A 112058-nucleotide genomic window follows, 5' to 3' on the forward strand; every position below is an offset into this window, starting at 1 on the left:
GTGAAGTAGTAGATCAGCATGCGCGAGCTGGTGCCGAGCTCGGCGGCCAGCGGGCGCAACGACAGGTCCGCGAGGCCGTGATCGGCGATGTAGCGCACGACGGCGGCGAGGAGTTCGGCGCGTTTGGCGTGGTCGAGTGGGCGGGCCATGGGTTGACTGTAGCGATTGGTACAGGTATTCATGACATCGTGACTGTAACAATCGCTTCAGAAACTCGGGATTCGGTCGTGGTCACCGGATACGCGGCCACCACGTCGCTGGCCGACGACATGGATACGACCTGGTCCGGATTGCTGGCTGGGCACAGCGGAATCGGCGCGCTGGAAGACGATTTCGTGGCCGAGTACGACCTGCCGGTCCGCATCGGCGGCAAGCTGAAGTCGCAGCCGAGCACCGAGCTGACCCGGGTGGAACAGCGCAGGCACTCCTACGTCGAGCAAATGGCGCTGGTCCTCGGCCGCCGGGTGTGGCGCTCGGCGGGGGCGCCCGAGGTGGACGGCGACCGGTTGGCGGTGGCCGTCGGCACCGGGCTCGGCGGCGGCGACGCGCTGATCTCGGCGGTGGACGCGATGCGCACCGGCGGCTACCGGAAAGTGCCGCCGATGTCGGTGCCGATGGTGATGCCGAACGGGCCCGCCGCCACCGTCGGCCTCGAAATCGGTGCCAGAGCAGGGATTTTCGCACCGGTCTCGGCGTGCTCGTCGGGATCGGAGGCGATCGCGCACGCTTGGCGGCTGATCACCACCGGCGAGGCGGACGTGGTGGTGGCGGGCGGCGTGGAAGGACACATCGACGCCGTGCCCATCGCGAGCTTCGCCATGATGCGCGCCATGAGCACCCGCAACGACGATCCGGAACGCGCGTCCCGCCCGTTCGACCGGGACCGCGACGGGTTCGTCTTCGGCGAGGCGGGAGCGCTGCTGGTGCTCGAGTCGGAGCGGCACGCACGCGCGCGGGGCGCCACCGTGCACGGGCGCGTGCTCGGCGCGGGCATCACCTCCGACGCCTATCACATCGTCGCGTCCGAACCGGAGGGTATCGGCGCAGCCCGCGCGATGCGCAAGGCCATCGAGACCGCGGGACTGCGCCCTTCGGACATCCAGCATGTGAACGCACACGCCACGTCGACCTCCATCGGCGACGCCTCGGAGGCCAACGCGATAGCGTCCGTCGTGCCCGATGCCTCGGTCTACGCGCCGAAATCCGCGCTGGGTCACTCGATCGGAGCGGTCGGCGCTCTGGAATCGCTGGTCACCATGCTCACCCTCCGAGACCAGGTCGTTCCGCCCACCCTGAATCTCGACAACCGCGATCCGGCGATCGACCTGGACGTCGTCGCGGGTGCGCCGCGTACCCAGCGCATCGACTTCGCGCTGAACAACTCGTTCGGCTTCGGCGGGCACAATGTGGCCCTCGCGTTCGGGCGGGCCTGACGGCAGCGCGGCTCAGAAGCCCGGCTACCGTCGAGAGAAAAGACCGATCGGCCCGGAGGGACGTACGACGTGGGTGAGCGCCAGCGCAGCAACCGAGGACACATCCCGTGGTCACCCACGACCGAGCCGAGCGCCGGAGAGGCACAGTCGTGAGTGACGCCTTCTACCTCCCCGACCCGGATCAGCCGGGTCGGTTCCTCTCGACCGAGCTGACCCGCGGCCCCTGGTCGCCGGACGCCCAGCACGCGGGCCCGCCCTCGGCGCTGCTCGGTCACGTGATCGAGCGGTGCGAGCCGCGCCAGGGGTTTCAGGTCGGCCGGGTCGCGGTCGAGATCCTCGGCCCGGTGCCGCTGGAACCGCTCACCGCGGTGGCACGCGTCGTGCGCCCCGGCCGCAGCGTGGAACTCATCGAGGCGACGCTGTCCTCCGAGCGCGGGCCGGTGATGCGGGCGAATGCCTGGCGGTTCAAGCTGGCCGAACCGGAATTGCCGCTGCCGGAACGTTTCTTGCCCGCGGGCACGCGCCCGGGCCCCGAGCAGGCGGACGTGCCCGCGCCGTTCCCGTCCACCCAGCCGGTCGGCTTCCACACCGCCATCGAATACCGCTTCGTCAGCGGGTCTTTCACCGAACCCGGCCCGGCGGTCTGCTGGATCAGGATCAAGCACCCGATCGTCGCGGGCACCGAACCCAGCCCGCTGGAGCGCACCCTCGCGGCCGCGGATTCCGGCAACGGCGTCAGCGCGATCCTGGACTGGTCGAAGTTCCTGTTCATCAACACCGATCTCACGGTCACCCTGCACCGCCAGCCCGCAGGCGAATGGGTCTGCCTCGACGCCGTCACCTACCCCCAACCCCATGGCATAGGTATGGCCGAATCGGCGCTCTACGACGAAAAGGGTCCATTGGGCCGCAGCACGCAAACCCTCTTCCTCGGCACCCGCTAGCCGAGGCAGACCCACTCGACGTTCGTCACCGACCGGCTCGCGGACGGGTCGAACCCTGCTGCGCGGCACGCACGTTGCCATCACGGCTGGTGAAGAAGATCGCGAGGAATCGTCGCTCGTTCCGAGCGCGGAGCCACAGCGTCGTCCCCGAGTCGCCAAGCTGGCGACTACGACCGCTGCGCAGACACCGACGACCGCATGCGCGATTGACGCGGCCTCATCCGCACACCACCGAAACTCGTTCCAGTGCACCGAGGAATTGCAGGCACTCCGCTCCGTGCCCGGCGTGCTGGGTCAGGATGATCTTCGCGACGTCGAGGGAGAGATCGCCGGGTTGTTCACTGCAGACGCGGTGGCGGATTCGAACGATAGCTGCGTCCACGGCCGGGGTCATGGCGCCCTACGCTGGGCGCGTTCGTCCGGGACAATGTGCCCGGCATCTACCAAAGTCCACGCATAGGCCTTGTCCGGACACGATTCAATGCTGCAACGGACGTGGTCTTGCATAGTCGCATGAGCGTTCTCGATGTCGAGACGGTCGATGATGTCGGTAGCGGGCACTGCTGATTGTGGTAGTACGTCATCTCTATCGAGTAAGTACGGCAGGACATAGAAGGTGCCTACGGCCAGCAGCGCCAGCGCGACCGCAACGATTCCTGCGGTGACGATCTGATACATGCGGAAGAGTGTCGGGAGCGCGCCGGTCTGCCCGCGCCGCCACGAATGCATCACCTTGATCAGCGGAACAGGCAGAGGTATCTTCTATGTCTCATCTCCGCCCTACCGTCAGGACAACCCGAAGGGTGTGCACCTGTGGGAACTGTACTGAAAGCCTTGCTGCAACAGCGCCACCTTCAGACCGTCTCCGCGTTCAACCGCGAATACGATCGCATCGCGCGCAGCTCCGAACCCGAACTCGTCGGCGCCGGGCCCAAGAAGGCCCAGTTCTATCGTTGGCTTTCTGGAAATCTGACCAGTTTGCCGTACCCTCATCATCGCCGGATTCTGGAGGCCATGTTCCCCGGCTGGTCGGCCGATGAACTATTCGACGACTGCACGAATTCCAGTGAGATCCGGTCGGCCCGCGAAAACGGTGCTCGCATCAGGTCTTCCGATCACATCATGGCCGATGTCGAGGCAATCTTCGCCAACCGAGCCGACTTTCTTCACGCGATGCCCCCACGAAAACTCTTCGAAGGTACCCGCCGAATCGACATGGCGGGACTATCACTGAATCTGCTTTGTCAGCAGTACTCGGATAGCGACCTCATGAAGTTGCTCGATTCCGGCGCCATACTTCGCTGCCTTTTCCTTGATCCAAACGGCACTCACATTCGCGCCCGGGAGAGCGAGGAGGGACATAGCCCGGGAGTGCTGTCGAGCCTTACCGAACTCAACATGAAGTGCCTGATACGAGCGCAGAAGCGATATGCGACACAGCAGGCGCAGCCCATCCAGATCCGCACATACGATGAGACCGTTCGCTTCAATATAACCATCGTCGACTCGGCAGTCTGCATCATTCAGCCCTACCTGCCGAGAGCTCGGGGAGTCGAATCGCCGACGTTGGTCGCTCGAAAATCAGAGCCGCCAGGGCTCTTCGACACTTTCTCCGAGATCTTCGAAACGATGTGGTCCAGCGCCCGGGAGGTTCCGGCGGTATGACAGTGAGTCTTGACCAACTACTCCAGATCGCCCGGTCGGCAGTCGACGGAGGCGCCGAACTTCTCCGCACCGCCGATCGGGGAAACATCCAGATCAAGGGTGACCGCGACTACGCCACCGACTTGGATCACCGAATTCAGGACCATATCGGACGATATCTGGCCGAGGCGACACCCGGAATCGGTTTTCTGGGTGAGGAACTAGAAGAGGTGTCGCTCGATTGCACTGGCGGATACCTGTGGGTTCTCGACCCGATCGACGGAACTTCCAACTTCATCCATGGGCTGCCGCTCTGTGCCGTGTCGCTGGCTCTGGTGCACGACGGCGAACCGGTGATCGGTGTCGTCAGCGCACCGTTCCTCGGCCTGGAGTACTGCGCTGCGGCTGGACAGGGGGCGTGGGGCGACGACAAGCCGATCAAGGCGAGCAACGCCGAAACGCTCAACCGGGCCATCGTTTCCGTTGGCGACTACGCGGTCGGAGTGGACGCGGAGCCTAAAAACGAACGCCGCATTGCACTCACCGCTGCACTGGCGGCAACCGTCGAGCGGGTGCGAATGTTCGGATCCGCCGCCCTCGATCTCGTCTGGGTCGCCGAGGGACGGACCGATGCCTGCGTCATGCTGTCCAATAAGCCCTGGGACACGGCCGCCGGTGTGCTCATCGCGCGTGAGGCGGGGGCTGTCGTCCTCGACTCGGCCGCCCGCAGGCACAGCCTCGACTCTCCCGACACGATCGCCGCGACACCCGCCATCGCCGACCAACTCATGGTCCTGGTCAACGAAGTGATTCGCTGACCGTCAAGCAGACGATGACAGGACCGGCACGGACCCTCCAGCAGCGGCGAATCTTCTTCACCGACTCCAGGCGTCAGGGCCGTTGCCGGTAACAGTCGCTCACGGACGGGTGGAGATCTGCTGGACGCCCCAGCCGTTGCCGTCGGGGTCGGTGAAGAAGAAGAATCCGACGTTGTCCAAGGGGTCGGGCATGGGGGTCGGGTTTTCGCCGAGGGATTGGATTTCGGTTACTTCGACGCCGCGGGAGGTCAGTTCTTCGTGGGCCTTGCGCAGGTCGTTGACCACCAGTTGCAGGCCCTGCAGGGAGCCGGGGGGCATGTCCGGCACAGCGCCCTTGCCGATCACGATCGAGCATCCGGAGCCCGGCGGGGTGAGTTGCACGATACGAACGTTGTCGTCGATCTTGGTGTCGTGGTCGACGGCGAAGCCGAGTTGCTCGGCGTAGAACTGCTTGGCCCGGTCGATATCCGACACGGGCACGATCACTACCTCGAGTGTCCAGTTCACGGCACATCCTTTCGGTGCGGACAGCGGTATTCGTATCAGTGCGGACCGGTTCAGGCGGGGAAATTCATCGCCGCGCCCAACGCCAGCTGAACTCGTCCGGCGCGGGCGGCGGGCCGGGCAATTCGCCGTCCGCGCTCAACCCGGCCAGCAGCATCGCGAGCACGCGACGGCGCAGCTGGACGGTGCGCTCCGGGCTGGGCACCGCGACGGCGGCGCAGGATTCCAGGATCAGGCCGAGATCCTGTGGGGTCACGTCCGGACGCAGCTTGCCGGTGGCATGGGCGCGGCGCACGATCTCCTCCGTCACCTCCGCGGCGTGCCGGACATCGGGCAGAAGCGATTCGTCAGGGGTGAAGGTGCCCGCGAGGTGCACGGTGAGCGAGTGCACGTCGGCGTCCACCACGCGCTCCAGAAAGCCGACCAGGCCGCTCCAGCCGTCCTGGTCCTCCAGTGCCGCGTCGGCTTCCGTGTTGTACCGGCGCAGGCCGTCGTGACAGAGCGTGCGCAGCAGCACCTCTTTGCTCGGATAGCGCCGGTACAGCGCGCTGATCCCGACGCCGGCGCGTTCGGCGACGGCGGAGATCGGGGCCGTGGCGTCGGCGAGGAACACCGCGCGGGCAGCCTCCAGGATGAGGCCGTCGTTGCGGGCGGCTTGGGCCTTGCGGCCGGGTAGGCCCTTCTGAGCTGGGGCTTCGGATGTCTTCGGCATGCATCGAGGATAGCACTTGAAACGGAATGATCCGTTCTGTTACGGTTAGAACAGAACAGAGCATTCCGTTTCAAAGGAGCAGGACATGACCGTCATCACCCCCTTCCGCATCCACGTCGACCAGGCCGATCTGGACGACCTGCGCGATCGCCTGGCCCGCACCCGCTGGGCCGAGCAGATCCCCGGCTCGGGCGACACCTACGGAGTGAGCGTGGAGCGGGTGCGGCACCTGGTCGGATACTGGCGCGACGGGTTCGACTGGCGCGCGGTCGAGAACTCCCTGAACGCCTACCCGCAGTTCACCACCGAGATCGACGGCCAGAACATTCACTTCCTGCACGTGAAGTCCGCGCGGGACAACGCCTTTCCACTGATCCTCACGCACGGCTGGCCGGGCACCTTCGTCGAGTTCATCGGCGTCATCGAGCCGCTCACGGCGGCCGGATTCGACCTGGTGATCCCCTCCGTGCCGGGATACGGATTCTCCGGCCCCACCACCGAGGCGGGCTGGCACGACGGCCGGATCGCCCGCGCCTGGGCGGAGCTGATGCGGCGGCTCGGCTACCCCCGCTACGGCGCGGTGGGCAACGACGGCGGCTCGCAGATCTCCCCGGAACTCGCCCGGGTGGCGCCGGACAACGTGGTCGGGGTGCACGTCACGCAGGTGTACTCGTTCCCGTCCGGCGATCCGGCCGAGCTGGCCGATCTCGACGAGGGCGAGCAGCAGTCACTGGCCACCCTGGACTGGTTCGTCAAGAACAAGATGGGCTTCAACGTGCTGCAATCGCAGCAGCCGCAGACGTTGGCGCACGCGATCACCGACTCGCCCGCCGGATTGGTCGGCTGGAACGGGCAGCTGCTCGGCCCGGACCTGGACGACGACTTCGTGCTGACCAATATCGCGATCCACTGGCTCACCGGCACCGCGGGGTCGGCGATCCGGCACTACTTCGAGAAGGACAAGGCCGAGCACCCCTCGGCGCCGTCCACGGTTCCGCTGGCGCTGTGCGGCTCCACCGGCGATTTCCACGGCATCCGCCGCTTCGCCGAGCGCGACCACAACATCGTGTCCTGGCGCACGCACGACGTGTTCACCCACTACCTGCATCACGTCGCGCCCGCGCTGATGGCGGAGGAGATCACGGAGTTTTTCGGCCAGCTGCGCTGAGACAGTCTCTTATGTCATCGAGACTCACGGCCATGGTTCGTCTCGCTTCCCGCTGATGTACTGAATTCAGCAACAACACAACAGCTTTCCGACCGGAAGAGGGAAAACCATGAGAATCGCAGTCTTCGGCGCCACCGGTACCGTCGGTCGCCTCGTCGTCGAGCAGGCCCTGCGGGAGGGGCACGAGGTCACGGCATTCACGCGCAGCGCCGCGAGCGTCGGGCAGCGGCACGAGCGGCTGCGCGTAGTCGAAGGCGATGTGCTGGACACGAATTCGGTGCAGCGAGCGGTGGAGGGGCAGGACGCGGTGCTGATCTCGCTCGGCAACGGCCGCAAGGGCGTGGTCCGGGCGGGCGGCACCAAAGCGATCATCGACGCGATGAATCGCACCGGGGTCAAGCGGCTGATCTGCCAGACCACGCTCGGCGTCGGCGACAGCCGGGGCAACCTGAACTTCCTGTGGAAGTACGTGATGTTCGGGCTGCTGCTGCGCCCGGCCTACGCCGACCACGTCCAGCAGGAGGAATACGTGCTGGCCAGCGACCTGGACTGGACGATCGTGCGGCCGAGCGCCTTCACCGACGGCCCGGCCACCGGCAGCTACCGGCGCGGGTTCCCGGCGGGCGAACGTGGCCTCACCCTGAAGATCGCTCGTGCCGACATCGCCGGCTTCATGATCGAGCAACTGACCGACACCACCTACCTCCGCCAGGCGGCCGGCATCTCGAACTGAGGACGGCGCACCATGCGGTGGCGCAGAAGCGGCCCACGCCCCGAAGCCGGGAGCGTGGGCCGCGGCCGTTGTCGCGGGTTTCAGGCGTGCTCGTGCACTTCGCCCCAGGCCGGGAAGGGATCGGAATACTCGGCCCACGCACCGGGACCAGCGGCGAACTCCGCGTCGGTGAGCAGCGCGGCATCCAGCAACGCGCGCACCTTGTCGCAATCCAGTTTTATCCCGATGAAGACGATCTCCTGCCCCGGCGGCACTTCCAGCGACGACCACCAGGCGGCGGGTTCGAAGACCAGATTCGGCCCCGCTTGCGACCACACCGCGGCCAGGGTCGACCGGCTCGCGATCCAGCAGAATCCCTTGCTGCGCAGCAGACCGCGCAACCGTTCCAGCGCCTCGGACAGCCGCAGCGGATGGAACGGCCGATCGGCGGTGAAGGTGAGGCTGCGAATGCCGTACTCCTCGGTTTCCGGAGTGTGCCCGCCGGCGAGTTCCTCCGCCCAGCCCTCGGTCTCCGCGGCGACGATCGGGTTGTAGCGCCCGGTATCCAGGACCTCGGCCAGGTCGACCACGCCGTTCGTGGTGCGCAGCACGCGGGCGCGCGGATTCAGGCGGCGCACCGTGGCTTCCACCGCGCCCGCCGCGGCCGCGCCGACCAGGTCGGTCTTGTTGACCAGCAGGACGTCGGCGAACTCCACCTGATCCACCAGCAGGTCGGCGATGGTGCGCGCGTCACCGTCGCCCGCTTGCAGGTTCCGCTCGGCGAGCGCCTCGCCGCGCGCCACTTCCGCGAGGAAGGTCGAGGCGTCGACCACGGTCACCATGGTGTCCAACCGGGCGATGTCACCGAGCCGGAATCCGTCCTCGAACTCCCAGTCGAACGTCGCCGCCACCGGCATCGGCTCGGAGATGCCGGTCGATTCGATCACCAACTGATCGAACCGCCCCTCGCGAGCGAGCCGGGCGACGGCCTCGATCAAGTCCTCGCGCAATGTGCAGCAGATGCAGCCGTTGGTCAGCTCGACCAGTTTCTCTTCGGTGCGGTCGAGGTGGCCCTGGCCGGCGACGAGCGCGGCGTCGATGTTGACCTCGCTCATGTCGTTGACGATGACCGCCACCCGGCGGCCCTCACGGTTGGCGAGGATGTGGTTGAGCAGCGTCGTCTTGCCCGCCCCGAGAAAGCCGGACAGCACGGTGACGGGAAGCAGATCGGAATCCATGCACTAATGATAACGATTTTCATTTGCTGCTGGTCGCCGGGTTCCGGTTGCCGGTGGCGAGCGAACGGGACCGCCGTAGGGTTTGTGGCGTGAAATTGCTGCCATTGCCCGCCGAGGGGCAGACCCCCGTCCGGGCGCTCACCATTGCCGGTACCGATTCCGGTGGAGGCGCCGGAATCCAAGCCGATACCCGCACCATGGCGCTGTGCGGCGTGCACGCGCTGGTGGCCGTGGCGGCGGTGACCGTACAGAACACGGTGGGCGTCAGCGGCTTTCACGAGATTCCGCCGCAGGTCGTAGCCGATCAGGTGCGCTCGGTCGTCGGCGACATCGGGGTGGGCGCCGCGAAGACCGGCATGCTCGCCTCCACCGCGATAATCGAGGCGGTCGCGGCGGTCTGCCAGGAAGTCGGCATCGGTCGCGACGGCGACATCCCGCTGGTCGTCGATCCGGTCGCGGCTTCGATGCACGGCGATCCGCTGCTGCACGCCGAGGCGCTCGACGCGGTGCGCTCCACGCTGATTCCGCTCGCGACCGTGGTGACGCCGAACCTGGACGAGGTCCGCCTGCTCACGGGGATCGACGTGGACGACGACGATTCGGCGCGGCGCGCGGCCGAGGCGCTGCACAAGCTGGGGCCGCGGTGGGCGATCGTCAAGGGCGGGCACCTGCGCTCCTCCGAGTACAGCACCGACCTGCTGTTCGACGGCGACCAGTTCCTCGAGTTCTCCGCGCCGCGCATCGCGACCGGCAACGACCACGGCGGCGGCGACACGCTCGCCGCCGCGATCGCCTGCGCGCTGGCGCACGGCTATCCGGTGCCCGAAGCGGTCGAGTTCGCCAAGGAGTGGACCTACCGCTGCCTCGCGGCGGCCTACGATCTCGGCGCGGGCCACGGGCCGGTGTCCCCGCTGTGGCGATTGCGTCAGAGCTGACCGGCAACCGCTCGGCGCACGCGATTTCTTGTCGGTGGGCGCTGCCATACTGAGGACGTCGCCGACACGGATGGCTTCAACGGCGAGGCGATCGGAACAACGACGTTCGGCGTTGTCGCGGCAATGACCTCGGCGCCCGTCCCGGGGGGGCGCTCCGGTCACAGACTGGAAAATGCCCTGTGCAGCGGAAGATCGGCCGCGATCGCGATGCCGTGCAACCGAGCGCTCGCCGCCACCAGCGCGAAGATGATCTCGCTGAGATAGGCGGCGAACTGTTCGACCGGCATCGCGGGCGGCTCCAGCCGGTTCGTCCCCAGCCACCAATCGGTGGCCGAGGCCACCGCGCCGAAGATCGAATAGATCACCAGCTCCGCGTCCGCCACCCGCACCGATTCGTCGTCCACCGCGCCGGCGAACAACGCGGCGGCGCGTTCGGCGGACTGCCTGGCCGATTGCAGGGCACGGCCGGTGTCGTCGGAGCGCTGCGTGAAGTGACTGTGCAGCATGAACCGGAAGACGTCCGGCTGCCGCGCCACCACCAGCGCGTACTCGGACGCGGCCCGGCGCACCAGTTCACCGGCCGAGTCGCCGGTCAGGTCGAAGCTGGTCATGATCTGTTCCCAGAGCATGTCGCGAATCCGGTCGACGATCGCGTTGTAGAGGTCGGCCTTGTCCTCGAAGTGCCGATACAGCTTCGGCTTGGCCGCACCCGCCTCCTTGGCGATGTCGCCCATGCTGACGCCGGGGCCGAACTTGTCGAGGGCGCGAAACGCCGCGTCCACGAACTCCTCGCGCACTTTCTTGCGATGCTCCCGCCAGCGCTCGGTGCGCGCGTCCACACGTTTGCGCGGCAGGTCCGCCTCCGTCCCGCCGCCGAGCATCACGAATCCGGATGCTACCTGCTACCCCCGGTTACACACCGCACCCGCCGACCCGAACGAGCCGTGAATGGCGCGAACCTGTACGCAGCCGAGCTGATCGAGGCGAACTGGAGCGGAGCCAACCCGGCCGGGGCGGCCCCGAGGTCCGCGGAGCTCGCTCTTGCCCTACTTGCCTTCCTCCGATTCGCTTCGGAGATTTTCTTCGTCCCCCCGGATTGTGGATCCTGGCGACGCCTGGACGTGAGTGCGGTTGAGAATTATCGCGGATGCGCGGGCGCGCACCTCCTCGTGGGTACGGCCGTTGTGACCTGCGGCGAGGAACTGGTTACCGATGGCGAGGCAGAAGGCGAGCAGGCTGCGAGCTTCGACCTCGTCGGGATCGGAGCAGAAGGTGCCGATCATCTCGCGGAGCAGATCCATGCGCCGGTCGTCCACCCGGCGCAGCCGTTCGGCGACCGATTCGTCTCGCCGGGCCCAATTGCGGATCGCCAAGTCGATCGCCAGCAGGCGGTCGCCGGACAGGGTCAACCGTCCCGCCAGGACGACCTTGTCGCGTGGGTCGTCTTCGCGTGCGACGCGGTCGAGCACCTCGTCGATGCTCTCGCGCTCCCATGCGTCCAGCATTGCTTCCAGCAGTGCGTTGCGATCCGCGAAGTAGCCGTAGAACCCGCCCTTGGTCACGCCGAGCGCCTTGGCCAGCCCCTCGACGCGGACCGCGTCGACACCGCTTGCGGCCAGTGTCTGCAATCCCTGTTCGATCCAGGCCTGGCGTGGTGTGCGGGCCACGCCCACCGTGCGACTCCTCTCACACATTCCCACCTATACGGCACCGTACATCAGAGCTAGGCTGGGTGTTATACGCCATCGTATATCAGGATTCGCGGTGATCTGCGCGGCGAGATGAACGCGCGTCGCGGGCCACGGTCGCGGAGACAACCGATGGAGCCCCACGGCTCCGCGCGCGGAAATGGGAGTTCACATGATCAAGTGGGCCGGCTGGCTCATTGTGTTGTTTCCAGGAGTCGGACACACGCTGGGCGCTCTCGTGCAGACTGCCCCGCGCTACGCCGAGGCGTGGTTCAGCGGAGAAGGGTGGGAGGCGGATGCCACTGCGATGAACTACGCCGAGGCTACGTTGTGGTACACCGTGTTCAGCTTCGGCGTGCCGTTCCTGCTGCTCGGCCTGATGGTGCTGTGGCTGGACCATCGCGGCCTCACACCGCCACCGTTCCTCGCATGGATGGTGGCCGGTTGGACTCTGGTCACTGTCGCGGTAGGCGGCCCATCACCCTTGCTGGTCCTCCTGATCGCCGCCGGCCTGCTACTGGCCGGCTCCAGACGAGCCGCTCGCCGCGACAACCCTGGAACTGCTTGCCGCTCCGCCTTGCCGGGCCGCTGAGCAAGTGGTTCTCGCTCAGCGGCACGGTCAGCGCTTCTTGATGTCGATGACGGGATCGACTGCGGACTTGGCCTTCTTCTCCGCTCGCTTTTCCTTGAGGGACTTCCCGGACTTCTTGGACATCGAGCTGCGCGGAGATTTGTCGGACAATCGTGGTCCTTTGCTCGGAGAACCTGAGTGGTCCCGCTACCACCGACCGTACGCTACGGAGGCCGATCCGGGTGGGACCGTGGAAATCGGCTACCAGGAACCTCACAGCTGAGCCCCAGCACCGTGGCAGTGTGGCCGCCGAATGTAGTTCGCATGACCGAGACCTCGACCGTCGCGGCGGCGGAACGAACCGAGACCACGGGTGCGCCCGTGCTGGACGTGGTGATACCCGTCTACAACGAAGAGACCGACCTCGGCGTGTGCGTCCGCGGACTGCACGCCTACCTGCGCGACGGGTTCCCGTTCCCGGCGCGCATCACGGTCGCCGACAACGCGAGCACCGACGACACGCTGCGAGTCGCACAGCTGCTCGCCGACGAGCTGGACGACGTGCGAGTCGTGCACCTGGCCGCCAAGGGACGCGGGCGGGCGCTGCGAGCGGTGTGGGAACACTCGGACGCGCAGGTGGTCGCCTACATGGACGTCGACCTGTCCACCGACCTGAACGCACTGCTTCCCCTGGTCGCGCCGCTGATCACCGGGCATTCCGACCTGGCGATCGGCACCCGGCTGGCTTCGGCGTCCCGTGTGGTGCGCGGCCCCAAGCGGGAAATCATCTCGCGCTGCTACAACCTGCTGCTGAAAGCCTCGCTGCGCGCGCACTTCTCCGACGCCCAGTGCGGCTTCAAGGCGATGCGCACCGACGTGGCGCGCCGCCTGCTGCCGCTGGTGCGCGACGGGGAGTGGTTCTTCGACACCGAATTGCTCGTCCTCGCCGAGCGGGCCGGTCTGCGCATCCACGAGGTCCCGGTGGACTGGATCGATGATCCGGACAGCCGGGTCGACATCATCGACACCGCGCGCAAGGACTTGCTCGGCATCTGGCGGCTCGGGCGGGCGCTGACCACCGGCGCGCTGCCGCTCGACGAGCTGCGTAGCGCGGCGGGCCGGGAACCCCTGGTGGCCGGGGTGCCGCTGGGCATGGTCGGACAGCTCGTGCGTTTCGCGATCGTCGGCGTATCGAGCACACTGGCCTATCTGCTGCTCTATGTGGTGCTGCAACCGTTGACCGGCGCCCAGGCGGCGAACTTCGCGGCGCTGCTGATCACCGCGGTGGGCAATACCGCGGCCAACCGGGCCTTCACCTTCGGCGTGCGCGGCTCGAACGGCGCCGTCTCGCACCAGTTCCAAGGTCTGGTGATCTTCGGCATCGGGTTGGCGCTCACCAGCGGGTCGCTGTTCGCGCTGCATCGGTGGGCGCCGGACGCCTCGGTGCACCTGGAATTGTTCGTGCTGGTGGCGGCCAATTCGGTGGCGACGCTGTTGCGGTTCGTCGGCCTGCGGTGGGTGTTCCGGGAAAGCGGAGGACGCGATCGCTCGGCCGAGCCGGTGGCGTCGGCTCTCGCCTCCATCGGTCGTGAGGAGGACCGTCGATGACGGCGACACTGACCGCGCAGCCGGTCGCGACCGAAACGCGGCCGCAGACCAACCGGAAGTGGGAGTATCCGGCGCTGGCGACGCTACTGCTCGGCACGGCGGTGGCCTATCTGTGCAACCTGAGCGCCAACGGGTGGGGGAACTCCTTCTACTCGGCTGCCGTGCAGGCGGGTTCGGTGTCGTGGAAGGCGTTCTTCTTCGGGTCTTCGGACGCGGCGAACTCGATCACCGTGGACAAACCGCCCGCGTCGCTGTGGTTGATGGAGCTGTCGGTACGGGCGTTCGGGCTCAACAGCTGGAGCATTCTGGTGCCGGAGGTGCTGCTCGGAGTGGCCACCGTGGCGCTGCTGTGGGCGACGGTGCGCAGGCCGTTCGGGCCCGCCGCCGGATTGCTCGCCGGGTTGGCGCTGGCGGTGACGCCCGTCGCGGCACTGATGTTCCGGTTCAACAATCCCGAGGCGCTGTTGGTGTTCTTGATGGTCGCCGCCGCCTGGGCGATGACGCGGGCGGTGGAGGACGGCCGCTGGCGCTGGCTGGTGCTGACCGGCGCGCTGATCGGATTCGGCTTCCTCACCAAGCAATTACAGGTGCTGCTGGTGGTTCCCGCGCTCGCGCTGACCTATCTGATCGCGGGTCCGCCGAAGCTCGGCAAGCGCATCGTGCAACTCTTCGCGGCGGGAGCCGCGATGGTGGTCGCCGCGGGTTGGTGGTTGCTGGCGGTGGAGTTGTGGCCCGCCTCGTCACGCCCGTGGATCGGCGGCTCGCACGAGAACTCGATCCTGGAACTGACACTCGGCTACAACGGCCTCGGCCGGCTCAACGGCAACGAGCGCGGCAGCGTCGGACCGGGCGGTGAACTTCCGGCGGGCGGCAACGGCATGTGGGGAAGCACCGGCATCACGCGGATGTTCGAACCGGCGCAGGGCGGTCAGATCGCCTGGTTGATCCCCGCCGCGCTGGTCGCGCTGGTGGTGGGAATCCTGCTGCGCGGCAAAGCGGCTCGCACCGATCCGCAGCGCGCTTCGCTGGTCCTCTGGGGCGGCTGGCTGCTGGTGACCGGGCTGGTGTTCAGCTTCATGGCCGGCATCTTCCACCAGTACTACACCGTGGCCCTGGCTCCGGCGATCGCCGCACTCGTCGGCGCGGGCGCGGCGCTGCTGTGGCGGGCACGGCATCGGCTGTGGGTGCGGCTCGCGTCGGCGCTGGCGGTGGGCCTGACCACCGCGACCGCGTGGATGCTGTTGTCCCGCAGTCCGGAGTGGCAGTCGTGGCTGCGCTGGACGGTGCTGGTCGTGGGCGTCATCGCGACGCTGGCCGTACTCTTCCCCGCACCGCGCAAGCTCGCCGTGGCGTCGGCGCTGGCGGTCGCGTTCACCTTCCTGGCCGGACCGGTCGCCTACGCCGTCGACACGATCGCGACGCCGCATGCCGGTTCGATTCCCTCGGCGGGGCCGAACGCAGGGATGCACGGACGGCCGCCGTGGGGCGAGGGAGTGCCCGGAACGGGCCGCCACATGCAGGACGGGGCGGGTACCACCAACGGCGACGGGCAAGCCCCGGGCGGTACGCCACCGGGCCTCCCGCCTGGTATTGCGCCGCAGGGCAATTCACCGGGCTCGCAAGCACCCGACGGCGCGATGTTCCCGCCCGGAACGGTGCCCGATGGGCAGACTCTCGGCACGCCGGGAGACGCCGGTGCGGGACCCGATGGCGGCGGCATCGGCGGTCTCCTCGGGGCGGGCGAGCCGAGCGCGCAAGTCGTGTCCCTGCTCGAGCAGAACGGCGGTGCCTACACGTGGGTGGCCGCGGCCATCGGATCGAACAGTGCCGCGGGCCTGCAACTGGCCACCGAACTTCCGGTGATGCCGATCGGCGGCTTCAACGGCAGTGACCCGTCGCCGACGCTGGAGCAGTTCGAGCAGTATGCCGCCGAAGGGAAGATCCACTACTTCGTCGGCGGCGGCCGTGGCGGGCCGGGTTCGTCCAGCTCCTCGCCCAGCGCTCAGATCACGCAGTGGGTCCAGGAGAACTTCACCGCCATCCAGGTGGACGGGGTTACCTTGTACGACCTGACCGCCACTCGCTGAAACCGCGCGATGCGGTCGCGGCGCCCTGCATTCCCCGCCGACCGCATCGCCTTCCAGTGTTCAGCGCGACTCCCTGCGCCCGCTGAACACCGCATCCGCACCGACGCCATACCTCGGCGTCGGTGCGGATCGCGTGTGCGAGCTTCGATTCGAGATGTGCAGAGCAACCCGAGTGCGCGATTCGGTCGCCGCTCTTGGCATCCCGCAAAACGCCAGCGATGATGATCGGGATGTGTGACGGCTCCCTGCGGGGAGCCGGGGCTCCGCCACCATCAGGTCACGCGTCCACCACGAACATTCAGGGAAACAATTGAACGCTCTCATCAAGCTGGCCGTGACGGTGGTCAGCGCACTGGTCGCAACCGCGCTCACCGTCGGATTCGCCGCCACCGCGTCGGCCGCCCCCGCTGACCGAGCCGAACCGATCGCCGCGGCGACCAGCGAACCCCCGCAGGTGACCTACATCAAGGCTTGCCTGCCGCCCGGCGACACGATCGAACTGCGCACGGGAATCGGCGCGGCGATCGGCGCCGCGATCGGCGCGCTCGTCGGCCTGCCCGTCTTCTTCGTCGGCGCGATTCCCGGCGCGATCATCGTCGGCCTGATCGGGGCCGCAATCGGAGCCTCCTCCTACGCCATCGAGTCCGGCCGCCTCGAGCAGCAAGGACTGTGCTGATCAGCGCACCACTCGATCAGCCGCGTATGCCCGCGACGGGCGGTGTCGCGTAGCGCGCACTCGTGACGCTCGCGGGCTCCCGCTCAGCGGGGTGCGTGCAAGGCGGCGTGTAGCGTGGCCGCCCACTGCTCGACGATCCGCTTGCGGCGGGCCGAATCGTCGGTGAGAACGTCGGCGAGACCGAGACCACGCGCCATGTCCAGCGTCGCCTGCACCAGGTGATGGGCGACCGGATCGGAGTCGTCCACCCGCAGCGCTTCGACCGCGCGGCGGTGCGAGGCGCGCCCGAAGCGGGCCTCCAGCGGAACGATGCGTTCGCGCAGCACCGGATCGGCGGCGGCGTGCGTCCACACTTGCAACGCGGCCTTGAACAGCGGGCTGGTGTAGGACTCCACCAGCCCCGCCACCACCGCCTCGGTGCGGGCGATGCCGTCGCCGAGTTCCACCAGCGTCTCGGCCTCCTGCACCGCCTGCCCGCTGCGCGTGTCGAACATGTACTCCAGCGCGGCGGTGATCAGATCCTCCCTGGTGGGAAAGTGATGCTGCGCCGCGCCGCGCGACACCCCGGCCCGTTCGGCGACCACGGCGACCGTCGCGGCAGCCCAGCCCATCTCGGACAGGCAGTCGATGGTCGCCTCGAGCAGGCGCTGCCGGGTGGCTCGGCTGCGGTCCTGCTTGGGTTCGTGGGGTGTCGCCATGGTGGTTATTCTGCCCAGCTCGGCGAGCGGCGCTGCAAAAAGGCCAGCATGCCCTCGTGGACTTCGGGGGTGCCGAAGAAGCTCGCCGAGCGCCGTGCGAGTTCCTCGGCGGAGGCGTCGAACTCGGCGAGGACGCTCGCGTTGACCAACCGTTTGGCCTCGGCCAGCCCCTGCGGGGAGCCCTTGCGCACTTCCCCGCACAGCCGGGCGACCTCGGCTGCCGGATCGTCGGCGGTGACGGTGACCAGGCCGATCTCCTTCGCCGCGGCGGCGTCGAACTTCTCGCCGGTCAGGTAGTACCGGCTGGCCGCGCGCGGGCTGAGCCTGGGCAACAGGGTCAGTGAGATCATGAACGGCGCCAACCCGATCCGCACTTCGGTGAGCGCGAAACTGCTGCCCGGCCCGGCCACGACCAAGTCGCAACCGGCCACGATGCCCATGCCGCCGGCCCGCACGTTGCCGTCGATCCGCGCGATCACCGGTTTCGGGATCTCCACCAACCGGCGCAGCACCCCGATCATGACCCGGGTGCGCTGGTCGGCGGCCACGGCCGGATCGGCGTCGCTCGCCTCGCTGAGATCCGCGCCCGCGCAGAAGGTGTTGCCGGTGTGCGCGAGCACGATGACGCGCACCGTCTCGTCTGCGGCCGCGTCGTCGAGCCCGCGCAGCAGTTCGGCGACCAGCTTGGACGACAGCGCGTTGCGGTTGTGCGGCGAATCGAGCGTGAGCGTCGCGACGCCGCCGCCGACCTCGTAGCGGACGAACGGACCCGTCTCGGTCATGCGCGGCCTCTCAGTACGACTTGGGCAGGCCCAGCGAGTACTGGGCGACGAAGTTCAGGACCATTTCCCGGCTGACCGGCGCGATGCGGCCGATGCGCGCGGCGGCGAGCATCGCGGCCAGCCCGACGTCCCTGGTCAGGCCGGAGCCGCCGTGGGTCTGGATGGCCTGGTCGAGTGCCTTGATGCTGGCTTCCGCCGCCGCGTACTTCGCCATGTTGGCTGCCTCGGCGGCGCCCATCTCGTCACCGGTGTCGTAGAGGGTGGCGGCCTTCTGCATCATCAGCTTCGCCAGCTCCAGCTCGACCTTCACCTGCGCGAGCGGATGCGAGATGCCCTGGTGCGCGCCGATCGGCGTCTTCCACACCGTGCGCTCCTTGGCGTATTCCACCGCGCGGTCGATGGCGTAGCGGGCCAGGCCGATGGCCATGGCCGCACCCATGATGCGCTCCGGGTTCAGGCCCGCGAACAGCTGCATCAGCGCCGCGTCCTCCTTGCCGACCAGTGCGGTGGAGGGCAGCCGGACGTCGTCGAGGAACAGGCTGTACTGGTGGTCGGGCTCGATGATGTCCATCTCCTGCGCCGTCTTGGTGAAGCCTTCGGCGTCGGTCGGCACGATGAACAGGGCGGGCTTGAGCTTGCCGGTCTTGTGATCGGAGGTACGGGACACGATCAGCACGGCCTCGGCCTGGTCGACGCCGGAGATGAAGATCTTGCGGCCGTTCAGGATCCAGTCGTCGCCGTCGCGACGCGCGGTGGTCGTGATCTGGTGGGAGTTGGAGCCCGCGTCCGGCTCGGTGATGCCGAAGACCATCTTGCCGGAGCCGTCGGCGAGCTTGGGCAGCCATTCCCGCTTCTGCTCGTCGGTGCCGTACTTGGTGATGATGGTGCCGCAGATGGCCGGGGAGACCACCATGAGCAGCAGCCCCGCACCCTGGGCGGACAGCTCCTCCATCACCAGGGACAGCTCGTACATGCCCGCGCCGCCGCCACCGTACTCCTCGGGCAGGTTCACCCCGAGGAACCCGAGTTTGCCCGCCTCCTGCCACAATTCGTCCAGCGGCTCGTTCTTGCGCGCCTTCGGCAGTACGTAGTCGCGGTAGTTGTACTTCGCGGCCAGCGCGGCGACCGCGGCCCGCAGCGCCTTCTGCTCGTCGGTTTCGATGAAGCTCATCAGTTCTCCTGTGTCTTGCGGGGGCTTCCGCACCCCGTCGGCTCGATGAGCGCTGCGCGATCGTGGCTCATCGCTCGTCCTGGATTTCCTCGGGTTCGACGACCGCGAGCACGGCGCCGACGTCGACCTGCTGGCCGACGGTGACGTTGACGGCGCTGAGCACGCCCGCGGCGGGCGCGGCGATGGTGTGCTCCATCTTCATCGCCTCCAGCCACAGGATCGGCTGACCCTGTTCGACGTGGCTGCCGACCTCGGCGCCGAGCCGGATCACACTGCCCGGCATGGGCGCCAGCAGCGAGCCGGTGGCCAGCTGGTCGGCCGGGTCGGTGAAGCGCGGCAGCCTGCGCAGGGCCACCGGGCCGAGCGGCGAATCGACGTAGACCTGGTCGCCGTAGCGCGCGACCTCGAATCGCCTGCGCACCGGGCCGCGGTCGCCCGGCACCGACAGCACGACGCGATCGGCAGCCGACTCGACGAGTTCGAGACCGTCGTGGCCGTCCACGGTGACGCCGGTACGGCCGAAACGGTAACCGACCTCGTGCGTCCCGGTGGCGCGACTCTCGTAGGACTTGCGCTGCGACCGCGAGGGCAGATTGCGCCACCCGCTGGGCAGCCCGCCGCCCGCTCGCGCGCTGTCGCGGTTCGCGGCGGCGTCGGCGAGCGCGGCGGCCACGATCGACAGCGCCTCGTCGGACTCCGATACCAGGGGCGCGGCGAGGGCGTCCAGCCCGTGCGTCGCGAAGAACGCGGTGTCGGTGTCACCGGCGAGGAACGCCGGATGACGCAGCACGCGCACCAGTAGGTCCCGGTTGGTGACCAGGCCGTGGATCTTCGCCCGGTGCAGCGCGGCGGCCAGCAATCGCGCTGCCTCGCCGCGTGTCTCGGCGTAGGAGATGACCTTCGCCAGCATCGGGTCGTAGTGCACCCCGACCACCGAGCCGTCCACCACACCCGTGTCCAGCCGTACGCCCGGCCGGTCGAGCAGGTCGAATTCGGTACGCACCGAAGGGATCTCGATGCGGTGCACCGTTCCGCTCTGCGGCTGCCAGTCGTGCGCCGGGTCTTCGGCGTAGAGCCGGACCTCGATCGAATGTCCGCGCATCGCGGGCGGTTCGGCGGGCAGCGCGCCGCCCGCGGCGACGTCCAGTTGCAGCCGGACCAGATCCAGGCCGGTGGTGCACTCGGTGACCGGATGCTCCACTTGCAGACGGGTGTTCATCTCCAGGAAGAAGAACTCGCCCTGCTCGTCGGCGAGGAACTCGACGGTGCCCGCGCCGGTGTAGCCGATCGCGCCCGCCGCGAGGCGCGCCGCCTCGAACAGCCGCGCCCGCATGCCTTCAGTGCGTTCCACCAGCGGCGACGGCGCCTCCTCGACCACCTTCTGGTGGCGGCGCTGGATGGAGCACTCGCGCTCGCCCACCGCCCAGATGGCGCCGTGCGTGTCGGCCATCACCTGGACCTCGATGTGCCTGCCGGTCTCCAGGTAGCGCTCGCAGAAGACCGTCGGGTCGCCGAACGCCGATTCCGCCTCCCGCCGTGCGCCCTCGATCTGCGGGGCCAGGTCGGCCAGCTCCCGGACCACGCGCATGCCGCGCCCGCCGCCACCCGCCGACGCCTTGATCAGCACCGGCAGGTGTGCCTCGGTGACCTCGGCCGGGTCCAGTTCGGCCAGCACCGGCACTCCGGCGGCGTCCATCATCTTCTTCGAGGCGACCTTCGAGCCCATCTGCTCGATCGCCTCGACCGGCGGGCCGATCCAGACCAGTCCGGCGTCGAGCACGGCCTTGGCGAATTCGGCGTTCTCGGAGAGGAACCCGTACCCGGGATGGATGGCGTCGGCGCCCGCCGCCACCGCGGCCTCGATGATCAGCTCACCGCGCAGATAGGTTTCCGCGGGTGTATTGCCGGGCAGGCGTACCGCGGCGTCCGCCTCGGTGACGTGCGGCGCGGCGGCATCCGCGTCGGAGTACACCGCGACGGTGCCCAGACCCATCCGGCGGCAGGTGGCGAAGACGCGCCGGGCGATCTCGCCCCGGTTCGCCACAAGAACGTTCGTGATTTCCATCCGCGGCCTCACATTCGGAAGACGCCGAAGCTGTCGGCGCCTTTGATCGGGGCATTGTGAATGGCCGAGAGGGACATTCCCAATACGGTGCGGGTGTCGCGCGGGTCGATGACGCCGTCGTCGTAGAGCCGCCCGGACATGAACATCGCCAGCGACTCCGCCTCGATCTGCGCCTCCACCATCGCGCGCATCCCGGCGTCGGCCTCCTCGTCGAACGGCAGGCCCTTCGCCTCGGCGGCGGCCCTGCCGACGATCGAGATGACGCCAGCCAGCTGCGCGCCGCCCATGACGGCGGATTTCGCACTGGGCCAGGCGAACACGAACCGCGGATCGTAGGCCCGGCCGCACATGCCGTAGTGACCCGCGCCGTAGGACGCGCCCATCAGCACCGAGATGTGCGGCACCTTCGAATTGGAGACGGCGTTGATCATCATCGCGCCGTGTTTGATGATGCCCTTCTGCTCGTACTCCTTGCCCACCATGTAGCCGGTGGTGTTGTGCAGGAACAGCAGTGGCGTGTTCGTCTTGTTGGCCAGCTGGATGAACTGGGTGGCCTTCTGCGACTCCTCGGAGAACAGCACACCGCGCGCGTTGGCCAGGATGCCGACCGGATACCCGTGCAGCTCCGCCCATCCGGTGACCAGGCTGCTGCCGTAGAGCGGCTTGAACTCGTCGAAGTCCGAACCGTCCACGATGCGGGCGATCACCTCGCGCGGGTCGAACGGGATCTTCAGGTCCGACGGCACGATGCCGAGCAGATCCTCCGGGTCGTAGAGCGGCTCGATCACCTCGGCGCGCGGGGCCGGGCCCTGCTTGCGCCAGTTCAGCCGCCTGACGATGGAGCGGCCGATGCGGATCGCGTCCTGCTCGTCGAGCGCGTAGTAGTCCGCGAGGCCGGACACCCGCGCGTGCATGTCGGCGCCGCCGAGGGACTCGTCGTCGGACTCCTCACCGGTGGCCATCTTGACCAGCGGCGGACCGCCGAGGAACACCTTGGAGCGCTCTTTGATCATCACCACGTGGTCGGACATGCCGGGAATGTAGGCGCCGCCCGCGGTGGAGTTGCCGAACACCAGCGCGATGGTCGGGATGCCCGCCGCCGACGCCTGGGTGAGGTCGCGGAACATCCGGCCGCCGGGGACGAAGACTTCCTTCTGCGTGGGCAGATCCGCGCCGCCGGATTCCACCAGCGAGATCACCGGCAGCCGGTTCTCCCGCACGATGTCATTGATCCGCAGGGTCTTGCGCAGCGTCCACGGGTTGGAGGTGCCGCCGCGCACCGTCGGGTCGGGCGCGACGATCATGCACTCGACGCCCTCCACGATGCCGATCCCGGCGATGGTGCTGCCGCCGACGTGGAATTCGCTGCCCCAGCCCGCCAGCGGGCACAGTTCCAGGAACGGCGAGTCCTCGTCGACGAGCAGTTCGATGCGCTCGCGCGCGGTGAGCTTGCCGCGCTTGCGATGCCGGGCCAGTTTGTCCGGCCCGCCGCCCGCGATGGCCTTGGCGAACTCCGCCTCCACCTCGGCGAGCTTGGCCGTCATGGCGTCGGCAGCCGCTTCGTACTCGGGCGCGGCGGTGTCCAGGGTGCTGCGCAGGACGGTCATTTCTGGTACCCCAATCGCTTCGCCGCCAGTCCGGTGAGGATCTCGGTCGTGCCGCCGCCGATCCCGAGGATGCGCATGTCCCGGTACTGGCGCTCGATTTCGGATTCGCGCATGTAGCCGAGGCCGCCGAACAGCTGGACGGCCTGGTTGGCCACCCACTCGCCCGCCTCCACCGCGGTGTTCTTGGCGAAGCACACCTCGGCGATCAGGTCGGTCTCGCCTTCGGCGCTGCGCTGCACCACGTCGCGGGTGTAGACGCGGGCGACGTCGATGCGCCGCGCCATCTCGGTGACCGTGTTCTGCACCGCCTGCCTGCTGATCAGCGGACGGCCGAAGGTCTCGCGGTTGCGCACCCACTCCAGGGTCAGGTCCAGGCAGCGCTGCGCGCTGGAATACGCCTGCACCGCGAGGCCGACGCGCTCGCTGACGAACGCGCCCGCGATCTGGTAGAAGCCGGAGTTCTCCGGGCCCACCAGGTTCTCCACCGGCACCCGGACGTCCACGTAGGACAGCTCGGCGGTGTCGGAGGCCAGCCAACCCATCTTGTCCAGTTTGCGGCTGACCGTGAAGCCGGGGGTGTCCTTGTCGACGATGAGCAGCGAGATGCCCCCGGAGCCCGGTCCGCCGGTGCGCACCGCGGTGACCACGAAGTCGGCGCGGACGCCGGAGGTGATGTAGGTCTTGGCGCCGTTGACGATGTAGTGGTCGCCGTCGCGGCGCGCGGTGGTGGTGAGGTGCCCGACATCCGATCCGCCGCCGGGTTCGGTGATCGCCAGCGAGCCGATCTTCGCACCGGCCAGCGTCGGCTTCACCCAGCGCTCGATCTGCTCGGCGTTGCCCGAGGCGATGATGTGCGGCACCGAGATGCCGCAGGTGAACAGCGAGGCGAACAGCCCACCGGACGCACCCGCCTGGTGCATCTCCTCGCAGACGATCATCGCGTCCACGCCGTCGCCGCCGGAACCGCCCACGGATTCCGGGAACTGCACGCCGAGCAGGCCGAGCGCGCCCGCCCTCTTGTGCAGCTCGCGCGGGATCTCCCCGGCGCGCTCCCAGCCGTCCAGGTACGGCAGGATCTCACGTTCCACGAAGCCACGCACCGTGGCCCGCAGTTCCCGGCGTTCCGGCGTTTCCCAGAGTTTCGTCATGTCAGCAGCTCCACTGGAATGTCGAGGTGACGAGACCGCAGCCATTCGCCGAGTCCCTTGGCCTGCGGGTCGAAGCGGGCCTGATAGGCCACACCCTGACCGAGCAGGCCTTCGATGATGAAGTTCAGCGCCCGCAGATTGGGCAGCACGTGCCGGGTGACGGTCAACGAAGCCGCTTCCGGCAGAAGTTCTTTCACGCGTGCCACGGTGAGGGTGTGCACCAGCCAGCGCCATTGCTCATCGGTGCGCACCCAGACGCCGACATTGGCGTCACCGCCTTTGTCGCCACTGCGGGCCAGCGCGATCGTGCCCAGTGGTACGCGGCGGGTTTCCCCGGCGGGCAGCGGCTCCGGCGCGGGCGGCTCGGAAACCGCGGTAAGCTCGGCCGTTTCCGTGGACGGCGGAATGTCGACGCGGATTCCGTCGGGCAGCACCGCCGTGTGCGGGACCTCCGCGGCGTCGACGTACCCGGGCGTGAACACGCCGTACGGAGATCCGTTGCCCGGCAGGGTCGTGAAACTGCATCCCGGGTAGCTGGCCAGCGCCAGTTCCACGGCGACATTGGAGAACGCGCGCCCGACCTTGTTCGGGTCCGGGTCGCGGACGACGCAGCGCAGCAGTGCGCTGGCCTGCTCCTCGGTCTCCGCGTCCGGCCGGTCCAGGCGCGCCAGGGTCCAGGTCAGCTCGGCGGGGCGGGTCGGCAGCCAGGCTTCCAGCTGGCGTTGCGCCAGTTCCGCTTTCGCTTCGATGTCCAGGCCGGTGAGCACGAACTCCATCTCGTTGCGGAAACCGCCGAGGGTGTTCAGCGAGACCTTGAGCCTCGGCGGCGGGGGCGCACCGGTGACGCCGCTGATCCGCACCCGGTCCAGGCCGTCCTGGTCGAGCCGGATTGTGTCCAAGCGAGTGGTCACGTCGGGTCCGGCGTAGCGGGGCCCCTGGATCTCGTACATCAGCTGGGCCTCGACGGTGTCCACGGTGACCGCGCCGCCGGTACCGGCGTGCTTGGTGATGACGCTGCTGCCGTCGGCGCGGATCTCCGCGATCGGGAAGCCGGGCCTGCCCAGATCGGCCAGCTCGGTGAAGAAGGCGTAGTTCCCGCCGGTGGCCTGGGTACCGCATTCGATCACGTGCCCGGCCACCACCGCGCCGGCCAGCCGGTCATAATCCGTTCGGCCCCAGCCGAAGTGGGCGGCGGCGGGGCCCACGATCACCGACGCGTCGGTGACCCGGCCGGTGACCACGATGTCCGCGCCCGCGTTCAGGCATTCGACGATGCCCCACGCGCCGAGGTAGGCGTTGGCGGTCAGCGGCGCGCCGAAACCGAGCTCGGCGGCGCGCGCTACCAGGTCGTCGCCTTCCACGTGCGCGATCTTCGCGTCCAGCCCGAGGTCGGCGGCGACTTTGCGCAGCTTTTGCGCCAGGCCCGCCGGGTTCAGGCCACCCGCGTTCGCCACGATGCGCACCTTGCGCTCCAGCGCGAGCCCGAGGCATTCCTCGATCTGCTTGACGAAGGTCTTGGCGTAGCCGAGGTCCGGGTCCTTCATCCGGTCCCGGCCGAGGATCAGCATGGTCAGCTCGGCGAGATAGTCGCCGGTGAGCACGTCGAGCTGCCCGCCGTCGAGCATCTCGCGCATAGCACTGAGCCGATCACCATAGAAGCCGGAACAGTTGCCGATCCGGAGCACATCCGGGTCGGCGGCCAGCATACTCATCAGCGGGAAGGCCTCCTGTACGGCGGACCGTCAGGATGAGCCGCATGCCGCACCCGTGAAGTCCGCGTCCGCGACCAGCATCACACCACGGCCAGAAAAAAGCAAGCATGCGTGCTTGTTAATTGACCGCTGAACGACTCGCCCACCCACACGGCCGCGACCGAGCAAGTGGGAGCAAGATAGGCACGGTGTCCAGCGACGTGACCGTGATCGTTCTGTTCGCCCTCGCGGGTTTCCTGCTCGGCGGCGCGTACACCACCTGGAAGACGGCCCGGCCGCTATCGATCGCGCTGGGCGTCTGCGCCCTCCTCGCGGCGGGCGGCGCGCTGACCTGGTGGCTCGCATAAGGGCCGAACGAAGGCTCGGCGCCGCCTAAGCCTTAGACAGGCGGAAGATCCGCAGGTCATCGGGGACGCCGTTGAGCGGAGCGGCGAAGAAGCTGCGGCGATACGGTTTGACCGCCAAGCCCAGTTCCGCCAGCGTCTCCGGTCGCAACCCTTGCAGCGTGGCCTCGGACAGCATGGTGTTCCCGTTGCCACCCGCCTCCATGACCCGGGCCGCGATGGTGACGTCCACGCCGAGCCAGTCGCCCCCGATCTCACGCGGAGAACCGGTGTGCAAACCGATCCGCATCTGCGGGGTGTAGCCGCGCACCTGCACATCGGCCAGGTTGCGCCGTGCCGTCACGGCAGCGCGCATCGCGCGATCCGCCGAAGGGAACACGGCCATCACGCCGTCGCCCATGCGCTTGACCACCTGCCCGCCGCGCTCGGCGATCGGCGGCTCGATGGCCTTGGCCACCTTGCGCAGCAGTTCGAGCGTGGCCTCGTCACCGGCCGACAGCGACCAGCGCGAGAAGGCCACCAGGTCGGTGAACATGACAGTTATTTCCTGGCTACCTTTGCCGCGTCCGACCCGCTCCAACGCCGCCTGCCAGACCTGCAAGGCGCCGAAACCGATTTCGCGCGCCGCGCTGGGCGTGTCGCCGACCAGTTTGTCCGCCGCGCGCGCGACCGCCCGCGCGCCGCCCGGCCCGGAAACCGACAGCGGGTCACCGAAAGCGGGATCCCCTGGCAACTGCTGGCGCGCCCTGCGCAGCATGCCGATCAGATCCGCCCGCTGATTGGCCGCGCTCACCAGCGCGGACAGCTGGCCACGGCGGAATCCGCCAGGACGGCGGGGAGGATCGAACTCGTCGGACGGCTCCAACGGAATGACCACCTCGGGCGGTACGCCTCCCTCGGCTTCCGCCCCCGACCCCGGCTCGGCGCCACCGGAAGGTGTTTCACTCACGCCCCGAGGGTATCTCAGCCGACCAGTCGTAGACGTGTTACCGATCATCACCATCTGCCACCTCCGTCGCGAACCTCCGCGAGCACATCGTCGGGCCCGGCGATGGATAACGAGCTGGTTGCTGAACCGAGGCTACTCGGACGAGAACAGGTCTCGGAACCCGCGGGCGGCATAGTTTCCTCGATGTTCACACGCACGATCGGCCCGGCGGAGGATTCGCACCGGGCCGATCGTCGCACCGTCCGCCGGGCAGTGGCGGGCGGCAGGCGGAGCACCGGACCTCCCGACAAGGTCGGCGCCCCGACCACCCGAGTGGCGAGGGATGGCGACTCGGGTAGCTAGGCGGCTGCCTCGCAGCTGGTCAGGCGTCGCGCTGGTTCACCACGACCAGGGCCGCGCCGAAGACGATCGCGACGAAGGCGGTGAAGTACAGCAGGCTGCCCCAAGGCCCCCAGTGCCAGTTGGCCGTGGACGCGGCGGAGCTGATGAAGTGGTTCGCGTTCGCGAACGGCAGGAACGGGGTGACATTGCGGCCGAAGCTGCCGAACGCCCCGAGCAGGCCCTCGATGAGCAGCGGCCACAGCACGATCAGCGAGATCGCGGCGGCGGATTGGCGCACCAGCACGCCGACCCCGACCGCGAGCAGCACGCACAGGAACGCGTAGATCGGGATGCCGTAGACCTCGCGCCAGTCCTCCGCACTGGACAGGGTCAGCGACGCGCCCGCTTCCGGACCGCCCAGGGCCTTGGCCACCAGGTAGGCGAGGAACACCAGGACGAAGGTCAGCACCGCGCCGTACACGCCGACCAGCCCGGCCTTGGTCAGGATGACCTTGGCCCGGTGCGGCGTGGCCTGGAACGTCGTGCGGATGATGCCGAAGCGATATTCGCTGGTCACGGTCAGGGTCGCCATGATCATCAGGACCATCACGCCGAAGCCGCTGATTCCGGCCACCGCGGTGGAGACGGTCAGATCGATCGCGCCGTCGGTGCCGTAGGACGCGCGCGCCACCGAGGCGAGCAGCGCGGCCATGCCGAGCGCCAAGGCGACCACGATCGCCGAGCACCACCAGGGCGACCTGGTGGAGGTGAGCTTGATTCGTTCCGCTGCCAGCACGCCCATCAGAGCGCACCTCCCATCACCTGATCGAAGCCTTCGCCGTGGTACTGCACGGCGCCACCGGTCATCCGCATGAACGCCTCTTCCAGCGAGGCGCGCTGCGGGGCCAGCTCGAACAGCGTGATCTCGTTTTCGCCCGCCAGCTTGCCGACCGCGTCACTGGTCACGTTCGCCACCACCAGCGCGGGGCCTTCCGTGCCCGCGCCGTCCTCACGGACGGTCATGCCGTTCGAGGTGAGCACGCTGCGCAACTGGTCGAGCTGCGGGCTGCGCACCCGCACCGACTGCTCGGAGGCGCGCTCGATGAACTCCTGGGTGGTCGAGTCCGAGATCAGCTTGCCGCGCCCGATCACAACCAGATGCTCGGCGGTCTGCGCCATCTCCGACAGCAGATGGCTGGAAACCAGCACCGTGCGGCCCTCGGCGGCCAGCCGCTGCATGAACCGGCGGATCCACAGGATGCCCTCCGGGTCCAGGCCGTTGACCGGCTCATCGAACAACAGCACCTGCGGGTCGCCCAGCAGCGCGCCGGCCAAGCCGAGCCGCTGCGACATGCCCAGGGAGAATCCGCCCGCGGACTTGCCCGCCACCTCGGACAGGCCGACCAGCCGCAGCACCTCCTCCACCCGGGACTTGGCGATGTCGTTGGACGCGGCCATCCACTCCAGATGGGCGCGCGCGGAGCGGTTCGGATGCACCCACTTCGCGTCCAGCAGCGCGCCGACGGTGCGCAACGGATGGTCCAGTTCGTGGTACGGCTTGCCCTGGATAAGCGCCGTGCCCGCGGTGGGCTTGTCCAATCCGAGGATCATCCGCATGGTGGTCGACTTGCCCGCGCCGTTCGGCCCGAGGAACCCCGTCACCTGTCCGGGACGAACGGTGAAGGACAGATCCTGCACCGCTACGGTTTGCCCGTAGTGCTTGGTCAGGCCTCTCAGCTCGATCATGCCGCCCAGCATTCCGTAGATCGCGTCCGCGCGCGTCGGTAATTGGTGGCGAGTTGGATCATCCTCGAGGATGAGGGCGGTCCCCGAGTTCGCCTCGGCACCCCAGGGGCATCCCCACTCGGTCAGGACTCGCCGTCCGCCGGACGCGCCACGAGAGCGAGCACGGCGCCGAGCGCCGCCGCCGCGTCGAGGAGTGCACGCGAGCGGGCCGTGATGTTCGCGTCGCGAGCGGCCAGCGCTGCGGCCACCTCGCCGCGCGGTAGGCCGGGCAGCAGTCGTCGCAGCAGGTCGACGCGATATCCGGCGCTGCGGAGCTGGTGGACGATCCGGGCGTCCCGGACCTGAGCAGGCGAGTACCGCCTCGTTCCCTGCGCGGAGACACGATCCGGAACGACGAGCCCCTCGGCGTCCCAGTGCCGCAAGGTCGAAGGGCGCACGCCCAGCGCGGCGGCGAGTTCGGACACGCTCATCGCGTCCGACGCGCGCACGTCGGCGATCGGCTCGGCGGAAATCGACGCCGCCGCCCGCTGGGCGAGTTCCAGATCGGTGCGCTCCCGGTCCAGCCGGGCATGTGCCGCGTCGAGCAGGGCGAGTACCTGGGCGAACGGTCCTTCGTGGACGGCACGAACGATTCGCTTGGCTTCGACCGGGCCGACCCCCACTGCCAGCGCTCGATAGGCGAGCGCGGAACGTAAGTGCAGTTCGCCATATCTGCGATAGCCCGTCGCCGTGCGTATCGCCATAGGCAGAACACCATCGCGCTCGAGGTTACGTATCTGCTGCACGGAGTACCCGGCACGCCGCGCCACATCGACCGTGCGCATCACGCAGTTGCGAGTTTCCACCCAACTTCCCTGTATATCTCGCTCGAAGTCTCCACAACCACCTTAATGATTCGCTGGAGCACATGACCATCGACGAGATCATCGCCTTCGTCTCCGCCCTCGACGGAGTCCTGACCCTCACCCCCCGCCCCGGCGACGGCTCACCCGAAATCAGCTGGGGCGACACCTTCTTCTACTACTCACCCGACGGCGTCGTACCGACCAAGACCCAACCTTTCGCGACGATCGTCACGAAGAACTACCCCGGCGACGAGGAATCCCGCCTCGACCGCCCAGACACCTTCCGCGTCAATATCAACGCAGGCAAAGAAGCCTTCATCCAGTGGACCGGCCACACCCCCCGCGAACCATCCACCGACCACGACCCAAGCGCGACAGATACGGTCATCCCCCACCCGGTCTACAAATCCGCCGGTTGGCTCGCGATAGTAAACCCGGGCCAGCGGACCACCGACCTCACCCGCGAACTCCTCCGCACGGCATACGAACTGGCGCGCTCCCGCCACAACCGACGTACCCCCACCCACCCCTGACATCCGAGACCGCGAGTGGCACATGGTTGCGGCGAAGTGCGAGAAAACCTCTCCACCATGTGCCACTCGCGGGGCTCCCGGGATGATGCCGATCAGCAGCGGAACCCCGATCAACGCGCCGATGAGGGCGCCGATGCCTGCTGGCTGGCCCGCGCGCTGCAGGCGGTACTGGTCACCCGCGTAGCTGATGTCCGCGCCGGTCGGCACGGCGGAGTCGGTCAGTTCCAGGCGACGGCCCTCGTCGGCGACGACGGGCACCAGCGCGATCTTCTGCTCCCCGGCCTGGTGCGCCAGCGAAATGCGCTTCGGTGCGGTCCCTTCCCGCCGTGCACATCGGTGACGGCGTTCGCGCGGTTGACATGGAGTGCGCTCCAGGACCTAGCGTCGGGGCCGATCGAATCCGAAATGCAGGAGGTAGCAGCATGATCGATATTTCCACTCGGCAGCTGGGCGAACTGACGGTCTCCGCGCAGGGGCTCGGGTGCATGGGGATGAGTCACGCATACGGCGCCGCGGACGACGCGCAGTCGATCGCGACGCTGCACCACGCCCTCGACCTGGGGGTGAGTTTGCTGGACACCGCCGACTTCTACGGCGCCGGGCACAACGAGGAGTTGATCGGGCGGGCCATCGCGGGTCGTCGTGACGAGGTGGTCCTGGCCACGAAGTTCGGCTTCGCCAACCGCCTCGGTGAGGCCACCCGGATCCGCGGCGACGCCGCTTACGTACGGCAGGCTTGCGAGGCATCGTTGGATCGGCTCGGGGTCGACCACATCGACCTCTATTATTTGCACCGGGTGGACCCGGAGGTGCCGATCGAGGAGACCGTCGGCGCGATGGCCGAGCTGGTCCAGGCCGGGAAGGTCCGACACCTCGGGCTGTCGGAGGCCGGCGCGCAGACCATCCGGCGGGCGCACGCGGTGCACCCGATCACCGCGTTGCAGAGCGAGTGGTCGCTGTGGACCCGGGATCTGGAGGCGGAGATCGCACCGGTCTGCCGGGAACTCGGCATCGGCCTGGTCCCGTTCTCTCCGCTCGGGCGCGGATTCCTGACCGGCCGCTACAGCTCGGTCGAAGGGCTGGCGGAAACCGACGTGCGGCGCAGCCAGCCGCGTTTCGCCGAGGGCAATCTCGAACGGAACCTGGCGATCGTCGCGAAGCTGAACGAGCTGGCCGCGGCGAAGGGAGTCACCGCGGGTCAACTCGCGTTGGCTTGGGTGCAACACCGAGGCGAGGACGTGGTGCCGATCCCCGGCACCCGGCGGCAGCGGTATCTGGAGGAGAACCTCGCGGCGTCGACCCTCGAGCTGTCCGCCGACGACCTCGCCGCCATCGAGGCCGCCGCCCCGCCCGAGCAGATCGCGGGCACCCGCTACGACGCGACGAGCCTCACCTTCGTCAACGGTTGAGTTCGCCGTGTGACGCGGTACCGGCCGCTGAGTTCGGCCCCGTCACAGCGCCGGGGACGACGCCTGCGCCCAGAACCGTTTCGGGATGCGCCCGGCCAAGCGGGCGGCGTATCCGGCGCGAACCGCGTCCGCCATGGCGGCGGCCATCAGTTCGGGGCGGTGCGCCCTGGTGACGGCAGTGGCCAGGAGCACCGCCGAGCAGCCCAGTTCCATGGCGAGCGCGGCGTCGCTCGCGGTGCCGATACCCGCGTCCAGGATGACCGGGACCTTCGCGTCCGCGACGATCATCTCGATATTGTGCGGATTGCCGATGCCGAGACCGGTGCCGATGGGAGCGCCCAGCGGCATCACCGCCACGCAACCCGCGTCCTCCAGGCGCCGGGCCAGGACCGGGTCGTCGTTGGTGTAGGGCAGCACGACGAATCCGTCGTCGACGAGTTGTTCGGCGGCGGTGAGCAACTCGATCGGATCGGGCAGCAGGGTGCGCTCGTCGGCGACCACCTCGAGCTTCACCCAGTCGGTGTCCAGCGCCTCGCGCGCCAGCTGCGCGGTGAGCACCGCTTCGGCCGCGGTGCGGCAGCCCGCCGTGTTCGGCAGGGGCGCGATGTCCAGCCGCTTCAGCAGGTCGAGCACGCCGGTGCCGCCCGCGGCATCGATGCGCCGCATGGCCACGGTGGTCAGCTCGGTGCCGGAGGCGATCAGCGCCTCCTCCAGCACAGCGAGGTTCTCCGCGCCGCCGGTGCCCATGATCAGGCGGGAACCGAACTCACGGTCGGCGATCCGCAGCGGGGCGTCGGCCCGCCCGGCTGCCGTCGCTGCCTCAGCCACCTTGGACCGCCGTCAGCACCTCGATCTGCCAGCCGCGCCCGACCGGTTCGTCCCAGCGCGACTTGGGGAACACGGCGCCGTCCACCGCGAGCGCGACCCCCTGGCACGGCAGGCCGAGGCGGTCCAGCAACTCGCGCACGGTGAGCGGCTCGGCGAACTCGTGCTCGTCGCCGTTCACCGTGACACCGATGGGAACGGATGACAGCGTCATCGGCTTCCTCCTACAGTCGTCGAAAAGCGTTGCGGGTCGGCTACTTCCGCTTCGGGCAGCGTTGCCCCGCCGAGCAGGCTCGCCACCGCGTCCACCGTGAGCGGCAGTGTCAACATGCCGTTGCGGCCGTGTCCGGTGGCCGCGACGATCCGGTCGGTGAGCCGGCCGATCAGCGGCAGGTTGTCCGGGCTGCCCGGCCGGGAACCCGCGCTGGCCTCGGCGAGTTCGTATTCGCCGATGCCGGGGAACACCGCCTCCGCGTCGGCGATCAGGTCGCGGACGCCCGCCACGGTCACGGCGGTGTCGAAACCCGCTTCGTACTGCGTGGCGCCGACGACGATCCCGTCCACGCGCGGCACCAGATACACCGGCCGTCCGTGCACCCGTGCCCGGATCACCCTGCGCGGCGCCGGAGCGACCCCCGGCCGTTGCCGCAGGCGCAGGATCTCGCCCTTGACCGGGCGGACCGGCAGCTCGGGCCACAACCTCGCCGACGCGGCCCCGGCGGCGAGCACGACTTGGTCGTGCGGAAGTTCCGTCAGCGAGTCTACGGATTCGGCGCGCACCGTGACGCCCGCCGCCACGGCCGCCTGCCGCAGCGCGCCGACGAGCTTGCGATTGTCGACCGCGGGTTCGGTGGGTGCGAGCAACCCCGCGCGCACCGTCCGGGCCAGGCTCGGTTCCCGCTCCCGAACTCCGGCGCGGTCCAACACATGCAACTCGTGCCCGCGTTCGCCGACCCAGTCGGCCACGGTGCGCAGGTCGGCGGCGTCGGCCGCGTCCAGCGCGACGGTCATGGTCTCATCGGCCACGAAGACCGGCACCGCGGTCGCGGCCTCCAGCCGGGCGGCGAACTCGGGCCAGCGGGCCAGCGAGGCGGCGCCGAACGCGAGCACCCGCTCCTCGCCGGGCCAGCCCTCCGACAGCGGTGCGAGCATGCCCCCGGCCACCCAGGAAGCACCGGTCGCGACGGCCGGATCGAAGAGGGTGACCGACCAACCGGCCTCGGCGGCCCGCCAGGCCACGGCGAGCCCGACGGCGCCGCCACCGACGACGGCCAGAGTCCGCATCCGATCCACCTGCCTCCTGTTTCGCATCCCCACGGTAGCGCGGCTACCGTCGAAGGCGTGCAACCCTCCCATCCGAATCGACCCGCCTCGCCGCGGGAGCGTCTGGCGAACGCGCGGCTGTATCTCTGCACCGACGCACGCCGGGAGAAGGGCGATCTGGCCAAGTTCGCCGAGGCGGCGTTCGCGGGCGGAGTCGACATCATCCAGCTCAGAGACAAAGGCTCGCCGGGCGAGGCGAAATTCGGCCCGCTGGAGGCCAGGGCCGAACTCGGCGCGCTCGCCGAATTGAAGGCCGCCGCGCGCAGGCACGGCGGCCTGGTCGCGGTGAACGACCGCGCGGACATCGCGCTCGCCTCCGGCGCCGACGTGCTCCATCTCGGGCAGGGCGACCTTCCGCCCTGGTACGCGCGCCGGATTCTGGGGCCGGACGTGGTGATCGGACGATCCACGCACAATCGCGCGCAGGCCGGGCTCGCCGCGATCGATGAGCACATCGATTACTTCTGCACCGGCCCCATCTGGGCGACCCCCACCAAACCCGGTAGGCAGGCGGCGGGCCCCGAACTGGTCCGCTCGACCGCGGAGGCCCATCCCACCCGGCCGTGGTTCGCCATCGGCGGGATCAACGCCGACAATCTCGCGCAGCTGCTGGAAGCCGGGGCGAAGCGGGTCGTCGTGGTCCGCGCGATCACCGAGGCACGCGATCCGGAGGCCGCGGCGCGCGAGCTGAAATCGGCGCTGCTGGCGAACGCGTGATCGTCGCGGTCAGGAAAGCACCTGCCCGCGGGTGAACGAAAGCGCGGTCTCCACCGCCGTGTTTCCGTTCGACGCCGGTTCCGCGACCTGTGTGCCCGGCTCGTCGACGATCCGGGCATAGTCGCCCGGCCCGGCCGGATCCGAATGCAGCCAAACGAAACCGAGGTCGGCGAGGTCGAGTGTGCGCGGCAGCGCGGCGGCCACCGCGCGGTCGTCACCGATCTCGGCGAGCAGCACCCGCGCGGGCGCGGCGCGCAACGTCGGCCAGGACGCGGCGAAGCCGGGGTGCAGCGGACGGGCCTCGACCTCGTCCTCGGGAACCCAGGCCAATTCGGTGCTCTCGCGATTGCCGGTGGTCGGGAGGGTCATCACCGCGTCGGCGACGACGGTCGTGTAGGTCCAGCCGCTCAGCGCCGACGCCGTCACCCGCTCGCCGCGGACCCGCACGTCGGCGGGCTCGATGCCCGCCTCCTCCCACGCCTCGCGGACCGCCGCGTGCACCGGCGTCTCGTGGCTGTCGCGCGCACCGCCGGGCAACGCCCAGGTCCCGCCTTGATGACTCCAGGGAGCGCGGTGTTGCAGCAGCACCGCCGAGCCGCCGCCGGCGAGCGGAGCGCGCAGCAGAAGTCCGGCCGCGCCGAAGCGACCCCAGTGCCGCAATCCGTCCGGGCCACGCGACCAACCGTCACCGTCACCACGCATCTCGTACCCATCCTCGTCCAGCTACGGCAGTGCCCCACCCCCCGTTTCCTCCCAACCGGGGGTGTTTCACACGCCGCGGCGCCCGTACGACCACAATAAACTCCGCACCAACACGCACGGGTCGATCGGATTCTCGGTCCAACCGTCGAGAAATCCGCTCAGGCGGCCCAAACTGGGGAGGTGGACATGGCTAGCTCCGAGCCGACGACGGCCGAAATCCGGCCGTCGTCCGCGCCCGAGCCCGCCGGTCGGGACATTCCGGGCGGGCTGAGCGTGGCGGTGGTGCGCGAACGTCTCGACCTGTCCAACCTGCGTTCGTTCGCCAATTCCTCACCGGGGCGGCTGATCGCGCTCGGCCTGCTGCTCATCGGCCTGTGCCTGGCCGCGGGTTCGGTGACCGCCGCGACGGTGGGTGACCGGCAGCAGGGCCTGGACGTGCTGCTCTACGACACCGAGCCGGACGCGCACTCGGCGCATCGGCTCTACACCTCGCTGTCGATCGCCGACGCCGCCGCCAGCACCGCCTTCATCGCGGGCGGGCTGGAACCGCAGGCGGTGCGCGACCGCTACACGCAGGCCATGGGTGAGGCGGCCGCGGAGTTGGTGACCCAATCCGACCGTGCCGTCGGGCCGAACGCGGGCATGGATCCGGATGCCCGGCTGCGCACCGGCATAGTTACCGGCCTGCCGGTGTACTCGGGTCTGGTGGAAACCGCACGAACGAACAATCGCAGCGGATATCCGGTCGGGGCCGCGTATTTGAGTGAGGCGTCCAACCAGATGCAGACGACGCTGCTACCGATGGCCGAGGAATTACACAATCATCGCTCGGCGGCGGTGACCGACGCGCAGCGCAACCACGTTCGCCCGCCATGGCCCGCGATCGGCCTGCTCATCCTCACCCTCGGCGTGCTGGTCTGGGTGCAGCGGGATCTGGCGCGCCGCTGGCGGCGGGTGCTCAATCCGGGCCTGCTGCTCGCATCGGCGGCCATGCTGATCCTGCTGGCGTGGACGGTGATCGCGGGTTCGGTGTCGGCGACGTCGATGATCAGCGCCCGCGACGACGGCGCGGTGCCCTCCTCACGGCTGACCGAGAGCCGGATCCTGGCGCAGCAGGCGCGCGCCGCGGAGACGTTGAAACTGGTGCGCCGGGACGCCACCGGCGACTACGACCGCACCTACGACGCGGACATCGAGCGGCTGGCCGATCTGCTCGGCAATTATCCCGATTCCGCGCCCGCGGCGGGCGAGGTGCGCAACGCCGTTCCGGCGCTGGCTCGCTGGCGGGTGGCGCATCAGCGCATGAACGACGCGCTGGCCAAGGGCGATTTCAACACCGCGGCCGTGATGGCGACCGGTCCCGGCGCCGCGGACGCCACCGTGCAGGTGGAGGCGCTGGACCGTTCGCTCGAGCAAGGAATCACCGCCACCAGGGACACCCTGCGCGACAGGATCTCGCAGGCGGCGCGGGTATTGGATTTCCTGGGCGCCGGAGCGATGGTGCTCGGCATTCTGGCGGCATGCTATGTCGGACTGGGCATGTGGCCCCGGCTTCGGGAGTACCGATGAGATCCGCGCGCGGCATTCTGGGAGCTGTCCTCGTCGTGACGGCGCTGGTGAGCGGCTGCACCAGCGATTCCACGGCGCCTGCGCCGACCAAGTCGCCCGTCTACACCGATCCGCCGCTGCCCGCCAAAGCCGTTCCGGTGTTCACCGATTCGCCCGTCCCACTGCCGCCTGGCAAATCGCGATGTGGAGACGCGACCGCCAGCCTGCGCCCGACCGGAGCGGGGAACGCCGCGCGCGGCCCCGCGATCGATGCGATCCGGGCGCGCGGCCGACTGCTCGTCGGCCTGGACACCGGCAGCAATCTGTTCAGCTACCGCGACCCGGTCTCCGGCGCCATCGTCGGCTTCGACGCCGACATCGCCAGGGAGGTGGCCCGCGACCTGCTCGGCAGCCCGGATCTGATCGAGTTCCGCAGCCTCGGCTCCGCCGAACGCGAGACGGCGTTGCAGAACCGCACCGTCGACCTGGTGGCCAAGACCATGACGATCAATTGCGAGCGCCGCGAGAAGGTCGCCTTCTCCACCGTCTATCTGCACGCGAATCAGCGGGTGCTCGCGGTGAAGAACTCCGGTATCCGCAGTCTGGCCGATCTCGCCGGTCGACGGGTGTGCATCGTTTCCGGCACCACGTCGCTGGAGCACATTCGCCGCGACCAGCCTGCCGCCACCATCCTCACCGTGCCGAGCTGGGCCGACTGCCTGGTCGTCCTGCAGCAGCGCCAGGTGGACGCGGTCAGCACCGACGACGCCGTTCTCGCCGGCTTGGCCGCGCAGGACCCGTACACCGAATTGGTCGGCGGCAGCATCAGCGAGGAGCCGTACGGCATCGGCATCCCCAAGGGCGACGACGATCTCGTCCGCTTCGTCAACGGCACGCTGGAACGCATCCGCAACGACGGTACGTGGGTCGGTCTATACCAGAAATATCTTCCCTCGCTCGGCCCCGTTCCTGCTCCGCCCGCCCCCACCTATCAGGACTGACGGGCGAATGAGCACACGGCCCGCCCCCGAGCCCGACCCGGACGAGACCGCCACGGGAGGGCCCGGGTCGGCCGGACATCGCCCGGATGGAGCCGCGCCGAAAGGACTGCACGGAGACTACGAACCGAACGTGAGCGCGGGCGAGGGCGCGGCCGGGCCGCCCGGCCGGATCGAGCCGAACCCGGTCGCGCAGGACCGGGACGCCACCCGCGAGCAGGTCGGCCGAACGGAATCGTCGTTCGGCACGGTCGTGTGGAGCCGGGACGCCGATACGACTGGCGCAGACCAGGAACCGCGGAGGGCGGCCGACCCGGATTCCGCGAAAGCGACATCGTCCGGAGACGACGAGGCAAGCGAACCCGGCCCATCGGCGGCGACCGGCACACCGGATACCGCCGAATCGAGCGCCCGAGCAGCGGAAGACGACCCGGCCGCGACCCGCATGCAGGTGAGACGTACGGACACCACCGCGGGCACGGTCCAGGGAAACCGCGAGCCGAGCCTCGACCCGCCCGGATGCCAGGAAGCACCGCCGCCCGACGCGGAGCAGGATGTCGCGGAACCGGCGCGCTCCACCGACGACGGTCCCGGCACGGTGGCGGTAGACGCACGGGACACGGCGACGCAGGCCGAACAAGCAGGGCAGGACGTGACTCGGCGCACGACGTCCGAACCCACCTCCGCCCCCCTGCGCACCTCGGGCCGCAGCGTGCGCACCGCGCGGACCCGGCCTGCGGTGCGACGGCTCGGCGCGGGACTGGTGCCGATCCCGACCGTGACGCCTGCGGACCCTCGCGACGCCGTCCTCACCGACGCGGTCGTCTCCGAGGGCAGGCGATTCTGCTGGCGCTGCGGCAAACCGGTCGGCCGGGCGACGGCGACCCGGCCCGCGACCACGGCGGGCACCTGCGCGACCTGCGACGTACCCTTCGACTTCCGCCCCACACTGCATCCCGGCGAGATGGTGGCCGGACAGTACGAGATCCAAGGCTGCATCGCCCACGGCGGACTCGGCTGGATCTACTTGGCGATCGACCGCAACGTCAGCGACCGCTGGGTCGTGCTGAAAGGCCTGCTGCACAGCGGGGACGCCGAAGCGCAGGCGGTCGCCATGGCCGAACGCCAGTTCCTCGCCGAGGTGGCGCATCCCAGCATCGTCAAGATCTACAACTTCGTCGAGCACACCGGCGCGGACGGCACACCGGTCGGCTACATCGTCATGGAGTACGTGGGCGGCCGCTCGCTGCGTGACATCCTCGACGCCTGCGAACGCCCGAAGCGCATGCCGGTCACCGAGGCGATCGCCTACCTGCTGGAGATCCTGCCCGCGCTGGAGTACCTGCACTCGACCGGGCTGACCTACAACGACCTCAAGCCGGACAACATCATGGTCACCGAGGACCAGGTCAAGCTCATCGACCTCGGCGCCGTCGCCACCATCGAGGCGTACGGAAACCTGTACGGCACCAGGGGCTTCCAAGCCCCGGAGATCGCGCGCACCGGCCCGACCGTCGCCTCGGACATCTACACGGTGGGGCGCACGCTGGCCGTGCTCACGCTGAACATGCCTTCGGAGCACGGACGTTATCTCGACGGTCTGCCCGACCCGGCCGACGAACCGGTGCTGGCGCGCTACGAGTCCTTCCACCGCCTGCTGCTGTGCGCCACCGATCCGGATCCGCAGCGCCGCTTCCCTTCCGCCCGCGCGATGTCGGCCCAGCTGTCGGGGGTGCTGCGCAAGGTCCTCGCGCTGGAGACCGATACCGAGCACCCGCAGCTGTCCACCGTGTTCACTCCGCCCCGGGCGAGCTTCGGCACCGAGGAGCTGATCAGCCAGACCGACGCTTACGCCGACGGCCGGCCGCGCAGCAGCTTGCTCGACGCTCTCGAGGTGGTGGCGGGATTGCCGATCCCGCTGCTCGACCCGGCCGAGCCGTCCGCGCCACTGCTCTCGGCCGCGGTGCATCCCGAGCCCGCGCACGCGCTGGAGGCGCTGCGCAACGCCCGGGATCGAGCCGACACCGATCCCGCCAACGCCCCGGAAACACTCGATCTGGAACTCACCCTCGCCGAGGCGCGGGTGCGACTCGATCTGCGCGAGTCGGCCACGGTCCTGGATCTGCTCGCCCGGCTACCCCAACGGGAATGGCGGGTGAGTTGGTATCGCGGTATGGCCCAGTTGCTCGACCGGGAGTACGAGCGCGCGTTCACCAATTTCGACGAGGTCTTCCGGGTGCTCCCCGGCGAGCTCGCCCCCCAGCTCGCACTCGCCGCCACCGCCGAACTCGTCCTACAGCACTGGGACTCGCCAGACCCCGAACAGTGGCGCGCCTACGCGGAGAAGGCGTACGAGACCGTCTGGCGCACCGACCGCACCGTGGTGAGCGCCGCCTTCGGGCTGGCCAGGCAACTGGCCACGGACGGCCGGGTGAACCAGGCCGTCCAGGCGCTGGACGCGGTGCCCGCCGCGTCGCGGCATTTCACCACCGCGCGGATGACCGCCGTACTGCTCATGCTCACCGCCGCGCCGGTGGCCGATCTCGATGAGGCCACCCTGCACATCTCGGCGTCGCGGCTGCGGAGCCTGCCCGCGGGCGAGAGTCGCGCGGTGCAGATGCGGGTGTTGGTCCTCGGCGCCGCCTTGGCGTGGCTGCAGGCGGGCAACGAGCCCAGGCGCCCCGACGCCACGCTGTTCGGCGCGCCGTTCACCGAACGCGAACTGAGGGCGCGCACCGAGACGAATCTGCGCACCCTGGCTCGCGGGGCGCCCGACCGCAAGCATCGATACGCGCTCGTCGACCTGGCCAATTCGATTCGCGCGAAGACCTGGATCTAGTCCAGCCGGTCGACCACCCGCCGCGCGGCACGGGCGATGGCCAGTTCCTCGTTCGTGGGCACCACGAGCACCGCCACCGGTGCGTCCCGCGGGGAGATCCGCCGTGCGGCACGGTTTTCCGCCGTGTTGGCCGCCGGGTCGACCTCGATGCCGAACCGGGCCAGGCCCGCCAGGGCGTCGGCGCGAACCTGCGGGCTGTTCTCCCCGACCCCGGCGGTGAAGGTGATCGCGTCGACGCCACCGAGCTCGATCAGGTATGCCCCGAGATAGCGACGCAGACGATGAACGTACACATCGTAGGCCAGCCGTGCGGCTTCGTCTCCGCTCTCGATGAGGCGCCGTAGTTCGCGGAAATCGTTCACGCCGGACAGGCCTTTGATGCCGGAATCCCGGTTGAGCAGCGTGTCGATCTGATCGAGGTCCAGGTGCGCGGACCGCGCGAGATGCGCGACGATGCCGGGATCGAGGTCACCCGGCCTGGTGCCCATCACCAGACCTTCCAACGGGGTGAGGCCCATGCTCGTGTCCACCGGACGCCCGCCGCGGATGGCCGAAGCCGACGCGCCGTTGCCCAGGTGGAAGACGATCTGGTTCAGCTCGCCCGGGTCGCGCCCGAGCAGCTCGGCCACCCGGCCGGACACGTACTCGTGCGAGGTCCCGTGAAATCCGTACTTCCGGATGCCGTGCGCGGCGGCCACTTTGGCATCGATGGCGTAGGTCTTGGCGGCGGCGGGCAGGCCGTGGAAGAACGCCGTGTCGAACACGGCGACCTGCGGCACGTCCGGCAACAGCGCACGCGCGCTCTCGATCCCGGCGAGGTTGGCCGGGTTGTGCAGCGGCGCCAGCGCGGACAGGTCCGATATCGCGGCGGCCACCTCGTCATCGATCAGGGTGGGCCGGTAGAACACCTCGCCGCCGTGCACCACGCGATGCCCGACCGCACGCACGCCCTCCCGCCGCAGATCATGGCCCGTCGCGGCGAACATGTCGAAGACCAGCCGCAACCCGGCAGTATGGTCGGCGATCGGCTCGCGGCGCTCGGTGGTCTCGCCGTCGGCGCGGTGCTGGATCACGCTGTCGTCCTCGCCGATGCGCTCCACGATCCCGGACGCGGCGACCACGCTCGACTCCGGGTCGAGCAGCTGATACTTGATGGACGACGAGCCGGAGTTGATCACCAGCACGAAGTTCTCGGCCGTCTCGCCCATTACGCCTCCTGTATCCCGCGTGGCGACCGCACCCGGCGGGGCGACCACGCTCGCTCAGCAACCACGATCACGACGCGATTGTTCCGCGCCGCCACGCGGACAGCGCCCGCATCAGCCCTCCTGCGCCTGGATGGCGGTGATCGCCACGGTGTTGACGATGTCGGCCACCAGTGCGCCGCGGGACAGATCGTTGACCGGCTTGCGCAAGCCCTGCAGCACCGGCCCGATCGCGATCGCGCCCGCGCTGCGCTGCACCGCCTTGTAGGTGTTGTTGCCGGTATTGAGATCGGGAAACACGAACACGGTCGCGCGTCCGGCGACCTCGGAATCGGGCAGCTTGGTATCGGCGACGGTCGGTTCGATCGCGGCGTCGTACTGGATCGGCCCCTCCACCGGTAGCTCCGGCGTGCGCTCCCGCACCAGCTTGGTCGCGACGCGCACCTTGTCCACGTCCGCGCCGCTGCCCGATTCGCCGGTCGAATACGACAGCATCGCGACCCTGGGTTCGATACCAAAGCGCTCGGCGGTCGCCGCGGAGGAGACCGCGATGTCGGCCAGCTGCTGCGCCGTCGGGTCCGGCACGACCGCGCAATCGCCGTACGCGAGCACCCGATCGGCCAGGCACATGAGGAACACACTGGAGACGGTGGCGACACCCGGCACCGTTTTGATGATCTCCAACGACGGCCGGATGGTGTGCGCCGTGGTGTGCGCCGCGCCCGAGACCATGCCGTCGGCGATCCCCTTGTACACCATCATGGTGCCGAAGTACGAGATGTCGGCCACGGTTTCGCGGGCCCGCTCCACCGTCATCCCCTTGTGTTTGCGCAGTTCGGCGTACTCGGCGGCGAACTCGTCCAGATAGCCGGAGCTGCGCGGGTCGAGCACCTCGGCGGCGGAGATGTCCACCCCGAGTTCGGCGGCGCGGGCGCGCACGGTCATCTCCTCGCCGAGGATGACCAGATCGGCGATCTTGCGCTGGAGCACCCGCCCGGCCGCGCGCAGGATGCGGTCGTCGTCGCCTTCGGGCAGCACGATGCGCTTGCGATCGGCTCGCGCGCGCTCGATGAGCTGGTATTCGAACATTTGAGGGGTGATCACCGAGCTGGGCGGAACGTCGATGCGCCGCAACAGCTCCACCGCGTCGACGCGTTCCTCCATCAAGGCCAGAGCCGTGTCGACCTTGCGCGGGTTGCCCGCGGACATCCGGCCGCGGGTGCGGTAGGCCGCGCCCGCGGTGTCGTAGGTGCCGAGGTCGGTGGTGAGAATCGGCAGCTTGGGCTTGAGACCGGTCATCAGCCGCGCCACCGCGGGATGCGGCAGCAGGCCACCGTTCATGATGATGCCCGACAGCGACGGGAAGCCCTCCGCCTCATGCGCGTTCACGACGCTGAGCAGCACGTCGGACCGATCGCCCGGCGCGATCACGACCACGCCCTCGACCAGCCGTTCCAGGATGTGCTCGGCCGTCATGCCGCCGACCATGATCTTCAGCGCCTCGCGGTGCAACAATTCCGGGTCGCCGCTGTACATCTCGCCGTCGATCGCGGTACACAGCTCGGCCATCGTGGGCGCGATCAGCAAGGGGACCTCGGGCAGCGTCCAGGAGGGGACCTCCAGCGCACCCAGCACCGCGGCCACCTCGTCCAAGCTCTGCGGCTCACAGCGGTTGGCGATGATCGCGACCAGCTGCGCGTGCTCGTGAGCCAGCTCGGACGCGCACAGTTCGGCCAGTTGCCGCACCTCGTCCGGAGTGCGGCCCGCGCCGCGGACCACCAGCAACACCGGGGCGCCCAGATTGACCGCGATCCGCGCGTTGAACCGCAGCTCGCTGGGGCTGGCCACGTCGGTGTAGTCGCTGCCGACCACGACCACCGCGTCGCACAGCTTGGCGACGTCGTGGAAGCGCTGGACGATCTCGCTGATCGCCGCGTCCGGGTCGGCGTGCACCTGCTCGTAGGTGGTGCCGATCGCCTGCGCGTAGTCGATGTCCGCCGTACTGTGCTCGAGCAGCAACTCGAGGATGTAGTCGGGCTCGGTGGTCGAGCGCGTGATCGGGCGGAAGACCCCGACCCGCGCGGTCGTCGCGCACAGCATCTGCAGTGCCCCGAGGGCCACCGTCGACTTACCGGTGTCGCCTTCGGGTGAGGCGATGTACACGGCGGATGGAGCGTTGTCGGCCATGTCCGAGAGCTTAGTGAACCAGGGGCAACCGAGCGGCGCGCGCGAGCCTCGTCACCGGCCGTGCGGCAGAGCGTCGCCCGCCGCCACGCACCGAGCGGCCCCGCCGCGGGACAGCGGCTGAAGCCGCCGTGGTCGGTGTCCCACGCCGCTATAGTCCGGGCATGGCTGAGCATTTTCCGGATCGGCAGTGGGGTTCGCGCACCAACCTATTCGCCCGCACGGCAAGTAGATTTGCGGCTACCAAGGCCGGGTCCCGGCTCGTCCGCGCGATCACCCCGCTGGATCGGGCGGTCCTGGAACGCACCGGCGCCAAGTACACCCTGCTCGGCCCGATCGGCGCGCCGGTCATCCTGCTCACCACCATCGGCCGCAAGTCCGGGCAACCGCGCACCCAACCCCTGCTGTACGTGCACGACGGCGACACGCTCTACGTGATCGGCAGCAATTTCGGCCGAGCCCACCACCCGGCCTGGACCGCCAATCTGCTGGCGAACCCGACCGCGACGGTCGCGATCGCGGGCGAACGCATCCGAGTAACGGCCACCCCGGTCGAAGCCCCCGACAAAGACCCCATCTTCCAGCGCTTCGTAGACATCACCGGCGCCTACGCCGCCTACCGCACCCGCACCACCCGCGACCTGCGCATCTTCGCCCTCCAGCGGGCGTGATCCACGAGTGGCACACCGCTGCGGCATCGGTCGAGCAGACCTCTCCGTGGTGTGCCACTCGTGGAGGTCAGGACAGGGCGCGCAGGCGGGGGGCCAGGTCGCGTTGGAAGAGGTCGAGGAAGCGGCGCTGGTCGTGGCCGGGGGCGTGGAAGACCAGGTGGTTGAGGCCGGCGTCGAGGTAGGGCTTGATCTGGGCGACGGCTTCGTCGGGGTCACTGGCGACGATCCAGCGCTTGGCGATCTGCTCGATCGGCAGCGCGTCGGCGGCGGTCTCCATCTCGATCGGGTCGGTGATGCTGTGCTTCTGCTCCGCGGTGAGCGAGAGCGGGGCCCAGAACCGGGTGTTCTCCCTGGCCAATTCCGGGTCGGTGTCGTAGGAGAGCTTGATCTCGATCATCCGGTCGATGCCGTCGACGCTGCGTCCGGCCTTCGCCGCACCCTCGGCGACGGCGGGCATCAGCTTCTCGGTGTAGAGGTCCATGCCCTTGCCCGAGGTGCAGATGAACCCGTCGCCCGCACGGCCGGCGTACCGTGCGACGAGCGGACCGCCCGCGGCGACGTAGATCGGGATGCCGCCCTTGGGCACGTCGTAGATGGAGGCGCCGACGGTCTTGTAGTACTGGCCGTCGAAGTCGACCCGGTCGCCGGTCCACAGCGCGCGCATCAGGTCGACGGCCTCCCGCAGGCGCGCGAAACGCTCCTTGAACTCGGGCCATTCGCCGGTGTATCCGGTGGCGATCTCGTTGAGCGCCTCACCGGTGCCGACCCCGAGCATGACGCGGTCCGGGTACAGGCAGCCCATGGTGGCGAATGCCTGTGCGATCACCGCGGGGTTGTAGCGGAACGTCGGGGTGAGCACCGAAGTGCCGAGCTGGATGCGGTTGGTGCGCTCGCCGACCGCGGCCAGCCAGGCCAGCGAGAAGGGCGCGTGCCCGCCCTTGTGCCGCCACGGCTGGAAGTGGTCGCTCACGGTGGCGCTGTCCATGCCGTGTTCCTCGGCCAGCACAGCAATCTCGACGAGTTCACGGGGCCCGAACTGCTCCGCCGATGCCTTGTATCCGAGCTTGAGTTCGCTCATCTGCCACGCTCCTCGCGTTTCGTTTCGCCGCCATCGCGATCCGTCCTCGACAGTAGCCAACGCTGCCGCGCTCCGCGCCGACGGCCTGGCGCGGATGATCTTCGGAGTGCCGGCGGCCCATACCGGTCGTTCCGGTTTCGGTCACGGGGCGATAGCGGATAATGGCCGCGTGACCGCAGACGACGAGCCGATCCTGTCCTACTTGACCGATATGGACGGCGTGCTGGTGCACGAGGACCACCTCATTCCGGGCGCCGACAAGTTCCTCGCCGAACTGCGCGCCAACGAGACGCCGTTCCTCGTGCTGACGAACAATTCGATCCGCACCCCGCGCGATCTGCAGGCGCGGCTGCGCCACACCGGCCTCGACATCCCGGAGGAGGCGATCTGGACCTCCGCGCTGGCCACCGCCACTTTCCTGGACGAACAGCGTCCCAACGGAACCGCCTACGTGGTGGGCGAATCCGGGCTCACCACCGCACTGCACGAGATCGGCTACGTGCTCACCGACAGCGACCCGGACTACGTCGTGCTCGGCGAGACCCGCACGTACTCCTTCGAGGCGATCACCACCGCGATCCGGCTGGTCGAGCGCGGCGCCCGTTTCATCGCGACCAACCCGGACCCGACCGGGCCGTCCCGGGACGGCTCACTGCCCGCGACCGGCTCGGTGGCCGCGCTGATCACCCGCGCCACCGGCCGCGATCCGTACTACGTCGGCAAGCCGAACCCGCTGATGATGCGTTCAGCGCTGCGCCGCATCGGCGCGCACTCCCAGTCGACGGTGATGATCGGCGACCGGATGGACACCGATGTCATCTCCGGCCTGGAAGCGGGCATGCGCACCATCCTGGTCACTTCGGGCATCTCCACCCGCGCGTCCTTCGAGGCCTACCCCTACCGTCCGACCATGGTCGTGGACTCCGTCGCCGACCTGATCGGTAAGACGAAGTCCCCGTTCACGGACTGAGCGGGTCGTCCGCGGTGATCGCCTCCATCGCCGCGGACAGCTTGGTGAGCACCTCGACCGTGAGCGCGAGTTGCTCGCGGCCCAGCTCGTCCACGAGCCGTTCGGCCATCACCCTGTGCTGCGGATTGATGCGGCGGACCGCGGCCTGGCCCGCCTCGGTGACTGCGACGAGTTTCGCCCGGCGGTGGGCGGGATTGGGACGGTATTCGGCAAGCCCCTTGTCCACCAGCAGATCCGCGATGCGCTGCACACTCTGGCGGGTGATGCCCATCTCGCGGGCGATCCCGGCGACGGGCAACGGCGCCCGCAGCACCGCGCCGAGCACCTGCCACCAAGCGGCGGTCAGACCCGCCGGTCGCGCCAGCTCCTCGGCCACCGCGAGGAACTGACCGTTCAAACGGAACGACGTGATCGCCGCCGTGGCGAACAACTCCTGTTCGCCGTTCATGCCGCACCTCCCGAGACTCGCGTCGGTGACCCGGCCGACCGGATCACCGACGATTCTCGCTCACGCATGCTGGGCGTCGTATTCCGCGAGCACCGCCCATCCGGCCGGGTCGGCGTGCGCGAACAACCGGTACCAGCCATCCAGCACATGCGGCTCGTACACGCCGAGCCGGCCGAGCACCTCGCGCGCGAATTCGAACGGAGCGCTCGCGCTGGCGGTGATCACGTCGCCGTCGGTGACGGCAGGGGCCTCGACGTAGTGGTCGGCGCCCGAATACCCGCTGTAGAGCAGGAATTCCGCGACATTGCTGGTGTGTTTGCGGGTGTCGAGCAGGCCGGCCTTGGCCAGGCCGAACGTCGCGCCGCAGATCGCGGCGACCGGGACACCGGCGGCCACGAACTCGCGCGCCTTGTGCGTGAACGGATCCAGTTCCGGCCCCTCCCAGGTCTCCGCCCCCGGCAGGATCAGCATCGCGCTGCCGGCGGGCGTGAGATCGGCGAGCACGACGTCCGGCACGATGCGCATCCCACCCATCGTGGTGATCGGCTCCGCGCTCAGCCCCACCGTCCTCACCTGCCACGTTCCCGGCTCCCGATGCCAGCTCGGCTTGTTGATGTGCGCGGTGGCCGCGCCCACCTCCCAGTCGGCGAGGGTGTCGTAAACGGCCATGTGCACTGTCTTCGTGGTCATGACAGTATGCTGTCATATTTGACAGGATACTGTCAACCCCCGACGGCGTGTGCCGGGTCGAGCACGAAGCGGGACGACACGGCGAAGCGGCAACTACGCTGGGGGCATGCGGATCTCGGTGGCGGCGGACGAGCGGGTCGGGGTGGCCGAGGAACTGGTCGGCGAGCTGGGCAAGCGCGGTCACGAGATCGTGCTGCACGGCGCGCTGTCCGCCGAGGAGCGTGACGACTGGGCATGGGCCAGCGAAGCGGCGGCCCGTGACGTGGCTCGAGGCCATACCGACCAGGCGATCGTCTGCTGCTGGACCGGCACCGGCGCCTCGATCGCGGCCAACAAGGTCCCCGGCGTGCGCGCCGCGCTCTGCGCGGACGCCTCGACCGCGGCGGGCGCCCGCACCTGGAACGACGCCAACGTCCTGGCCCTGAGCCTACGTTCGACCTCCAGCGCCGAACTCCGCGAAATCCTCGACGCCTGGTTCACCACCGAACCGAGCGCCAGCCCCGACGACCAGGCCAATATCGCCCATCTCGCCGAAATCGAACGCGCCATCGAGGCCTGACGAAGCCGCCGGACTCCGCGTGACGCGCTCCATCGACAGCATGTGAAGGGGGGCGACCGGGCCCGCCTGCGAGGGCGACGGAACCCGGCGATACGGTCGAGGCATGCTCGTGCAGGGCCCCGGCGGCACGTTCGGGAACTATTCTCTCGAACGCTTGCTGGGTCGCGGCGGCATGGGCGAGGTGTGGTTGGCACACGACCATGACGGGCGCGCCGTCGCACTCAAGGTGCTGTCCGCGGCGTACACCGCCGATTCGCTCTATCGACAGCGCTTCGAGCGGGAGGCGCGGTTGGGCGCCCGGGTACGCAATCCGCACATCGTGACGATCCACGCATTCGGCGAGGTCGACGGCCACCTGTTCTTGGAGATGGCCTATATCGAGGGTGTCGACCTCGGCACACGCCTGAAATCGGGCGCGCTGCCACCGGATCGGGCCGTCGACGTCATCGTCCAGGCCGCCGAGGCGCTGGACGCCGCGCACGCGGCCGGACTCGTGCACCGCGATGTGAAGCCGGGCAACATCCTCCTGCACACCAGCGGTTTCGTGTATCTGATCGACTTCGGTATCGCCCGTGCCGCCGACAGCACCGCGCTCACCGCTACCGGGCTGGTGGTCGGCACACTGGGGTACATGGCGCCGGAGCGATTCACCGGCACGGTCGACGCCCGGTCCGATGTCTATTCGCTGGCCTGCGTGCTCTACGAAACCCTCACCGGAAAACCGCCCTACGGCGAAGGCGATCCGGCACAGCAGATGCACGCGCACCTGACGAGCGAACCGCCGCGTGCCGCGCGGGCTGCCCGCGACGTCCCGGCCGCACTCGACGCCGTCATAGCCCGGGGGATGGCCAAGGAGCCGGACGCGCGCTACAGCAGCGCGGGGAATTTCGCCGCGGCGGCCTCGGCTGCCCTGGCCCGATCCGCACCTGCGCTACCGCCCCCGCCTGTCACGCATACCACGGCACCGGCCGGCCACCCGGCTACTCGGAAGCTGACGGCCGCCACCCCGACGCCCCCGACGGCCGAGGTTCGTTCAGCCGCTCAGGCCGGGCAACGCGATCATCGATTGCGCGGATGGATACCCTTCGCCGCCGGAGCGGCGCTCGTCGCCGCGGTGGGGTTGTGGCTGCTCGGAAGCGGCATCGACTTCGGGTCCGCACCTGTTGCGGGTCCGACGGCCAGCGAAGCCGCCACGCCGACCGATGCCTCGCTGCCGTCGACCGGCGGGCAGGCCGCGAATCCGGGTCCTGCCGTGCGCGACGGAAACTTCGCTTTCACCGTGACCGGCGTGGCCTCCGACGCGACAACCGCGGCCGATTCCCACACAATCGTGACACTTACGGTCACCAACGTGTCCGACCGCGAACAAACCCTTGTCGTAGCCGATCAACGGCTGGTGACCACCGGCGGCCGCTCCGTCCCGCCCGACGCGGTGGTCACCGCCGAACTCAATTCGCCCGGCGACTCCGCGCGCCTCGCTCCCGGCCGCGTCAGTACGATCCGACTGGCCTTCGACCTGCCCGGCAAGAACAAGAACGGCAAGAAGAACGACAAGAAGGACGATGTCGCGAGCCACTTGATTCTGCGCGGCGCACCGTCGTCGCCCGGCGTCACCGTGCCGATCGGCTGACCGATCGCGCGACGGTTCCGTGGTCAGGAAAGGGCGTGGTCGAGGTCGTCCAGGAGGTCTTCGACGTCTTCGAGGCCCACCGAGATGCGCACGACGCCGTCGGTCAGGCCGATGGTTGCCCGGCCTTCGGGGCCCATGGCGCGGTGGGTGGTGGTGGCCGGGTGCGTGATCAGGCTCTTGGCGTCACCGAGGTTGTTGGAGATGTCGACGATGCGCAACCCGTTCAGGACTTCGAAAGCGCGCTTCTTCGCCTCGTTCTGGGGTGCGTTCAGCTCGAAGGTGACCACGGTGCCGCCTCCGCTCATCTGACCGGTGGCCAGCGCGTGCTGCGGATGTGATTCCAGGAACGGGTATCGCACCCAGCTGACGGCCGGGTTGCTCTCCAGGAAGCGGGCGATGCGCAGGGCGGACTCCGTGGAATGGCGCACCCGCAGCGGCATCGTCTCCAGACCCTTGAGCAGTGTCCACGCGTTGAACGGGCTCAGCGCCGGACCGGTATGGCGCATCAGCGTTTTCACCGGCCCGCCGATGTAGTCCTGCGCGCCCAGAATCGCGCCGCCCAGCACGCGGCCTTGCCCATCGATGTGCTTGGTGCCCGAGTAGACCACCACGTCGGCGCCGAGTTCGAAGCCACGTTGCAGCAGCGGAGTGGCGAACACGTTGTCCAGCACGACTTTCGCACCCGCCGCGTGCGCCAGCTCGGTTACCCGGCGCACGTCGACCAGCGTCTGCATCGGATTGGCGGGCGTCTCGAAGAACACCGCCTGGGTGGGCACCGACAGCGCCTGTTCCCACTGGTCGAGATCCTCGCCATCGACGAAGACGGTCTCCACGCCCCAGCGCGGCAGGATCTCGTTGCACACCACGAAGCACGAGCCGAACAGGCTGCGCGCGGCGACGAGCCGGTCGCCCGCGCTCAGCAGCGCGCCCAGCGCGGTGAACACCGCGGACATGCCACTCGCGGTCGCGAAGCACGCTTCGGCGCCGTCGAGCAGGCGCATCCGCTCCTCGAACATGGCCACGGTGGGGTTGCCGTAGCGGGAGTAGACGAAGTGCTCCACCTCGCCGGTGAACGCGGCCTCGGCGGCCTCGGCACTCTCGTAGACGAAGCCGGAGGTCAGAAAGAGCGCCTCGGCGGTCTCCTCGAAACCGGAGCGCCGCAGGCCGCCACGCACGCCGAGCGTCGCGGGGCCGACGCCGTCAGGCAGTGGCTTGTCGAACGCGCCGCCGGTGATCACGACTGCCGCCAGGGCAGTCCGAGGGCACGCCAGCCCGCGCCGCCGCGATGCCCGAATTCGTCGAGCGGGCCTTCGAAGCCCTCGAGCACGTTGTAGGAGGTGCGGTAACCCGCCGACGTGGCGGTGATCGCCGCGCCCACCGAACGCTGGCCGGAGCGACAGAGGAAGACGACGGGAGCATCGGGGTCGTGACCGTCGAGCGCCTGCTTCAACTGCTCGACGAACGCCTCGTTGCGCGCACCCGTCGAGTCGACCCACTCGATCAGCACGGTCGGCCGTTCGATGGAGCTCGTGTCGGGGACGCCGACGAACCTCCATTCCGCTTCCGTCCGCACGTCCACCAGGACGGCTTCGGGATTGTCCCGCAACAGTTCCCATGCCTGCTGCGGAGTGATGTCACCGGCATAACTCATGTGCACCTCCTGCGAATCCGCACTTGCCGCGCCCGGGACCGGGGCGCCGCCAGGTCGTCACCCGGAGCACCCCACCGCGGAGGAGGGTTGCCGACCAGTAATGCCGGGGCTTGACACTGGTTCTCATGACCTTCGACTGAGATTGCACCGACCCGGGTCACCCTGTCAAACCCTGGCGCGCACCGCGCGAACGCTCAGGTGCAGACCAGCCACTTGCCGCCGGACCTGGTGAGATTCCAGGTCGACGTCGCCTCCCGCCCGTCCACCTTCGTCGTCACGGTCGCCTTGCCCCGGTCGCCGTCCACCATGGGGCTGTCGATTTTCGTGATCTCGACCGGCTTTCCGGCGCCGTCTCGGCCCGCCAGCGGCGAGCGGCTCGCGTCGAAACCCTGGCAGGCGGTGCCCGGCGGCGGCACGGCGTCGCTGCGATTGGAGCCGTCGACGAAATTGCGGACGGCCGCCACGAGGCGGTCGGCTTCTGTGACATTTTTCTCAGCGGGCGACAGCACACCGCCGAGCACGATCGCGATCAGCACGATCGCCGCGACCACCGCGGCCGCGATGAACGGGGCCGCGGAGCGCTTGTCGGTCTGATCGACCCGGATGATCTCATCCTCGCCCGGGGTCGGCTGCTGTTCGCTCATGACTCGATGATCCCTGGTCGGCGCGGGTATCGAGCGCTCGGCCCCCGGCTCAGGACCGCGGCGATCACGACCGGGGCCGGGCGGCCGCGATAGGCGGCGCGGAACCGGGTAAGCGACGGATGTGGCTTGCGATGACATCCGCCGAGTTCACGCACCGCCGCGGGGTGGGATCGACCATCCCGATAGAATCGCGGAACGGCGTCCTGCTGTCATAGCGAATCGGCAGCTCCACGCCGCGGAACGGAGCACCGTGCAGCCACGAGCCGGCAACGCCGGCGTCCGCACCGGACGGGTGCGACGAGCCGGTGCGTCAACTTAGCCTAAGCTAAGCCCAGACGTCATTCATTGTTTCGACCATAAGGTGCGCGTAAAAGATGACCGAACAGAGTGCAGTAGAGGACGGCGGTGTCCGTGAGCCCTCCACGGTGACGCAGGCTTCCTCCTCCGGGCCTGACGCGCACACCGCGAAGACCCGCCCGCTCCGCATCGCGATCGTGGGCGCCGGACCGGCCGGGATCTACGCCGCCGACGCGTTGATGAAGTCCGATGCCGAGGTGAGCATCGACCTGTTCGAGCGCATGCCCGCGCCGTTCGGGTTGATCCGCTACGGCGTCGCGCCCGACCATCCGCGGATCAAGGGCATCATCACCGCCCTGCACAAGGTGCTGGACAAGCCGCAGGTGCGCCTGCTGGGCAATATCGACTACGGCACCGACATCACCCTCGACGACCTGCGCGCCTTCTACGACGCGGTGATCTTCTCCACCGGCGCCAACGCCGACCGCGCCCTGCCGATCCCCGGGATCGATCTGGACGGCTCCTTCGGCGCCGCCGACTTCGTCTCCTGGTACGACGGCCACCCCGACGTGCCCCGCACCTGGCCGTTGGACGCGGAGAAGGTCGCGGTCCTCGGCGTCGGCAACGTCGCGCTGGACGTCGCGCGCGTGCTGGCCAAGACCGGCGACGAGCTGCTGCCCACGGAGATCCCGCCGAACGTCTACAAGGGCCTGAAGGCCAACAAGGCCGTGGAAGTCCACGTCTTCGGCCGTCGCGGCCCGGCACAGGCCAAGTTCACCCCGCTGGAACTGCGCGAACTCGACCACTCGCCCACCATCGAAGTCATCGTCGACCCCGAGGACATCGACTACGACGAAGGCTCCGAAGCCGCGCGCCGCCACTCCAAGCAGGTGGACATGGTCGCCAACACCCTCGAGCAGTGGGCCATCCGCGACGCAGGCGACCGCCCGCACAAGCTGTTCCTGCACTTCTTCGAATCGCCCGCCGAGGTGCTCGGCGAGAACGGCAAGGTGGTCGGCCTGCGCACCGAGCGCACCCAGCTCGACGGCACCGGCAACGTCAAGGGCACCGGCGTGTTCAAGGACTGGGACGTGCAGGCGGTCTACCGTGCTGTCGGCTACCTGTCGCAGAACCTGACCCACCTGCCGTTCGACGACCAGGCGGGCACCGTGCCGAACGAAGCGGGTCGCGTGATCACCGACGAGAACGCCGACGGCGCCGCGCGGTACATGCCCGCCACCTACGTCACCGGCTGGATCAAGCGCGGCCCCGTGGGCCTGATCGGTCACACCAAGGGCGACGCCAACGAGACCATCGCCTGCCTGCTGGACGACGCTCCCAGCTTCGCACCGGCCGAGCGGCCCGAACCCGAGGCCGTCACCGAGTTCCTGGAGAGCAAGGGCATTCCGTTCACCACCTGGGCCGGCTGGTACCGCCTGGACGCGCACGAGCGCTCCCTCGGCGAGCCCGAGGGCCGCGAGCGGGTCAAGGTGGTGGAGCGCGAGGACATGCTGCGCGCCAGCGAACCGCACAAGGTCTGATCACCCGGCTGCGAACGACTCCGCTGCCACCGCGACACCCCCGCTGTGGCAGCGGAAAATCCGACACTGAGGCATTCTGTACAAGTGTTCGATGCCCACCTGCACATCTTCGACCCGCGGTTTCCGTTGGCCGAGAACGAGGGCTACCTGCCCGACCCGTTCACCATCGCCGATTACCGCAAGCGCATGTCGCGATTCGACATCGGCGGCGGCGCGGTGGTCAGCGGGTCGTTCCAGGGCACCGACCAGACGTACTTGAAGGCCGCCCTCGCCGAACTCGGTCCGGGCTGGGTCGGTGTCACCCGGCTCGACCTCGACGCCAGCGACGAGGAGATCCTCGAACTGGACCGCATCGGCGTGCGCGCGCTGCGCTTCAACCTCAAACGCGCGGCCACCGACATCACCGGGATGACGTTGCAGGCGCTGCGCGCGTACGAATTGGCGGGCTGGCACGTCGAGGTCTACATCGACGGCACGATGCTGGCCTCGCTGCAACCCGTCATCTCCAAGCTGCCCGCGCTGTCGGTCGACCATTTGGGCATGTCCGCGGAGGGCGTGCCTTTCCTGCTCGATCTCGTCGATCGCGGCGCCAAGGTCAAAGCGACGGGTTTCGGCCGGGTCGCCATGAACGTGGCCGACACGCTGCGCCGCATTCACGCCGTGAATCCCGAAGCCCTGATGTTCGGCACCGATCTGCCCGGCACTCGCGCCGGGCGCCCGTTCGAGGACTCGGACGTCGATCTGCTCTGTGACGTCGTGGGCACCGACATGTACGCGGTGCTGGAGGACAACGCACGCGCGTTCTACCGTCTCCCGGCCCGCGAGCGCACCGTCAGCACCGACCACGCCCCCACATTGCCGCTGTACCGCCCGGAACCGCCGACCCTGCGGCTGCGCCGCGACGAACTGCCCGACGAAAGCCGTGCGGGAGACACGATTCCGTTCCCCGCCATCGATCGGTAGCGCTCAGACGGCGAAGACGCCTACCACCCAGACCACGACGGCCAGCAGCGCGCCGAAGAGCTCGATCATGATGGACAGACCGACGCCCTTCAACGCGTGCACCGTCGCCTGCCAGGCCTGCCGGTTGACGCGCAGCCGCTGGAGTTCCGAAAGGTACACGCCGAGAACGAACCCCACGAACAGGCCGACCACCGGGATCACGAAGAAGCCGACCACGCCGAGTACCGCACCGAGGAAGACCGCGCGGTTGGACACCCCCGCGTCCTTCATCCTGCGCCCGGGCCAGGTGTATTTGACGACGCCGGAGAGCACCAGCAGCAACGTGCTGATCGCGAAAACCGTCCAGGCCGTGGCGCCCCCGGTCAGGAAGGTCCAGACGGCGATGGCCCCGAAGATCAGGATGACACCCGGCAGGATCGGCACGACGACCCCGACGAGGCCGACCAGAATCACAAGGCCGGCGAGAAGGGTGTACCACCCCTGATCAGACAGCGCGTCCACACGTGCAGCCTATAGCGGCGAGCGCTCCCGAGCTGTTCATGAGATTTCGCCATCTCGCAGGAACTCGGCGAGTGCTTCGTTGAAGCGCTCCGGTTCCTCCGAGAACGGCGCATGACCGCTGTGCTCGAAGCGCACCGCCTTCGCGTTCGGCAATTGCGCCGCGAGCCATTCGTCGAGCGGACCGGGGAAGATCTTGCTCTGCGCCCCGTAGATCAGCAGTGCGGGCACGGTGACCTCGGGCAGGACCTGCCGGAAGTCGGCGAAGGCCATGTCATACCAGACGGCGCAGGCCGCGGCGGTCGGCGTTTGCGCCGTCTCCGCGTACACCGCGTCGATCACCTCCGGTGGCGGGGTGTCGGCGAAGCATGCCGCGATGAACGGCTTGATCACCGACGGCCGCGCGTACTTCACCGCCTGCACGAAAACCGCGAGATCACTCTGGGAGTAGCCGCCCTGGAGCGGAAAGTCCCAGCCCGGCGCGTCGAGAAATCGCGGCGACTGGTCCACGAAGACCACCGAATGCAGCCGCTCACAATCGAACTGCTGAATGTAGGCGAGTATCACCGCTGTGCCCATCGACCAGCCGACCAGGCATACGTCATCGAGCGAGAGGTGATCGAGCAGACTGCGGATGTCCCGTGCGTACTGCGCGAGAGTATGCCCGTCGTCGGTCTTCCCAGAGGCGCCGTGCCCGCGAAGATCGAGATTGATCACCCGGTTTCCCGCCGCCAGGGCGGGCACGTTCTGCGCCCAGAAGGTGCTGTTCATGGTCCATCCGTGAATGAGCACGACAGGACGCCCGGTCCCGTGATCCTCGTAGTACATCGGCACACCGTCGGGCAGTTCGAAGTATGGCATCGACAACCTCCAGTTCACGAGAAATGGTTTCGCACACGATGGCGCGCATTCCTCGCGCGGAGAAGGCGCCGAACGGGGGTTGCATGAACGTTGCAGCGCAGCGCAACCCGTTGTCAGGGCGATGGCGCGGTACTTACTCTGGTCTCGACGCCAGGACGTCTCCGGGCGGTAGGACACTGTGGCCGATCGAAATACGACGAGGCACCCGCTTTTGGTGACAAGGCAGACGCACTTGATGCGTGCGGACGTGCGCGCCTCGTGGGATCGCGCCCGTGGTCGCGGCCTGCATCCGGACCGGCATCTGCCCGAGGTCGGCCTGACCGACGACGAGGTGCGCACCTGGCGCAGAAATCACCGGATGGCCTCGGTCTGGCCGGTCCTGTTCGCGAGCCTCGAGGGTGCCGCGTTCGAACCGGGCCACGTCCTGTTCGGCGCCGACGCGGACGGCCATTTGCTCTGGGTACAGGGCGATTCGACGACCAGACGAGCAGCGGGACGAGCCAATCTCGTGCCAGGAGCGCGCTGGCACGAAACCGAAGCGGGCACCAACGGCGTGGGCACCGCTCTGGCTCTGGGGCGCGCGTTCCAAGTCCGCGGCACCGAGCACTACCTGTCGGTGGCCGCGGACTTCACCTGCACGGCAGCACCGATCAGGGACCCGGTGGGTGGCGCTGTGATCGGCGTAGTCGACGTCACCTGCAGACTTCGCCACACGAATGCGCTGGCGTTGCCTCTGGTCACGACCGCGGCGCGGCTGGCCGAGGCGCACCTTCGTGAACTCACCAGGCGGCATGACGCCGAGGTGCGCACCCGCTACCTGGATCGTGTCCTCAGCCGGGCCGGCGACCGCGGCGCCCTGCTGTCGCACGAGGGCCGGCTGTTGCACGCGTGGCCTCCGGGTTGGCTGCCCGATGTCTGGCCCGCACCACTGGTCGAGGGCGAAACCGAACTGCCCGACGGTCGGCGCGTAGTAATCGAAAGGCTCGCGCCGGGCGGACCCTTCTCCGTCTACGCTCTGCCGGACAGCGTTTCGGGCGCGCGGGCGCCCCGCGTGAGCGCACTGGGCCGTGCCCGCGCCCTGCTGTGGATGGACGGCGTCGTCCACGAACTGAGTCCTCGGCACAGCGAGCTGGTGGTTCTTCTGCTCGACAACCCCCACGGGCTGACCGCGGCGCACTTGGCCGAAGAGCTGTACGGGACCGGCGGAAAGACGGTAACGGTACGAGCGGAACTGGCCAGGCTCCGGCGAATCGTCGGATATCGCCTGGTGTCGGACCCGTACCGGCTCGACCCTCGAATCCACGCCGACTTCCGGCAGGTGGAGGCCGGTCTCGGGCCGGGATCCGGCAGCGAGCTCCGGAATCGATATCCAGGTACTTTGCTGCCCGACTCCCAGGCTCCCGGCATTCGACGAATAAGACATCGATTGCACAGCAGGCTGGTATCCGCTGATCGTTGGTGACAGCCTCCGGCGCCCGGCGATTCCCAGTGATGAGGACCACGCGGTAACACCCGACGTCACAATTGATCTCGGCCACAGCGCTGGGCGAGAGACGTGCCGGATGGGCTTGTGGGCATGCGGAGGTGATTGTGACCAGCGGGGAAGTGGCTCACCTCGTGGAGGAACAGGCAGCGAGCGAGGGCGGACCCGCCGACAACTCGACCGGCATCCCGGGGCCCGCGACCCCTGCGGCCGAGCGGAAAGACCCCGGTATCGCCGCCCAGGCAGCCCGTGCTCTCACCGATCTGGCGCGGCACGCGCCCGGCGCAACCACCGCTGCGCCCACGTCGAACTCACGCGCGCAACCCGTTTCCGCACCCGCTACCGCCCCCAACGGCGCACAACCACCACCGGCTACCGGCACTGCGGTCCCCGGCGGGGCTGTGGCGCCGCAGCCCGGTGGCCTGGTGGCACCGCCCGAGGGCGCCGCACCGCCGTCGAACGCCGCCGCGCCACCAGCGAGCGGCGAGCCCGCCGCACCTCCGCCCGGGATCGACCCGGAGATGATCGCGAGCCTCGCCCCGGCCGCCATGACGGCCGGGTCGATGGCCATGATGGCGCTGCCGATGCTGGCGCAGGCGCTCTCCGGCCTCGCGGGCGGCGGATCCGGCGCGGGCTCGGGCGGGTCGAAAGCCACCGACACCGCCGCTGCGGGAGCCGCAATGACTCCGGAGGCCCAGCGAGCGCTGGAGGCGTTGAAAAAGCTGGAGGCGCTGTACGGCACCGACGGCGACGCGGCGGGCACCGCAAGTCTGGGGGCACGCCCCAGTGGATCGGTCGGCTCGGGCGCGGGAGCGACAGCGATCAAGGCGCGAGCGCTGTTCCAGAAGAACGCGGCGAAGGCGTTCGACAACCTGGACAACGACCTCGCGCGATACATTTCCGGCCTGGCCGGGGACAGCCGGGCCGACCGGAAAGCCGTGGTCCGGCTGATCCGAGATGTCAACGTGCAACTCGCCGAACTCGGGCCCAGCGCCTACACCAAGGAAGGTCAGCGGAAGGTACACCAGATACTCTCCGAGGCTCTGCGGAAAGCCCAGACCATAGTCCGGGGAGGACAGGCCAAGGCGACCGAAACCGCCGCCATGGTGGACCGCCTCACCGCGCAATACCTCAACGGCATAGCCGGAAAACACACCAGGCTCGCGAGCGCGTTGCCGGGCGACGGCCGCCCCCGCTCGCCCCTCGACCCGGGGAAATACCGAATCACCTCGCACTACGGTCCCCGGGGCGGCAAGCACCACGGCGGGCTCGACCTCGCCGCCCCGTCCGGCACGCCCATCTACGCCGCCACCGGCGGCACCGTGGTCAAAGCGGGCAACTTCGGCGACGGGTACGGCTATCAGGTTCGGATCCGGTCCGCCGACGGCACCGAGACCATCTACGCCCACCAGACCCCGGGCAGCATCCGGGTCCAGAGCGGCCAGCGAGTCGCCGCGGGCACCGTGATCGGCGCCGTCGGGTCCACCGGCAACTCCACCGGCCCGCACTTGCACTACGAGGTGCGGCGCAACGGCCGCCCTGTCGAGCCCGTCGCCTATCTCGCGTCGCAGGGTGTTCGAGTATGACCCGGCTCCGGCCGCAGCGTTATTGTCATACTGTCAATACACCTCCCGGTCACGTCCGGGAGGACGCACCGGCCAGCGGTGCGCTGGATCAACGACGAACCGAGGTAGGGCGTGAGCAATCCATCCACCGCCGAGCGAGGCCCGCTCGCGGGCATCAAGGTCATCGAGTTGGCCGGTATCGGCCCTGGTCCACACGCCGCGCTGCTGCTCGCCGATCTGGGCGCCGACGTGGTGCGGGTGCAGCGGGCGGGCCAGCTGCCCGGCGGGTTCGACCGGCCGCAGCTGCGTGGCCGGACCATCGTCGAGGCCAACCTCAAGGACCCGGCCGACATCGAGAAGGTGCTCGGTCTCATCGAGAAGGCGGACGTGCTGATCGAGGGCTTCCGCCCCGGCGTCACCGAGCGGATGGGCCTCGGCCCGGACGACGCGCTCGCCCGCAACCCGCGCCTGGTCTACGGGCGGATGACCGGATGGGGCCAGGAGGGCCCGCTGGCCGACCGCGCCGGGCACGACATCAACTACATCTCCATCACCGGCGTGCTGCACGCCATCGGCCGCAAGGGTGAACGCCCGGTTCCGCCGCTGAACATGGTGGGCGATTTCGGCGGCGGCTCGATGTTCCTGGTGTTCGGCATCCTCGCCGCGCTGGTCGAACGGCAGCAGTCCGGCAAGGGCCAGGTGATCGACGCGGCCATGGTCGATGGCGCCCTTGCCCTTTCGCACATGATCTGGGGCATGCGCGGCGTCGGCGCCTGGTCCGACGAGCGCGGGGTGAACCTGCTCGACACCGGGATGTCGTTCTACGACACCTACGAAACCGCCGACGGAAAGTACATGGCGGTCGGTGCGATCGAACCGCAGTTCTACGCACAGCTGCTCGCCGGCCTGGAGATCGACGCGGACGGCCTGCCTTTCCAGCTCGACCCCGCCGGTCAGGACACGCTGAAAAAGCTGTTCACCGAACGTTTCCGGACCAAGACCCGGGACGAGTGGGCCGAGATCTTCGTCGGCACCGACGCGTGCGTCTCGCCCGTGCTCACCTTCGAGGAGGCGAAGCGCAACGAGCACGTCGCCGCCCGCGGCTCCCTGATCGAGCTGGACGACATCACCCAGCATGCCCCCGCCCCGCGATTCTCCCGTACCCCGAACGGGATTCCGACCCCGCCGCCGACCACCGCCACTCCGATCGAGTCGGTCTGGGCCGACTGAGGGCGGAGCGGGGTGTCGCGGCGCATCGCCGCGGTACCCCGCTCGCTGATTGAAAGTTGCAACAAACCAACCGGTTCGACAGTTTGGCACCCCACCTGCCATACTGTCCGCGAGCTGGCGGCCTTCGAGAACAGCGGATCTCATCGAGACCGATCCGGTCCGCTCCTTGACCGCAGCTCGAGCTGGAGGCCGAGGCGCCGTGCGAGCTTTCCGCACGCCGCCCGAGCACGACAAGCCGGCCCCGAGGGGTGGCCGGCCGATCGTGCCCGGCGGCGCTCGGAGGGGAAGTGCCGCCGGCGGAGGCTCCCCCCGCGGCGGCGAGATCGCCTCAGTAGCAGGTCAACGGCGTCAACGGGTCCGCGGCGCGCGGTGTGAGCGCCACATAGGCGGAGGCAATGGCCTTGACCGCCAATCGCAATTCCGGTTCCCGATGGGTGAACGGCAGCCGCAGGAACCGTTCGAAAGCGCCCTGCACACCGAATCGAGGCCCGGCCGCGAGCAGTACACCGTGGTTGGGCGCCGTGGCGGCGAGCGCCGTGGAGACCGAAGTCGGCAGCTGTGCCCACACCGACATGCCACCCGCGCCGACGGTGACGCGCCAGTCCGGCAGTTCCTCGGCGAGCGTGTCGAGCAGAGCGGCACGCTGCGAACGCAATTGGCCGCGCCTGCGGTCGAGAATGATGTCCGCGTGCTCGAGCAGGTGCACGGTGGCCAACTGGTCCATCACCGGGGTGCCGAGGTCCACCGTGGAGCGGATGCCGAGCAGTTTGGTGATCAGCGCCTGATTGGTCCGGATCCAGCCGACGCGCAGACCGCCCCAGAACGACTTCGAAGCCGAGCCGATGGTGACGATCTCGGCGCCCTTGGCGAAGGCCGCGACCGGCGGCTGTGCGACGTCCTCGCTCAGCCCGAGATCCGCCATGGACTCATCGATCACGACGGTCATCCTGGTTTCTCTCGCGATCGCGGCGAGTTCGGCGCGGCCGTCGGCGTCCATCAGCAGGCCGGTCGGGTTGTTGTAGTCCGGCACCAGATAGGCCAGGCTGGCCGCGGTCTGCCGGGCGGCGCTGCGGATGCCGTCGAGATCCCAGCCGCCCGCCGGGTCCTCCGGTCGCAGCGGCACCGGCACCGGCCGGGCGCCGACGTCACGGATCGCCTCGATGGCATTCGGATAGGTCGGGTGGTCGATGAGCACGCGGGCGGCGGGCGCCGTGAGCACGTTCAGCAACAGCCGCAGACCGTGCTGGGCGCCGAGGGTGACCAGGATCTGGTCGGGCTCGGTCGGCAAGCCGCGCGCGGTGTAGCGGCGGGCGATCGCCTCGCGTAGCGCGAGCACGCCGACCGGGTCCATGCCGTGGGTGCCGAGGTATGCCGGAATCCCTTCCAGAGCAGCCGAATACGCGTCCTGCATCTCCAGCGGGGCGGCCATGGCGGCATAGGTCATGTCGATGGTGGGCAGCTCGGGCGAGCCCATCATCGCGAGGATGCTCCTGGCCGGTTTGACGCCGTCGTGCTGCACGTCCTGGGGCAGGGCCACCGTGCTGCGTGATCCCTGACGGCTGATCAGGTAGCCGTGCTCGCGCAGCAGCGCGTAGGTGGAGGTGATGGTGGTGCGGCTGACCCCGAGGGTGGCGGCGAGATCGCGTTCGCTGGGCAACGCGACACCCAGCGGCGCGCGACCGTCGTGGATCAGCAGCCGGATGCCTTCGGCGAGCGCCAGGTACGCCGGGCGGGTGGACCGCCGCCCGGCCGCGTCCGGCTCACCATCGTCCGCGTGCCGCCAGCGGCCCAGATCGCGGGCCAGGCTGCCCGCGCCGATCACTCTCGTCGCCATGCGGTCCAGTATCGGCCGATTGGATATTTCTTGGCAAGGCCAGTGGCGCGCACGCTGGCGGATATGACCGCCCTCGCCACACTGCTCCTGCTCGCCCTGTCCGGCTACCTGATCTACCGGTACGCACCGAGCCGCGACGAACGCGCGTTCCGTCTCGAACGCTTCCATCCGGGCACGCCGATGTCCGACCAAACCCTCTCCTACTACGACCACCAGCGGCGATACTCCGACCTCGCCGCGATCTACGGCCACAGCGACATGCCGGACCCGGCCTCGCCCAGCATGGCGAAGTCCACGGCGATCGCCCCTCGGCCGCCGGCGTCCGCGCTCGGCCTGTCATCACGGAAGGCCGCCTCACCCGCACCAGGCCAGTGCGGCGGCAGCACGCGCCCCAGCATGTCCGCCCCGCTCGCCCGCCGCGCCGAGCCCGGAGGCGCTCGACGTGTCGAAGGCGCATCAAAGGCCAGTTCGGATTAACTGGACTGCCCATTGCGAACTTGTCGGTCCGTCGGTGCAGACTTGGCAACATGAGTGACGCCACTCGCCTCACCTCCCCGACCGATCGCCCCGCCGAGGCCACCGGTTCCACCACGCAGCCCGTGGCCTCCGGCCGTGCCGCGGCGGCGCTGTTCGACACCGCGATCGGTTGCTGCGCCATCGCATGGAGCGGTGCGGGGGTGATCCGATTCCAACTCCCGGAGGCGGGCCCGGCGGCCACCCGCGCGCGCATCACCCGCCCTCGCGCTGGGGAAGAGGTTCACGAAGAAACACCCACCGCCGCCATCGCCGAGGCCATCACGGGCATCCGCGCCCACCTCGCGGGCGAGCTCGACGATCTGCGCTGGATTCCGGTGGACACCAGCGGAATTCCGGACTTCCACCGCGCCGTCTACACCGTCACACGTGCCATCGACCCCGGCCACACTCTCAGCTACGGCCAAGTCGCCGACCGTGTCGGCGCACCGGGCGGAGCCCAGGCGGTCGGACAGGCCCTGGGCCGCAACCCGATTCCGCTGATCATCCCGTGCCACCGCGTGCTCGCCGCCGACCACGCGCTACACGGCTTCTCCGCCCCCGGCGGAATCGATACCAAGCAACGCCTGCTGACCATCGAACGCACCTCAGGATTCGGCGAGCCCACCTTGTTCTGAGCGGCCGCGCGCGGACCCTGGTGTGGTCCAGACCTGATGCGCTCGTCGCGGCACGGACTCGGGGTGATCACCTAGCTCGACCACATGGGAATATCGGTCTGCCCGCCCTGATGGCCGCACCCGCCACATCGGTGTCGAGCAGCCCACCATCCAGCGCACAGCTCAGTCGATCGGGTGCGCGCGGAAGAACTCGCAGGCGTCTCCGGTGATGTATCCCTCGGCGCAGCCGAAGTACGTCTGGATGCAGGCGTTGGTGGAGCAGCCGAGTTCGATCAGCTTCTGCCTGATCCGGGCGTTGCGCTCTTGGGGCGTCTCGGTTTTCGGCGCCACCGTCGCCGAGGTGAGCGGCGAACTGGTGACCGGCTGCGGCTGCCCGTCCGAGCATCCGGCGGCCAGGACCAGACCGGCCGCCATCGCACTCACCACCGCGGTCGATCGCACGGTCATCCTACGCTCCCGGTCTCGCCGCGCATCAGCGCTCCGAGCGACTCGCGATCGGTGACATCCATCTTGATGCAGGCCCGGTAGAGATGGCCCTCGACGGTGCGCACCGAAACGGTGAGCCGGTCGGCGATCTGCCGGTTGGACAGGCCCGCGGCGACGAGGTTCGCGATCTCGCGTTCCCGGGCGGTCAAGGGCAAGGGCTGCGCGGCCTGCCGCAGCGCCGGAGTGCTCGCTCCGCCGCACGCCGCGGCTAGCCGGTTGGCCGCGGCGGCGGACTCCAGCAGCCTGCGCCGATCGCCTGCTCGCTCATGTGCCGAGGCGGCCTGCGCCGCGGCGTCGGCGGCCGACAGCAGCACGCCGATGCGCTCGAATTCGGCGGCGGCCGCGTCGAGCCCCGGTCCGTCATGAGCGGCCAGCGCCACCGCGTGCCGCGCTTGCACCTGCACCAACCGCCCGTCCACCCGGGTGGCCAGCTCGGCGAGGCGTCCGGACACGGAATGGTCGCCGAAACGGGCCGCGGTGTGCAGCGCCAAAGCCTCGATCGCGTGCTGATGCGAGCGCGCTGCCGCGTCGGCCGCGTTGACCGCGATCCGGATGGCCGGGGTCACGGTTCCCTCGGCGGCGGCCAGCCAGGCGCGGGCCACTTCCAGCTGCGGCTCGTACACGGCGCTGTGCCTGCCACCCCGCGCGGTGGCGTGCGCGATCGATTCGGCGGCCTCGCCGGGGCGACCGAGCGCCGAATACGCCTCCGCCAGACGAATTCTCGCCGGGAACATCCATGCCGCGGCGCCCTCCGCGGCAAGTGCGGCCAGCGCCTGTTCCAGATTCTCGATGGCGTCCAGGAACCGGCCCTGCGCCGCGTCGACGGTGCCCTGCAAGATCTTCGACATGCCCCAGGCCAGGTATTGGCCCGGCGAGGAGTAGCCGACGAACGCCCCGGCGCGGCGTCGTGCGGCCTCCAGATCGCCGGTGAAGGTCAGCGCGAGCACCTCGGCGTGCGTGGACATGAAGCGGTTGAGCCCGTCGATGTGCTCCTCCACCTCGTGCCCGCGGGCCGCGTACTGCCTGGCCGCCTCACCCTTGCCCATCAGCGCCAGCGCCAGCCCGCCGCCGAACGCCGCCCACCACACCGCCCACGGCGGGGCGCCCTCGGCGGACATCACCGTTTCCGCCTCGGCGATCGCGTCGTCGACCCGGTTCTCGTTCACCAGACTCGCGGAGGCCAGACCGGTGAAGATGGCCGCGATCTTCGGATGCCGCACCTTTCCGCGCACCAACTTCAGCACCTCGTCGGCGCGGTCGGCATCACCCATGGCCCACAGCAGATTCGCCACCCGGGTACTGCCCCAGCGCGCCAGCTGCACCTCGTCGAGCTCGTCGGGGTCGAAACTGGCCAAGGTGCGCTCGGCCTCGATCCGGTGCCCCTGCCAGAGCAGGGCACGCGCCAGCAGGTCGGCGGATTCCACGCCGCCACGCCGCTCCACCGCGGCCCGCGCGAAGCGCTCGCCCAGGGGCAGGTTCGCCAATCCGATCGCGTCGGCCGCGGCCGCCTCGAACAATTCCAGATCCGCGGATTTGTCGCTGTCCAGGGCCAATTCGGCCAGCCGGATACGGTCGGCGGCGGAATTGATCCGGCGTTCCTTCAGCGACGAATACAGCCTGCCGCGCAGCCGCCGCGCCGAGGCGATACCGAGCCGGCGCCGGATCACCTCACCGAACAGCGGGTGGTTGTAGCGCACGATCAGTTGTCGCGAATTCTCCACCACGCGGATCACGCCGCGCGTTTCCGCGGCCTCGACCGCGTCCTCGCCCGCCAATTCGGCGAGGACGTCGAGATCGATCGGTTCACAGAAGGTCAGTAGTTCCAGCACTCGCAGCACCGGCTCCGGCAGCTGCTCGACCCGGTCTTCCAGCAGTGCGGCCAGCTCCGAGGTCACCGCGGCTCGGCCGCGCAGCTGCCATACCCCGTTGACCTGGCGCAGCGTGCCCGCCTCCAGCGCTCCCTCGACCAAATGCCGCAGGAACAACGCGTTTCCGGCGGAAGACTCCCACATCAGATTGGCGGTGAACCCCTCGAGCTGCCCGCCGAGCATCGACTCCACCAGCTCCACGCTCTGGCGCTGGGTGAACGGACGCAGGTCGATGCGCGTCAAATGGCCGTCTTTCCACAGCGACGTGACGGCGTCCGGCACCGGGACTCCACTGCGGACGGTCACCACGATGTGCGCGGCCTTGTCGATCGCCAGCTGGAGCAACAGCGTGGCGGAGAGCTGATCGAGCAGATGGGCGTCGTCCACGCCGATCACCGTGTCCCCGTCGGCGAGCAACGCCTCCCGCGCCGCCGACATGAACGTGACCGGATCGTGTGCCGTGTAGACGCCGACCATGTGCGCGAACACCCCCAGCGGGATGCTGCGCGCCGACTCGGTGCCCGCGACCCAGCGCACGTTGCCGCCGATCGCGGAGGTGGCATGCCTGGCCAGGGTGGTTTTGCCCACCCCGGCGTCGCCGGTCAGCACCACACCGACGTGCTCCGGACCGGTCAGTGCCGCGCGGATCGCCTCGAATTCGCTTTCGCGCTCGATCATCGGCCAGTTCCGAGCCATGCTCTAACTGTAGTTCTTCACCGATCATGATCGAAGCCGAGCGAGCACGATCGATGGGGCTAATTTGTGGTGATCGTGCCGAATTTCCGCTGGACCGCGCGGAATTCGAACAGGTTCTAGCCGAGTACGTCGTGCCGGACGATGGTCTGATCCCGGCCGGGACCCACGCCGATGCACGAAATACGGGCGCCGGAGAGCTCCTCCAAACGCAACACGTACGCCTGGGCATTGGCGGGCAGCTCCTCGAAGGTGCGCGCGCCGGAAATGTCCTCCCACCAACCGGGCATTTGCTCGAAAATCGGCTTCGCGTGATGGAATTCGGTCTGCGTGGTCGGCATCTGCTCCACCCGCTCGCCATCGACCTCGTAGGCGACGCAGATCGGCACCGTGTCCAGACTGGATAGAACGTCCAGTTTGGTGAGGAAGTAGTCGGTGATGCCGTTGACCCGGGTGGCGTAGCGCGCGATCACCGCGTCGAACCAGCCGCAGCGACGGGCGCGGCCGGTGGTGACGCCGACCTCGCCGCCGGTCTTGGCCAGGTAGGCGCCGAACTCGTCGAACAACTCGGTCGGGAACGGGCCGGAACCGACCCGGGTGGTGTAGCACTTCAGGATGCCGAGCACCGTGTTGATCCGGTTCGGTCCGATGCCCGCGCCGACCGCCGCGCCGCCCGATGTCGGGTTCGACGAGGTGACGTACGGATAGGTGCCGTGGTCGACGTCCAGCAGCGTGCCCTGCGAGCCCTCCAGCAGGACGGTCTCGCCGCGCTCCAGCGCCAGATTCAGCTTCAGCCGGGTGTCGGCGATCCGGTGTTTGAAGCTGTCGGCTTGGGTGAGCACCTCGTCGACCACCTGCTGCGGATCCAGCGCGCGGCGGTTGTAGATCTTGACCAGCACCTGGTTCTTGAACTCCAGCGCCGCCTCGACCTTCTGGGTGAGGATCTTCTCGTCCAGCACGTCCGCCACGCGCACGCCGACGCGGGCGACCTTGTCCTGGTAGCACGGCCCGATACCGCGGCCGGTGGTGCCGATCTTCTTGTTGCCGAGGAAGCGTTCGGTGACCTTATCGATGGCCACGTGGTACGGCATGATCAGGTGCGCGTCGGCCGAGAGCAGCAGACCGGAGGTGTCGACACCGCGCTCTTCCAGACCCGCGAGCTCGTCGAGCAGCACGCCGGGGTCCACGACGACGCCGTTGCCGATGACATTCGTCACGCCCGGGGTCAGGATGCCGGAGGGAATCAGGTGCAACGCGAAGTTGTCACCGTTCGGCAACACCACGGTGTGACCGGCGTTGTTGCCGCCTTGGTATCGGACCACCCACTGCACCCTGCCGCCGAGCAGGTCGGTTGCTTTGCCCTTTCCCTCGTCACCCCACTGGGCGCCGATGAGGACGATTGCCGGCATGGTCGTGTCTCCTACGGTTCGACAGGCAACACTGATGTGTTGCAGCTACCTGCCGTACTGAGGCGGTGGCCGGAAGGACAGTCTAGCCGACCTGTCCGCGGCGGCATCGCGGCGGATCTCGTCGTAGGCTCGACAACCGTGTGGTCGCGGCCGGGCAGGGCTATGGTTGCACGGCACGCCGAGCGGCAGCGCGGCGTGGACGGGAGAGCCGCAGTGGGTTCGCCCGCGATCGCGAGGGGCCCGACGGTGTCGGCTCGAACCGAGGAGGGTGTACGGCAGCTTGAGTACCCATGTTCTCCGCTGCGACGGCGCCCCCGTCCCCATCGCGCTCGCGGCACTGCCGACCACGCAGACGGCCGCCGTCCCCGATACCGCCGTGATCGACGAACTGCTTCCCGTGCTGGCCGCCGACAGCCTGCCGCGGCTGATCGTGCTGGGCGAGGACGCCGCGCTGGCCGCGGTGCTCACCCACCTGATGCGCACCGAGCGCCTGCACGTGGAGATCGGCTACGTGCCGATCGAGAAGACCTACGCTTCGCGTGCGTACCAGACCGGTACCGGCAACGCCGCCGCCAAGCGCGCCATCGAAGGCCGCGCCGTCGAGACGCCGCTGGTTCGCGACGACACCGGCAAGGTACTCGCGGGCCGAGCGGTGATCACCGGCGTCGGCGGCGAGAAGCTGGAGGGCGAAGCGTACGTCGACGAGACGCTGCTGTTCTCCGGAAAGGTGACGGCCATGCTCGTCTCGCCGTCCCTCGAACCGCCCGGCGTGCGAGCCACCATACGCAAAGGCTTCCGCAAACGGCGCTGGGTGGAGGGGCGCGCGGCGCAACTCGGCACGCCCGGCGCGATCGTGACCAGGGACGGCGTCCGCGCTGATCGCCCGGTGCCGCGCTCGAGCTTCTACCGCCACCACGAACCATGGCTGCTGGTGCGATGAACGCTCCGTTCCCGATCGACCGCCGATCACGCGCGGTCCGGCCGAGCCCGGTGTTCCTGCTCGTGATCGCCCTGACCGCCGTCGGCGGCGCGCTGGCCTGGGACGCCCCGCTGGACTCGACCAGAGCCAAGGCCGGGGTGTTCGTCTTCGTGGTGGCCGGGTGGGTGGTGACGCTGTGCCTGCACGAGTTCGCGCACGCGTACACGGCCTGGCGCGCGGGCGATCGCGAGGTCGAGTTGCGCGGCTATCTGACGCTCAACCCGTTGAAGTACAGCCATCCCCTGCTGTCGATCGTGTTGCCGATGGTGTTCATCGCGCTCGGCGGCATCGGCTTGCCGGGCGGCGCGGTCTACGTGCACACGCACAATGTCGCGCCGCGCACACAGCGGATCATCAGCGGCGCAGGCCCCGCGGTGAACGCGCTGTGCGCGGTGCTGCTCTTGGTGGTGGTCCGGATCTGGGGCGGTACCGACCAGCACCCCGCGTTCTGGTTCGGCGTCAGTTTCCTTGCGTTCCTGCAGATCACGGCGACGCTGCTGAACCTGATCCCGCTGCCAGGACTGGACGGTTACGGCATCGTCGAGCCTTCGCTGAGCTACCAGACCAGACGCTCACTCGACCAGTTCAAGCCGTTCGGCATGCTGATCCTGTTCGCGTTGCTGTTCACTCCCGCCATCAACGAGGTGTTCTTCGACGCGGTGTACGCGCTGTTCGAACTGTCCGGCGTTCCGTCGAATTGGTCGCGCTACGGCGGCTATCTGACGCGATTCTGGACCTGATCGCCGGGATCGGTTCCCGGCGAGGCGCGAAGCCGCCCGGTCGGGTCGGCCGGGCGGCCCCGCTTCTTCGCCCGCTTTCGATCCGCCCCACCCTCCGGCCACCACACCCCTTGGCCGGAAGGCCCTTTCGTCCACGTGCGAAGCGATCGACCGCGATACCCCTCGAACTCGCGGTCACATCGCAAAACTACGGCGGGCAGCGGCCCGCGACACGAGTAGCGCACTACTTGAAGATCAACTTTTCGGCGTGCCGCGCCCGGCGCGGACCACGGTGCCCGGCGCGAATGTCCGAATACCGCTGAGTAGTCCGGCTTCAGACCTCCGGCCGCACATACGGATTCTTGACTGTCGGCGGCAGCAGGGCAATCGCCGAGATACGCTGCACGCCGCACACTTGCATCAGGTCTACCAGCGTCGACCGTACCTGCGCGAAGACGACGTGCGCCGAGAGCCCCGCGCCCGCTACCAATTCCGGGCGCGCGCCCTTCGCGACCGAGCGCAGTACGCGGGCGGCCTCGGCCCGATCGGGCTGCTCGCCCGGGTCGGTCAGCATCATCCGGCGCACCACGTCGACGGCCTGGCCGAGCCGCTCCACCTCGTCGATCAGTCCGGGGTCGAGGATTTCGTCGTCGCGCACCAGAGTCAGCGAGCGGCGCAACAGGACCCGGGTGTTGCGGATGGCGTTGTCCAGCGGATCCGCCGTGGCCCTGATGCGATCGAGGCGGGGACGGGAGTTCCAGTACAGCGGTGAGATCCGGCTGATCTCGCGGCCGCCCTCGAGGGTGGCGCGCAACGCGTCGATCTGCGGCTGGGTGGCGCGCATCGCGGTGAGCGCGCGGTGCAGCTTCTCCGGATCCTGTTCGAGCAGTCCGTCGGCGCAGTCGGTGATCGACTTGCCCATCACGCCGAGGATGTCCGCGGCCAGCGTCCGCGCCCTGCGCACGGGGTGCTGGGGTATCGCGGCGACCACCACCACGCCGACCAGACCGCCCACCAAGGCGTCGATCATGCGGGACAGGCCGCCGCCCGCCGAAGGCGGCAGCAACGTCGCGACCAGCACGGCGGAACCCGCCGCCTGCATGGTGATGATCGAGCCGCCGTCCAGGAACACGGCCGCGGCCATGGCGACCGCGACCACCAGCGCGATCTGCCACACGCCGGTGCCCGCGCGGGAGATGAACAGGTCGCCGATGCCGATGCCGACCGCGACGCCGACCACGAGTTCCACCGAGCGGCGCAGCCGGGCGCCGAAGGAGATGCCGATGGACACCACGGCGGCCGTGGGCGCGAAGAACGGCAGCGCGTGGCCGATCACGTGATGGGCGAGGAACCAGGCCAGCGCGGCGCCGACCGCGCACTGGACGATCGGCAGGACCGACCGGCGCAGCCGCGCCCACGAGGTGCGCAACCTCGCCATGCTGCTCGCGCGAGCACTGCCGACACGGGAATCCGGGTCGAGCCCGCCCGTCATCCGGCCACCACCCGTCGTCGACTCGCTACGCGGTGCTCCGATCACTACGACTCAGTCGAGGCCGAGCTCCGCGGCCGCCCGGGGGTCGCAGTCTTCCAACAGGTCGAGGCAGCGTGCGTACTCGTCGGTCTCGCCGATCAGCTTGGCGGCGCGGGCCAGCGCGCCGACGCTGCGCAGGAAACCGCGATTCGGCTCGTGACTCCACGGCACCGGACCGAAGCCCTTCCAGCCGTTGCGGCGCAGCAGGTCGAGGCCGCGGTGATAGCCGGTGCGGGCGAAGGCGTACGCGGCGACGACGTCGTGATTGACCGCCTCGTCCTGAGCTTCGCCGCGGGCCAGCGCCGCCTCGGCGAGGTGCGCCCAGGCGATGGAGGCGGCCGGGTGATCGGCCGCGACCCGCACCGGATCGGCGTTGTCGAGGAGCGCGTCCTCGGCATCGGAGATTTCGGGTAGCAGTACCGGTTGCGGTCCGAGCAGGTCACCGAACGAGGTCATGCGGTTCATTCTGCACCGCAGGCCACTCCGGTCGACAGGCGGCCGCCTCGCCTCCCTTCGGCCCGGCGCAGGGCTGCAGACGGACTCCGTCCGACGGCGTCCGATACCCGGCTGCCTCGCCTTCACTCGCCCCGACGCAAGACCGCAGACAGACCCCACCCCACTGCCTCCGGCACACGGCAACCCCGCCGCCACTCGCCCCGACGCAAAACCGCAGACAGACCCGCCCCACAGCGTTCGTTATGCCGCTGCCGATTCTTCGCTCGCCCCGCGCGGGTCCGACGAGGACTTCGCATCCGCACTGGCGTGTGGTGTCGGCATTGGGGCCCAGCCACGAGGAGGGCCCGGCGGAGAACACGACCGCGGCCTGGAAGTTAGGCGGCGATGCGTAGCGCCCGGGGCAGGCTGAGACTGTGTTCGCCGCGTTCGAGGCAGCCCACCGTCTGGTACTGCATCCCCGGTGCGCGGGCCGGTTCATGCCGCGAGATGCCCGGATTTCGGGCCGGTGGTGGGTCGTCGAGCGGGCGACTGGGCGTTCGCTCGGCTCGGCGTGGGCTGATGACGGACTTCGCCGGGCCGCGCCCATTAGGCTGGCCGTCGAGTTCAACAGTTCCGCCTTAGCGAGGGGTGTGCGTGTCCGACCCGAACGACGAGAAGAACACGGCGCGGGATAGCGCCGGACCGGCCGACGCAGCCGGGGCCGACGCACGCCCCGACGCCGCCACCGAACGTATTCCGGCCACGGGAAAGGGCGCCCCGGCTTCCTCGGCCGCCCCCACCGAGCGCATTGCCAAGGCTCAGCGGCCGGGCGAAACCTCCGGTGGCACCGGCCGATCCGTCTCGGGCACAGACGCTTCCGCGGCGAGCCCGAAACCGGACGCGGGCACTCGCGGTCCAGCTCCCAGCGGGCCGCGAGCCGCGGAACCGGGGCAGGCCGTCGGCGGCCCGGCCCCGTCGAAGGACGCCAACTCGGCGCCGTCGAACACGGCGGGCGCGAACCCAGCGAACGGTCCCGCAGGCAGGACGAACTCACCGACCCCCGCCGCGCCGAATTCCGGCGCTTCCGCACCGGCGAAGGGCGCGGGCTCCGCCCAGCAGCCCACACCGCACCCCAGCGCGCCGAGCGGTACGAAGCCTGCGGCCCCGGACAACCGGACGAACTCCACGAACCAACCCGCTCCCGCGAATTCCCCGGCAGCCCAGTCCTCGGGTGCACCAGGCGCAGTCCGTAGTCCAGGCGCAACAGGTAGTACGGGCGCAGCCGGCGGTCCAGGCGCAGCAGGTGGTCCAGGCGCAACCGGCGGTCCAAGCGCACCCGGCGGTCCAAGCGCAGCAGGTAGTCCAAGCGCACCCGGCGGTCCAAGCGCACCCGGCGGTCCAAGCGCACCCGGCGGTCCAAGCGCACCCGGCGGTCCAAGCGCACCCGGCGGTCCAAGCGCACCCGGCGGTCCGCGCGCATCAGGTAGTCCGGACGCACCCGGTGGCCCAGGCGCAACAGGCGCCAAAGGCACCCCCTCCGGCCCGGTCGGCGGAAAGGCTCCGACATCGAACGCGCCTGCGGGCAGCGCACCCGGCCCGGCGGCGGGCGGGGTGCCGGTCGGCACCGGTAAACCGACCCCTCCCGCTTCCGGCCCTGCCTCCACCAAGGCCCCGGCGCCCCAACCTGCCGGAAAACCCACTGCTGCGCGGCCCGAAGGCAGGCCGAACACACCGCCCCCGTCCGGGCCACCCGCTTCGATCGCGCCCGGTAGTAAGGGCACGGCACCATCCGGACCGGCCGGTCCCGGCACGGCGAGCGCCGCGCCTGGGAATTCCGGCGGCGAACCGGCGCGCTCCGGCGCGGGCACGTCCGAAGCGGGCCAGGGGGCCGATGCGAAATCGGCCGCGACCGTTCGGGAATCCGCGCCGAAGCAGCCGGAAAGCGGCGGCGGCACGCCGAAAGCCGGTTCCGCGCCGGACGGGTCGGCCGCAGCGCGCACCGTGGTGATCAAACGGGATCAGACGCCGCCCGGTAAGCCCCAGGGTTCCGCACCGGGCACGCCTCCGGCAGGGGGGTCCGCTGCGAAAAGCTCCCCAGCGCAACCGAGCGGGCCCGCGCAGAACCGGCCGGCGCCCGAATCCGGCGCGAAAGCAGCCGGTGCCGCCGCGGCCGCCGCGAAGCCCGCGGAAGCGGCGGCGGGCTCCTCGCCCGAGACCACCGCAGGTGGTAAGACCCCCACGGGTGATTCGGCTGTGCCGAGTGGCACCGCCGAGGCCGAGACCGCCGCGATCCAGCAGGGCGGTCCGGCCCCGGGGAGCGAATCCGCGACCGTCGTGATGCGCAGGCCGCAGCCGCCGGCCGGGCCGGACGATCGCAAGTCGGCGACGGCCGACAAGTCCACCCCGGGTGACGAGCAGAACCCGCCCGGTTCGGATGACGTGACGATGGCGATGCGGGTGGTCGACCCGGACGACGCGAAGACCGTCGCGCTCCCCATCCAGCGCCCCGCCGACGGCGGCAGGCCGGGAACCGATCGCGTGGTCGCGTCACCGGCGGGACCGGTTCCGATCACGAAGCCACCGAGCACTCCGCGTCCCGCTGCCGGGCCCAAGCAGCCCGGACCGCACGGCCCGTCCGCGCCGCCGCAGCACGGTCCGGGAGTCGAGGAGACCCGCCCGTCGCCACCGCGCGCGCCGGGCAGACAGCGCCAGGTGGCTACCGCGCCGTCCCCCGCCGACGTCCAGCAGACCGTGCCCGCGCAATCGATGTCCGGTCCGCGCGCGCCGCACACCCGCCCCGTCGCACCCCCGCAGCGGATCGCACCGGCGTCGCAACCAGGCGCTGGGGCCTCCGCCAGCGGCACCGCTCGGCCCAACCGCAAGCTGATCCTCCTCGGCGCGGCGGGGGCGGCGGTGATCGCGCTCGTCGCGGTGATCGTGGCGCTGGTCACGATGACCGGCGAGGATTCCCCCGAGACGCAGGTGCGCGGTGCGATCACCAGCTACACCGAGGCACTGCGCACCGGCGACCTGGAGGCACTGCGCTCCTCCACCTGCGGCCCGCTGCACGACTTCTATCAGGGCATTCCGAGCGACCAGTTCGCCGGTGTGCACAAGCTGTCGGTCGAGCGCAAGAACATCCCGGTGGTGGACAGCATCGACGCCATCCGCATCACCGACGACACCGCTATCGCGCAGGCCACGGTGTACACCGAAGCCGACCCGGCGAAGCGGTCGGCACGCACCTTCGACCTGCAGCGCACCGACGACGGATGGAAGGTTTGCGACCCGCCCTCCAGCACGCAGTAAATACCCGGCGGCGTGATAGCCACCACGCATCGATGCCGGTAGCGCGCGTCACACTCACCTGGTCAATGGTCCGGTCCGGCAGTAGCATGGCCCGGATCATGAGCAGGGAACAGACGATGGCGCGGCCGGATGTCGATCTCGTTCCGGTGACGCCGACCGGACAGCGATTCCGGGTCCGCGACCACTACGAGGTCGGCCGGGAAAAAATCCGGGAGTTCGCCCGCGCGGTACAGAATCACCACGCGGCGCATCAGCGCGAGGGCGACGCACGCGCGCTCGGTCATCCCGGCATCATCGCCCCGCCGACCTTCGCCTCGGTGATCGGGATGACCGCGACCAGGGCGCTGCTCGACTCGGTGCTCACCCAGTACGACCTGTCCCAGTTCCTGCAGACCGACCAGGTCTTCGAGATCTACCGGCCGATCCTGGCAGGCGACCGGGTGCGCAGCGAGATCGTCATCGAGTCGATCCGCCAGTTCGGCGACAACGACTTCATCGTGGTGCGCTTCGCGCTGAGCAACCAGCACGGCGAGGTCGCCATCGTCGGGTCGACCACGATCGTCGCGCGCCGCGGCGTCGAGCTCGACGCGGGCCTCAACGACGTGGTCGAGAACATCATGATGCACGGGCGTCCGGTGGAATCGGCCCGGGCGAGCGCCGATCTCGCCCGGAGCGACGCGCTGGTGCCGCTCGGCGTAAGCCCACTGGTCGAGCCGGAGCGGCACGAGATCGCGCCGGTGCACACGTTGCCCGCGTTCGACGAGTTCGCCCCCGGCGACCAGCTGCCCGTCGGCTCCTTCCGGCTGACCCGGGGCGATCTCGCGAACTACGCGGGCGTGTCCGGCGACGCCAATCCGATCCACTTCAGCGACCATGCCGCGCAGCTGGCCGGGCTGCCGACGGTGGTCGCGCACGGCATGCTCACCATGGGGCTGGCCGGCGGCTATCTCACCGACTGGCTGGGTGATCCGACCGCCATCCGGAAGTTCAGCGTGCGGTTCTCCGGTTTCGTCCCGGTGGCCGCCGACGCGGCGAGCACGGTCGAGTTCACCGGCAAGATCAAGTCGCTCGACTCGGCCACGCGCACCGCGACCGTCCTGCTCGGCGGCTCCTCCGAGGGACGCAAGCTGTTCGGTCGCGCACTGGCCGAGGTTCGGCTCCGCTAGCGCGACCGGATCACTCGGTGAAAACCGAGTGCATCAGGTAGACGTTGTAATCACTCCAAGTCGACATGGTGAAGTAGAAGTCCGATCCGGACGACCAGGGGTGGATGAACCCGCCGTACAGCTCCGGATAGTTCAGCACCGACACCGTCGGCGTGCTCTCCGACCACACACCCTGCGGTGTGTCCGCCTCACGGACGACGATGGCGGCCTTCGTCGTATCCAGATAGCTCATCTGCCAGACGTTCCGCGCGGCGTCGTAGCGCACGGACAGTTCACCGGCGGGGCCGTGCACGATCGGCGTGGCCGAAGCGAATCCACCGACCGGGGTCCACGCGCCGTCGCGCCAGTACTGGTAGGCGGTGGTGTTGAGGAGCTGGTCCTCGGGCACCCTGGCCAGGCCGACCGCGCCGAGCCGGGTGTTGGGCGTACCGAACATATACACGTAGCCACCGCGCGGGACCATCGCGCTCACCTGGAAATTCGCCAGGCCGAAGATGTTGTCCCAGCGGGCGTGCGGGTCCTTCGTCCAGGTCTGGCCGTGGTCGTCGGAGTAGGCGATGCCGCCGTAGTTGGTGAAGAACGTGCCGGGCAGGCTGTTCCAGGTCCGGATGGACATATAGCTCAGATACTGTCGCTCGCCGAGCGCGAAACCCGAGGTGGGAATGGTTGTCACCTCGACGTTGTCCAGCTTGCGGCTGGAGAGCACCTCGGCCGCGTGACAGCGGTCGTCGGTGACCATCCGGTCGAAGGTCACCCCGTCGGCGAGCTCACGGTCGGTACTGAAGGCGAGCACGTTGCTGCGCCAATCCAGTCCCATGCCGCCCGGTGGATGGAAGCCGCGCCCGACGGTGTCGCCGAACGCGGTCGCGATCTCGCCCGGCGCGCTCTCCCACATGATGCCCAGGTCGGTGCCGTCCACCTGCCACCGCTTGTCGGTGCGGTTCACCGAGTTGGCGCCGGTCAGCTTCGCCACCTCCCGGGCCGGACCGAGGCGCGGCGCGGGCCGGGCGGGCGACTGCGCCGCGGCTTCGACCGGCGGCTGCACCGGCGCGGGAGGCGGCGGCACCGGGCCGGCGTCCGGACCGGGACCGGGGATCGCGAAGTGGAAAGGCTTGGGATTCAACAAGATCTCCGGAATCCCCAGTTGCGCGGCGAGGCCGGGTGGCGTGCCGGGCAGATCGGTGAGATCGGGGCAGGGGTTGGCGCACGGGTCCAGCGGAAGCTCCATCCGCGTTCGCTTCGGCGCGGTTTCCGGTACCTGCGGCGGAAGCACGGTGACCACCGGGTAGGGAATCGGCACCTCCAGCGTCTTCGGCACCAGCGGCTCGTGGGTCGCGACCGGATCGGTCGCGCACGGCCCCGCTCCCGCAGGGCTGCCGGTCGCTTCGGGCGCGGCGGCGGCGGGCCCGTCGGCGTAGACGAGCATTCCCGCACCGACCACGACCGCACCGACAGCGGCCAGTATTCGCATCGCCATAGCAAACCCCTCGAAATCCGTTGCGGACACGAACTTGCGGACACGAACCAGCGGAACGACCCTACCCCGTTCGCCTTTCGGACACGGGCGGACCGACACGCCCAATAAAGAGCTGCGCGGCGAGCCGGGGTACGCCCCGCACCTGGACCGGGACGACGACGGAGTCGCCTGCGAGTGAATCACTCCGGCGCACCGGCCGATCCGGGAGCAGGATGGAAGGCGTGACCAAGTCAGTTCTCCGCGTGCTACCCGCGGTCGGGGCAGCGCTGCTGGCGGCCGGAGCGAGCGCGCTCGTGCCGCCCGCGGCGTCCGCCGTCGCGCCCCCGGCCGCCGCGATCGCCGGACCGCACGAAGACCATCCGATCCCGCACAATCGGTCCGGCCCCAAGGGCGAAAGCCAGCGGCCGGAGGAATCCGGTGAGCGGTCGCAGAAGATCTACACCGATTGCGACCAGGTGCGCGCGGAAGGCGCCGGGCCGCTGTACCGGGGACAGCCCGGCTTCAACGCGCATCTGGATCGTGACGGCGACGGGATCGCTTGCGACTAGCGCAGGGCCTGGAAGGTCAGGATCGTCGCGCCGATGCGGATCTGATCGCCGTCGGCCAGCAGTACGCCGCTGTCGATCGGATCGTCGTTGACGAAGACGCCGTTGGCCGAGTGCAGATCCTTGATGAGCAGGCCAGCGCGGCTCGGCATGATGTGCGCGTGGTAGCGGCTCGCCCGTGGATCCTCCAGGACCAGGTCGTTGTCGGTCATCCGGCCGATCCGCAGACCGCCCTGCGCGATCGTCACCGCGCGACCGTCCGGCAGGCGCAACTGGCCGCTGCGCACCGCGCGCGGCATCTCGGTGACCGTCTCGGTCATCGCCGCGGCCAAGCGCTCGACCTGCCGTAGCTCGACCGTGCTCAGCGGCTCCTGCCGCAGCACGCGCTGCTCCAGATCGACCAGCGCCGGTCCCGGGTCGATGCCCAGCTCGTCGGCGAGCACCCCGCGCACCTTCCGGCACGCCTCCAGCGCGTCCGCCTGGCGTCCGGACAGATACAGCGCGGTGATCAACTGAGCCCAGAGCGGTTCGCGCAGCGGGTGCTCGGTGGTCATCGCCACCAGCTCGCCGACCACCGAGGACGCACGCCCGCAGGCGATCTCGGCGTCGATCCGGGCCGTGGCGGCCAGCAGCCGCTCCTCGTCCATGGCCGTGGCGAAGCCGTCGGCGAACTGCAAACCGGCCAGATCGGCCAGCGCCCGGCCGCTCCACTCGCGCAGCGCGGAGCCGAACAACTGCGCCGCCCCGGCGTGATCGCCCGCCTCTGCGGCGCGGGCGCCCGCTTCCCGCGCCGCCTCGAAACGTCCCAGATCGCACGCGGTCTCGTCGATCTCCAACCGGTAGCCCGAGGACTCGGTGCGCAGCACCGTGGCCGGGTCGACCCCGGAATTCCGCAGCGCCTTGCGGATGTTCGAGACGAAAACCTGCAGGCTCGCGGCATAGGAGTCGGGTGGTTCCTCGTTCCACACCAGGTCGGCGAGCGCGGCGGAGGACACCGCGCGCCGCCGATTCACCGTGAGCGCGGCGAGCAGAGCTCGCGGCTTGGGCCCGCCGACGGCCACCGGTTCACCACCGACGAGCAGTCGAACGGGCCCGAGCACGCGCACATCCAGACTCATGTACGCCAAGCCCCTGACGGGTGCACCAGGGGTCAGGCGCTGATCGAGCGTCCGGCGGAGTGCAGGTCGTTGCACGCCTCCACCACACGCGCCGCCATCGAGGCCTCGGCCTTCTTCAGGTAGCTGCGCGGGTCGTAGGTCTTCTTGTTGCCCACTTCACCGTCGATCTTCAGCACGCCGTCGTAGTTGGCGAACATGTGCCCGGCGACCGGCCGCGTGAACGCGTACTGGGTGTCGGTGTCGACGTTCATCTTCACCACGCCGAAGCGCAGCGAGTCCTCGATCTCCGACTTCAGGGAGCCGGAACCGCCGTGGAAGACGAAGTCGAACGGCTGCGCGTCACCGGCGAGGCCGAGTTTGGCGGCGGCGACGCGCTGGCCCTCGGCGAGCACCTCGGGCTTGAGCACGACGTTGCCCGGCTTGTACACCCCGTGCACGTTGCCGAAGGTGGCCGCGAGCAGGTACTTGCCGTTCTCGCCCGCGCCGAGCGCGTCGATGGTCTTCTGGAAGTCCTCCGGCGAGGTGTAGAGCTTTTCGTTTATCTCGGCTTCGACGCCGTCCTCTTCACCGCCGACCACACCGATCTCGACCTCGAGAATGATGTTCGCCGCGTGCGTGGCCTTCAACAGCTCCTTCGCGATCTCGAGGTTCTCGTCGATCGGGATCGCGGAGCCGTCCCACATGTGCGACTGGAACAGCGGGTTCTGGCCGGCGTTGACCCGCTCCTGGGAGATCGCCAGCAGCGGCCGGACGAAGGTGTCCAGCTTGTCCTTCGGGCAGTGGTCGGTGTGCAGCGCGATGGTCACGTCGTACCTGGCCGCGACCACGTGCGCGAACTCGGCCAGCGCCACCGCACCGGTGACCATGTCCTTCACACCCTGGCCGGAACCGAATTCCGCGCCGCCGGTGGAGAACTGGATGATGCCGTCGCTGCCCGCGTCCGCGAAGCCCTTGATGGCCGCGTTGATCGTCTCCGACGACGTGCAGTTGATGGCCGGGAAGGCGAAGGAGTTGGCTTTGGCCCGACCGAGCATCTCGGCGTAGACCTCCGGAGTCGCGATGGGCACAGTAAGACCTCCGTGTTGTGCGGCAAAGACCTATTTTGTCAGCCCTTACCCTAAGGCAGCAGTGTTTCGCCTGGTATGCAGGGAGGGAGTGCGCAGGCGACCCACCGGTAATTTTGCGCACAGCACGAGCATTCTCAGGCGGAGCCGGTACTGTGGGGCCGGTAATTTGCGCTGGCAGCTTCCGACGCGGTGGCAAGCGATGCAGGCCAGCCGTATCGGGACAGGAGGCCACGTGATTCTGCAGGCAGCGACAGAATCGGTGACGAGCAACCTCGCGCTTACCGAGTTGCTCGATCCGATGCACCTGCTCACGGAGACGTGGCTGAAGAACGCGGTGCTGCCGGCCATCCTGGTGATCGTCTTCATCGAGACCGGCCTGCTGTTCCCCATCCTGCCCGGCGACTCGCTGCTGTTCACCGGCGGCCTGCTCGCCGCGCAGCCGAATCCGCCGGTGTCGATCTGGGTGTTGGTGCCCGCCACCGTGGTGGTCGCGTTCGCGGGCGACCAGTGCGCCTATTGGATCGGACGGGCGATCGGGCCCGCGCTGTTCCACAAAGAGGACACCCGCTTCTTCAAGAAGCATTACGTCACCGAGACGCACGAATTCTTCGAGAAGCACGGGCCGAAGACGATCATCCTGGCCCGATTCGTGCCGATCGTGCGCACCTTCATGCCGGTACTGGCGGGCGTCTCCAAGATGGATTACCGCAAGTACGTCGCGTTCGACATCGTCGGCGCGCTGCTGTGGGGCGGCGGCGTCACGGTGCTCGGCTACTTCCTGGGCAACGTCGCGTTCATCCGGGACCACGTCGAGGCGATCTTCCTGCTCATCGTGTTCGTGTCGATTCTGCCCGGCATCACCGCGGTGGCGAAGAAGCTGCGCAGCCGCGGCGGTCCGGCGGCCGAGCCCGCCGAGGCCGAGCTGACCGTCTCGACCAGCGAGCCCACCCGCTAGCCGGTGACGACCGAATCGTCGCCCCTAGCCGTGGGCAGTTTCGATCCACTGCTGTCGGCGGGCCCCGCGCTCGTCTGGACAGTGGTGCTGACTTTCGTCTTCCTCGAATGCGCGGTGATCCTCGGGCTGTTCCTGCCCGGCGACTCCATGCTCATCACCGCGGGCATCGTGATGGCATCGCACGCCTCCGGCGAGGCGCACGTGTGGGCGCTGTCGCTGGGCGCGATGGTCGCGGCCATCGCGGGCAACCAGGTCGGCTACGTGATCGGCCACCGGGCGGGACAACACCTGGTCGCGCGGAAGAACGGCCGATACATCAACGTCCGCAACCTGCAGCGCGTCGCGGAGCTGCTGCACCGGCACGGGTTCGTCGCGGTGCTGATCGCCCGCTGGATTCCCTGGGTGCGCACGCTGTGCCCCTCGGTCGCGGGCGCCGCGCGCATGGACCACCGCAAGTTCACCGTGGCCAGCACCATCGGCGCGATCGTCTGGGCGCCGGTGCTGTTGCTCATCGGCTACTACGCGGGCAGCTTCCTGCAGCGCGTGCCCTGGCTGATGCCGATCGTGATCGGCACGCTGGTGGTGGGCCTGATCATCGGGACGGTGCTCGGCATACGGCACTACCGGCAGGAGATGTCCCAGCCGGCCGAGGACTTCGCGCTGGAGACCAGCCCGAGCGTGATGCTCGATTCGGAGAGCTGACCCAGGTCACAGACCAGCGGCGCTGACCTGGAAGGCCGCCTCCATGAGCAGCCAGCCGGACAGCTGCACGGACAGATCGCGTTCGGGCACTTTCGACGGGGTCACCGAGCCGCCGGAGGTGAAATGGCCTGCTCCCGCGCTGCCGCCGGGCAGTTGCGCGGGTTTGCTCCAATCGTGCCCGAACAGCGGCTCGCCCTCGACCTGGAGCCGGTTCGCCCATGCCGCCGTGGCGGACGCGTGGACGATCGCGGCGGCCGCCCGGCGGTCGGCCACCTGTTCGGCGTCCTCACCGGGCAGCATCACCGCGACCAGCGCGAGATAACGGGCCAGGATGCCGTTGAACAGGCCACCGTCGCCCCCACCGCCGCCGTTGACGACACCGCCGGTGGTCATGTGCTGCTCGACGGCCGCCAGCAACCGATGCACGCGTTCGGTGTGCCTCGGCTCGCCGGTCTGCACAGCCAGTTCGGTCTCCAAGGCGAGCACCACGCCCTGGCAGTAGCTGAACACGGGACGCTCGATCGCCCCGGAGGGCAGATGGATACCGTCCAGGATCAAACCGGTGTCCGGGTCACGCAGTGTCGTGTCCAACCAGTCCGCCATCTCCTGGGCGCGCTGGATCCGCCCGAGCCGCAGCAACGCGATCGCGGCGGGACCGTTGGCGGGCGCGTTGAAATAATCCGAGCCGATGCGCCAGGGCAGACCGCCCCCCACCTGCGGCTGCCAGCCGTCGTGCAGTTGCTTCTCCAGCGCCGCCAGCGCACTGCGCACGTCGGCGCCCTGGGTGCGCTCGGCGCGTTCCAAAGCGATGGCCAGCCACGCCATGTCGTCGTAGTACCGGTTGGTCCAGCCGGTGAGATTGCGGAAGCGATGCGAGCGCGCCAGCGCGGCGATTCGCCTGCGGCGCAGCGGAGTCGGCGCCCGGTTCGCGGCGTCGACCGCGCAATCGATGAGATGCGACTGCCACCAGTAGTGCCACGAACCGAAGACCCGCTCGCGCTTGGTGGCCGGCCAGCCGACAACGCCCAGTTCCGTGCCCGGCAACGCCCACAGCGCCCGCAGGTGCCGCGAGACGACCGCCGATTCGGCCATGTCGGCTCGTTCGGACCACAGCGTCGCGGGCGCGACGCCATCCCGGCCCGCCGCCGCACGGCCGACCGGCCGGCGCGGTGCCGCGGAGCCCTTTTCGGCGTGTTCCGCGCGCGGCACCTCGATATCGTCGCTCCGCGAGGTCATAGGTCAATGGTGCCAGTCCAGAACGGATTTACGCGCCCGATTTGTTACGAAAGCGATGTGAAATCGTGCCGGTGCACTCCGGCACAGGAAGATCTCCTGTTCACACGGTCGACGAGTCGTCCGGCATTCACCACGCGGCGGTCGGATCGGCGTGTTGCCGGACCCAGGTGTGCATGGCGATCCCCGCGGCGACGCCCGCGTTGATACTGCGGGTGGAGCCGAACTGCGCGATCGAGACCGTCATGGCCGCGGCCTGCTTGGCGTGGTCGGTGACACCGGGGCCTTCCTGGCCGAACAGCAGCAGGCACGCGCGCGGCAACGTGACCGTCTCCAGCGGGACCGAGCCCGGCACATTGTCCACGGCGACCACCGTCAGCCCGGCCCGCTCGCTGAAGGCGAGCAGCTCGCCGATATCGGCGTGGTGCCGGATGTGCTGGTAGCGGTCGGTCACCATGGCGCCGCGACGATTCCAGCGCCGCCTGCCGACGATGTGCACGGCCGCGGCGGCGAAGGCGTTGGCGGTGCGAACCACCGTGCCGATGTTGGCGTCGTGCCCGAAATTCTCGATCGCGACGTGGAACGGGTGCCTGCGCCGGTCGATGTCGGCGACGATCGCCTCGCGGCTCCAGTACCGGTAGGCGTCGACCACGTTGCGGCGATCGCCGCCGGCCAGTAGTTCCGGATCCAGGCGCGGATCGTCCGGCGGTGGCTCGGCGTGCTCGCTCGCCCACGGGCCGACGCCGTTCGGGTGCTCGCCCCACTCCGTCGGTCCGGGTAGGTCCTGCTCCGCCGCGTCCGGCACTGGATGACTCACCCCGACGATGCTAATTCCGGCCGCCGCGCCCGAGCCGGGTGGCTCAGTAGCTCGACGAGCTTCCCGCGAACGCGCCGACCAGGCCGAGCACCACGAACAACGCGACGAACAGCAGGCTCAGGCACAGCAGCGCGGTCGCGATGATGCCGCAGATGTACCCCGCGTTGACGTTCCCCCTGCCCCCGATGGTTCCGCCGGAGGTGTCGATCTCGTTGAGCGCCCGCTTGCCCATCACCCAGGCGAAAGGTCCCATCAACTGGCACAGCACGAGGCTCAGGATGCCCAGGATGAGGATCGTGGTGGCTTGCGGATGGTCCTGGGGTCCGTAGGCACCATAGGCTGGGTAGCCGTACGGCGGCTGCTGCGGCGGGTAGCTCATCAGCAGGATCGTAGTGGGTGTAGCTCGCTACACCACACCTACGGCGGGCAGCTCCATCGAATTCCGGAACCGCCGCGACAACCATGGGATCCATGACCGAGACACACGCCGAACCGACCCTCGTGCCCGACCCGCCGGGTGCGGCCGAGCCGCGAGAGCACGTGCTGCGCACGGTGTTGTTCGCGCCGGTGCGCGCCCGGTTCTGGAAGGAACTCGTCTACGTTCTCACGGTTTTCGTGCTCGGCTGCGTGGCCGTCGCGTACCTGTTCTTCGGCTTCGGCGGTGGGGTATACCTCGCGATCACCATCGTCGGCCTGCCGGTACTGGCACTGGTGCTGCTCGGCGGACGAGTGTGGGGCCGCGTCTACCGCGCACTGGCCAAGGACCTGCTCGGTGTCGCCGTCACGCCGCCTCCGCCGTTCGCGCCCGCGCCCGGCCTGATCGGATTCCTCAAGAGCGCTTTCACCGATCGGGTGAGCTGGCGCGCGGCGGTTTTCCTGCTCGCCCAAGCCGTGCTCGGCGTCGCGGTCGGGTATCTGGTGCTCGTCGCCGTCGCGATGACCATGTTCACCGCGATCTCCCCGCTCCCGTGGGCGCTGGTGCACCCGACCAACGTCGACGAGAACGGCGTCGAGCACCAGTCGATGATCCAATTCGGCGATTTCTACCTCGACAGCTGGCCGAAGGTGCTCGGTTTCGCGCTGATCGGTGTGCTCGGCTGCCTGGTGTTGCCCTGGCCGCTGCGCGGCGTCTGCTGGTTGCACCGGCTGCTGACCATCGCCCTGCTGAGCGCGACGGCTCGCGACCGCCGGGTGACCGAGCTGCAGGAGAGCAGGCGCACCGCGGTCGAGGACTCCGCCGCGACGCTGCGCAGGCTGGAACGCGACCTGCACGACGGCACCCAGGCCAGATTGGTCACCATCGCGATGGCGCTGGGGCGGGCCGAGGACCGGCTCGCGGCGGGCGGGAACCCCAGCGACCTGATCGCGGACGCGCACGCGAGCTCCAAGGAGGCGCTGACCGAACTGCGTGAGCTGGTGCGCGGAATCCACCCGCCCGCATTGGAATTGGGACTCGAACCGGCACTGGAGACGCTGACGGCGCGCTGCTCGGTGCCGGTGCGGCTGCGGGTGCACCTGCCCGAGCGGCCGAGCCCGGCCATCGAGGCGATCGCGTACTTCTCGGTGGCCGAGCTGCTGACGAACGTGGTGCGGCACGCGGGGGCCACCGGCGCATGGGTCTCGGTGCTGCCGAGTGACCGGCGGACCATCGCGGTGACCGTGCGCGACAACGGGATCGGCGGCGTGGTCGCGCCCGTGGACGGCGCGATCGGCGCGGGTAGCGGGCTGTCCGGCCTCGCGGCACGGGCCCGCACCGTGGACGGGACGCTGACCGTGCAGAGCCCGGCAGGCGGACCGACCGTGGTGACCATGCTGCTGCCGCTGGCGGGGTCGCGATGAGCGACGGACTGCGCATCGTGATCGCCGAGGACAGCGCGATCCTGCGCGACGGGCTCGCCGGGCTGCTCACCGAACGCGGCCACGAAGTGGTCGCCATGGTCGGCGACGCCACCACCCTCGCCGACGTGGTCGGCACACACGCTCCCGACGTCGCCGTCGTCGACGTGCGAATGCCCCCGAGCTACACCGACGAGGGGCTGCTCGCCGCCATCGAACTGCGCCGCAAATACCCGATGACCGGCGTGCTGGTGTTCTCCCAGTGGGTGGAGACTCGTTACGCCACCGAGCTGCTGGCCGGCGGCGCCAGCGGCGTCGGCTACTTGCTCAAGGACCGGGTCGCCGACGTACGGGACTTCGTGGACGCGCTGCACCGCGTGGCCACCGGCGGCACCGCGCTCGACCCGGAGGTGGTGAGCCAGTTGATGGGCGCCTCGCGTCAGCAGGATTCACTGGCCCGCCTCACCCCGCGCGAACGCGAGGTACTCGAGCTGATGGCTCGAGGTCTGTCCAACAACGCCATCGCCGCCGCCCTGACCGTCACCGAGCGCGCGGTGGAGAAGCACATCGGCAATATCTTCATCAAGCTCGACCTCCCGCCCTCCGAGACCCACCACCGCCGGGTCCTGGCGGTATTGCGACTCAAGGGCTGACGACGCTGTGGTTTGTCGGCGCGCTGTGCCAGACTGGCCCCAACGCGGTATCCGTGCGGGGAGGGGAGGAAGCGATGACCGTCGACGTGACCTGGCCTGATCATCTGCTGACCCTGGAGGACTGGATCGCGCTGCCGGAGGACAGCAGCCGTAGCTACGAGCTCGTCGAGGGGGTTCTGGTCGTGTCACCGAAACCGGTGTCGCAACATCAGCGCGCTATCCTGCGGCTGGGTGCGCAACTGGAACCACAATTGCCCGGCACCCATGGGGTGCTGGCCGATACAGAAGTGTTGATTGATGAGGGCCCGCTGCCGACGATACGGGTTCCGGACATCCTCGTAGTGCCCGAAGCGGGCATCCAGGCCAACCTACCGCGCTTCAACGCGGCCGACGTGCTGCTCGCCGTGGAGATCCTGTCGCCCGGTTCACGACGTACCGACCGGGTGACGAAATTCTTCGAGTACGCCGAGGCTGGTATCGAGTACTACTGGCTGATCGACCTCGACAAGCCCACAAGCCTCGCCGCCTATCACCTCATCGGCCCGGACTACGAACTCGTCGCCGAACAGTCCGGCACGGTGACACTCGACATCGCCGGAATCCCGATCACAATCGACCTCGCCACGCTGACCAGCAGTCGCGCACACTGATCGCCCGCACCGCCGAGTGCGCTGGGCCTATCCTGGAGGTCTGGCACTCGGGGTGGAGGCTGGCATGGAACACGAGCGGATATTGCGCACGGTGCTCGGGGTGACCGCCGGGTATCTGATCCTGCTCGCGTTGTGGCTGGGATGGGTGGTGCACCGGACGCCGCCCGGAACCGTGCCGTATCAGATCGTGGCGCTGGTCGGATTGTTCGGTTCCGGTGTGGGCATCGGGATGATGCTCGCCGGTCGGCCGTCCAAAGCGGATCGCCAATTGTGGCGGCATGGACTGGAAGGCTGGGCGACGGTCGAGGGCGTGCATCCGCTGCAGCGCACCGACCATCAGACCGAACTCACCGAGCTGGATCTGGAACTGACCGTGCCCGGTTCGGAAAGCTACCGGGGCACCATCGTTTTCGATGCCACGCCGGCCGACAAGCCCCGGCTCGCGGTCGGCGAGATCCTCTCCATCCGCGTCGACCCGGCGAACCGCGATCGCATCATTCTGGTGCTGTGAGCACCGGCTTCACGTGCGCTTTCGGGTCGGCGAGCAGATACTGCGCGGCCGCGTAGGTCGCCAGGATCACGCCTTCGGTCACCCGGCGGGCCCGCTGACCGCGCGCGAACAACCGCCGCAGCACGATGAGCCCATCGGAGACGGTGAACAGCAGTGCGCCCAGTCCGAGCCGACTGCGCGGATCGGTGCCGGGAACATTTACGCCCGCAACCTTTTTCGCGACGGGCGCCAGCGCCGGGTCGGACGCCAGCACGGCCGCGGTGCCCAAGGTGACGCCGTAGGCCGTCAACGGCGCGGCCACCGACGGCGCCTTCGACCGCAGCAAGCCGGCCGCCCCCAGCCAGGCGGCCACCCGCGGCAAGGCGACCGCGGCCGTGGGCCTGCCGCCCATCCGCCACCACAGCGTGGAATAACCGGCCTGCATCACCGCGAACGACGACGCGCCCGCGATCAGTCTGCGATCGTCGTCCGGGTCGATGAGCAGGATGTCGCCCACAGTGGCCGCGCCGAGCGAACCGATCAGCACGGTGCGGTCGGTAGACGGCAACTCCCTGCCTTCGGTCGCCACGTCGGCCGCCAGCAGCGGCATCAGCAGCGGCTTCGCCAGCCACTGCGCCTTCTCCCGCCCGGTGACGGCGCCGTAGATGGTGACCGCCGCCGCCGCGAGATACCCGGCTCGAAACGGGCGCATCCGGCTAGAAGCTCGGCTCGGCGGGCGCGGGCGGCAGCGTGACGACCTGGCCCGCGTAGCTCAGGCCCGCGCCGAAGCCGAGCAGCAGCGCGGTCTGGCCGCCCTTCGCCTTGCCGGTGACCAGCATCTCCTCGATGGCGAGCGGAATCGATGCCGCCGAGGTGTTGCCGGTGTTCTCGATGTCGTTGGCCATCGGGATCTCGTCGGCCAAGCCGAGGTTCTTCTTCATCAGCTCGTTGATCCTGGCGTTGGCCTGGTGCGGGACGAAGACCTCGATGTCCTCCTTGGCCACGCCGGACATCTCGAGCGCGGTGGACAACGCGCGCGGCAGGGTGACCGCGGCCCAGCGGAAGACGCGCGGGCCTTCCATCCGCAGCGACATCCGGCCGACCGGATCCACCGCCGGGTCCATACCCTGCATGGACTGGGCGCGGTGCATGTACTCCAGGAAGTCTATGTCCTGCATGATCGCGGCGGCGTTCTCGCCGTCGCTGCCCCAGACGGTCGGGGAGATGCCGTTCTCCTCGCTCGGGCCGACCACCACGGCGCCCGCGCCGTCACCGAAGATCATCGCGGTGCCGCGGTCGGTGGGATCGAGCCCCACCGTCATCGTCTCCGCCCCGATGAGCAGGACGTACCGGGCGGAGCCGGACCGGATCATGTCGGCGGCCACACCGAGGCCGTAGCCGAAGCCGCCACAGCCGGAGGTCAGGTCGAAGGCGGGGACCCCGTTCATCCCGATGTCGTAGGCCACCTGCGGCGCACCGTGCGGGGTGAGGGTCAGCCAGCTGGACGTGGCCAGGATGACGGCGCCGATCTCGGACCGGTCGACGCCGCTGTTGACGATCGCGCGCTCGCCCGCCGCCGCGGCGATCGACCGAAGCGTTTCGTCACCGCTGATCCAGCGCCGGTTGCGGACGCCGGTGCGCTCGAAGATCCACTCGTCGGTGGAATCCAGGACTTCGCAGACCTCGGCGTTGCTGACCAGGCGCTTGGGTCGGTAAGCGCCGATTCCGAGCATCGCAACGTTTTCGCGACTTCTGTTGACTGCAATGCTCACCACTGGTGACTCACACGACCCTTCACCTTCGAAGACTTAGACCTTCATCCAGGCTATCCCAGGGCGAGATCCTTCAAGCCGAGGATCGACCGGTACTCCAGTCCCTCCGCGGCGATCACCTGGTCAGCGCCGGTTTCCCGGTCCACGACGGTGGCGACGCCGACCACGGTAGCGCCCGCCGCGCGCAGCGCGCGCACCGCGGTCAAAGGGGAATTACCGGTCGTCGTGGTGTCCTCGACGACCAGCACCCGCTTACCCACGATGTCGGGGCCTTCGATCTGGCGCTGCATGCCGTGCGACTTCGCGGCCTTGCGCACCACGAACGCGTCGATCGGGCGGCCGGGCGCGTGCATCACGGCCAGTGCCACCGGATCGGCGCCCATGGTCAAGCCACCGACGGCGTCGAAATCCCAGTCCGCGACGAGCTCGCGCAGCAGCTTGCCGATCAGCGGGCCCGCGCCGTGGTGCAGGGTGGCGCGGCGCAGGTCGACGTAGTAGTCGGCCTCCTTGCCCGAGGACAGGGTCACCCGGCCGTGCACCACGGCGAGCTCGCGCACCAGGGCGGCCAACCTGTCCCTGTCGTTGGTTATCACGTCGATCATGTCTAAGTCCTTCCGCGTGCGTCGAACAGCCCGCGATTGAGCCGGGCCCCCAGGGTTCGCGGGATCAATCCGGCGACGGTGGTGAGCGCTTTGTACTGCATACCGGGCACGCTGAGCACCCGGCCCTTCTCCAGATCACGCAGTGAGCCGGCGACTACCCGGTCGACGCTCAGCCACAACGCTTTCGGCAGCGAGGACATCTCGATGCCGGCTCGCTGATGGAATTCCGTGCGGACGAATCCCGGGCACAGGGCTTGGACCCGTACTCCGGTTCCGGCCAATCCCCCTGCCAACCCTTCGGTGAAGGATACGACGTAGGCCTTGGACGCCGAATACGTCGACCCGCGTCCGGGGATCAGGCCCGCCACACTGGCCACGTTGACGACGCAGCCGTTCGCCGCCGCGATCATCGGCGGCAAGGCGGCCCTGGTCAGCTGCACCACCGACGTGACGTTGACGTCCAGTTGCGCTTGGAGCCGATCGGGCGGCACGGTCCAGAACTCCCCAGAGTGCGCGAAACCCGCGTTGTTGACCAGGAATTCGACACCGTCGGCCAGGCGCGCCACGACTTGCTCGCGGTCCTTCGCCAGGGCCAGATCCGCGACGAGTACCTGCGAGCGAGTGCCGAAGCGATGCTCCAAGTCGGTCGCGAGGGCAGCCAGACGCTGCTCGTCGCGGGCGACCAGCACCAAGTCGTAGCCGAGCGAGGCCAGGCGGGTGGCGTAGCCGTGGCCGATGCCCGAGGTCGGCCCGGTGATCAACGCCACAGGGCGGGTGGCGCCGGGCAGCCTCGGATGTGAGTGCTCGATCATGACCGCGCGATCGATCGCCGTCGCGCGGACCCGACTGCGCTGGGCGCGCGGCCGGTCACTTCGGCACGGGTCCCTGATAGGGGCGGAATCCGGGATGGAACGGTCCGCCGGGCGCGTCGGACGGCCGCCGCTGCGACTCGGCGTCCGGCCGGCCTTCGGCGGCGCCGCGCTCGTCGTGCTCCTCACGCGGCCGGGCCTGCTCGTCATCGCGCACCCGGGCGCGCGCGTTCGGCACGACGGCGAGCGAGGGGCGGCGTGCCGGTTCCGAGTCGTCGGCGCGGTCGTCGGCGTAGGCGTCCTCGCCGGGCAGTTCGTCGTCCTCGGCTTCTTTGCGCGGTCGCGGCCGGTCGGCGTCGCCCTCGACGTCCCTGGCGTTCTCGCCGCGCTGCCGGTCGCGGGGCCGCGGCCGACTCACATCGTGTGCGCCTTCCGAGCGCGGCTCGCTGACCGGCGGCAGCACGTGCAGCAGGCCGGACAGGCGCAGCACCGCGTCGATCGCGCCTTCCCAGTCCTTCGAGGTGGTGCCGACCAGCAGCATGCCCAGCGTCCAGTTGCCCTCGCTCCAGAGCATCTGCACGGTGTCGGGCAGGGCCTCGATGAAGGCGACCATGCGCTGATCGACAGCGTGCCTGGCGATTTCGGGATTGGTCGCGAACACCACGCGGTCGCCGATGGCGCCGAGCAGTTCCAGATCGTGGTCCTTGGGCGGAGCGGCCGTCTTCAACCGCATGTCCACGTCGATGTCCGAGCCGATCTGGCGGCGCACCGCGACCAGCGTCGCGGAATCCTCCAGGTCGAACAGGACGAACTTCTCGCCCTTACGGATGCCGGAGACCACGTCGACCGCGGAGAGATAGCCCAGTTTGGCCAGCGCGCCACGCCGCCACGTGGACGGCAGCGCGGGTTCCACGGACACGTAGGTATAGCCCTGCGACTTCGCCCAGACCTGTCGCGCGTGACCGGTCCGCTGCCGCTGGAGCCGATCGAAATACAGCAGCACGATCGCGCCCACGAGCGCGATCGCCGCCAACCCGAACCACATTGCCGTCATCGGTGCCTAGCCTAATAGGCCCGGCCGGACATGGTCCGTCATTACCCCCGCGGCAGGCCGAGCGAAAGCCGAGCAGACGTCGATCCGGCTTGACGGCCGAATGCGCGCCGCCGCGCACGCGGGGCGCGTGGCACGGCTCATCGCCCGCCGCCGGGCAGCGAGGTACCGATGATGATCTTGGCCTGGATCGACCCGTCCGGCGCCTTGTCGCCCTGGATCAGCACGAGTTCGCCGGCGGCCAGGTCGGACACCTTGGTGCCCGACAACGCGATCACCTGGGTGTTCGCGTCGGTGCGCACCGTGATGGAGTCGCCCATCACCGAACTCACCGTCAGGGTGCCCGCGTCGTTGGCCGTGATGGTGCCCATCGTGGCGCCGAGTCCGTCGACATCGCCGAGACCGGGCACCCCCGGCAACCCGCTGGGCGGGGTCGGTGGCGCCGTTCTGGTTCCGGGCAGGAACCTGGTCGTGACGGGCGCGGTCGAGGCGGCCGCGGTGTCCGCCGAATCGGAATCGCTGCCGCCGAGCAGCACGCCCGCGACGACCCCGATCGCTCCGATCAACAGCACGACCCCGAGGGCCAGGGCGATCCACAGACCGGTATTGCGGCGCGGCGGCTGCGGCGGCCCCGGCGGCGCCGCGCCGGGCGGTATCGCGCCGCCGGGCGGTCCCCCCGGACCAGGCCACTGACCAGCGCCACTGTCCTGATAGGCCGACCACTGGGAGTCGTAGGGCGGGAACTCGCGCGTCGCGTTCGGCCCCGGCGGCCCCCAGCCTCCGTACTGCTCCGTGGGCGGATACGCCGACGGCGCGCCGGTGCCGTATGCCTCCAAGTACTCCGTGGTGTGGGCCGGGTCCCCGTACCCGGACTTGCCCGGACCCAGGTGTTCGGTCGGCGCATCCTCCGGCCGCTGCCCCCATGGATCGTTCGGGTTGGTCATGCGCTCCAGCGTAGGCTCTCTTCGTTCCACCGCGCTCGCACCCGGTGCACCGGTGTGCCTTCGGTGCGAAACTCCTTCTGCCCCCGGATGACCCGAGACGGGCGAGGACGAAGGTCCGCTCCGGGCGCTACCCGGAACAGACCGCTCGCCGCAGGGGCGAAGGCGCGCAACATCACCTCCGCGCGGCGCCCGCTCGGCTCATCTCCCGACGATCAGGCCGTCGCCGTCGGGGCTGACGGTCACCTTGACGCTGTCGCCGTCGGAGACCTCGCCCGCGAGCAGTTCCTTGGCGAGGGTGTCGCCGATGGCCTGCTGGATCAGCCTGCGCAACGGGCGCGCGCCGTAGGCGGGGTCGTAGCCGCGCACGGCGAGCCAGAACCGGGCCGAATCGCTGACCTCCAGCTTCAGCCTGCGCTGCGCCAGCCGCTTCTGTAGCTGGTCGAGCTGGATGTCGACGATGCTCTCCAGCTGCTCCTCGTCCAGCGAGTGGAACATCACCACGTCGTCGAGGCGGTTGAGGAACTCCGGCTTGAACGCCGAACGCACCGCGTTCATGACGAACTCGCGGTCACCGCCCGCACCCAGGTTCGAGGTCAGGATGAGGATGGTGTTGCGGAAGTCCACCGTGCGGCCCTGGCTGTCGGTGAGCCTGCCCTCGTCGAGCACCTGCAACAGGATGTCGAACACGTCCGGGTGCGCCTTCTCGATCTCGTCGAACAGCACCACCGTGTAGGGCCTGCGCCGCACCGCCTCGGTGAGCTGGCCGCCCTGGTCGTAGCCGACGTACCCGGGCGGAGCGCCGACCAGCCGGGCCACCGAGTGCTTCTCGCTGTACTCGCTCATGTCGATGCGGACCATGGCGCGCTCGTCGTCGAACAGGAAGTCCGCCAACGTCTTCGCCAGCTCGGTCTTGCCGACACCGGTGGGGCCGATGAACATGAACGAGCCGGTCGGGCGGTTCGGATCGGCGACACCGGCGCGCGCCCGGCGCACCGCGTCCGACACCGCCTGCACCGCCTCGGCCTGACCGACCACGCGGCGAGCCAGCTCGTCCTCCATGCGCAGCAGCTTCTGCGTCTCCCCTTCCAGCATCCGGCCCACCGGGATGCCGGTCCACGAGGACACCACCTCGGCGATGTCGTCCGGGCCGACCTCCTCTTTGAGCATGACCTCGCCGTCTCCCGCGGTGGCGGAGGTCTTTTCGGCCGCGGCGAGTTGCTTCTCCAGTGCGGGGATCCGTCCGTAGCGCAGCTCGGCCGCCTTGCCGAGGTCGCCGTCGCGCTCGGCGCGTTCGGATTCACCGCGCAGCGCTTCCAGTTCCTCTTTGAGCGCGCGCACCTGGTCGATGGCGTTCTTCTCGTTCTGCCAGCGGGTGGTCAGCTGGTTGAGCTTCTCCCTGCCGTCGGCGAGTTCCGCGCGCAGTTTGTCCAGCCGCTGCTTGGAGGCGTCGTCGGTCTCCTTGGCCAGGGCGACCTCTTCGATCTCCAGCCTGCGCACCGCGCGCTCCACCTCGTCGATCTCCACCGGGCGGGAGTCGATCTCCATGCGCAACCGCGACGCCGACTCGTCGACCAGGTCGATCGCCTTGTCCGGCAGGAACCGGGAGGTGATGTAGCGGTCCGACAGCGTGGCCGCGGCGACCAGCGCGGAGTCGGTGATGCGCACGCCGTGGTGCACCTCGTAGCGATCCTTGATGCCGCGCAGGATGCCGATGGTGTCCTCCACCGACGGCTCGCCGACCAGTACCTGCTGGAAGCGCCGCTCCAAGGCGGCGTCCTTCTCGATGTGCTTGCGGTACTCGTCCAGCGTGGTCGCGCCGACCAGGCGCAACTCGCCGCGGGCCAGCATCGGCTTGATCATGTTGCCCGCGTCCATCGCCGATTCCCCGGTGGCGCCCGCGCCGACGATGGTGTGCAGCTCGTCGATGAAGGTGATGATCTGGCCCGCGCTGTTCTTGATGTCCTCCAGCACGGCCTTGAGCCGTTCCTCGAATTCACCGCGGTACTTCGCGCCAGCGACCATCGCGCCGAGGTCCAGCGCCACGACGGACTTGCCGCGCAGCGACTCCGGCACGTCGCCCGCCACGATGCGCTGGGCGAGTCCCTCGACGATCGCCGTCTTGCCGACGCCGGGCTCACCGATCAGCACCGGGTTGTTCTTGGTGCGCCGGCTCAGCACCTGGACCACCCGGCGGATCTCGGTGTCGCGGCCGATGACCGGGTCGAGCTTGCCGGAGCGGGCTTCGGCGGTGAGATCGGTGGAGTACTTCTCCAGCGCCTGGTAGGTGCCCTCCGGATCGGGGCTGGTCACGCGGGCGCTGCCGCGTACCGCGGTGAACGCCGAACGCAGCGCGTCGGCGGTGGCGCCGTACTTGGTGAGCAGCATGGTCACGTCGGAGTCGCCGTCGGCGAGACCGACCATCACGTGCTCGGTGGAGACGTACTCGTCACCGAGCTCGGTGGCGAGATGTTGCGCCGCGGTGATCGCGGCGAGTGCCTCACGGCCCAGCTGCGGTGAGGTGGTGGCGCCGGTCGCCCGGGGCAGCCGGTCCACGATGTCCTGTGCCTCACGCCGCACGGTCGCCGGATCCGTTCCGACGGCCTTGAGCAAGGGCGCGGCGATGCCGTCGGTCTGGTCCAGCAACGCCACCAGCAAGTGCGCCGGACGAATCTCCGGGTTGCCCGCGGCGGAGGCCGCCTGCAGAGCGGCCGTCAGAGCCGCCTGGGTCTTGGTGGTGGGATTGAACGAGTCCACGAGTCACCTTCCTACTAGTCGATTCGCACGGCGTCGGGACCGTGTCCGGTGCCCGAGGCGAAGCCTGCGCTTCGTCTCGGCCGCTCCGCCATCGGATCCGCGCCGTTCCTTACCGTCCAACGTCCGAAAGGTTGAGTCTGTTCCGCTCAAGTTTGAATTCTTCGCCGCGCCCGGCCCGACACCCGCCGAATCGTGTCGAACGCTACGCCCCGACACCGGCGAATGCGACGATTCGCGACACCGCCGATGCGATGATTCCGCACGTCGGCGGGGTTCGGGTGCCTACGATGACCACGGCCGTCACTTGTTGCATCACTCTTCAGCCCGAATCAAGGAGCGAATGGATGCGCGCGATCGTGGTACGGAAGTTCGGAGCGACGCCGGAACTGGCCGAAATGCCGATGCCCGAGCCGGGGCCGGGAACCGTGCGGGTCCAACTCCAGGCGGCCGGGGTGAACCCCTTCGACCGGAAAGTGGCCTCCGGAATCCTGGAGGGCAAACTGCCGCACGACTTTCCGATGATCCTCGGAGTGGACGGCGCGGGCACCGTCGCCACGATCGGCGCGGGCGTCAGCCGCTTCGCCGTCGGCGACCGGGTGGTCGGCAAGTTCCTCACCCCGCCGGTCGGCCACGGCAGTTTCGCGGAGTACGCCGTCCTACCGGAAGGCGGCACGCTGGTGCCGATCCCACCGGGCGTACCGACCGTCGCGGCCGCGGCGCTGCCGACCGCGGGCGTGACCGCGCAGGACCTCGTGGACGCCACGCACATCGAACCCGGCCAAACCGTGCTGATCGTGGGCGCGACCGGCGGCGTCGGCTCCTTCCTGGTGCAACTGGCCAATATCGCGGGCGCGCACGTCATCGCGACGGCGCGCGGCGGCTCCGCCGATCAGATGACCCGCCTGGGCGCGGCCGAGACGGTGGACTACACCGCGGGCCCGGTGCGCGACCAGGTCGCCGCCGCGCACCCGGACGGCATCGACGTCCTGTTCGACCTGGTGAGCCCGCCGGAGGCACTCGCGGAGCTGACCACGCTGGTCCGTGACGGCGGCACCGTCTACTCCACCACCTTCGCCGCCGACGAGGACGCGTTGCGCACGCGATCGATCAAGGGCGGCAATATCGAATCGCAGGGCAAGGCGCCCGAGTTGGCCCGGCTGATCCAGCGGGTAGCCGCGGGTGACGTGGTCGTGCCGATCGACGCGACCGTCCCGCTCGCGCAGGGGCCGGCGGTCATCGGAGCGCCCGGCGCGCGTGGCAAGACCGTGCTCGCCATCTGAGCCGTACCGCCGGCACCGCGTCGGTTCGGCCGGCCCCCGAAACCACCCGGAGGTGTGCGATGGGCACCCGACCGCCCGAGTTCGGCCTGTTCTTGATCCCCGAGGCCGACGACTTCCGCGGGCTCGCCGAGCTCAGCGTGTACGCGGACGTGTCCGGGCTCGACCTGATCGGCATCCAGGACCACCCCTACCAGCGCCGTTTCCTGGACACCTGGACACTGATCACCGCTCTCGCCGGGCGGACCGAACGGATCACCTTCTTCCCCGACGTGGCGAACCTGCCGCTGCGCCATCCCGCGCTGCTGGCGAAGGCGGTGGCCTCGCTCGACATCATCAGCGACGGCCGGATCCAGCTCGGCCTCGGCGCGGGCGCGTTCTGGGACGCCGTCGCCGGAATGGGCGGGCCGCGCCGGACCGGCGGTGCGGCGGTGCGCGCGCTGGCCGAGGCGATCACGGTGATCCGCGCGCTGTGGTGGAGCGACGCGCGATCGGTCCGGGTGCCCGGGGACTACTACTGCCTCGCGGGCGCGCACCCCGGCCCCCGCCCGCGTCATCATCCCGGCATCTGGCTCGGCGCGAAGGGGCCGCGCATGCTCGAGCTCACCGGACGCGTCGCCGACGGCTGGGTGCCGTCGTCCGCATGGGCGCCGCCGGAGTTCCTCGCCGAGGCGGGCAGGCGGATCGATGACGCCGCCGCGGCGGCGGACCGGGACCCGCTGTCGGTGCGGCGGGTATTGAACGTGTCCGGGACCATCACCGCGGACGGGACCGATCACGGCTTCCTGGAGGGCCCGCCCGAGCGCTGGGCCGACGATCTGCTGGCGCTGCACCGCGACCAGCGGATCGACGGATTCGTCTTCTGGCCGACCGAAGGGGAACCGGTCGAGCAGATCCGTCGTTATACCGAGCAGGTCGTGCCTGCCGTCCGCACCGGCGCGGTGACCTGACCGGCCGGAATCCGGCGCCTTTCCGCCCAGGATGGGTCTGGCGGGTTCCGCCCGCGGCATCGGGCTGGTGACGGGTCAGCGACATCCGTCGTTTGCCCACCGATTACCGTTTGGCCCGGTCTGACGGCACTGGCCGCGAAGGCGGAGTGCGCTTGCGCATCGCCGGAGCGAAGGCCGGAGTGCGCTAGCGCACGGCCGGAGCGAAGGCCGGAGTGCGCTAGCGCACGGCCGGAGCGAAGGCCGGAGTGCGCTAGCGCACGGCCGGAGCGAAGGCCGGAGTGCGCTAGCGCATGGCCGGAGCGAAGGCGGAGGTACGCCTTTACCCACACGACCACGGCATTTTCGGGGATACTTGTCGGCGGGAGACCGCCGGTAACGGGTATGTCCCCGGGCAGAACTGAGGGAAAGGAAGCTCCACGTCGTGGATGCGCGTTCGGCTGCGCTGGTCCGCGCCAATTTCCGTTCGGTGATCGAGTCACCGAATGGACCCGAGCGGTTGGTCAGTGCGTTCTACGGACATTTGTTCGCCGAGAACCCCCGGCTGCGCGAATTGTTCCCGCCTGCCATGGAGATGCAGGCCAAGCGGATCGCCACGGCCATTCAGTACGTGCTCGATCACTTGGAGGACTGGGACCGAGCGCAGAAGTTCTTGGAGCAACTCGCCCGCGACCATCGCAAGTACGGCGTGGAGGCCGCGCACTACGACGTGGCCGGCCGCGCGCTGCTCGCGGCGTTCCGCGCCTACAACGGGGCGGGCTGGCACCGGGGCCTGGAGGAGGGCTGGCGCGACATCACCATCCTGATCTCCGCGTCCATGGCCATCGGGGCCAACTCCGACAAGTCGCAGCCGGTGTGGGAGGCCACCGTGGTCGGCCATCGCCGCGTGCTGGAGGACCTGGCCATCGTGCGTCTGCAGTCCGACGGGCCGGTGCCCTACCAGGCCGGGCAGTACGTGCCGGTCACCATTCCGCAGCGCCCCAAGATGTGGCGCTATTTCTCCCCGGCGATCCCGTCCAACCCGTACGGCGAGATCGAGTTCCACGTGCGCAAGATCCGCGGCGGCTGGGTGAGCCCGGCGATCGTCAACGAGACCAGGGTCGGCGACCGGTGGCGGATCGCGGGCCCGCTCGGCGGACTGCGCGTCGACCGGGACAGCGGCCGCGACGTGCTCATGATCGGCGCGGGCACCGGCATCGCCCCGCTGCGCGCCCAGCTGATCGAGATGGGCCAGCGCGGCATCAACCCGCGGGTGCACTTCTTCATCGGCGGCCGCTACCCCTGCGACCTGTACGACGTGGAGAACATGTGGCAGCTCTCGCAGAGCAACCCGTGGCTGACCATCGTTCCGGTCTGCGAGCAGAAGACCAATCCGTGGTGGTACCCACATCCGCCGCAGGACGCACCGTACGGCATGCACCGGCGCCTGATCGGTAACCTTGGCGCCGTGGTCGCGAGCTTCGGCGCGTGGGCGGACCGCCAGATCCAGATCGCCGGCTCGGCCCGGATGATCGCGGACACCCGGCGTGCGCTCATCGCGGTCGGCACGCCGGAGCAGAACATCAGCTGCGACCCTGTGTAACGAAGGAGGCCCCGTTGGGGGATCCGAGCATGCTCGGTAACGGTGCGCATCAGGCGCCCGAGTGGACCTCGACCGTCGTCGGTCATCATCGGCTGCGTCACGATCTCGCGGTGATCCGCCTGATCGGCGAGTTCGTGCCGTTCGCCGCGGGTCAGTCGGTCGAGGTGCGGGTGCCGCAGCATCCCGGCGTGCGGCGCAGGCTTTCACCCGCGCTGCCGCCCTCGCTGGACGGCAAGCTGGAGTTCCATGTGCGCACCGTCCCGGGTGGCTGGTGCAGCGGCGCGATCGTGGCCGACACCCAGCCGGGCGACGAGTGGCGGATCGGCGCTCCGCTCGGCGGTTTCTGGGTCGACCCGGACGGCGACGAGGTGGTGATGATCGCGGGCGGCACCGGATTGGCGCCGATGCGCGCGCAGATCCTGGAACTGGCGCGCAAGCCTTCGCCACCGCCCACCTACCTCTTCGTCGGCGGGCGGTCCCCCCGCGACCTGTACGCCGCGGACATGCTGTTCCTGCTGGCCGGTGAACTGCCGTGGCTCACCGTGATCCCGGTGGTGGAGACCCCGCACGACCCGGACTGGATCGACGAGTGGTACGAGCAGTCCCGCGTCGACATCGGCTTCCCACCCGACGACCTGCTGTACGGCACACTCGCCGACGTCCTCGGCTCGCACGGCGCGTTCCGCGAGCACCAAGTGCTCGTCTGCGGCTCCCCCGCGATGGTCCAGACCACCGTCGACCGCCTCCTCGAAACCGGAACGCCCCCGGAACGAATCCAATTCGAAGGACTCTGAACAACTCCGCAGCCCGAATCGCCAGTCATTCGAAACGGCCCACACCGAACGCGGCGGCCATGCCTATCGCAACCACGTCAGCCCAACCCCGGGATCTGAACGAAGCGAACCGAGCATGCGCCGTTCGCGGCCCGGCTCCCGTCCGAGCGGCCGCCGCGTCCGCGACGAAGGAGCAAGGGCGGTCACTCGGAACGCGAATCATGACGGCCGCGAACACCCCCCGCCGCAGACCTTGGAAAGCCCGCACCGTCCGGTGCGCGTCCGAGTGACCGCGCCGGCGACAATGCCTCCAGGGAGGACGCACCCCTTCGGCAACTATCCGACAACGGCGCACACCCGGCCCCACGCACGCCATCCACGCGACGACATCACCCCAACCGCCGGTCTCGAGCGAAGCGAGACCGAGCATCCGCCGTTCGCGGCCCGGCTCGCGTCCGAGTGGCCGCCGCGTCGCGACGAAGGAGCAAGCGGCGGTCACTCGGACGCGAGCCACAAGGGGGCCGCGAACACGCAGCACCGCAGGCGCTGCAAATCAGAACAGCGGGTCGTGGCGGATGTTCTTCGCGAGCGTTCCCGCCGCCATGAGGCGGAACTTGGTGGTCTGCACCATCGATGGTGATCCGACGATCTGTACGTCGCGATCGGACCAGGCGCCGAAGCTCGCGACGACCTTGCCGATCTGGCCGGTGACGCGGGGTTCCAGGCCGGGCCACGTGGTGCGGGGCTCGTCGGGTTGGGCGTACCACCATGGGTTTTCGTCGTGCTCGCTGACCGGCGTGACGGTGAGCCAGCGGTTGGCCATCGCCAGTTTGCTCAGCGTCTCCAGGTCGTAGAGGTCGCACGGGTGGTGGCCGCCGACGAACAGGTGCACCTTCGGATTGGTCCGCCGCATCGCCATCGACATGAGCTGGGCTCGCAGCGGCGCGATTCCGGTACCACAGCCGACCATCAGCATCTTGCGTTTGGTGTTGCGCGGGATGCCGAGGCCACCGAGTGGTGAGCCGAGCAGCCATTGGTCGCCGACGACGGTCTGGCCGACGATGGCCGAACTGACCCAGCCGCCCAGCACGCCGCGGACGTGGAACTCGATCTCACCGTTGGCGTTCGCGGGCACGGCGGGCGAGAGGTAGCGCCACATGCGCGGCCGTGACGGGATCTGCACGCTCAGGTACTGGCCCGCGGCGTAGGACATCGGCTGGTCCAGTTGCAGCCGGACGATGACCAGGTCGCGCAGCACTTCGCGGCGTTCGATCACGGTGCCGGTCCACGCCGACGGCGTGGTCTCCTTCTCCGCGGCGCCGATCATGGTGTCGGCGATGATCTTCAGGCCCTCGTCCCAGGCGCGGTCGACCTCGTCGGTCCACATCTCGGTGCCCGCGAAGACCTTGACGGCGGTCTTCAGCGCGGTGGACACGGCGGTGTAGTGCGCGGGCTGCACGCCGTACTTGCGGTGGTCCCTACCGAGCTGCGCGAGGAACGGCAGCAGTTTGTCGGGCTCCTCCAACCGGTCCAGCGCATAGGAGATCGCCTTGACCAGGCGATCGCGCTGGGCGTCCATCGCGGCCGGGAAGAAATCGCGGACGTGCGGGTAGTCGGTGAACAAGATCGCGTAGAACGATCTCGCCAGTTTCTCCGGCCCCCCGTCTTCCGCAGCAACCGCCTTGAACGTCGTTCTGATCAAAGCGACAGTGCGTGAATCCATTGATCTCACAACCCCATTTCGCACTCGTTCACCAACCATGCCGACGAGTGAGGTGCTGCGGGGCCACTCGACAGCAGCCGATGGGAAGGAGTGTAGGCGAGGTTTGCCAGCTACGGAATCTTTCGATTGGACATCACGCGTGTAATTTCGTCAAAACGAGGATATCCAGCGAGACACGCCAGAGAAACCGACTGCAAGACGGTAGATATGCCGCAAAATCAGTCGAAGGATCACCGAATTCGCAAGGCTCGCTGAGGAATTTACGTCCCGATTGGTCTGTTCTAGCGACCTCAGGGCAACACCACTGCGGCCGAATAGAGTTCGATCCGGGCAAACCGCGCCGATACCATCAACCAATCTATGGTGAAAATGTCCAGTTGATTCGACAACGAAATAACCTCTACCGTACCGCTTACGCCAAACATGTTCTGGTTTACTGTCAGCAAATAAGTGGTGGTCGCGGGCGCGAAACGACGACGGCCCCGGCCTCGGATCGCGCTGTGCGACCGGAGGCCGGGGCCGTCGTCGTCGTGCCGTTATCGCCGGTGCCGGCCGTCTTCGCGACGATGGCGCGGCTGCCAGACGACCAACGCGGTACTGCGTTGCGGCGGGGCGAGATCGGGACGGTACCCGGCCCGCGTCCGCTCCAGCTCGGCCGACAGTTCCGCCACCTGCTGGCGCAGTTCCTCCACCTGATTGGTCAGTTCGATGATGCGCTTGATGCCCGCCAGGTTGACACCCTCGTCCTGGGACAGCCGCTGCACCTCGCGCAGCAGCTCCACGTCCCGGGCCGAGTAGCGGCGCCCGCCGCCCGAAGTGCGTTGCGGCGTGACCAGTCCCAGACGGTCATACGTGCGCAGCGTCTGCGCGTGCATACCGGCCAGCTGGGCCGCCACCGATATCATGAAGAACTCGGCGCGGGCCCCGCTGGACGCGCTCTTCGGTTCCGAGGACATCACGCACCTGCCCATCCCGCACGTGGATCGAAGCCGCTGGCCCGCTCGGCCTCTTGGTAGCGCTTGAGGGCCTCGACGGCGTCGCCGTCGAGCTTCTGCGGCACCGCGACCTTCACCGTCACCAGCAGGTCTCCGGCGCCGCCGCCGCGCTTGGGCACGCCACGGCCGCGCACCCGAAGGATGCGGCCGTCAGCGGTACCCGGAGGCACCTTGACGCCGACTCGCCCGTCCAGCGTGGGCACCGAAACCGTGGTACCGAGGACCAATTCACTGTAACTGACCGGAAGCACCAGGGTCAGGTCGTCACCGTTGCGGCCGAAGACCTTGTCCTGGCTGACGTGGACGGTCACGTAGAGGTCGCCCGACGGCGCCCCGCGCAGGCCCGCCTCGCCCTGACCGGCCAACCGGATCCGTTGCCCGTCACCGACTCCGGGCGGAATCCGCACCGTGATGGTGCGCGTGCGGTTCTGGATGCCGTTGCCGTGGCAGTCGACGCACGGGTCGTCGATGATCGAACCGCTGCCCCGGCACTCGTCGCACGGCTCGCTGAAGCCGAACGCGCCCTGATTGCGGCTGACGACACCGGTCCCGTTGCAAATCGGGCAGACCCGCGGGCTCGTGCCCGGTTTGGCCCCGCTGCCGTGACACGTGGTGCACGGCGACGGGCTGGTCATCCGCAGCGGAACCGTGACGCCCTGGGCGGCCTCCCGGAAACCGAGCGTCGTCTCGGTCTCCACATCGGCACCGCGGCGGGGGCGGCTCGAGGTCCGCGTACCGCCCCGGTTGAACAGACCGCCGAGCAGGTCGCCGAGGCCACCGTCGCCGGCGCCTGCGCCGCCGAAGATGTCCCCGATGTTGAACTCCTGCGAGAAGCCTCCGCCCGCACCGGGACCGAACCCACCGCGACCGTAGCCGCCACCCGCGAAGAGCTTGCGGGTGTCGTCGTACTCCTTGCGCTTGGCCGGATCCGACAGCACGGCGTGCGCCTCGCTGACGGCCTTGAACCGCTCCTCTGCTTTGGTGTCACCGGGGTTGGCGTCCGGGTGCAGGTCGCGCGCTAGCTTGCGATAGGCCTTCTTGATCTCGTCCTGCGAGGCGCCGGAGGAAACACCCAGCTCCTTGTAGAAGTCCTTTTCGATCCACTCCCGTTGGCTCACCGAGCATCTCCTCCTCTCGCGTCCTTATTGTTCGTTCGCGCCGGCATCAACATCCGATGCCTCTTCGGTCGGTTGATCCGCGTTTTCCGTCAGATCGGCTACGCCGTCGGTTACCCCGACCAGCGCGTGCCGAAGCACCCTATCGCCGAAGCGATAGCCTTTGCGCATCACGATGCCGATCACCGGATCGTGGCCGGAGCCCTCGTGCTGCACGGCCTCGTGCAGGGTCGGGTCGAAAGGCTCGCCCTCCGAACCGAACTCCTCGAGACCCTGCTTGAGCAGCGCGGCCGACAGCTTGTCGGCCACCGACCGCAGCGGACCGGACTCCAGATCACCATGCGCCCGAGCGCGGTCGAGATCATCGAGCACGCCGAGCAATTCGGTGACCACCGACGCCTTGGCGGAATCGATCGCGGCCTTGCGGTCGCGCTCGACCCGGCGCCGGTAGTTGGCGTACTCCGCGGTCAGCCGCTGCAGGTCGGAGGTGCGCTCGGCGAGCTCGCCGCTGATGGTGTCGGCGAGCGCCTGGGCGTCGCCGCCGTTGCCGGTCTCCGCACCGTTGCCCGACTCCGGGGCCTGCGCGGCCGCGGCACCGTTGTCCGCGGCCGGCTGGCGGATCTCACCGGTCTCCGGGTCGATCTTCCGGTTGTCGACGAAGGTGATCGGCTCCTTCTCAGAGTTGGCCTCGGTCACTTCTTCTCCGTGTCGACCGGCTCGTCCACGACCTCGGCGTCCACGACCTGGTCGTCATCCTGCGCACTGCTCGAGGTGCCGTTGCCCTGCGCCGCGGCGTCCGCGGCGGAGGCCTCGTAGATGGCCTGGCCGAGGGCCTGCGACTCGGTCGCCAGCTTCTCGACGGCCGCCTTGACCGCGGCGATGTCGGTGCCCTTGAGGGCCTCGTTCGCCTCGGCGATGGCCGCCTCGACCTTGGTCTTGACGTCCGCGGGGACCTTGTCCTCGTTCTCCTTGATGAACTTCTCGGTCTGGTGCACCAGCGACTCGGCCTGGTTGCGGGTCTCGGCCTCCTCGCGGCGGGCCTTGTCCTCGGCCGCGTGCGCCTCGGCGTCCTTGACCATCCGGTCGATCTCCTCCTTGGACAGGCCGGAGCCGTCCTGGATCTTGATCGTGTTCTCCTTGCCGGTGCCCTTGTCCTTCGCGGTGACGTGCACGATACCGTTGGCGTCGATGTCGAAGGTGACCTCGATCTGCGGCACGCCGCGCGGGGCCGGCGGGATGCCGGTCAGCTCGAAGGAGCCGAGCAGCTTGTTGTGCGAGGCGATCTCGCGCTCACCCTGGAACACCTGGATCTGCACCGAAGGCTGGTTGTCGTCTGCCGTGGTGAAGGTCTCCGAGCGCTTGGTCGGGATGGTGGTGTTGCGCTCGATGAGCTTGGTCATCACGCCGCCCTTGGTCTCGATGCCCAGCGACAGCGGGGTCACGTCGAGCAGCAGGACGTCCTTGACCTCACCCTTGAGCACACCGGCCTGCAGGGCGGCGCCGACGGCGACGACCTCGTCCGGGTTCACGCCCTTGTTGGGCTCCTTGCCACCGGTCAGTTCCTTGACCAGGTCGGAGACGGCGGGCATACGGGTCGAGCCGCCGACGAGCACCACGTGGTCGATGTCGGACACCTTGATGCCCGCGTCCTTGATCACGGACTGGAACGGCGCGCGCGTGCGGTCGAGCAGGTCCGAGGTGATCTTCTGGAACTCGGCGCGGGTCAGCTGCTCGTCCAGGAACAGCGGGTTCTTGTCCGCGTCGACGGTGATGTAGGGCAGGTTGATCGAGGTGCTCTGCGAAGAGCTCAGCTCGATCTTGGCCTTCTCGGATGCCTCACGCAGCCGCTGCATGGCCATCTTGTCCTTGGTCAGGTCGATGCCCGAGCTGGCCTTGAACTTGTCGACCAGCCACTGCACGACCCGCTCGTCCCAGTCGTCACCACCGAGGTGGTTGTCGCCGGAGGTGGCGCGGACCTCGACGACGCCCTCGCCGATTTCCAGCAGCGAGACGTCGAAGGTGCCGCCACCGAGGTCGAAGACCAGGATGGTCTGTTCCTTGTCGCCCTTGTCCAGGCCGTAGGCGAGCGCGGCCGCGGTGGGCTCGTTGACGATGCGCAGGACGTTCAGGCCCGCGATCTGGCCTGCTTCCTTCGTGGCCTGCCGCTGGGCGTCCTCGAAGTAGGCGGGCACGGTGATGACCGCGTCGGTGATCTCCTCACCGAGGTAGGACTCGGCGTCGCGCTTCAGCTTCATCAGCGTGCGCGCGCTGATCTCCTGCGGCGTGTACTTCTTGCCATCGATCTCGACGCTCCAGTCGGTGCCGATGTGCCGCTTGACGGAGCGAATGGTGCGGTCGACATTGGTGACGGCCTGGTTCTTGGCCGGCTGGCCGACCAGCACCTCGCCGTTCTTCGCGAACGCGACGATCGACGGGGTGGTGCGCGATCCTTCCGAGTTGGCGACGACGACCGGTTCGCCGCCTTCGAGAACGGCGACGACCGAGTTCGTGGTCCCGAGGTCGATTCCGACCGCACGAGCCATAGTGGTTCCTCCTAGTTGACGTACCGATGTGTGTAGGTGCCGGGCGAACAACCGCCCTGCGACGCCCGGTGAAGGACGCCGCGAGACCTCGCCCCTAGCACCTCACGGAGCACGGCCCCAGCAACACTGAGCGTGGTCGGCTCAATCCTGCACCGCAGGAGCCCCGGAGTCAACCGAAACTTGAGTCTTGCACACTCAATCTTGTCGAAAAGCTCAACGGACGACTCGCGCGATTAATTCCCGGCCGTCGTCACGAACCACACCACGATCACTGCGCTGGTCGGCTGAACCGAGCCGCATCAGGACGAAATCGCCTCCGCCCGTCACGCCTACGAACGAGGGGCGCTACCGCGCAGTAGGGTGACGGCGAGCGGCCCGGACGGGCCGCCGTGCGCCGTCGAGCCGAGGAGTCGCCATGAGGGCCGCCGTCGTCACCGCCGCCGAATTCGAGGTCGCGGAGCTGCCCACGCCGCGGCCCGGCGCCGGTCAGCTGCTGATCGACGTGTCGCGCTGCGGCATCTGCGGCTCGGACCTGCACGCCCGCACCCACGCCGACGAACTGGCCGACCTGGCCGTGGCCACCGGCTACGAGCACTTCATGCGCTCGGCCCAGAGCGTGGTGCTCGGGCACGAATTCAGCGGGACCGTGGTCGATTACGGGCCGGACTGCCGCAAGCGATGGAAGACGGGAACCCCCGTGGTGGCCCTGCCGATCGTCCGGCACGGCAAGCAACCCCACTTGGTCGGGCTGTCGACCGCGGCGCCGGGCGGGTACGCCGAACAGGTGGTGGTCCAGGAATCGATGACCATGCCGGTGCCCAACGGCTTGTCCGCCGAGCACGCCGCGTTGACCGAGCCCATGGCGGTGGCCTGGCATGCCGTCCGCAAGGGCCGCGTCGGCAAGGGCCGAACCGCCTTCGTCATCGGCTGCGGGCCGATCGGCCTCGCGGTGATCAGCATGCTGAAGGCGGCAGGCGTGCGCACGGTGGTCGCGAGCGATTTCTCACCGCGGCGCCGAGAACTCGCCACCGCCTGCGGCGCCGATATCGTGGTCGACCCGGCGACCGAGTCGCCATGGGCGGCCGCCCCGAAGAAGGGAAGGATCCACGGCGTCACCGACATCCTCGGGCTCGGCTTCGACACCATGGAGCGCCTGCGGCGGGTGCCGAACCTGCCGTGGTGGTACGTCTTCCGGCTGGCGCACACGGTGAACGCGGGCCCGGCCGGCCCGGTGATCTTCGAGTGTGTCGGCGTGCCGGGGATCATCGATCAGATCCTCGCGGCCGCACCGCCGCTGTCGCGCGTGGTCGTGGTGGGGGTGTGCATGCAAACCGACCGCTTCCATCCCGCGATGGCGATCAACAAGGAGATCGAACTGCGGTTCGCGCTCGGCTACGACCCCGGCGAGTTCCGCGACACCTTGCACATGCTCGCCGAGGGAAAGGTCGACCCGAGCCCGCTGATCACCGGGACCGTCGGGCTGGACGGCGTGGCGGACGCCTTCACCGCCCTGGGCAACCCGGAGCGGCACGCGAAAATCCTGATCGACCCACGCGGCCGCACCACCACGCCGGTCTGACCGCACCGCTCACGGCGCGGCGGCGAGGACCTCGTCGGCGATCTTCTCGTCCAGCGTCACCCGAACCAGGGCCGCGGCCAGCTCCGCGGTGTGATGGTCCGGTGCCAGACGCGCCAGCCGGTCGGGATCCTCCGGCAACTGGACGCGCTTGGCGCCGCGCAGCGCGCGCTCGTCGAAGTGCGGCCGCACCCACGCCCACGTGTCCTGGACCTCGCGCAGGAAGATATCGGCGCCGGTGGGGCCGATGCCGTCGAACTCCTGGAGCAGTTCAGCCGCACGCTGGGGGTCGTTGTCCGCCTTCTTCGCCAGTTCGCGCAGGTCACCGTGGTAGCGGTCGAGCACTCGCGTGGCGTTGTGGCCCAGCCTCGTGGCGGTGCTCTCGTCGTAGCGGCGATAGTTCGCCCGGCCCAGCGCGTCGACCAGCTCTTGCCAGTCGGCGTCCGCGACCCGGTGCGGCGTCCGATAGCCGCCGCCGATCAGCTCCCGTGTGGCCGCGATCGCGATCTCGGCGGAGATGCGGGTACTGAGCAGCTGGGAAAGCATGAGCAACTGGAAAAGTGCGGCCGGTTTGTCATCGAGCGTGATACCCGCTTCCTCGGCATATCCCGTGCCCGCACGGACGAGCAATTCGTGTACGACGTCCTCTTGGCTCATCGTTACCTCCTCTCGCTACCAGGCCGCATACCCGGGCACACGTCGCCTACACCGCCCGCGCGGCGGCGGTTCAGCGCAGGTCACGATGCCGCAGGAGGAGGCAGCGGATCATTCCGGCAGCACGCTCAAGGCGCCCTCGGCGCTTCGGGCTGCGGTCAGGCAAGCCGTGGCGGTGAACTGGTCGGCCAAGGGGTGGCGGGCCCTGGCGCGCCACTTGCGGACCGCGGCGACCGCTAGAGCGCGCTGCGCGGTGAGCGGCGCGTCGACCGGGAGGCCCAAACGCAGATGGGGTGCGATGCCGGAGCCGCCGATAAGGCGGTGCAGTTCGGCGAGATCGTCCGCGGGCAGCGCCAATTCGTCGGTGCGCAGGCGGCCGAGCAGGCGCAGTTCCGCGAAACCGTGCACGTCCGCGAGCAGCGTGCGCACCCTCGGCAGCAGACGGTCGGCCTGGGTGCCACGGTAAGCGGTCAGCACCCGGGCCAGCGCTGTAAGCGCGGAATGGGCTTTGAGCTGGTCGGCGCGCTGACCGAACTGCACGTCCAGTACCGAGCGCAATTCGTCCACTCCGCTGCGGCTGGTCAATTCGGCGGCGAGCGTGGCCGAATCCCGCACGCCGAGCCGGATCAACGTGACCGCCATGCGAATGCCGAACAGCCCGAACCGCTCGGCGAGCTGCGCACGCAGTTCCGGCGGCACCGGAAGCGGCACGTCGGCGCGCGCGAAACGGTCCGCCGAGAGCAGCGCGGCGCTCAGTTCGTCGACCGGGACGCGCGCCAGCGTCTCGAAAGCCGCGAACTCCTGCTGACGCAGCGTCGCCGCGGCGAAAGCGAGCAGCCCGGCGACCGGGATGACGGCCTGGCACAGACCCGTTCGTTCCAGTTCCCCGGCGAAACGCGTGGCGACATCACGGGCCGAGTGCAGCGCGTCGATGCGGCCTGCCCCGATCTCGTCGGCCCGCGAGACCACGCCGACGATGCCGAGCGGGCCGGGCGCTCCCGGACCGCCGTTGGCCGCCGCGGTCCCGGCGCCCACACGCTCGAGGAACTGGACGTCGGCCGCGTCCAGCCTGCGCAGCAGATACACCACGGCGTCGGCGCCCGGGATGGCGATTCCTTGCTCGGCGCGCTCGTCGTCCGCACCCGGAGTCAACAGACGCGCGGTGCGCCGGGACACCTCGCGCGAGAGCGACGACGTACCCGGGGTATCGATGATGGTGGTGTGGGCGAGCGTCGCGGCGGGCCACTCGACCTCGAGATGGTCCACCTCGCGCGGAGCCGGGGCGTTCCAGTTCAGCCGGTCCAGGTCGAAGGTCAGTCCGTGCGTCCCGCTGCCGCGCCGTACCACGACGTGCGCGCGGGCGCCGTCGGGCGCGTATGCCGTCACGCTGGGTGTCGAACCGTATCGATACCAGGTGACCACCCGCGTGCACTCGGTGGCGTCGGTGGGGGCGATGTCCTGTCCGACAAGCGAATTCAGCAGGGTCGATTTGCCCGCCTTGATCGAACCGGCCAGCGCCACGCGCAACGGCTGGTCCAGTCGTCGGGCGCAGTCGGCCAGCAGGGCACGCGGGCGCGGCTCGCCCGCCAGCGCCGTCTGCGCCGCGCCGACCAGCCGATGCGCCTCGGCGACGATACCCGGCGCCGGGCCACCATCACGTCTCACGGGGCTACCGTACCGGCGGGTCCCATCGGTAGTGCGGTCTGCATGGCGTCGGCGTATCGGCGCAGCTCGGCGACTACGCGCAGCTGCTGATCCAGCTGTGCGCCGCGTTCGGCGCGGCGGGTGGCGACCATGCTCGCCGCCTCCTGCGCCGCCCGCAGCGACTCGTCGATCGAGCGCAGGCTGCGTTCGGCGACGCCCGCGTAGTGGTCACGCAACGCGCGATGGATGCGGTGCAGCCGGTCCTTCGACTCCTTGCCCGCCTGGAACGCCACATCGTCGACGAAACGGCGCACCGCCGCCTTCGCCTCGTTGCGCCGTTTGGCCAGCCGGGCCTGCTTGTCGTCCCGGAAGGCTTTGCCGCCCACGATCAATCCCGCGCCGATCGAGATCGGGTTGAGCAGGGCCAGCCCGGCGAAGGTACTGGCCAGCCCCACCATCAGCACGCCGCCGTAGGAGCCGCGCATGCCGACGAGCAGCTTGCTGCCGAAACCGATGTCGGGTTCCAGATCGGCGAGGGTGCCGGAGATGGCGCGGCCGGTGTCGGCTCCCGCGCCGGGGCGCACATCCGGCAGGTCGACCGCGCCGAGCTCGGCGAAATGCTCGGCGACGCGTTCGGCCAGCTGAATCGCCCGGGAGTGGGTCCACAGCAGGTTGTCGCCGAGGGCGGTGTCGACGGTGCCGGTGAGATGTTCGGCGATGCGGTCCCAATGCCTGCCCGGGTCGTGCTCGTCGATCCATTCCTCGGTGCTGCGCGCGATGTTGCGCAGGCGGTCGCGCAGGTCGTGGTCGACGTCACCGGCCAGATCGGTGATGCCGTCGGCGAGCGTCTGCTGCCAGGCGGCGGTTCTGCGGTGCAGTTCCTCGGCCGCGGAACGGGCGGATTGCAGCTCGCGCACCGCCGCCGCGCCCTGTGCGGGATCGCGGACCGCGACCAGCTCACTGCCCAGGGCCAGGGCGAGATGTTC

General features: G+C 69.2%; 108 protein-coding genes and 1 riboswitch (2 of these 109 cut by a window edge). Of the genes, 46 read left to right on the forward strand and 62 right to left on the reverse strand.

What is annotated here, in order from left to right; translation table 11 throughout:
• Positions 1-149, reverse strand: the start of a protein-coding gene (locus tag LTT66_RS09720) for a TetR/AcrR family transcriptional regulator (protein ID WP_233066077.1). It extends 409 nt beyond the left edge of the window; the window shows 149 of its 558 coding nt (coding positions 1-149); the start codon lies at positions 147-149; its stop codon lies off the left edge, out of view.
• Between the two features lie 39 nt (positions 150-188).
• On the opposite strand from LTT66_RS09720, the gene LTT66_RS09725 reads away from it, so the two are divergent.
• On the forward strand, positions 189-1433 hold the full coding sequence (locus LTT66_RS09725; protein WP_233066079.1) for a KasA/KasB family beta-ketoacyl-ACP synthase: 1245 nt from the start codon (positions 189-191) through the stop codon (positions 1431-1433).
• Between the two features lie 149 nt (positions 1434-1582).
• Entirely contained in the window at positions 1583-2377 is a 795-nt protein-coding gene (locus LTT66_RS09730) for a thioesterase family protein (RefSeq protein WP_233066081.1), read from the forward strand.
• 217 nt (positions 2378-2594) lie between these two features.
• Here LTT66_RS09730 and LTT66_RS09735 read toward each other — a convergent pair whose 3' ends face one another.
• Entirely contained in the window at positions 2595-2771 is a 177-nt protein-coding gene (locus tag LTT66_RS09735) for a hypothetical protein (RefSeq protein WP_233066083.1), read from the reverse strand.
• Positions 2768-3055, reverse strand: a complete 288-nt coding sequence (locus LTT66_RS09740) for a hypothetical protein (RefSeq protein ID WP_233066085.1) — start codon at positions 3053-3055, stop codon at positions 2768-2770. Before LTT66_RS09740 ends, LTT66_RS09735 begins: the two co-directional genes overlap by 4 nt.
• A gap of 135 nt (positions 3056-3190) precedes the next feature.
• Between LTT66_RS09740 and LTT66_RS09745 the strand changes: the two genes are divergently transcribed.
• Both LTT66_RS09745 and LTT66_RS09750 read left to right on the forward strand, forming a co-directional pair.
• Positions 3191-4042, forward strand: coding sequence for a DUF5919 domain-containing protein (locus tag LTT66_RS09745; RefSeq protein ID WP_233066087.1), 852 nt, complete (start codon positions 3191-3193; stop codon positions 4040-4042).
• Positions 4039-4839, forward strand: a complete 801-nt coding sequence (locus LTT66_RS09750; RefSeq protein WP_233066089.1) for an inositol monophosphatase family protein — start codon at positions 4039-4041, stop codon at positions 4837-4839. Before LTT66_RS09745 ends, LTT66_RS09750 begins: the two co-directional genes overlap by 4 nt.
• A gap of 99 nt (positions 4840-4938) precedes the next feature.
• Here LTT66_RS09750 and LTT66_RS09755 read toward each other — a convergent pair whose 3' ends face one another.
• Entirely contained in the window at positions 4939-5346 is a 408-nt protein-coding gene (locus LTT66_RS09755; protein ID WP_233066091.1) for a VOC family protein, read from the reverse strand.
• Positions 5347-5410: 64 nt separating this feature from the next.
• Complete coding sequence (locus LTT66_RS09760) at positions 5411-6055, reverse strand: TetR/AcrR family transcriptional regulator (RefSeq protein WP_233066093.1); 645 nt, start codon at positions 6053-6055, stop codon at positions 5411-5413.
• Between the two features lie 85 nt (positions 6056-6140).
• Between LTT66_RS09760 and LTT66_RS09765 the strand changes: the two genes are divergently transcribed.
• Complete coding sequence (locus LTT66_RS09765) at positions 6141-7223, forward strand: epoxide hydrolase family protein (protein WP_233066095.1); 1083 nt, start codon at positions 6141-6143, stop codon at positions 7221-7223.
• Between the two features lie 109 nt (positions 7224-7332).
• Positions 7333-7956 carry an NAD(P)-dependent oxidoreductase gene (locus LTT66_RS09770; RefSeq protein WP_233066097.1) on the forward strand — a complete coding sequence of 208 codons (624 nt, stop codon included), beginning with the start codon at positions 7333-7335 and terminating at the stop codon, positions 7954-7956.
• A gap of 80 nt (positions 7957-8036) precedes the next feature.
• Here LTT66_RS09770 and LTT66_RS09775 read toward each other — a convergent pair whose 3' ends face one another.
• Complete coding sequence (locus LTT66_RS09775) at positions 8037-9173, reverse strand: GTP-binding protein (protein ID WP_233066099.1); 1137 nt, start codon at positions 9171-9173, stop codon at positions 8037-8039.
• Positions 9174-9262: 89 nt separating this feature from the next.
• Here LTT66_RS09775 and thiD point away from each other — a divergent pair, with 89 nt between their 5' ends.
• Complete coding sequence (thiD, locus tag LTT66_RS09780) at positions 9263-10108, forward strand: bifunctional hydroxymethylpyrimidine kinase/phosphomethylpyrimidine kinase (RefSeq protein WP_233066101.1); 846 nt, start codon at positions 9263-9265, stop codon at positions 10106-10108.
• 158 nt (positions 10109-10266) lie between these two features.
• Here the strand turns inward: thiD and LTT66_RS09785 are convergent, their stop codons facing one another.
• Together LTT66_RS09785 and LTT66_RS09790 are read right to left on the reverse strand one after the other, a co-directional pair.
• Positions 10267-10989 (reverse strand): TetR/AcrR family transcriptional regulator, encoded by a 723-nt coding sequence (locus tag LTT66_RS09785; protein ID WP_233069093.1) that lies wholly within the window; start codon positions 10987-10989, stop codon positions 10267-10269.
• Positions 10990-11154: 165 nt separating this feature from the next.
• Entirely contained in the window at positions 11155-11781 is a 627-nt protein-coding gene (locus tag LTT66_RS09790) for a TetR/AcrR family transcriptional regulator (RefSeq protein ID WP_233066103.1), read from the reverse strand.
• A gap of 187 nt (positions 11782-11968) precedes the next feature.
• Here LTT66_RS09790 and LTT66_RS09795 point away from each other — a divergent pair, with 187 nt between their 5' ends.
• On the forward strand, positions 11969-12388 hold the full coding sequence (locus LTT66_RS09795) for a DUF6463 family protein (RefSeq protein ID WP_233066105.1): 420 nt from the start codon (positions 11969-11971) through the stop codon (positions 12386-12388).
• A gap of 27 nt (positions 12389-12415) precedes the next feature.
• On the opposite strand, the gene LTT66_RS37050 is transcribed toward LTT66_RS09795, so the two are convergent.
• Positions 12416-12538, reverse strand: coding sequence for a hypothetical protein (locus LTT66_RS37050; RefSeq protein ID WP_269822001.1), 123 nt, complete (start codon positions 12536-12538; stop codon positions 12416-12418).
• Between the two features lie 153 nt (positions 12539-12691).
• Here LTT66_RS37050 and LTT66_RS09800 point away from each other — a divergent pair, with 153 nt between their 5' ends.
• The 3 genes from LTT66_RS09800 (at position 12692) to LTT66_RS09810 (ending at position 16738) form a co-directional block, all read left to right on the forward strand.
• The gene (locus tag LTT66_RS09800) at positions 12692-13975 is read left to right on the forward strand and encodes a bifunctional glycosyltransferase family 2/GtrA family protein (RefSeq protein WP_233066107.1); all 1284 of its coding nucleotides are present in this window, start codon (positions 12692-12694) and stop codon (positions 13973-13975) included.
• Positions 13972-16062 carry a glycosyltransferase family 39 protein gene (locus LTT66_RS09805; RefSeq protein WP_233066109.1) on the forward strand — a complete coding sequence of 697 codons (2091 nt, stop codon included), beginning with the start codon at positions 13972-13974 and terminating at the stop codon, positions 16060-16062. The genes LTT66_RS09800 and LTT66_RS09805 overlap by 4 nt, the downstream gene beginning before the upstream one ends.
• A gap of 310 nt (positions 16063-16372) precedes the next feature.
• Complete coding sequence (locus LTT66_RS09810; RefSeq protein WP_233066111.1) at positions 16373-16738, forward strand: hypothetical protein; 366 nt, start codon at positions 16373-16375, stop codon at positions 16736-16738.
• An 83-nt stretch (positions 16739-16821) separates the two neighbouring features.
• Here LTT66_RS09810 and LTT66_RS09815 read toward each other — a convergent pair whose 3' ends face one another.
• The 7 genes from LTT66_RS09815 to LTT66_RS09845 all read right to left on the reverse strand — a co-directional run bounded on the left by LTT66_RS09815 (position 16822) and on the right by LTT66_RS09845 (position 25921).
• A complete protein-coding gene (locus LTT66_RS09815; protein ID WP_043699432.1) occupies positions 16822-17436 on the reverse strand; it encodes a TetR/AcrR family transcriptional regulator in 615 nt (204 codons plus the stop codon).
• A 5-nt stretch (positions 17437-17441) separates the two neighbouring features.
• A complete protein-coding gene (locus LTT66_RS09820; protein WP_233066113.1) occupies positions 17442-18218 on the reverse strand; it encodes an enoyl-CoA hydratase family protein in 777 nt (258 codons plus the stop codon).
• 10 nt (positions 18219-18228) lie between these two features.
• Positions 18229-19389 carry an acyl-CoA dehydrogenase family protein gene (locus LTT66_RS09825; protein WP_233066115.1) on the reverse strand — a complete coding sequence of 387 codons (1161 nt, stop codon included), beginning with the start codon at positions 19387-19389 and terminating at the stop codon, positions 18229-18231.
• A 67-nt stretch (positions 19390-19456) separates the two neighbouring features.
• On the reverse strand, positions 19457-21454 hold the full coding sequence (locus tag LTT66_RS09830) for an acetyl/propionyl/methylcrotonyl-CoA carboxylase subunit alpha (protein WP_233066117.1): 1998 nt from the start codon (positions 21452-21454) through the stop codon (positions 19457-19459).
• Between the two features lie 8 nt (positions 21455-21462).
• Positions 21463-23061, reverse strand: a complete 1599-nt coding sequence (locus LTT66_RS09835; protein WP_233066119.1) for an acyl-CoA carboxylase subunit beta — start codon at positions 23059-23061, stop codon at positions 21463-21465.
• On the reverse strand, positions 23058-24209 hold the full coding sequence (locus LTT66_RS09840; RefSeq protein WP_181720791.1) for an acyl-CoA dehydrogenase family protein: 1152 nt from the start codon (positions 24207-24209) through the stop codon (positions 23058-23060). The genes LTT66_RS09835 and LTT66_RS09840 overlap by 4 nt, the downstream gene beginning before the upstream one ends.
• The gene (locus LTT66_RS09845) at positions 24206-25921 is read right to left on the reverse strand and encodes an acyclic terpene utilization AtuA family protein (RefSeq protein WP_233066121.1); all 1716 of its coding nucleotides are present in this window, start codon (positions 25919-25921) and stop codon (positions 24206-24208) included. The genes LTT66_RS09840 and LTT66_RS09845 overlap by 4 nt, the downstream gene beginning before the upstream one ends.
• Before the next feature lie 188 nt (positions 25922-26109).
• On the opposite strand from LTT66_RS09845, the gene LTT66_RS09850 reads away from it, so the two are divergent.
• Positions 26110-26268, forward strand: coding sequence for a hypothetical protein (locus LTT66_RS09850; protein ID WP_181720793.1), 159 nt, complete (start codon positions 26110-26112; stop codon positions 26266-26268).
• A gap of 25 nt (positions 26269-26293) precedes the next feature.
• On the opposite strand, the gene LTT66_RS09855 is transcribed toward LTT66_RS09850, so the two are convergent.
• The 4 genes from LTT66_RS09855 to LTT66_RS09870 all read right to left on the reverse strand — a co-directional run bounded on the left by LTT66_RS09855 (position 26294) and on the right by LTT66_RS09870 (position 30105).
• On the reverse strand, positions 26294-27214 hold the full coding sequence (locus LTT66_RS09855) for an adenylate/guanylate cyclase domain-containing protein (protein WP_408638765.1): 921 nt from the start codon (positions 27212-27214) through the stop codon (positions 26294-26296).
• Positions 27215-27575: 361 nt separating this feature from the next.
• Positions 27576-28337 (reverse strand): ABC transporter permease, encoded by a 762-nt coding sequence (locus LTT66_RS09860; RefSeq protein ID WP_195097337.1) that lies wholly within the window; start codon positions 28335-28337, stop codon positions 27576-27578.
• Positions 28337-29281 (reverse strand): ABC transporter ATP-binding protein, encoded by a 945-nt coding sequence (locus LTT66_RS09865; protein ID WP_233066123.1) that lies wholly within the window; start codon positions 29279-29281, stop codon positions 28337-28339. The genes LTT66_RS09860 and LTT66_RS09865 overlap by 1 nt, the downstream gene beginning before the upstream one ends.
• A gap of 122 nt (positions 29282-29403) precedes the next feature.
• The gene (locus LTT66_RS09870) at positions 29404-30105 is read right to left on the reverse strand and encodes a MerR family transcriptional regulator (protein ID WP_233069097.1); all 702 of its coding nucleotides are present in this window, start codon (positions 30103-30105) and stop codon (positions 29404-29406) included.
• An 83-nt stretch (positions 30106-30188) separates the two neighbouring features.
• Here LTT66_RS09870 and LTT66_RS09875 point away from each other — a divergent pair, with 83 nt between their 5' ends.
• Both LTT66_RS09875 and LTT66_RS09880 read left to right on the forward strand, forming a co-directional pair.
• Positions 30189-30659, forward strand: coding sequence for a DUF6194 family protein (locus LTT66_RS09875; RefSeq protein ID WP_233066125.1), 471 nt, complete (start codon positions 30189-30191; stop codon positions 30657-30659).
• A 422-nt stretch (positions 30660-31081) separates the two neighbouring features.
• Positions 31082-32068 carry an aldo/keto reductase gene (locus LTT66_RS09880; protein WP_233066127.1) on the forward strand — a complete coding sequence of 329 codons (987 nt, stop codon included), beginning with the start codon at positions 31082-31084 and terminating at the stop codon, positions 32066-32068.
• 42 nt (positions 32069-32110) lie between these two features.
• Here LTT66_RS09880 and thiG read toward each other — a convergent pair whose 3' ends face one another.
• From thiG to thiO, 3 genes are all read right to left on the reverse strand, one after another.
• Positions 32111-32815, reverse strand: a complete 705-nt coding sequence (gene thiG, locus LTT66_RS09885; RefSeq protein ID WP_228820167.1) for a thiazole synthase — start codon at positions 32813-32815, stop codon at positions 32111-32113.
• 73 nt (positions 32816-32888) lie between these two features.
• Complete coding sequence (thiS, locus tag LTT66_RS09890) at positions 32889-33107, reverse strand: sulfur carrier protein ThiS (protein ID WP_043699456.1); 219 nt, start codon at positions 33105-33107, stop codon at positions 32889-32891.
• Complete coding sequence (gene thiO, locus LTT66_RS09895; RefSeq protein ID WP_233066130.1) at positions 33104-34177, reverse strand: glycine oxidase ThiO; 1074 nt, start codon at positions 34175-34177, stop codon at positions 33104-33106. The genes thiS and thiO overlap by 4 nt, the downstream gene beginning before the upstream one ends.
• A 57-nt stretch (positions 34178-34234) precedes the next feature.
• Here thiO and thiE point away from each other — a divergent pair, with 57 nt between their 5' ends.
• Positions 34235-34933: a thiamine phosphate synthase gene (thiE, locus tag LTT66_RS09900; RefSeq protein WP_233066132.1), complete on the forward strand. Its 699-nt coding sequence runs from the start codon at positions 34235-34237 to the stop codon at positions 34931-34933.
• 9 nt (positions 34934-34942) lie between these two features.
• On the opposite strand, the gene LTT66_RS09905 is transcribed toward thiE, so the two are convergent.
• The gene (locus LTT66_RS09905; protein ID WP_181725015.1) at positions 34943-35635 is read right to left on the reverse strand and encodes an NUDIX hydrolase; all 693 of its coding nucleotides are present in this window, start codon (positions 35633-35635) and stop codon (positions 34943-34945) included.
• A gap of 186 nt (positions 35636-35821) precedes the next feature.
• Between LTT66_RS09905 and LTT66_RS09910 the strand changes: the two genes are divergently transcribed.
• From LTT66_RS09910 to LTT66_RS09920, 3 genes are read left to right on the forward strand one after another with little or no spacing between them, the layout of a single operon-like run.
• Positions 35822-37204, forward strand: a complete 1383-nt coding sequence (locus LTT66_RS09910) for a hypothetical protein (RefSeq protein WP_195066310.1) — start codon at positions 35822-35824, stop codon at positions 37202-37204.
• Positions 37201-38184 carry a glutamate ABC transporter substrate-binding protein gene (locus tag LTT66_RS09915; RefSeq protein WP_233066134.1) on the forward strand — a complete coding sequence of 328 codons (984 nt, stop codon included), beginning with the start codon at positions 37201-37203 and terminating at the stop codon, positions 38182-38184. The genes LTT66_RS09910 and LTT66_RS09915 overlap by 4 nt, the downstream gene beginning before the upstream one ends.
• A gap of 7 nt (positions 38185-38191) precedes the next feature.
• Positions 38192-41020 carry a serine/threonine-protein kinase gene (locus LTT66_RS09920; RefSeq protein WP_233066136.1) on the forward strand — a complete coding sequence of 943 codons (2829 nt, stop codon included), beginning with the start codon at positions 38192-38194 and terminating at the stop codon, positions 41018-41020.
• Here the strand turns inward: LTT66_RS09920 and LTT66_RS09925 are convergent.
• Complete coding sequence (locus LTT66_RS09925; protein ID WP_233066138.1) at positions 41017-42228, reverse strand: acetate kinase; 1212 nt, start codon at positions 42226-42228, stop codon at positions 41017-41019. The two genes, LTT66_RS09920 and LTT66_RS09925, sit on opposite strands and share 4 nt — an antisense overlap.
• Positions 42229-42339: 111 nt before the next feature.
• Entirely contained in the window at positions 42340-44412 is a 2073-nt protein-coding gene (pta, locus tag LTT66_RS09930; protein WP_233066140.1) for a phosphate acetyltransferase, read from the reverse strand.
• 161 nt (positions 44413-44573) lie between these two features.
• Between pta and LTT66_RS09935 the strand changes: the two genes are divergently transcribed.
• On the forward strand, positions 44574-45080 hold the full coding sequence (locus LTT66_RS09935) for a nitroreductase/quinone reductase family protein (protein WP_195097357.1): 507 nt from the start codon (positions 44574-44576) through the stop codon (positions 45078-45080).
• Positions 45081-45147: 67 nt separating this feature from the next.
• Here LTT66_RS09935 and fgd read toward each other — a convergent pair whose 3' ends face one another.
• Positions 45148-46158, reverse strand: coding sequence for a glucose-6-phosphate dehydrogenase (coenzyme-F420) (fgd, locus tag LTT66_RS09940; RefSeq protein WP_233066142.1), 1011 nt, complete (start codon positions 46156-46158; stop codon positions 45148-45150).
• Positions 46159-46369: 211 nt separating this feature from the next.
• On the opposite strand from fgd, the gene LTT66_RS09945 reads away from it, so the two are divergent.
• Positions 46370-47128, forward strand: a complete 759-nt coding sequence (locus tag LTT66_RS09945; RefSeq protein ID WP_233069099.1) for an HAD-IIA family hydrolase — start codon at positions 46370-46372, stop codon at positions 47126-47128.
• Here LTT66_RS09945 and LTT66_RS09950 read toward each other — a convergent pair.
• Positions 47118-47576: a MarR family winged helix-turn-helix transcriptional regulator gene (locus tag LTT66_RS09950; RefSeq protein ID WP_195066304.1), complete on the reverse strand. Its 459-nt coding sequence runs from the start codon at positions 47574-47576 to the stop codon at positions 47118-47120. The two genes, LTT66_RS09945 and LTT66_RS09950, sit on opposite strands and share 11 nt — an antisense overlap.
• Positions 47577-47636: 60 nt before the next feature.
• Positions 47637-48266, reverse strand: coding sequence for a type 1 glutamine amidotransferase family protein (locus tag LTT66_RS09955; RefSeq protein WP_233066144.1), 630 nt, complete (start codon positions 48264-48266; stop codon positions 47637-47639).
• A 106-nt stretch (positions 48267-48372) separates the two neighbouring features.
• On the opposite strand from LTT66_RS09955, the gene LTT66_RS09960 reads away from it, so the two are divergent.
• Positions 48373-48825, forward strand: coding sequence for an RpiB/LacA/LacB family sugar-phosphate isomerase (locus LTT66_RS09960; protein WP_233066146.1), 453 nt, complete (start codon positions 48373-48375; stop codon positions 48823-48825).
• A 103-nt stretch (positions 48826-48928) separates the two neighbouring features.
• Positions 48929-50455: a serine/threonine-protein kinase gene (locus tag LTT66_RS09965; RefSeq protein WP_233066148.1), complete on the forward strand. Its 1527-nt coding sequence runs from the start codon at positions 48929-48931 to the stop codon at positions 50453-50455.
• Between the two features lie 23 nt (positions 50456-50478).
• Here the strand turns inward: LTT66_RS09965 and LTT66_RS09970 are convergent, their stop codons facing one another.
• The 3 genes from LTT66_RS09970 to LTT66_RS09980 all read right to left on the reverse strand — a co-directional run bounded on the left by LTT66_RS09970 (position 50479) and on the right by LTT66_RS09980 (position 52750).
• Positions 50479-51693, reverse strand: coding sequence for an O-succinylhomoserine sulfhydrylase (locus tag LTT66_RS09970; RefSeq protein ID WP_233066151.1), 1215 nt, complete (start codon positions 51691-51693; stop codon positions 50479-50481).
• On the reverse strand, positions 51690-52106 hold the full coding sequence (locus LTT66_RS09975) for a rhodanese-like domain-containing protein (protein ID WP_181724991.1): 417 nt from the start codon (positions 52104-52106) through the stop codon (positions 51690-51692). The genes LTT66_RS09970 and LTT66_RS09975 overlap by 4 nt, the downstream gene beginning before the upstream one ends.
• 14 nt (positions 52107-52120) lie before the next feature.
• Positions 52121-52237: riboswitch (SAM riboswitch) on the reverse strand.
• 63 nt (positions 52238-52300) lie between these two features.
• Positions 52301-52750, reverse strand: coding sequence for an Rv0361 family membrane protein (locus LTT66_RS09980; RefSeq protein ID WP_233066153.1), 450 nt, complete (start codon positions 52748-52750; stop codon positions 52301-52303).
• Between the two features lie 485 nt (positions 52751-53235).
• On the opposite strand from LTT66_RS09980, the gene LTT66_RS09985 reads away from it, so the two are divergent.
• Positions 53236-54588: an FAD-dependent oxidoreductase gene (locus tag LTT66_RS09985; protein ID WP_408638834.1), complete on the forward strand. Its 1353-nt coding sequence runs from the start codon at positions 53236-53238 to the stop codon at positions 54586-54588.
• An 84-nt stretch (positions 54589-54672) separates the two neighbouring features.
• Complete coding sequence (locus LTT66_RS09990) at positions 54673-55551, forward strand: amidohydrolase family protein (protein ID WP_233066156.1); 879 nt, start codon at positions 54673-54675, stop codon at positions 55549-55551.
• A 3-nt stretch (positions 55552-55554) separates the two neighbouring features.
• Here LTT66_RS09990 and LTT66_RS09995 read toward each other — a convergent pair whose 3' ends face one another.
• Both LTT66_RS09995 and LTT66_RS10000 read right to left on the reverse strand, forming a co-directional pair.
• Complete coding sequence (locus LTT66_RS09995; protein WP_233066158.1) at positions 55555-56052, reverse strand: DUF456 domain-containing protein; 498 nt, start codon at positions 56050-56052, stop codon at positions 55555-55557.
• Between the two features lie 36 nt (positions 56053-56088).
• Positions 56089-56910, reverse strand: coding sequence for an alpha/beta fold hydrolase (locus tag LTT66_RS10000; protein ID WP_195066297.1), 822 nt, complete (start codon positions 56908-56910; stop codon positions 56089-56091).
• 214 nt (positions 56911-57124) lie between these two features.
• On the opposite strand from LTT66_RS10000, the gene LTT66_RS10005 reads away from it, so the two are divergent.
• From LTT66_RS10005 to LTT66_RS10015, 3 genes are all read left to right on the forward strand, one after another.
• Complete coding sequence (locus LTT66_RS10005; RefSeq protein WP_233066160.1) at positions 57125-58372, forward strand: GAF domain-containing protein; 1248 nt, start codon at positions 57125-57127, stop codon at positions 58370-58372.
• Positions 58373-58500: 128 nt separating this feature from the next.
• Entirely contained in the window at positions 58501-59979 is a 1479-nt protein-coding gene (locus LTT66_RS10010) for a peptidoglycan DD-metalloendopeptidase family protein (protein WP_233066162.1), read from the forward strand.
• A 111-nt stretch (positions 59980-60090) separates the two neighbouring features.
• On the forward strand, positions 60091-61188 hold the full coding sequence (locus LTT66_RS10015; RefSeq protein ID WP_233066164.1) for a CaiB/BaiF CoA transferase family protein: 1098 nt from the start codon (positions 60091-60093) through the stop codon (positions 61186-61188).
• A 328-nt stretch (positions 61189-61516) separates the two neighbouring features.
• Here the strand turns inward: LTT66_RS10015 and yczR are convergent, their stop codons facing one another.
• Positions 61517-63022 carry a MocR-like transcription factor YczR gene (gene yczR / locus LTT66_RS10020; protein WP_233066168.1) on the reverse strand — a complete coding sequence of 502 codons (1506 nt, stop codon included), beginning with the start codon at positions 63020-63022 and terminating at the stop codon, positions 61517-61519.
• A 30-nt stretch (positions 63023-63052) separates the two neighbouring features.
• Between yczR and LTT66_RS10025 the strand changes: the two genes are divergently transcribed.
• Complete coding sequence (locus tag LTT66_RS10025; RefSeq protein ID WP_233066171.1) at positions 63053-63499, forward strand: hypothetical protein; 447 nt, start codon at positions 63053-63055, stop codon at positions 63497-63499.
• A gap of 50 nt (positions 63500-63549) precedes the next feature.
• Positions 63550-64173: a methylated-DNA--[protein]-cysteine S-methyltransferase gene (locus LTT66_RS10030; RefSeq protein ID WP_233066174.1), complete on the forward strand. Its 624-nt coding sequence runs from the start codon at positions 63550-63552 to the stop codon at positions 64171-64173.
• A 162-nt stretch (positions 64174-64335) separates the two neighbouring features.
• Here the strand turns inward: LTT66_RS10030 and LTT66_RS10035 are convergent, their stop codons facing one another.
• From LTT66_RS10035 to LTT66_RS10045, 3 genes are all read right to left on the reverse strand, one after another.
• Positions 64336-64620, reverse strand: a complete 285-nt coding sequence (locus LTT66_RS10035) for a hypothetical protein (RefSeq protein WP_233066175.1) — start codon at positions 64618-64620, stop codon at positions 64336-64338.
• Entirely contained in the window at positions 64617-67223 is a 2607-nt protein-coding gene (locus LTT66_RS10040) for a helix-turn-helix transcriptional regulator (protein ID WP_233066177.1), read from the reverse strand. The genes LTT66_RS10035 and LTT66_RS10040 overlap by 4 nt, the downstream gene beginning before the upstream one ends.
• Before the next feature lie 116 nt (positions 67224-67339).
• Positions 67340-68629: an adenylosuccinate synthase gene (locus tag LTT66_RS10045; protein ID WP_043699502.1), complete on the reverse strand. Its 1290-nt coding sequence runs from the start codon at positions 68627-68629 to the stop codon at positions 67340-67342.
• Between the two features lie 280 nt (positions 68630-68909).
• Between LTT66_RS10045 and LTT66_RS10050 the strand changes: the two genes are divergently transcribed.
• Together LTT66_RS10050 and LTT66_RS10055 are read left to right on the forward strand one after the other, a co-directional pair.
• On the forward strand, positions 68910-69569 hold the full coding sequence (locus LTT66_RS10050) for a hypothetical protein (RefSeq protein WP_220135701.1): 660 nt from the start codon (positions 68910-68912) through the stop codon (positions 69567-69569).
• Positions 69566-70348, forward strand: a complete 783-nt coding sequence (locus tag LTT66_RS10055; protein WP_195032202.1) for a site-2 protease family protein — start codon at positions 69566-69568, stop codon at positions 70346-70348. The genes LTT66_RS10050 and LTT66_RS10055 overlap by 4 nt, the downstream gene beginning before the upstream one ends.
• Positions 70349-70661: 313 nt before the next feature.
• Here LTT66_RS10055 and LTT66_RS10060 read toward each other — a convergent pair whose 3' ends face one another.
• From LTT66_RS10060 to LTT66_RS10070, 3 genes are all read right to left on the reverse strand, one after another.
• Positions 70662-71819: an FUSC family protein gene (locus LTT66_RS10060; RefSeq protein ID WP_408638766.1), complete on the reverse strand. Its 1158-nt coding sequence runs from the start codon at positions 71817-71819 to the stop codon at positions 70662-70664.
• Positions 71820-71870: 51 nt separating this feature from the next.
• Complete coding sequence (locus LTT66_RS10065; RefSeq protein ID WP_233066179.1) at positions 71871-72314, reverse strand: DUF3151 domain-containing protein; 444 nt, start codon at positions 72312-72314, stop codon at positions 71871-71873.
• Positions 72315-73111: 797 nt separating this feature from the next.
• Positions 73112-73480, reverse strand: coding sequence for a hypothetical protein (locus LTT66_RS10070; protein ID WP_233066181.1), 369 nt, complete (start codon positions 73478-73480; stop codon positions 73112-73114).
• 1066 nt (positions 73481-74546) lie between these two features.
• Between LTT66_RS10070 and LTT66_RS10075 the strand changes: the two genes are divergently transcribed.
• Positions 74547-75602, forward strand: a complete 1056-nt coding sequence (locus LTT66_RS10075; RefSeq protein WP_233066183.1) for a nuclear transport factor 2 family protein — start codon at positions 74547-74549, stop codon at positions 75600-75602.
• Positions 75603-75700: 98 nt separating this feature from the next.
• Entirely contained in the window at positions 75701-76768 is a 1068-nt protein-coding gene (locus LTT66_RS10080; protein WP_233066185.1) for a fused (3R)-hydroxyacyl-ACP dehydratase subunits HadA/HadB, read from the forward strand.
• Positions 76769-76778: 10 nt separating this feature from the next.
• Here the strand turns inward: LTT66_RS10080 and LTT66_RS10085 are convergent, their stop codons facing one another.
• On the reverse strand, positions 76779-78245 hold the full coding sequence (locus LTT66_RS10085) for a DUF4185 domain-containing protein (protein WP_233066187.1): 1467 nt from the start codon (positions 78243-78245) through the stop codon (positions 76779-76781).
• Positions 78246-78279: 34 nt separating this feature from the next.
• Between LTT66_RS10085 and LTT66_RS37375 the strand changes: the two genes are divergently transcribed.
• Both LTT66_RS37375 and LTT66_RS10090 read left to right on the forward strand, forming a co-directional pair.
• Complete coding sequence (locus tag LTT66_RS37375) at positions 78280-78423, forward strand: excalibur calcium-binding domain-containing protein (RefSeq protein ID WP_408638767.1); 144 nt, start codon at positions 78280-78282, stop codon at positions 78421-78423.
• Between the two features lie 43 nt (positions 78424-78466).
• Entirely contained in the window at positions 78467-78793 is a 327-nt protein-coding gene (locus LTT66_RS10090) for an excalibur calcium-binding domain-containing protein (RefSeq protein WP_233066189.1), read from the forward strand.
• On the opposite strand, the gene LTT66_RS10095 is transcribed toward LTT66_RS10090, so the two are convergent.
• Positions 78790-79908: a BTAD domain-containing putative transcriptional regulator gene (locus LTT66_RS10095; RefSeq protein WP_181722974.1), complete on the reverse strand. Its 1119-nt coding sequence runs from the start codon at positions 79906-79908 to the stop codon at positions 78790-78792. The two genes, LTT66_RS10090 and LTT66_RS10095, sit on opposite strands and share 4 nt — an antisense overlap.
• A gap of 32 nt (positions 79909-79940) precedes the next feature.
• Entirely contained in the window at positions 79941-80975 is a 1035-nt protein-coding gene (fbaA, locus tag LTT66_RS10100; protein WP_181722975.1) for a class II fructose-bisphosphate aldolase, read from the reverse strand.
• 298 nt (positions 80976-81273) lie between these two features.
• Between fbaA and LTT66_RS10105 the strand changes: the two genes are divergently transcribed.
• On the forward strand, positions 81274-81930 hold the full coding sequence (locus LTT66_RS10105) for a DedA family protein (protein ID WP_233069103.1): 657 nt from the start codon (positions 81274-81276) through the stop codon (positions 81928-81930).
• Between the two features lie 3 nt (positions 81931-81933).
• Positions 81934-82632, forward strand: coding sequence for a DedA family protein (locus LTT66_RS10110; protein WP_181722976.1), 699 nt, complete (start codon positions 81934-81936; stop codon positions 82630-82632).
• Positions 82633-82638: 6 nt separating this feature from the next.
• On the opposite strand, the gene LTT66_RS10115 is transcribed toward LTT66_RS10110, so the two are convergent.
• From LTT66_RS10115 to LTT66_RS10125, 3 genes are all read right to left on the reverse strand, one after another.
• Positions 82639-83724 (reverse strand): glycoside hydrolase family 76 protein, encoded by a 1086-nt coding sequence (locus tag LTT66_RS10115; RefSeq protein WP_233069105.1) that lies wholly within the window; start codon positions 83722-83724, stop codon positions 82639-82641.
• Between the two features lie 271 nt (positions 83725-83995).
• Complete coding sequence (locus LTT66_RS10120) at positions 83996-84682, reverse strand: TrmH family RNA methyltransferase (RefSeq protein WP_233066191.1); 687 nt, start codon at positions 84680-84682, stop codon at positions 83996-83998.
• Positions 84683-84725: 43 nt separating this feature from the next.
• A complete protein-coding gene (locus LTT66_RS10125) occupies positions 84726-85061 on the reverse strand; it encodes a DUF4190 domain-containing protein (RefSeq protein WP_181722978.1) in 336 nt (111 codons plus the stop codon).
• A gap of 92 nt (positions 85062-85153) precedes the next feature.
• On the opposite strand from LTT66_RS10125, the gene LTT66_RS10130 reads away from it, so the two are divergent.
• The 4 genes from LTT66_RS10130 (at position 85154) to LTT66_RS10145 (ending at position 88332) form a co-directional block, all read left to right on the forward strand.
• Positions 85154-86521, forward strand: coding sequence for a sensor histidine kinase (locus tag LTT66_RS10130; protein ID WP_233066193.1), 1368 nt, complete (start codon positions 85154-85156; stop codon positions 86519-86521).
• Complete coding sequence (locus tag LTT66_RS10135; protein ID WP_181722980.1) at positions 86518-87171, forward strand: LuxR C-terminal-related transcriptional regulator; 654 nt, start codon at positions 86518-86520, stop codon at positions 87169-87171. The genes LTT66_RS10130 and LTT66_RS10135 overlap by 4 nt, the downstream gene beginning before the upstream one ends.
• A 74-nt stretch (positions 87172-87245) precedes the next feature.
• Entirely contained in the window at positions 87246-87821 is a 576-nt protein-coding gene (locus LTT66_RS10140; RefSeq protein ID WP_233066195.1) for a Uma2 family endonuclease, read from the forward strand.
• Positions 87822-87885: 64 nt separating this feature from the next.
• A complete protein-coding gene (locus tag LTT66_RS10145) occupies positions 87886-88332 on the forward strand; it encodes a hypothetical protein (RefSeq protein ID WP_181722982.1) in 447 nt (148 codons plus the stop codon).
• Here the strand turns inward: LTT66_RS10145 and LTT66_RS10150 are convergent.
• The 7 genes from LTT66_RS10150 to clpB all read right to left on the reverse strand — a co-directional run bounded on the left by LTT66_RS10150 (position 88316) and on the right by clpB (position 96243).
• The gene (locus LTT66_RS10150; protein WP_233066197.1) at positions 88316-89023 is read right to left on the reverse strand and encodes a lysoplasmalogenase; all 708 of its coding nucleotides are present in this window, start codon (positions 89021-89023) and stop codon (positions 88316-88318) included. The two genes, LTT66_RS10145 and LTT66_RS10150, sit on opposite strands and share 17 nt — an antisense overlap.
• 4 nt (positions 89024-89027) lie before the next feature.
• Entirely contained in the window at positions 89028-90086 is a 1059-nt protein-coding gene (locus tag LTT66_RS10155) for a beta-ketoacyl-ACP synthase 3 (RefSeq protein WP_233066199.1), read from the reverse strand.
• A 50-nt stretch (positions 90087-90136) separates the two neighbouring features.
• On the reverse strand, positions 90137-90685 hold the full coding sequence (gene pyrE / locus LTT66_RS10160; protein ID WP_040870748.1) for an orotate phosphoribosyltransferase: 549 nt from the start codon (positions 90683-90685) through the stop codon (positions 90137-90139).
• 2 nt (positions 90686-90687) lie between these two features.
• Positions 90688-91497 (reverse strand): SDR family NAD(P)-dependent oxidoreductase, encoded by an 810-nt coding sequence (locus LTT66_RS10165; protein WP_233066201.1) that lies wholly within the window; start codon positions 91495-91497, stop codon positions 90688-90690.
• Positions 91498-91552: 55 nt separating this feature from the next.
• Entirely contained in the window at positions 91553-92548 is a 996-nt protein-coding gene (locus LTT66_RS10170) for a type III secretion system chaperone family protein (RefSeq protein ID WP_408638768.1), read from the reverse strand.
• Positions 92549-92685: 137 nt separating this feature from the next.
• Complete coding sequence (locus LTT66_RS10175) at positions 92686-93489, reverse strand: DUF5666 domain-containing protein (RefSeq protein WP_233066204.1); 804 nt, start codon at positions 93487-93489, stop codon at positions 92686-92688.
• 198 nt (positions 93490-93687) lie between these two features.
• Positions 93688-96243: an ATP-dependent chaperone ClpB gene (gene clpB / locus LTT66_RS10180; RefSeq protein WP_233066207.1), complete on the reverse strand. Its 2556-nt coding sequence runs from the start codon at positions 96241-96243 to the stop codon at positions 93688-93690.
• 344 nt (positions 96244-96587) lie between these two features.
• Here clpB and LTT66_RS10185 point away from each other — a divergent pair, with 344 nt between their 5' ends.
• From LTT66_RS10185 to LTT66_RS10200, 4 genes are all read left to right on the forward strand, one after another.
• Positions 96588-97523, forward strand: a complete 936-nt coding sequence (locus tag LTT66_RS10185) for an NADP-dependent oxidoreductase (protein ID WP_233066209.1) — start codon at positions 96588-96590, stop codon at positions 97521-97523.
• Between the two features lie 59 nt (positions 97524-97582).
• Positions 97583-98470, forward strand: coding sequence for an LLM class flavin-dependent oxidoreductase (locus LTT66_RS10190; protein ID WP_233066211.1), 888 nt, complete (start codon positions 97583-97585; stop codon positions 98468-98470).
• Between the two features lie 421 nt (positions 98471-98891).
• Positions 98892-100049 carry an FAD-binding oxidoreductase gene (locus LTT66_RS10195; RefSeq protein ID WP_233066213.1) on the forward strand — a complete coding sequence of 386 codons (1158 nt, stop codon included), beginning with the start codon at positions 98892-98894 and terminating at the stop codon, positions 100047-100049.
• A gap of 29 nt (positions 100050-100078) precedes the next feature.
• Entirely contained in the window at positions 100079-100843 is a 765-nt protein-coding gene (locus LTT66_RS10200) for an FAD-binding oxidoreductase (protein WP_043699567.1), read from the forward strand.
• 532 nt (positions 100844-101375) lie between these two features.
• Here the strand turns inward: LTT66_RS10200 and LTT66_RS10205 are convergent.
• The 5 genes from LTT66_RS10205 to dnaK form a co-directional block, all read right to left on the reverse strand.
• Positions 101376-102545, reverse strand: a complete 1170-nt coding sequence (locus LTT66_RS10205; protein ID WP_233066215.1) for a globin domain-containing protein — start codon at positions 102543-102545, stop codon at positions 101376-101378.
• A 536-nt stretch (positions 102546-103081) separates the two neighbouring features.
• Entirely contained in the window at positions 103082-103501 is a 420-nt protein-coding gene (locus LTT66_RS10210; RefSeq protein ID WP_233066218.1) for a heat shock protein transcriptional repressor HspR, read from the reverse strand.
• Positions 103501-104658: a molecular chaperone DnaJ gene (gene dnaJ / locus LTT66_RS10215; protein ID WP_181722991.1), complete on the reverse strand. Its 1158-nt coding sequence runs from the start codon at positions 104656-104658 to the stop codon at positions 103501-103503. The genes LTT66_RS10210 and dnaJ overlap by 1 nt, the downstream gene beginning before the upstream one ends.
• A 24-nt stretch (positions 104659-104682) precedes the next feature.
• Positions 104683-105351, reverse strand: a complete 669-nt coding sequence (gene grpE, locus LTT66_RS10220; protein WP_233066220.1) for a nucleotide exchange factor GrpE — start codon at positions 105349-105351, stop codon at positions 104683-104685.
• Positions 105348-107198 (reverse strand): molecular chaperone DnaK, encoded by a 1851-nt coding sequence (gene dnaK, locus LTT66_RS10225; RefSeq protein WP_233066223.1) that lies wholly within the window; start codon positions 107196-107198, stop codon positions 105348-105350. Before dnaK ends, grpE begins: the two co-directional genes overlap by 4 nt.
• 415 nt (positions 107199-107613) lie before the next feature.
• Here dnaK and LTT66_RS10230 point away from each other — a divergent pair, with 415 nt between their 5' ends.
• Positions 107614-108777, forward strand: coding sequence for a zinc-binding dehydrogenase (locus LTT66_RS10230; RefSeq protein WP_233066226.1), 1164 nt, complete (start codon positions 107614-107616; stop codon positions 108775-108777).
• Between the two features lie 9 nt (positions 108778-108786).
• Here the strand turns inward: LTT66_RS10230 and LTT66_RS10235 are convergent, their stop codons facing one another.
• The 3 genes from LTT66_RS10235 to LTT66_RS10245 all read right to left on the reverse strand — a co-directional run.
• The gene (locus tag LTT66_RS10235) at positions 108787-109431 is read right to left on the reverse strand and encodes an HhH-GDP family DNA glycosylase (protein WP_195066263.1); all 645 of its coding nucleotides are present in this window, start codon (positions 109429-109431) and stop codon (positions 108787-108789) included.
• Positions 109432-109539: 108 nt separating this feature from the next.
• Positions 109540-111093: a dynamin family protein gene (locus tag LTT66_RS10240; protein ID WP_408638769.1), complete on the reverse strand. Its 1554-nt coding sequence runs from the start codon at positions 111091-111093 to the stop codon at positions 109540-109542.
• On the reverse strand, positions 111090-112058 hold the 3' portion of the coding sequence (locus LTT66_RS10245; protein ID WP_233066230.1) for a dynamin family protein. Its footprint extends 894 nt past the window's final position; 969 of the gene's 1863 nt are visible here — the last part of the coding sequence; the start codon falls outside the window, past its right edge — the gene reads right to left on this strand; the stop codon is at positions 111090-111092. The genes LTT66_RS10240 and LTT66_RS10245 overlap by 4 nt, the downstream gene beginning before the upstream one ends.

It is taken from the genome of Nocardia gipuzkoensis (genome assembly GCF_021183645.1).
Taxonomy (GTDB): Bacteria; Actinomycetota; Actinomycetes; order Mycobacteriales; family Mycobacteriaceae; genus Nocardia; species Nocardia abscessus.

What these genes read in the sequence shown, in the direction of transcription:
- LTT66_RS10030 (WP_233066174.1), top strand. Translation starts at nt 63,550, where the DNA reads ATGAGTGACGCCACTCGCCTCACCTCCCCGACCGATCGCCCCGCCGAG.
- LTT66_RS10145 (WP_181722982.1), top strand. Translation starts at nt 87,886, where the DNA reads ATGGAACACGAGCGGATATTGCGCACGGTGCTCGGGGTGACCGCCGGG.
- LTT66_RS10055 (WP_195032202.1), top strand. Translation starts at nt 69,566, where the DNA reads ATGAACGCTCCGTTCCCGATCGACCGCCGATCACGCGCGGTCCGGCCG.
- dnaK (WP_233066223.1), bottom strand. Translation starts at nt 107,198, where the DNA reads ATGGCTCGTGCGGTCGGAATCGACCTCGGGACCACGAACTCGGTCGTC.
- LTT66_RS10140 (WP_233066195.1), top strand. Translation starts at nt 87,246, where the DNA reads ATGACCGTCGACGTGACCTGGCCTGATCATCTGCTGACCCTGGAGGAC.
- LTT66_RS09735 (WP_233066083.1), bottom strand. Translation starts at nt 2,771, where the DNA reads ATGACCCCGGCCGTGGACGCAGCTATCGTTCGAATCCGCCACCGCGTC.
- LTT66_RS10170 (WP_408638768.1), bottom strand. Translation starts at nt 92,548, where the DNA reads ATGACGGCAATGTGGTTCGGGTTGGCGGCGATCGCGCTCGTGGGCGCG.
- LTT66_RS09865 (WP_233066123.1), bottom strand. Translation starts at nt 29,281, where the DNA reads ATGATCGAGCTGAGAGGCCTGACCAAGCACTACGGGCAAACCGTAGCG.
- LTT66_RS09870 (WP_233069097.1), bottom strand. Translation starts at nt 30,105, where the DNA reads ATGCGCACGGTCGATGTGGCGCGGCGTGCCGGGTACTCCGTGCAGCAG.
- thiS (WP_043699456.1), bottom strand. Translation starts at nt 33,107, where the DNA reads ATGACGCTGTCATCCGTTCCCATCGGTGTCACGGTGAACGGCGACGAG.
- LTT66_RS09915 (WP_233066134.1), top strand. Translation starts at nt 37,201, where the DNA reads ATGAGATCCGCGCGCGGCATTCTGGGAGCTGTCCTCGTCGTGACGGCG.
- LTT66_RS09785 (WP_233069093.1), bottom strand. Translation starts at nt 10,989, where the DNA reads ATGCTCGGCGGCGGGACGGAGGCGGACCTGCCGCGCAAACGTGTGGAC.
- LTT66_RS09770 (WP_233066097.1), top strand. Translation starts at nt 7,333, where the DNA reads ATGAGAATCGCAGTCTTCGGCGCCACCGGTACCGTCGGTCGCCTCGTC.
- LTT66_RS10035 (WP_233066175.1), bottom strand. Translation starts at nt 64,620, where the DNA reads ATGACCGTGCGATCGACCGCGGTGGTGAGTGCGATGGCGGCCGGTCTG.
- LTT66_RS10135 (WP_181722980.1), top strand. Translation starts at nt 86,518, where the DNA reads ATGAGCGACGGACTGCGCATCGTGATCGCCGAGGACAGCGCGATCCTG.
- LTT66_RS09880 (WP_233066127.1), top strand. Translation starts at nt 31,082, where the DNA reads ATGATCGATATTTCCACTCGGCAGCTGGGCGAACTGACGGTCTCCGCG.
- LTT66_RS09935 (WP_195097357.1), top strand. Translation starts at nt 44,574, where the DNA reads ATGGCTGAGCATTTTCCGGATCGGCAGTGGGGTTCGCGCACCAACCTA.
- yczR (WP_233066168.1), bottom strand. Translation starts at nt 63,022, where the DNA reads ATGGCGACGAGAGTGATCGGCGCGGGCAGCCTGGCCCGCGATCTGGGC.
- LTT66_RS09765 (WP_233066095.1), top strand. Translation starts at nt 6,141, where the DNA reads ATGACCGTCATCACCCCCTTCCGCATCCACGTCGACCAGGCCGATCTG.
- LTT66_RS09835 (WP_233066119.1), bottom strand. Translation starts at nt 23,061, where the DNA reads ATGACCGTCCTGCGCAGCACCCTGGACACCGCCGCGCCCGAGTACGAA.
- LTT66_RS09980 (WP_233066153.1), bottom strand. Translation starts at nt 52,750, where the DNA reads ATGAGCGAACAGCAGCCGACCCCGGGCGAGGATGAGATCATCCGGGTC.
- thiG (WP_228820167.1), bottom strand. Translation starts at nt 32,815, where the DNA reads ATGGGCACCGGCGGCGCGGAGAACCTCGCTGTGCTGGAGGAGGCGCTG.
- thiO (WP_233066130.1), bottom strand. Translation starts at nt 34,177, where the DNA reads ATGCGGACTCTGGCCGTCGTCGGTGGCGGCGCCGTCGGGCTCGCCGTG.
- LTT66_RS09760 (WP_233066093.1), bottom strand. Translation starts at nt 6,055, where the DNA reads ATGCCGAAGACATCCGAAGCCCCAGCTCAGAAGGGCCTACCCGGCCGC.
- LTT66_RS09905 (WP_181725015.1), bottom strand. Translation starts at nt 35,635, where the DNA reads ATGCGTGGTGACGGTGACGGTTGGTCGCGTGGCCCGGACGGATTGCGG.
- LTT66_RS10200 (WP_043699567.1), top strand. Translation starts at nt 100,079, where the DNA reads ATGCTCGGTAACGGTGCGCATCAGGCGCCCGAGTGGACCTCGACCGTC.
- LTT66_RS09955 (WP_233066144.1), bottom strand. Translation starts at nt 48,266, where the DNA reads ATGACCACGAAGACAGTGCACATGGCCGTTTACGACACCCTCGCCGAC.
- LTT66_RS09965 (WP_233066148.1), top strand. Translation starts at nt 48,929, where the DNA reads ATGCTCGTGCAGGGCCCCGGCGGCACGTTCGGGAACTATTCTCTCGAA.
- LTT66_RS10185 (WP_233066209.1), top strand. Translation starts at nt 96,588, where the DNA reads ATGCGCGCGATCGTGGTACGGAAGTTCGGAGCGACGCCGGAACTGGCC.
- LTT66_RS09805 (WP_233066109.1), top strand. Translation starts at nt 13,972, where the DNA reads ATGACGGCGACACTGACCGCGCAGCCGGTCGCGACCGAAACGCGGCCG.
- LTT66_RS09920 (WP_233066136.1), top strand. Translation starts at nt 38,192, where the DNA reads ATGAGCACACGGCCCGCCCCCGAGCCCGACCCGGACGAGACCGCCACG.
- LTT66_RS09845 (WP_233066121.1), bottom strand. Translation starts at nt 25,921, where the DNA reads ATGAGTATGCTGGCCGCCGACCCGGATGTGCTCCGGATCGGCAACTGT.
- LTT66_RS09825 (WP_233066115.1), bottom strand. Translation starts at nt 19,389, where the DNA reads ATGAGCTTCATCGAAACCGACGAGCAGAAGGCGCTGCGGGCCGCGGTC.
- LTT66_RS09795 (WP_233066105.1), top strand. Translation starts at nt 11,969, where the DNA reads ATGATCAAGTGGGCCGGCTGGCTCATTGTGTTGTTTCCAGGAGTCGGA.
- LTT66_RS09815 (WP_043699432.1), bottom strand. Translation starts at nt 17,436, where the DNA reads ATGGCGACACCCCACGAACCCAAGCAGGACCGCAGCCGAGCCACCCGG.
- LTT66_RS10205 (WP_233066215.1), bottom strand. Translation starts at nt 102,545, where the DNA reads ATGGATTCACGCACTGTCGCTTTGATCAGAACGACGTTCAAGGCGGTT.
- LTT66_RS10210 (WP_233066218.1), bottom strand. Translation starts at nt 103,501, where the DNA reads ATGTCCTCGGAACCGAAGAGCGCGTCCAGCGGGGCCCGCGCCGAGTTC.
- LTT66_RS09750 (WP_233066089.1), top strand. Translation starts at nt 4,039, where the DNA reads ATGACAGTGAGTCTTGACCAACTACTCCAGATCGCCCGGTCGGCAGTC.
- pyrE (WP_040870748.1), bottom strand. Translation starts at nt 90,685, where the DNA reads ATGATCGACGTGATAACCAACGACAGGGACAGGTTGGCCGCCCTGGTG.
- LTT66_RS09860 (WP_195097337.1), bottom strand. Translation starts at nt 28,337, where the DNA reads ATGGGCGTGCTGGCAGCGGAACGAATCAAGCTCACCTCCACCAGGTCG.
- LTT66_RS10060 (WP_408638766.1), bottom strand. Translation starts at nt 71,819, where the DNA reads ATGACGGGCGGGCTCGACCCGGATTCCCGTGTCGGCAGTGCTCGCGCG.
- LTT66_RS09910 (WP_195066310.1), top strand. Translation starts at nt 35,822, where the DNA reads ATGGCTAGCTCCGAGCCGACGACGGCCGAAATCCGGCCGTCGTCCGCG.
- LTT66_RS10115 (WP_233069105.1), bottom strand. Translation starts at nt 83,724, where the DNA reads ATGGCCGAATCGGCGGTCGTCTCGCGGCACCTGCGGGCGCTGTGGGCG.
- LTT66_RS10165 (WP_233066201.1), bottom strand. Translation starts at nt 91,497, where the DNA reads ATGATCGAGCACTCACATCCGAGGCTGCCCGGCGCCACCCGCCCTGTG.
- LTT66_RS10190 (WP_233066211.1), top strand. Translation starts at nt 97,583, where the DNA reads ATGGGCACCCGACCGCCCGAGTTCGGCCTGTTCTTGATCCCCGAGGCC.
- LTT66_RS09775 (WP_233066099.1), bottom strand. Translation starts at nt 9,173, where the DNA reads ATGGATTCCGATCTGCTTCCCGTCACCGTGCTGTCCGGCTTTCTCGGG.
- LTT66_RS10065 (WP_233066179.1), bottom strand. Translation starts at nt 72,314, where the DNA reads ATGACCTCGTTCGGTGACCTGCTCGGACCGCAACCGGTACTGCTACCC.
- LTT66_RS10175 (WP_233066204.1), bottom strand. Translation starts at nt 93,489, where the DNA reads ATGACCAACCCGAACGATCCATGGGGGCAGCGGCCGGAGGATGCGCCG.
- LTT66_RS09975 (WP_181724991.1), bottom strand. Translation starts at nt 52,106, where the DNA reads ATGAGTTATGCCGGTGACATCACTCCGCAGCAGGCATGGGAACTGTTG.
- LTT66_RS09945 (WP_233069099.1), top strand. Translation starts at nt 46,370, where the DNA reads ATGGACGGCGTGCTGGTGCACGAGGACCACCTCATTCCGGGCGCCGAC.
- LTT66_RS10125 (WP_181722978.1), bottom strand. Translation starts at nt 85,061, where the DNA reads ATGAGCTACCCGCCGCAGCAGCCGCCGTACGGCTACCCAGCCTATGGT.
- LTT66_RS10080 (WP_233066185.1), top strand. Translation starts at nt 75,701, where the DNA reads ATGAGCAGGGAACAGACGATGGCGCGGCCGGATGTCGATCTCGTTCCG.
- pta (WP_233066140.1), bottom strand. Translation starts at nt 44,412, where the DNA reads ATGGCCGACAACGCTCCATCCGCCGTGTACATCGCCTCACCCGAAGGC.
- LTT66_RS09925 (WP_233066138.1), bottom strand. Translation starts at nt 42,228, where the DNA reads ATGGGCGAGACGGCCGAGAACTTCGTGCTGGTGATCAACTCCGGCTCG.
- LTT66_RS09840 (WP_181720791.1), bottom strand. Translation starts at nt 24,209, where the DNA reads ATGACGAAACTCTGGGAAACGCCGGAACGCCGGGAACTGCGGGCCACG.
- LTT66_RS09960 (WP_233066146.1), top strand. Translation starts at nt 48,373, where the DNA reads ATGCGGATCTCGGTGGCGGCGGACGAGCGGGTCGGGGTGGCCGAGGAA.
- LTT66_RS10095 (WP_181722974.1), bottom strand. Translation starts at nt 79,908, where the DNA reads ATGAGTCTGGATGTGCGCGTGCTCGGGCCCGTTCGACTGCTCGTCGGT.
- LTT66_RS10040 (WP_233066177.1), bottom strand. Translation starts at nt 67,223, where the DNA reads ATGGCTCGGAACTGGCCGATGATCGAGCGCGAAAGCGAATTCGAGGCG.
- LTT66_RS09820 (WP_233066113.1), bottom strand. Translation starts at nt 18,218, where the DNA reads ATGACCGAGACGGGTCCGTTCGTCCGCTACGAGGTCGGCGGCGGCGTC.
- LTT66_RS10000 (WP_195066297.1), bottom strand. Translation starts at nt 56,910, where the DNA reads ATGCCATACTTCGAACTGCCCGACGGTGTGCCGATGTACTACGAGGAT.
- LTT66_RS09950 (WP_195066304.1), bottom strand. Translation starts at nt 47,576, where the DNA reads ATGAACGGCGAACAGGAGTTGTTCGCCACGGCGGCGATCACGTCGTTC.
- LTT66_RS10230 (WP_233066226.1), top strand. Translation starts at nt 107,614, where the DNA reads ATGAGGGCCGCCGTCGTCACCGCCGCCGAATTCGAGGTCGCGGAGCTG.
- LTT66_RS10045 (WP_043699502.1), bottom strand. Translation starts at nt 68,629, where the DNA reads ATGCCGGCAATCGTCCTCATCGGCGCCCAGTGGGGTGACGAGGGAAAG.
- fgd (WP_233066142.1), bottom strand. Translation starts at nt 46,158, where the DNA reads ATGAGCGAACTCAAGCTCGGATACAAGGCATCGGCGGAGCAGTTCGGG.
- LTT66_RS10105 (WP_233069103.1), top strand. Translation starts at nt 81,274, where the DNA reads ATGCACCTGCTCACGGAGACGTGGCTGAAGAACGCGGTGCTGCCGGCC.
- LTT66_RS09800 (WP_233066107.1), top strand. Translation starts at nt 12,692, where the DNA reads ATGACCGAGACCTCGACCGTCGCGGCGGCGGAACGAACCGAGACCACG.
- LTT66_RS09830 (WP_233066117.1), bottom strand. Translation starts at nt 21,454, where the DNA reads ATGGAAATCACGAACGTTCTTGTGGCGAACCGGGGCGAGATCGCCCGG.
- LTT66_RS09875 (WP_233066125.1), top strand. Translation starts at nt 30,189, where the DNA reads ATGACCATCGACGAGATCATCGCCTTCGTCTCCGCCCTCGACGGAGTC.
- LTT66_RS10150 (WP_233066197.1), bottom strand. Translation starts at nt 89,023, where the DNA reads ATGCGCCCGTTTCGAGCCGGGTATCTCGCGGCGGCGGCGGTCACCATC.
- LTT66_RS10130 (WP_233066193.1), top strand. Translation starts at nt 85,154, where the DNA reads ATGACCGAGACACACGCCGAACCGACCCTCGTGCCCGACCCGCCGGGT.
- LTT66_RS09740 (WP_233066085.1), bottom strand. Translation starts at nt 3,055, where the DNA reads ATGTATCAGATCGTCACCGCAGGAATCGTTGCGGTCGCGCTGGCGCTG.
- LTT66_RS10235 (WP_195066263.1), bottom strand. Translation starts at nt 109,431, where the DNA reads ATGAGCCAAGAGGACGTCGTACACGAATTGCTCGTCCGTGCGGGCACG.
- LTT66_RS10085 (WP_233066187.1), bottom strand. Translation starts at nt 78,245, where the DNA reads ATGGCGATGCGAATACTGGCCGCTGTCGGTGCGGTCGTGGTCGGTGCG.